The sequence below is a fragment of the Kitasatospora sp. NPDC036934 genome (assembly GCF_055608425.1).
The window spans coordinates 157626-264915 of sequence record NZ_JBVJQR010000008.1 but is presented as its reverse complement, the minus strand read 5'-3'; the positions used below and the strand labels follow the sequence as shown (position 1 = coordinate 264915).

Annotated in this window: 129 protein-coding genes (2 of these 129 only partly in view); 44 read left to right on the top strand and 85 right to left on the bottom strand. The window is 72.5% G+C overall.

What is annotated here, in order from left to right:
• Together ACZ7BZ_RS15075 and ACZ7BZ_RS15070 are read left to right on the top strand one after the other, a co-directional pair.
• On the top strand, positions 1-408 hold the 3' portion of the coding sequence (locus ACZ7BZ_RS15075) for a carboxymuconolactone decarboxylase family protein (RefSeq protein WP_470358702.1). The gene continues 99 nt to the left of window position 1, outside the view; 408 of the gene's 507 nt are visible here — the last part of the coding sequence; its start codon lies beyond the left edge, outside the window; its stop codon occupies positions 406-408.
• Complete coding sequence (locus ACZ7BZ_RS15070; protein WP_380459580.1) at positions 405-608, top strand: hypothetical protein; 204 nt, start codon at positions 405-407, stop codon at positions 606-608. Before ACZ7BZ_RS15075 ends, ACZ7BZ_RS15070 begins: the two co-directional genes overlap by 4 nt.
• A gap of 142 nt (positions 609-750) precedes the next feature.
• Here ACZ7BZ_RS15070 and ACZ7BZ_RS15065 read toward each other — a convergent pair whose 3' ends face one another.
• The 3 genes from ACZ7BZ_RS15065 to ACZ7BZ_RS15055 all read right to left on the bottom strand — a co-directional run bounded on the left by ACZ7BZ_RS15065 (position 751) and on the right by ACZ7BZ_RS15055 (position 3037).
• Positions 751-1332, bottom strand: coding sequence for an SMI1/KNR4 family protein (locus ACZ7BZ_RS15065; protein ID WP_470358701.1), 582 nt, complete (start codon positions 1330-1332; stop codon positions 751-753).
• Between the two features lie 84 nt (positions 1333-1416).
• The gene (locus ACZ7BZ_RS15060; RefSeq protein ID WP_470358700.1) at positions 1417-1986 is read right to left on the bottom strand and encodes a hypothetical protein; all 570 of its coding nucleotides are present in this window, start codon (positions 1984-1986) and stop codon (positions 1417-1419) included.
• Positions 1987-2038: 52 nt separating this feature from the next.
• On the bottom strand, positions 2039-3037 hold the full coding sequence (locus ACZ7BZ_RS15055; protein ID WP_470358699.1) for a hypothetical protein: 999 nt from the start codon (positions 3035-3037) through the stop codon (positions 2039-2041).
• A gap of 184 nt (positions 3038-3221) precedes the next feature.
• On the opposite strand from ACZ7BZ_RS15055, the gene ACZ7BZ_RS15050 reads away from it, so the two are divergent.
• The gene (locus ACZ7BZ_RS15050) at positions 3222-3773 is read left to right on the top strand and encodes an HAD domain-containing protein (protein WP_470358698.1); all 552 of its coding nucleotides are present in this window, start codon (positions 3222-3224) and stop codon (positions 3771-3773) included.
• Between the two features lie 59 nt (positions 3774-3832).
• On the opposite strand, the gene ACZ7BZ_RS15045 is transcribed toward ACZ7BZ_RS15050, so the two are convergent.
• From ACZ7BZ_RS15045 to ACZ7BZ_RS15010, 8 genes are all read right to left on the bottom strand, one after another.
• A complete protein-coding gene (locus ACZ7BZ_RS15045; RefSeq protein WP_470358697.1) occupies positions 3833-4651 on the bottom strand; it encodes a methyltransferase domain-containing protein in 819 nt (272 codons plus the stop codon).
• A 68-nt stretch (positions 4652-4719) separates the two neighbouring features.
• Positions 4720-5202 (bottom strand): GNAT family N-acetyltransferase, encoded by a 483-nt coding sequence (locus ACZ7BZ_RS15040; RefSeq protein WP_470358696.1) that lies wholly within the window; start codon positions 5200-5202, stop codon positions 4720-4722.
• The gene (locus ACZ7BZ_RS15035; protein WP_470358695.1) at positions 5199-5888 is read right to left on the bottom strand and encodes a serine/threonine-protein kinase; all 690 of its coding nucleotides are present in this window, start codon (positions 5886-5888) and stop codon (positions 5199-5201) included. Before ACZ7BZ_RS15035 ends, ACZ7BZ_RS15040 begins: the two co-directional genes overlap by 4 nt.
• 34 nt (positions 5889-5922) lie before the next feature.
• Complete coding sequence (locus tag ACZ7BZ_RS15030; RefSeq protein WP_470358694.1) at positions 5923-6453, bottom strand: DUF6879 family protein; 531 nt, start codon at positions 6451-6453, stop codon at positions 5923-5925.
• The gene (locus tag ACZ7BZ_RS15025; RefSeq protein ID WP_470358693.1) at positions 6377-6688 is read right to left on the bottom strand and encodes a hypothetical protein; all 312 of its coding nucleotides are present in this window, start codon (positions 6686-6688) and stop codon (positions 6377-6379) included. Before ACZ7BZ_RS15025 ends, ACZ7BZ_RS15030 begins: the two co-directional genes overlap by 77 nt.
• A 203-nt stretch (positions 6689-6891) precedes the next feature.
• Positions 6892-7041 carry a hypothetical protein gene (locus tag ACZ7BZ_RS15020; protein ID WP_470358692.1) on the bottom strand — a complete coding sequence of 50 codons (150 nt, stop codon included), beginning with the start codon at positions 7039-7041 and terminating at the stop codon, positions 6892-6894.
• On the bottom strand, positions 7029-7310 hold the full coding sequence (locus tag ACZ7BZ_RS15015; RefSeq protein ID WP_470358691.1) for a hypothetical protein: 282 nt from the start codon (positions 7308-7310) through the stop codon (positions 7029-7031). The genes ACZ7BZ_RS15020 and ACZ7BZ_RS15015 overlap by 13 nt, the downstream gene beginning before the upstream one ends.
• Positions 7307-7675 carry an ATP-binding protein gene (locus ACZ7BZ_RS15010; RefSeq protein WP_470358690.1) on the bottom strand — a complete coding sequence of 123 codons (369 nt, stop codon included), beginning with the start codon at positions 7673-7675 and terminating at the stop codon, positions 7307-7309. Before ACZ7BZ_RS15010 ends, ACZ7BZ_RS15015 begins: the two co-directional genes overlap by 4 nt.
• A 275-nt stretch (positions 7676-7950) precedes the next feature.
• On the opposite strand from ACZ7BZ_RS15010, the gene ACZ7BZ_RS15005 reads away from it, so the two are divergent.
• Complete coding sequence (locus ACZ7BZ_RS15005; RefSeq protein ID WP_470358689.1) at positions 7951-8799, top strand: helix-turn-helix domain-containing protein; 849 nt, start codon at positions 7951-7953, stop codon at positions 8797-8799.
• Complete coding sequence (locus ACZ7BZ_RS15000; protein WP_470358688.1) at positions 8796-9020, top strand: DUF397 domain-containing protein; 225 nt, start codon at positions 8796-8798, stop codon at positions 9018-9020. The genes ACZ7BZ_RS15005 and ACZ7BZ_RS15000 overlap by 4 nt, the downstream gene beginning before the upstream one ends.
• 50 nt (positions 9021-9070) lie before the next feature.
• On the opposite strand, the gene ACZ7BZ_RS14995 is transcribed toward ACZ7BZ_RS15000, so the two are convergent.
• Positions 9071-9379, bottom strand: coding sequence for a cupin domain-containing protein (locus ACZ7BZ_RS14995; protein WP_470358687.1), 309 nt, complete (start codon positions 9377-9379; stop codon positions 9071-9073).
• Between the two features lie 71 nt (positions 9380-9450).
• Between ACZ7BZ_RS14995 and ACZ7BZ_RS14990 the strand changes: the two genes are divergently transcribed.
• From ACZ7BZ_RS14990 to ACZ7BZ_RS14980, 3 genes are all read left to right on the top strand, one after another.
• Entirely contained in the window at positions 9451-10245 is a 795-nt protein-coding gene (locus tag ACZ7BZ_RS14990; protein ID WP_470358686.1) for a hypothetical protein, read from the top strand.
• Positions 10246-10513: 268 nt separating this feature from the next.
• Positions 10514-11440 (top strand): trypsin-like serine peptidase, encoded by a 927-nt coding sequence (locus tag ACZ7BZ_RS14985; protein ID WP_470358685.1) that lies wholly within the window; start codon positions 10514-10516, stop codon positions 11438-11440.
• Between the two features lie 151 nt (positions 11441-11591).
• Positions 11592-12641 (top strand): trypsin-like serine peptidase, encoded by a 1050-nt coding sequence (locus tag ACZ7BZ_RS14980; RefSeq protein WP_470358684.1) that lies wholly within the window; start codon positions 11592-11594, stop codon positions 12639-12641.
• Between the two features lie 77 nt (positions 12642-12718).
• On the opposite strand, the gene ACZ7BZ_RS14975 is transcribed toward ACZ7BZ_RS14980, so the two are convergent.
• Positions 12719-13627, bottom strand: coding sequence for an aminoglycoside phosphotransferase family protein (locus tag ACZ7BZ_RS14975; protein WP_470358683.1), 909 nt, complete (start codon positions 13625-13627; stop codon positions 12719-12721).
• 43 nt (positions 13628-13670) lie between these two features.
• Positions 13671-14366 (bottom strand): SDR family oxidoreductase, encoded by a 696-nt coding sequence (locus tag ACZ7BZ_RS14970; RefSeq protein ID WP_470358682.1) that lies wholly within the window; start codon positions 14364-14366, stop codon positions 13671-13673.
• 68 nt (positions 14367-14434) lie between these two features.
• On the opposite strand from ACZ7BZ_RS14970, the gene ACZ7BZ_RS14965 reads away from it, so the two are divergent.
• The gene (locus tag ACZ7BZ_RS14965; RefSeq protein ID WP_470358681.1) at positions 14435-15256 is read left to right on the top strand and encodes a LysR family transcriptional regulator; all 822 of its coding nucleotides are present in this window, start codon (positions 14435-14437) and stop codon (positions 15254-15256) included.
• Between the two features lie 90 nt (positions 15257-15346).
• On the opposite strand, the gene ACZ7BZ_RS14960 is transcribed toward ACZ7BZ_RS14965, so the two are convergent.
• Complete coding sequence (locus ACZ7BZ_RS14960) at positions 15347-16201, bottom strand: helix-turn-helix transcriptional regulator (protein ID WP_470358680.1); 855 nt, start codon at positions 16199-16201, stop codon at positions 15347-15349.
• Positions 16202-16304: 103 nt separating this feature from the next.
• On the opposite strand from ACZ7BZ_RS14960, the gene ACZ7BZ_RS14955 reads away from it, so the two are divergent.
• Positions 16305-17045, top strand: a complete 741-nt coding sequence (locus ACZ7BZ_RS14955) for an SDR family NAD(P)-dependent oxidoreductase (protein WP_470358679.1) — start codon at positions 16305-16307, stop codon at positions 17043-17045.
• Here the strand turns inward: ACZ7BZ_RS14955 and ACZ7BZ_RS14950 are convergent.
• The 4 genes from ACZ7BZ_RS14950 to ACZ7BZ_RS14935 form a co-directional block, all read right to left on the bottom strand.
• On the bottom strand, positions 17033-17698 hold the full coding sequence (locus ACZ7BZ_RS14950) for an HAD family hydrolase (protein WP_470358678.1): 666 nt from the start codon (positions 17696-17698) through the stop codon (positions 17033-17035). The genes ACZ7BZ_RS14955 and ACZ7BZ_RS14950 overlap by 13 nt on opposite strands.
• A 290-nt stretch (positions 17699-17988) precedes the next feature.
• Positions 17989-19536, bottom strand: coding sequence for a putative Ig domain-containing protein (locus tag ACZ7BZ_RS14945; protein ID WP_470358677.1), 1548 nt, complete (start codon positions 19534-19536; stop codon positions 17989-17991).
• 186 nt (positions 19537-19722) lie between these two features.
• Entirely contained in the window at positions 19723-20250 is a 528-nt protein-coding gene (locus tag ACZ7BZ_RS14940; protein ID WP_470358676.1) for a hypothetical protein, read from the bottom strand.
• A 183-nt stretch (positions 20251-20433) separates the two neighbouring features.
• Positions 20434-21366, bottom strand: coding sequence for a hypothetical protein (locus ACZ7BZ_RS14935; protein ID WP_470358675.1), 933 nt, complete (start codon positions 21364-21366; stop codon positions 20434-20436).
• 162 nt (positions 21367-21528) lie between these two features.
• On the opposite strand from ACZ7BZ_RS14935, the gene ACZ7BZ_RS14930 reads away from it, so the two are divergent.
• Positions 21529-22650, top strand: a complete 1122-nt coding sequence (locus ACZ7BZ_RS14930; RefSeq protein WP_470358674.1) for an alpha/beta hydrolase — start codon at positions 21529-21531, stop codon at positions 22648-22650.
• A gap of 153 nt (positions 22651-22803) precedes the next feature.
• A complete protein-coding gene (locus ACZ7BZ_RS14925; RefSeq protein WP_470358673.1) occupies positions 22804-25266 on the top strand; it encodes an ArnT family glycosyltransferase in 2463 nt (820 codons plus the stop codon).
• A 204-nt stretch (positions 25267-25470) separates the two neighbouring features.
• Here the strand turns inward: ACZ7BZ_RS14925 and ACZ7BZ_RS14920 are convergent, their stop codons facing one another.
• The 3 genes from ACZ7BZ_RS14920 to moaA all read right to left on the bottom strand — a co-directional run bounded on the left by ACZ7BZ_RS14920 (position 25471) and on the right by moaA (position 29114).
• Positions 25471-27036 (bottom strand): alpha/beta hydrolase, encoded by a 1566-nt coding sequence (locus tag ACZ7BZ_RS14920; RefSeq protein WP_470358672.1) that lies wholly within the window; start codon positions 27034-27036, stop codon positions 25471-25473.
• A gap of 121 nt (positions 27037-27157) precedes the next feature.
• Positions 27158-27859 (bottom strand): HNH endonuclease family protein, encoded by a 702-nt coding sequence (locus ACZ7BZ_RS14915; RefSeq protein ID WP_470358773.1) that lies wholly within the window; start codon positions 27857-27859, stop codon positions 27158-27160.
• Between the two features lie 259 nt (positions 27860-28118).
• The gene (gene moaA / locus ACZ7BZ_RS14910; RefSeq protein WP_470358671.1) at positions 28119-29114 is read right to left on the bottom strand and encodes a GTP 3',8-cyclase MoaA; all 996 of its coding nucleotides are present in this window, start codon (positions 29112-29114) and stop codon (positions 28119-28121) included.
• A gap of 141 nt (positions 29115-29255) precedes the next feature.
• On the opposite strand from moaA, the gene ACZ7BZ_RS14905 reads away from it, so the two are divergent.
• The 5 genes from ACZ7BZ_RS14905 to ACZ7BZ_RS14885 all read left to right on the top strand — a co-directional run bounded on the left by ACZ7BZ_RS14905 (position 29256) and on the right by ACZ7BZ_RS14885 (position 34502).
• Positions 29256-29888: a nucleotidyltransferase family protein gene (locus ACZ7BZ_RS14905; protein ID WP_470358670.1), complete on the top strand. Its 633-nt coding sequence runs from the start codon at positions 29256-29258 to the stop codon at positions 29886-29888.
• A gap of 173 nt (positions 29889-30061) precedes the next feature.
• Positions 30062-30922 (top strand): hypothetical protein, encoded by an 861-nt coding sequence (locus ACZ7BZ_RS14900; RefSeq protein WP_470358669.1) that lies wholly within the window; start codon positions 30062-30064, stop codon positions 30920-30922.
• A gap of 257 nt (positions 30923-31179) precedes the next feature.
• Entirely contained in the window at positions 31180-32016 is an 837-nt protein-coding gene (locus tag ACZ7BZ_RS14895) for a hypothetical protein (RefSeq protein ID WP_470358668.1), read from the top strand.
• Between the two features lie 169 nt (positions 32017-32185).
• Positions 32186-33181, top strand: a complete 996-nt coding sequence (locus ACZ7BZ_RS14890; RefSeq protein WP_470358667.1) for a (2Fe-2S)-binding protein — start codon at positions 32186-32188, stop codon at positions 33179-33181.
• A 229-nt stretch (positions 33182-33410) separates the two neighbouring features.
• Complete coding sequence (locus tag ACZ7BZ_RS14885; protein WP_470358666.1) at positions 33411-34502, top strand: DUF2637 domain-containing protein; 1092 nt, start codon at positions 33411-33413, stop codon at positions 34500-34502.
• Positions 34503-34533: 31 nt separating this feature from the next.
• Here ACZ7BZ_RS14885 and ACZ7BZ_RS14880 read toward each other — a convergent pair whose 3' ends face one another.
• Together ACZ7BZ_RS14880 and ACZ7BZ_RS14875 are read right to left on the bottom strand one after the other, a co-directional pair.
• A complete protein-coding gene (locus ACZ7BZ_RS14880) occupies positions 34534-36798 on the bottom strand; it encodes a SpoIIE family protein phosphatase (protein WP_470358665.1) in 2265 nt (754 codons plus the stop codon).
• A gap of 363 nt (positions 36799-37161) precedes the next feature.
• On the bottom strand, positions 37162-37677 hold the full coding sequence (locus ACZ7BZ_RS14875) for an ATP-binding protein (RefSeq protein WP_470358664.1): 516 nt from the start codon (positions 37675-37677) through the stop codon (positions 37162-37164).
• Positions 37678-38227: 550 nt separating this feature from the next.
• On the opposite strand from ACZ7BZ_RS14875, the gene ACZ7BZ_RS14870 reads away from it, so the two are divergent.
• From ACZ7BZ_RS14870 to ACZ7BZ_RS14860, 3 genes are read left to right on the top strand one after another with little or no spacing between them, the layout of a single operon-like run.
• Positions 38228-38938 carry an urease subunit gamma gene (locus tag ACZ7BZ_RS14870; protein WP_470358663.1) on the top strand — a complete coding sequence of 237 codons (711 nt, stop codon included), beginning with the start codon at positions 38228-38230 and terminating at the stop codon, positions 38936-38938.
• Positions 38935-40656, top strand: a complete 1722-nt coding sequence (locus ACZ7BZ_RS14865; RefSeq protein WP_470358662.1) for an urease subunit alpha — start codon at positions 38935-38937, stop codon at positions 40654-40656. Before ACZ7BZ_RS14870 ends, ACZ7BZ_RS14865 begins: the two co-directional genes overlap by 4 nt.
• A 26-nt stretch (positions 40657-40682) precedes the next feature.
• Entirely contained in the window at positions 40683-41729 is a 1047-nt protein-coding gene (locus ACZ7BZ_RS14860) for an agmatine deiminase family protein (RefSeq protein WP_470358661.1), read from the top strand.
• A 298-nt stretch (positions 41730-42027) separates the two neighbouring features.
• Here ACZ7BZ_RS14860 and ACZ7BZ_RS14855 read toward each other — a convergent pair whose 3' ends face one another.
• Entirely contained in the window at positions 42028-42237 is a 210-nt protein-coding gene (locus ACZ7BZ_RS14855; protein WP_470358660.1) for a hypothetical protein, read from the bottom strand.
• 141 nt (positions 42238-42378) lie between these two features.
• Here ACZ7BZ_RS14855 and ACZ7BZ_RS14850 point away from each other — a divergent pair, with 141 nt between their 5' ends.
• Entirely contained in the window at positions 42379-43374 is a 996-nt protein-coding gene (locus ACZ7BZ_RS14850; RefSeq protein WP_470358659.1) for a LuxR C-terminal-related transcriptional regulator, read from the top strand.
• Here the strand turns inward: ACZ7BZ_RS14850 and ACZ7BZ_RS14845 are convergent.
• On the bottom strand, positions 43371-43580 hold the full coding sequence (locus ACZ7BZ_RS14845; protein ID WP_470358658.1) for a hypothetical protein: 210 nt from the start codon (positions 43578-43580) through the stop codon (positions 43371-43373). The two genes, ACZ7BZ_RS14850 and ACZ7BZ_RS14845, sit on opposite strands and share 4 nt — an antisense overlap.
• Positions 43581-43700: 120 nt before the next feature.
• On the opposite strand from ACZ7BZ_RS14845, the gene ACZ7BZ_RS14840 reads away from it, so the two are divergent.
• On the top strand, positions 43701-43943 hold the full coding sequence (locus ACZ7BZ_RS14840; protein ID WP_470358657.1) for a helix-turn-helix domain-containing protein: 243 nt from the start codon (positions 43701-43703) through the stop codon (positions 43941-43943).
• A gap of 44 nt (positions 43944-43987) precedes the next feature.
• On the opposite strand, the gene ACZ7BZ_RS14835 is transcribed toward ACZ7BZ_RS14840, so the two are convergent.
• The 8 genes from ACZ7BZ_RS14835 to ACZ7BZ_RS14800 form a co-directional block, all read right to left on the bottom strand.
• Positions 43988-44251, bottom strand: a complete 264-nt coding sequence (locus ACZ7BZ_RS14835; RefSeq protein WP_470358656.1) for a hypothetical protein — start codon at positions 44249-44251, stop codon at positions 43988-43990.
• A 69-nt stretch (positions 44252-44320) separates the two neighbouring features.
• Complete coding sequence (locus ACZ7BZ_RS14830; RefSeq protein WP_470358655.1) at positions 44321-44476, bottom strand: hypothetical protein; 156 nt, start codon at positions 44474-44476, stop codon at positions 44321-44323.
• Positions 44477-44648: 172 nt separating this feature from the next.
• A complete protein-coding gene (locus ACZ7BZ_RS14825) occupies positions 44649-45143 on the bottom strand; it encodes a hypothetical protein (protein ID WP_470358654.1) in 495 nt (164 codons plus the stop codon).
• Complete coding sequence (locus ACZ7BZ_RS14820) at positions 45140-45361, bottom strand: hypothetical protein (protein ID WP_470358653.1); 222 nt, start codon at positions 45359-45361, stop codon at positions 45140-45142. The genes ACZ7BZ_RS14825 and ACZ7BZ_RS14820 overlap by 4 nt, the downstream gene beginning before the upstream one ends.
• A 211-nt stretch (positions 45362-45572) precedes the next feature.
• Complete coding sequence (locus ACZ7BZ_RS14815) at positions 45573-45797, bottom strand: hypothetical protein (RefSeq protein ID WP_470358652.1); 225 nt, start codon at positions 45795-45797, stop codon at positions 45573-45575.
• Between the two features lie 86 nt (positions 45798-45883).
• Positions 45884-46726, bottom strand: a complete 843-nt coding sequence (locus tag ACZ7BZ_RS14810) for a helix-turn-helix domain-containing protein (RefSeq protein WP_470358651.1) — start codon at positions 46724-46726, stop codon at positions 45884-45886.
• Entirely contained in the window at positions 46723-47259 is a 537-nt protein-coding gene (locus tag ACZ7BZ_RS14805) for a DUF6879 family protein (RefSeq protein WP_470358650.1), read from the bottom strand. The genes ACZ7BZ_RS14810 and ACZ7BZ_RS14805 overlap by 4 nt, the downstream gene beginning before the upstream one ends.
• Before the next feature lie 3 nt (positions 47260-47262).
• A complete protein-coding gene (locus ACZ7BZ_RS14800) occupies positions 47263-47463 on the bottom strand; it encodes a hypothetical protein (RefSeq protein ID WP_470358649.1) in 201 nt (66 codons plus the stop codon).
• A 171-nt stretch (positions 47464-47634) separates the two neighbouring features.
• On the opposite strand from ACZ7BZ_RS14800, the gene ACZ7BZ_RS14795 reads away from it, so the two are divergent.
• The gene (locus tag ACZ7BZ_RS14795; protein WP_470358648.1) at positions 47635-47808 is read left to right on the top strand and encodes a hypothetical protein; all 174 of its coding nucleotides are present in this window, start codon (positions 47635-47637) and stop codon (positions 47806-47808) included.
• Positions 47809-47870: 62 nt separating this feature from the next.
• On the opposite strand, the gene ACZ7BZ_RS14790 is transcribed toward ACZ7BZ_RS14795, so the two are convergent.
• The 44 genes from ACZ7BZ_RS14790 to ACZ7BZ_RS14575 all read right to left on the bottom strand — a co-directional run bounded on the left by ACZ7BZ_RS14790 (position 47871) and on the right by ACZ7BZ_RS14575 (position 78906).
• Positions 47871-48143, bottom strand: a complete 273-nt coding sequence (locus tag ACZ7BZ_RS14790) for a hypothetical protein (RefSeq protein ID WP_470358647.1) — start codon at positions 48141-48143, stop codon at positions 47871-47873.
• The gene (locus tag ACZ7BZ_RS14785; RefSeq protein WP_470358646.1) at positions 48140-48406 is read right to left on the bottom strand and encodes a holin; all 267 of its coding nucleotides are present in this window, start codon (positions 48404-48406) and stop codon (positions 48140-48142) included. Before ACZ7BZ_RS14785 ends, ACZ7BZ_RS14790 begins: the two co-directional genes overlap by 4 nt.
• Before the next feature lie 11 nt (positions 48407-48417).
• Positions 48418-49524: a peptidoglycan-binding protein gene (locus tag ACZ7BZ_RS14780; protein WP_470358645.1), complete on the bottom strand. Its 1107-nt coding sequence runs from the start codon at positions 49522-49524 to the stop codon at positions 48418-48420.
• Positions 49525-49633: 109 nt separating this feature from the next.
• Positions 49634-50437: a hypothetical protein gene (locus ACZ7BZ_RS14775; RefSeq protein WP_470358644.1), complete on the bottom strand. Its 804-nt coding sequence runs from the start codon at positions 50435-50437 to the stop codon at positions 49634-49636.
• A 4-nt stretch (positions 50438-50441) separates the two neighbouring features.
• Complete coding sequence (locus ACZ7BZ_RS14770) at positions 50442-51626, bottom strand: hypothetical protein (protein ID WP_470358643.1); 1185 nt, start codon at positions 51624-51626, stop codon at positions 50442-50444.
• On the bottom strand, positions 51626-52711 hold the full coding sequence (locus ACZ7BZ_RS14765) for a hypothetical protein (RefSeq protein WP_470358642.1): 1086 nt from the start codon (positions 52709-52711) through the stop codon (positions 51626-51628). Before ACZ7BZ_RS14765 ends, ACZ7BZ_RS14770 begins: the two co-directional genes overlap by 1 nt.
• A gap of 12 nt (positions 52712-52723) precedes the next feature.
• Positions 52724-53572 carry a phage distal tail protein gene (locus ACZ7BZ_RS14760; protein ID WP_470358641.1) on the bottom strand — a complete coding sequence of 283 codons (849 nt, stop codon included), beginning with the start codon at positions 53570-53572 and terminating at the stop codon, positions 52724-52726.
• Positions 53572-57057, bottom strand: coding sequence for a phage tail protein (locus tag ACZ7BZ_RS14755; RefSeq protein ID WP_470358640.1), 3486 nt, complete (start codon positions 57055-57057; stop codon positions 53572-53574). Before ACZ7BZ_RS14755 ends, ACZ7BZ_RS14760 begins: the two co-directional genes overlap by 1 nt.
• Before the next feature lie 6 nt (positions 57058-57063).
• Positions 57064-57216 carry a hypothetical protein gene (locus tag ACZ7BZ_RS14750; protein WP_470358639.1) on the bottom strand — a complete coding sequence of 51 codons (153 nt, stop codon included), beginning with the start codon at positions 57214-57216 and terminating at the stop codon, positions 57064-57066.
• Positions 57217-57266: 50 nt separating this feature from the next.
• Positions 57267-57722, bottom strand: coding sequence for a hypothetical protein (locus tag ACZ7BZ_RS14745; protein ID WP_470358638.1), 456 nt, complete (start codon positions 57720-57722; stop codon positions 57267-57269).
• A gap of 44 nt (positions 57723-57766) precedes the next feature.
• Positions 57767-58336 (bottom strand): major tail protein, encoded by a 570-nt coding sequence (locus ACZ7BZ_RS14740; RefSeq protein WP_470358637.1) that lies wholly within the window; start codon positions 58334-58336, stop codon positions 57767-57769.
• Entirely contained in the window at positions 58336-58872 is a 537-nt protein-coding gene (locus ACZ7BZ_RS14735; protein ID WP_470358636.1) for a hypothetical protein, read from the bottom strand. Before ACZ7BZ_RS14735 ends, ACZ7BZ_RS14740 begins: the two co-directional genes overlap by 1 nt.
• Positions 58872-59312 carry a hypothetical protein gene (locus tag ACZ7BZ_RS14730; RefSeq protein ID WP_470358635.1) on the bottom strand — a complete coding sequence of 147 codons (441 nt, stop codon included), beginning with the start codon at positions 59310-59312 and terminating at the stop codon, positions 58872-58874. Before ACZ7BZ_RS14730 ends, ACZ7BZ_RS14735 begins: the two co-directional genes overlap by 1 nt.
• The gene (locus tag ACZ7BZ_RS14725; RefSeq protein WP_470358634.1) at positions 59312-59740 is read right to left on the bottom strand and encodes an HK97 gp10 family phage protein; all 429 of its coding nucleotides are present in this window, start codon (positions 59738-59740) and stop codon (positions 59312-59314) included. Before ACZ7BZ_RS14725 ends, ACZ7BZ_RS14730 begins: the two co-directional genes overlap by 1 nt.
• Positions 59740-60423, bottom strand: coding sequence for a hypothetical protein (locus ACZ7BZ_RS14720; RefSeq protein ID WP_470358633.1), 684 nt, complete (start codon positions 60421-60423; stop codon positions 59740-59742). Before ACZ7BZ_RS14720 ends, ACZ7BZ_RS14725 begins: the two co-directional genes overlap by 1 nt.
• 2 nt (positions 60424-60425) lie before the next feature.
• Entirely contained in the window at positions 60426-60737 is a 312-nt protein-coding gene (locus ACZ7BZ_RS14715; RefSeq protein ID WP_470358632.1) for a hypothetical protein, read from the bottom strand.
• Between the two features lie 68 nt (positions 60738-60805).
• Positions 60806-62125, bottom strand: a complete 1320-nt coding sequence (locus tag ACZ7BZ_RS14710; RefSeq protein WP_470358631.1) for a phage major capsid protein — start codon at positions 62123-62125, stop codon at positions 60806-60808.
• Positions 62126-62284: 159 nt separating this feature from the next.
• Positions 62285-63154: an HK97 family phage prohead protease gene (locus tag ACZ7BZ_RS14705; protein WP_470358630.1), complete on the bottom strand. Its 870-nt coding sequence runs from the start codon at positions 63152-63154 to the stop codon at positions 62285-62287.
• Positions 63151-63495 (bottom strand): hypothetical protein, encoded by a 345-nt coding sequence (locus tag ACZ7BZ_RS14700; RefSeq protein WP_470358629.1) that lies wholly within the window; start codon positions 63493-63495, stop codon positions 63151-63153. The genes ACZ7BZ_RS14705 and ACZ7BZ_RS14700 overlap by 4 nt, the downstream gene beginning before the upstream one ends.
• Positions 63496-65760, bottom strand: a complete 2265-nt coding sequence (locus ACZ7BZ_RS14695) for a phage portal protein (RefSeq protein ID WP_470358628.1) — start codon at positions 65758-65760, stop codon at positions 63496-63498.
• A 12-nt stretch (positions 65761-65772) separates the two neighbouring features.
• Positions 65773-67122 (bottom strand): phage terminase large subunit family protein, encoded by a 1350-nt coding sequence (locus tag ACZ7BZ_RS14690; RefSeq protein WP_470358627.1) that lies wholly within the window; start codon positions 67120-67122, stop codon positions 65773-65775.
• Positions 67119-67532, bottom strand: coding sequence for a hypothetical protein (locus tag ACZ7BZ_RS14685; protein ID WP_470358626.1), 414 nt, complete (start codon positions 67530-67532; stop codon positions 67119-67121). The genes ACZ7BZ_RS14690 and ACZ7BZ_RS14685 overlap by 4 nt, the downstream gene beginning before the upstream one ends.
• A 54-nt stretch (positions 67533-67586) precedes the next feature.
• Complete coding sequence (locus tag ACZ7BZ_RS14680) at positions 67587-67949, bottom strand: hypothetical protein (RefSeq protein WP_470358625.1); 363 nt, start codon at positions 67947-67949, stop codon at positions 67587-67589.
• Positions 67950-67965: 16 nt separating this feature from the next.
• Positions 67966-68739 (bottom strand): DUF2637 domain-containing protein, encoded by a 774-nt coding sequence (locus ACZ7BZ_RS14675; RefSeq protein WP_470358624.1) that lies wholly within the window; start codon positions 68737-68739, stop codon positions 67966-67968.
• Positions 68740-68862: 123 nt separating this feature from the next.
• The gene (locus ACZ7BZ_RS14670) at positions 68863-69378 is read right to left on the bottom strand and encodes a WhiB family transcriptional regulator (RefSeq protein ID WP_470358623.1); all 516 of its coding nucleotides are present in this window, start codon (positions 69376-69378) and stop codon (positions 68863-68865) included.
• Between the two features lie 34 nt (positions 69379-69412).
• Complete coding sequence (locus tag ACZ7BZ_RS14665; RefSeq protein WP_470358622.1) at positions 69413-69568, bottom strand: hypothetical protein; 156 nt, start codon at positions 69566-69568, stop codon at positions 69413-69415.
• The gene (locus tag ACZ7BZ_RS14660; protein WP_470358621.1) at positions 69565-69807 is read right to left on the bottom strand and encodes a hypothetical protein; all 243 of its coding nucleotides are present in this window, start codon (positions 69805-69807) and stop codon (positions 69565-69567) included. The genes ACZ7BZ_RS14665 and ACZ7BZ_RS14660 overlap by 4 nt, the downstream gene beginning before the upstream one ends.
• A 52-nt stretch (positions 69808-69859) precedes the next feature.
• Complete coding sequence (locus ACZ7BZ_RS14655; protein ID WP_470358620.1) at positions 69860-70195, bottom strand: hypothetical protein; 336 nt, start codon at positions 70193-70195, stop codon at positions 69860-69862.
• Complete coding sequence (locus ACZ7BZ_RS14650) at positions 70192-71946, bottom strand: AAA family ATPase (RefSeq protein ID WP_470358619.1); 1755 nt, start codon at positions 71944-71946, stop codon at positions 70192-70194. The genes ACZ7BZ_RS14655 and ACZ7BZ_RS14650 overlap by 4 nt, the downstream gene beginning before the upstream one ends.
• Positions 71947-71956: 10 nt before the next feature.
• Positions 71957-72214 carry a hypothetical protein gene (locus ACZ7BZ_RS14645; RefSeq protein WP_470358618.1) on the bottom strand — a complete coding sequence of 86 codons (258 nt, stop codon included), beginning with the start codon at positions 72212-72214 and terminating at the stop codon, positions 71957-71959.
• On the bottom strand, positions 72214-72567 hold the full coding sequence (locus tag ACZ7BZ_RS14640) for a hypothetical protein (RefSeq protein ID WP_470358617.1): 354 nt from the start codon (positions 72565-72567) through the stop codon (positions 72214-72216). Before ACZ7BZ_RS14640 ends, ACZ7BZ_RS14645 begins: the two co-directional genes overlap by 1 nt.
• Entirely contained in the window at positions 72564-72761 is a 198-nt protein-coding gene (locus ACZ7BZ_RS14635) for a hypothetical protein (RefSeq protein ID WP_470358616.1), read from the bottom strand. The genes ACZ7BZ_RS14640 and ACZ7BZ_RS14635 overlap by 4 nt, the downstream gene beginning before the upstream one ends.
• Positions 72758-73003, bottom strand: a complete 246-nt coding sequence (locus ACZ7BZ_RS14630) for a WhiB family transcriptional regulator (RefSeq protein ID WP_470358615.1) — start codon at positions 73001-73003, stop codon at positions 72758-72760. Before ACZ7BZ_RS14630 ends, ACZ7BZ_RS14635 begins: the two co-directional genes overlap by 4 nt.
• Entirely contained in the window at positions 73000-73611 is a 612-nt protein-coding gene (locus ACZ7BZ_RS14625) for a hypothetical protein (protein WP_470358614.1), read from the bottom strand. The genes ACZ7BZ_RS14630 and ACZ7BZ_RS14625 overlap by 4 nt, the downstream gene beginning before the upstream one ends.
• A complete protein-coding gene (locus ACZ7BZ_RS14620; RefSeq protein ID WP_470358613.1) occupies positions 73611-74327 on the bottom strand; it encodes an exonuclease domain-containing protein in 717 nt (238 codons plus the stop codon). Before ACZ7BZ_RS14620 ends, ACZ7BZ_RS14625 begins: the two co-directional genes overlap by 1 nt.
• The gene (locus ACZ7BZ_RS14615; protein WP_470358612.1) at positions 74324-75427 is read right to left on the bottom strand and encodes a recombination directionality factor; all 1104 of its coding nucleotides are present in this window, start codon (positions 75425-75427) and stop codon (positions 74324-74326) included. Before ACZ7BZ_RS14615 ends, ACZ7BZ_RS14620 begins: the two co-directional genes overlap by 4 nt.
• Positions 75427-76344, bottom strand: a complete 918-nt coding sequence (locus ACZ7BZ_RS14610) for a hypothetical protein (protein WP_470358611.1) — start codon at positions 76342-76344, stop codon at positions 75427-75429. The genes ACZ7BZ_RS14615 and ACZ7BZ_RS14610 overlap by 1 nt, the downstream gene beginning before the upstream one ends.
• Positions 76341-76772 (bottom strand): hypothetical protein, encoded by a 432-nt coding sequence (locus ACZ7BZ_RS14605; RefSeq protein WP_470358610.1) that lies wholly within the window; start codon positions 76770-76772, stop codon positions 76341-76343. The genes ACZ7BZ_RS14610 and ACZ7BZ_RS14605 overlap by 4 nt, the downstream gene beginning before the upstream one ends.
• Positions 76769-77188 (bottom strand): hypothetical protein, encoded by a 420-nt coding sequence (locus ACZ7BZ_RS14600; protein WP_470358609.1) that lies wholly within the window; start codon positions 77186-77188, stop codon positions 76769-76771. Before ACZ7BZ_RS14600 ends, ACZ7BZ_RS14605 begins: the two co-directional genes overlap by 4 nt.
• Positions 77188-77625 carry a hypothetical protein gene (locus ACZ7BZ_RS14595; RefSeq protein WP_470358608.1) on the bottom strand — a complete coding sequence of 146 codons (438 nt, stop codon included), beginning with the start codon at positions 77623-77625 and terminating at the stop codon, positions 77188-77190. Before ACZ7BZ_RS14595 ends, ACZ7BZ_RS14600 begins: the two co-directional genes overlap by 1 nt.
• A complete protein-coding gene (locus ACZ7BZ_RS14590) occupies positions 77622-77975 on the bottom strand; it encodes a hypothetical protein (RefSeq protein ID WP_470358607.1) in 354 nt (117 codons plus the stop codon). The genes ACZ7BZ_RS14595 and ACZ7BZ_RS14590 overlap by 4 nt, the downstream gene beginning before the upstream one ends.
• Positions 77972-78313, bottom strand: a complete 342-nt coding sequence (locus ACZ7BZ_RS14585; protein WP_470358606.1) for a hypothetical protein — start codon at positions 78311-78313, stop codon at positions 77972-77974. Before ACZ7BZ_RS14585 ends, ACZ7BZ_RS14590 begins: the two co-directional genes overlap by 4 nt.
• Before the next feature lie 112 nt (positions 78314-78425).
• Complete coding sequence (locus ACZ7BZ_RS14580; RefSeq protein ID WP_470358605.1) at positions 78426-78662, bottom strand: helix-turn-helix domain-containing protein; 237 nt, start codon at positions 78660-78662, stop codon at positions 78426-78428.
• Position 78663: 1 nt separating this feature from the next.
• On the bottom strand, positions 78664-78906 hold the full coding sequence (locus ACZ7BZ_RS14575; RefSeq protein WP_470358604.1) for a helix-turn-helix domain-containing protein: 243 nt from the start codon (positions 78904-78906) through the stop codon (positions 78664-78666).
• Between the two features lie 267 nt (positions 78907-79173).
• On the opposite strand from ACZ7BZ_RS14575, the gene ACZ7BZ_RS14570 reads away from it, so the two are divergent.
• The 4 genes from ACZ7BZ_RS14570 (at position 79174) to ACZ7BZ_RS14555 (ending at position 81866) form a co-directional block, all read left to right on the top strand.
• Positions 79174-79494, top strand: coding sequence for a hypothetical protein (locus tag ACZ7BZ_RS14570; protein ID WP_470358603.1), 321 nt, complete (start codon positions 79174-79176; stop codon positions 79492-79494).
• Between the two features lie 107 nt (positions 79495-79601).
• Positions 79602-79808, top strand: a complete 207-nt coding sequence (locus ACZ7BZ_RS14565; RefSeq protein ID WP_470358602.1) for a hypothetical protein — start codon at positions 79602-79604, stop codon at positions 79806-79808.
• 2 nt (positions 79809-79810) lie between these two features.
• The gene (locus tag ACZ7BZ_RS14560; protein WP_470358601.1) at positions 79811-81070 is read left to right on the top strand and encodes a tyrosine-type recombinase/integrase; all 1260 of its coding nucleotides are present in this window, start codon (positions 79811-79813) and stop codon (positions 81068-81070) included.
• A gap of 196 nt (positions 81071-81266) precedes the next feature.
• Positions 81267-81866, top strand: a complete 600-nt coding sequence (locus ACZ7BZ_RS14555) for a TetR/AcrR family transcriptional regulator (protein WP_470358600.1) — start codon at positions 81267-81269, stop codon at positions 81864-81866.
• Positions 81867-82017: 151 nt separating this feature from the next.
• On the opposite strand, the gene ACZ7BZ_RS14550 is transcribed toward ACZ7BZ_RS14555, so the two are convergent.
• A complete protein-coding gene (locus ACZ7BZ_RS14550; RefSeq protein ID WP_470358599.1) occupies positions 82018-83598 on the bottom strand; it encodes a protein phosphatase 2C domain-containing protein in 1581 nt (526 codons plus the stop codon).
• Between the two features lie 327 nt (positions 83599-83925).
• Between ACZ7BZ_RS14550 and ACZ7BZ_RS14545 the strand changes: the two genes are divergently transcribed.
• The 4 genes from ACZ7BZ_RS14545 to pth all read left to right on the top strand — a co-directional run bounded on the left by ACZ7BZ_RS14545 (position 83926) and on the right by pth (position 86648).
• Positions 83926-84432: a hypothetical protein gene (locus tag ACZ7BZ_RS14545; protein WP_470358598.1), complete on the top strand. Its 507-nt coding sequence runs from the start codon at positions 83926-83928 to the stop codon at positions 84430-84432.
• A gap of 100 nt (positions 84433-84532) precedes the next feature.
• Positions 84533-85195: a DUF3105 domain-containing protein gene (locus tag ACZ7BZ_RS14540; protein WP_380451704.1), complete on the top strand. Its 663-nt coding sequence runs from the start codon at positions 84533-84535 to the stop codon at positions 85193-85195.
• Between the two features lie 140 nt (positions 85196-85335).
• Positions 85336-85968 (top strand): DUF305 domain-containing protein, encoded by a 633-nt coding sequence (locus tag ACZ7BZ_RS14535; RefSeq protein WP_470358772.1) that lies wholly within the window; start codon positions 85336-85338, stop codon positions 85966-85968.
• A 95-nt stretch (positions 85969-86063) separates the two neighbouring features.
• Positions 86064-86648 carry an aminoacyl-tRNA hydrolase gene (gene pth, locus ACZ7BZ_RS14530; protein WP_470358597.1) on the top strand — a complete coding sequence of 195 codons (585 nt, stop codon included), beginning with the start codon at positions 86064-86066 and terminating at the stop codon, positions 86646-86648.
• A gap of 65 nt (positions 86649-86713) precedes the next feature.
• On the opposite strand, the gene ACZ7BZ_RS14525 is transcribed toward pth, so the two are convergent.
• Positions 86714-88219: an MFS transporter gene (locus ACZ7BZ_RS14525; protein ID WP_470358596.1), complete on the bottom strand. Its 1506-nt coding sequence runs from the start codon at positions 88217-88219 to the stop codon at positions 86714-86716.
• 144 nt (positions 88220-88363) lie between these two features.
• Here ACZ7BZ_RS14525 and ACZ7BZ_RS14520 point away from each other — a divergent pair, with 144 nt between their 5' ends.
• Positions 88364-88879: a MarR family winged helix-turn-helix transcriptional regulator gene (locus ACZ7BZ_RS14520; RefSeq protein WP_470358595.1), complete on the top strand. Its 516-nt coding sequence runs from the start codon at positions 88364-88366 to the stop codon at positions 88877-88879.
• A gap of 93 nt (positions 88880-88972) precedes the next feature.
• Positions 88973-89482 carry a GNAT family N-acetyltransferase gene (locus tag ACZ7BZ_RS14515; RefSeq protein ID WP_470358593.1) on the top strand — a complete coding sequence of 170 codons (510 nt, stop codon included), beginning with the start codon at positions 88973-88975 and terminating at the stop codon, positions 89480-89482.
• Positions 89483-89503: 21 nt separating this feature from the next.
• On the opposite strand, the gene ACZ7BZ_RS14510 is transcribed toward ACZ7BZ_RS14515, so the two are convergent.
• The 4 genes from ACZ7BZ_RS14510 to ACZ7BZ_RS14495 form a co-directional block, all read right to left on the bottom strand.
• Complete coding sequence (locus ACZ7BZ_RS14510; protein WP_470358592.1) at positions 89504-90013, bottom strand: methylated-DNA--[protein]-cysteine S-methyltransferase; 510 nt, start codon at positions 90011-90013, stop codon at positions 89504-89506.
• Positions 90010-91638, bottom strand: coding sequence for a DNA-3-methyladenine glycosylase 2 family protein (locus ACZ7BZ_RS14505; RefSeq protein WP_470358591.1), 1629 nt, complete (start codon positions 91636-91638; stop codon positions 90010-90012). The genes ACZ7BZ_RS14510 and ACZ7BZ_RS14505 overlap by 4 nt, the downstream gene beginning before the upstream one ends.
• A 325-nt stretch (positions 91639-91963) precedes the next feature.
• Positions 91964-93085 carry a ribosome small subunit-dependent GTPase A gene (rsgA, locus tag ACZ7BZ_RS14500; protein ID WP_470358590.1) on the bottom strand — a complete coding sequence of 374 codons (1122 nt, stop codon included), beginning with the start codon at positions 93083-93085 and terminating at the stop codon, positions 91964-91966.
• A gap of 416 nt (positions 93086-93501) precedes the next feature.
• On the bottom strand, positions 93502-94536 hold the full coding sequence (locus ACZ7BZ_RS14495; RefSeq protein ID WP_470358589.1) for a cytochrome c oxidase assembly protein: 1035 nt from the start codon (positions 94534-94536) through the stop codon (positions 93502-93504).
• A gap of 322 nt (positions 94537-94858) precedes the next feature.
• On the opposite strand from ACZ7BZ_RS14495, the gene ACZ7BZ_RS14490 reads away from it, so the two are divergent.
• A complete protein-coding gene (locus ACZ7BZ_RS14490) occupies positions 94859-96622 on the top strand; it encodes an FtsW/RodA/SpoVE family cell cycle protein (RefSeq protein ID WP_470358588.1) in 1764 nt (587 codons plus the stop codon).
• 283 nt (positions 96623-96905) lie between these two features.
• Here the strand turns inward: ACZ7BZ_RS14490 and ACZ7BZ_RS14485 are convergent, their stop codons facing one another.
• On the bottom strand, positions 96906-98201 hold the full coding sequence (locus tag ACZ7BZ_RS14485) for a YihY/virulence factor BrkB family protein (RefSeq protein ID WP_380451724.1): 1296 nt from the start codon (positions 98199-98201) through the stop codon (positions 96906-96908).
• Between the two features lie 247 nt (positions 98202-98448).
• Here ACZ7BZ_RS14485 and ACZ7BZ_RS14480 point away from each other — a divergent pair, with 247 nt between their 5' ends.
• The 10 genes from ACZ7BZ_RS14480 to ACZ7BZ_RS14435 all read left to right on the top strand — a co-directional run.
• On the top strand, positions 98449-98532 hold the full coding sequence (locus tag ACZ7BZ_RS14480; protein WP_380451879.1) for a putative leader peptide: 84 nt from the start codon (positions 98449-98451) through the stop codon (positions 98530-98532).
• A 197-nt stretch (positions 98533-98729) separates the two neighbouring features.
• Complete coding sequence (locus ACZ7BZ_RS14475) at positions 98730-100463, top strand: nitrite/sulfite reductase (RefSeq protein ID WP_470358587.1); 1734 nt, start codon at positions 98730-98732, stop codon at positions 100461-100463.
• Positions 100464-100564: 101 nt separating this feature from the next.
• On the top strand, positions 100565-100744 hold the full coding sequence (locus tag ACZ7BZ_RS14470) for a hypothetical protein (protein ID WP_465746677.1): 180 nt from the start codon (positions 100565-100567) through the stop codon (positions 100742-100744).
• Entirely contained in the window at positions 100725-101426 is a 702-nt protein-coding gene (locus ACZ7BZ_RS14465) for a phosphoadenylyl-sulfate reductase (protein ID WP_465746675.1), read from the top strand. Before ACZ7BZ_RS14470 ends, ACZ7BZ_RS14465 begins: the two co-directional genes overlap by 20 nt.
• 47 nt (positions 101427-101473) lie before the next feature.
• Positions 101474-102055 (top strand): adenylyl-sulfate kinase, encoded by a 582-nt coding sequence (gene cysC, locus ACZ7BZ_RS14460; RefSeq protein ID WP_380451881.1) that lies wholly within the window; start codon positions 101474-101476, stop codon positions 102053-102055.
• Entirely contained in the window at positions 102052-103008 is a 957-nt protein-coding gene (gene cysD, locus ACZ7BZ_RS14455; protein WP_470358586.1) for a sulfate adenylyltransferase subunit CysD, read from the top strand. Before cysC ends, cysD begins: the two co-directional genes overlap by 4 nt.
• On the top strand, positions 103009-104337 hold the full coding sequence (locus ACZ7BZ_RS14450) for a sulfate adenylyltransferase subunit 1 (RefSeq protein WP_470358585.1): 1329 nt from the start codon (positions 103009-103011) through the stop codon (positions 104335-104337).
• A 247-nt stretch (positions 104338-104584) separates the two neighbouring features.
• Positions 104585-105748, top strand: coding sequence for an aliphatic sulfonate ABC transporter substrate-binding protein (locus tag ACZ7BZ_RS14445; RefSeq protein ID WP_470358584.1), 1164 nt, complete (start codon positions 104585-104587; stop codon positions 105746-105748).
• Between the two features lie 120 nt (positions 105749-105868).
• Positions 105869-106672: an ABC transporter ATP-binding protein gene (locus ACZ7BZ_RS14440; RefSeq protein WP_380451736.1), complete on the top strand. Its 804-nt coding sequence runs from the start codon at positions 105869-105871 to the stop codon at positions 106670-106672.
• Positions 106659-107290, top strand: the 5' portion of a protein-coding gene (locus ACZ7BZ_RS14435) for an ABC transporter permease (RefSeq protein WP_380451738.1). Its footprint extends 271 nt past the window's final position; the window shows 632 of its 903 coding nt (coding positions 1-632); its start codon is at positions 106659-106661; the stop codon falls past the right edge of the window. The genes ACZ7BZ_RS14440 and ACZ7BZ_RS14435 overlap by 14 nt, the downstream gene beginning before the upstream one ends.

Sequence of the window (107290 nt, the reverse complement as noted above, 5' to 3'; positions counted from 1 at the left end):
GCCCTGGAGGGCTACCTGGCGATGCGCGACCAGCTGGGCCGCGGCGTGCTGCGGGCCAGGATGCGCGAGCAGCTCGCACTCCTGGTCGCCCAGGAGAACGACTGCACCTACTGCGTCAGCGCCCACTCGCTGCGCGGCAGCACGATGGGGCTGAGCGACGAGGAACTCCTCGCCACCCGCGACGCCTCCGACACGGACCCGCACGCCCAGGCCCTGCTGGCCCTGGCCCGCGAACTCATCCGCACCCGCGGACAGATCGGCGACGAGACCCGCGCACTGATCAGCGCGGCCGGCGTGACGGACGCGGAGGCCGGAGAGGTGGTGGCGCACGTGGCGCTCAACACCCTCTCCAACTACTTCAACCACCTGGCCCGTCCGGAGCTTGACTTCCCCGAGGTGACGGCATGAGCGAGGACTGGACCGAGGCGGCGGTCGAACTGAACGCCGGCTACACGGTGGTGAACGCGGACGGCGCGGCCGTCTCGTCCGCCCCACGGGCACTGGTGGCCCTGCAGGGCGGCTTCGCCAAGCTACGCCTGCCAGGCACCGACACGGTGCAGGTGGTCTCGGCCCCGGCCGTCCGCCTCATCACCCTCCGCCCCGCGTGACCCTGGCGGTCGGAGCTTCGACCGCCACCCCCATACCTGCGGCTGCGCGGCCGCCCGGGTCGGGACGCCCCGCAACCGACGTTGCGCGGCCGCCCGATCCGGGACGCCGGGCAGCCGCGGCCCGTCCTGGTGGAGGACTGAACTACCCGAGGAGGAGCGTCACTTCCCTCGCCAGCCAGTCCAGGTACCAGTCCGCGAAGTCCGGCCCGGGATTCAGGCCCTCGCCGTACGCGAGGTCGTCCGACCACACCTGGCCGCTCGCCTCCCCGGTCACCACCAGCCGCAGGAACCCGCCGCACCCCAGCTCGGCCAGCAGCATCGAGCCGGTGAACCAACAGGGATCGAAGGCCTCGTCGTCGGGGACGTGCCGAGCGCAGACCTCCAACTCGGGCCAGGGCTGGAAGCGTTCGACGTGCGGGAAGGGGACGGCGAACTCGTCGGCCCAGTCGGCACCCAGGTCGCTCTGCAGCCGAGCCCAGACGTCACCGCCCCAGCGGTACAACCCGTAGGCCGGCCCGGCACCGCCGCGTCCCACCGTGGTGATGAACGTCCGGTACGACAGCGGGAGTTCGAAACCGTGGGCCCGCTCGAAGCGGGCGACCTCCGCCTCCGCCACCGGCGGATCCAGCCGGTACCGGTGCCGCACCGCACCGAACCGCTCGTTCTGCGGGTCGGCCTGCGCCAGCTCCCGCAACTGCGCGCGCACGCCCTCGACGTCCCACATGCCGCCATGCTCGCACGGAGCGGCCGCACTGCGGCACTACTCGCCGACCCGGCGCAAGCCCTCAGGGCGCGGACCCGCCCCGGTTCAGCGTTGGGCGATCGCCGCGGCCAGGAGCATTCCGGCGGGGAGCGGTGCGAGCAGGACGAGGAGGAGCCCGAGTATCCGCCCTCCGGAGACGTACCACCGGGTCGGCTTCAGCCCCAGGATCGTCATGGCCCACGGTGACACGTAGCCCGCGCCGTGCCGGCGCACCGCATCGGCGATCAGCTGGACGTCCCGGTCGGCGACGGTGAGGATCACTCCCCCACCGGAGCGGTCCGACAGCCGCACGAACGTCACCGAGCCGGACCTGGAGAGCGCCTCCCAGGCGCGCACGGTCGCCAGGTCCGTCAGGTCCACCTCCCGCGCACCCGACCAGGTGCGGGCTCGGACGATTCCTCCGGCCACCCGCCAACCCGTCCGCCGCGCCGTCCCGGCGTCCAGCACGATCGCGGGACCGATCACGGCCACCAGCCCGGGTACGATCACCGCCCCCGAGCGGCCGAAGGCCGGGCCGACCACCAACGGCGGCACCACGATCGCCAGCAGGAGCACCCCCCAGCCGACGGCGAAGAGGACGCGCCGCCTTCGGACGGAGTGAGTCGAAGCGTTCACCGCGCAAACGTAGACCCACCGACCCCTCCGAGACCATGGCCACCGGAGCCTTCTAGCCGGGCCGATCAACCGTCGCCGTGGGCTCGACCGGGTTCTCCCCGCGCACAGTTCGCAGGACCTGAACGAGGCGCAGCGCCTCGGCGAGCCCGAAGCGGAACGCCAGCAGCAGGAAGGTGAGGAGCGGGACGGTGATCGCCGCCAGGGGCGCGGTGACGAAGGCGGGGAGGCCGAGCATCCCGGCCGTGACGGCCACCGAGAGGGTGAGCAGCAACGCCGTCGCGGCGGCGACGGCCAGCCTTCGTCCGTCGGCCCGGTCCGGCGACTCGGGGGCGCTCGTCGGCAGCTCCGGGGGCTGCCCCATCGCGCCCAGGAGGTCGGCGAACCGCCCGTCGGCGGTCTGCTCGGCGATCGCCCCCGCGAGCTCCGCCAGCTTCCGGGTGGCATGCTCCCGGTCCGGCAGCAGTTCGTCGGCGGTCCGTTCCAGCAGGGCCGCGACCTGTCGGGCATGGTCGAGCAGGCGCTTGCGGGTGCTCGACCGGGAGCCGTAGTCGGTCGCGACCCGGCCGGCCGCATCGATCAGCGCCTGCCCCAAGGCCTGGGCCTTGACGCTCAGTTCGGCCGCCTCCTGGTGCCCCGCCCCGGGTTCGCGCACCCGGGCGCACGCCCGCAGGACGGCGAGCGCGGGGAGCACCGGCTTGTGGGAGGGCCGGACGGCGACGGCCCGCACCGCGCTCCGCACCACGGTGGTGACGACGAACGCGGCGGCGCAGATGCCGACGATCTGCGCGACCTGCACCTTGTCCCGGTGGGTCGGGCAATGACCGAGTTCGGCGCCCGCGGAGGGAAGCAGCCCCCCGGGCGTGCAGTTCCCCTTCATCGCCGCGAGGATGAACCCGACCACGATCACCGCCGCGTACCCGGTGGCGAGGATCCGGGGCACCATGTCCCCGGCCGCTTGGTGGGCCAACGCACGGCGCAGCAGACCGACGTCGAGCGGCGTCCCCAGCACCGCCCGGAGGTCCTCGGCCGCCGTGGCCGTGCGACGTTCCACCGTCCGGTGGTGCAGGCGCCGAAGCGGTCGCCACAACGGCGGTGCGGCGGGCGGCGGGGACTGAGCGATCGTCATGGAGTCAGCTTGCCGCTCGCCTATGACAGTCGGCCGGCGGCAGGCGATATCCGCTTGGGCGCAACCCGGCCCGCCCGGTACCGTCCAGGGACGATCGAGGGGGTGCGACATGGTGCGGCCGCTGCTGTTGCTGGACGTGGACGGTCCGCTGAACCCTGACGCGGCGAAGCCGCACCGGCGGCCCCCGGGGTACGGCACCCATCGGTTGATGACGCCGCGCTGGCGGGCCGCCGAGCGGCGCCGGCTGGCGGCGTGGGGCCTGCCGCACAAGGAGCCGAAGCCGCTGCGGGTGTGGCTCGACCCGAGGCACGGGCGGGCGCTGACCGCGCTGCCCTTCGACCTGGTGTGGGCGACGACGTGGGAGGAGGAGGCCAACTCCTTCATCGGGCCCGTCCTGGGACTGCCCGAACTGCCGGTCATCGCCTGGTCCGACCCGCGGCCCGAGCCCGGGGGCGGGGTGTTCTGGAAGACCCCGGAGATCGTCGCCTGGGCGCGGGGCCGTCCCTTCGCCTGGGTCGACGACAACATCACGGAGGCGGACCGCGCCTTCGTCCGGGCCCACCACGACGGGCCGGCGCTCCTCCACCACGTCGGCCCGAAGACCGGGCTGACGGCGGACGACTTCATGCAACTGGCCGACTGGGCAGGCACGCTGGACTGACCGCCGTGCGCGGGAAGTCGGCCGGGCCGACTTCCCGCGCACGGTGACTCGGCGGCGGCTCAGCCAGGGCGGTGAGCGACGGCGACGAAGAGCGTCACCGACAGGTGGAACGCGCCCTGCTCGGCGGCGGCCGTGAGGTCGGCGTACAGCCCGTCGCGCTGCTCCTCGGTGATCAGGCCGCGCCCGAGCGCCGCCGTGGCGAGACCGCGGACGATCGGCCAGGTGACGGCACCGGGTTCGTGCAGCAGCACGTCCGCGCCGACGCGGTCGACGCTCAGACCGGCCGCGGCCAGCCAGCCGGTGAGTCGGCGCCCGGCATCCGGGGTGGCGGCGGTGCCCTGGGCGATGGTGGTCAGCGCGGGCCGCAGTTCGGGGGCGACCGGGTGGAGCACGAAGGTGGCCCAGTCGGTGTCGAGCAGCGCGACCCGGCCGCCCGGGCGCAGGACCCTGGCCATCTCGGCGACGGCCCCCGCCGGGTCGTTCAAGTGCTGGAGCACCCGCTCGCACCAGACCGCGTCCAACTCGCCGTCGGCCAGCGGCAGCGCGAGCGCATCGCCGGCCAGGAACTGCGCCGGGCTGCCCACCGCAGCGGCCCGCTGCTCGGCGACGGCCCGCAGGCCGGGGTTCGGCTCGATCCCGGTCGCGGCACCGTCCGGGCCGACCGCCGCCGCGAGCACCAGGGTCTCCGAACCGGTGCCGGAGCCGACGTCCAGCGCCCGCTCCCCGGGGCGCACGGCCAGGCACGCGTGTGCCCACTCGCGCAGCCGCCGCACGCCCGGATTGGCGGCCTGGACGTCCAGTGCGGCGACCAGCCGGTCGGTGACCGCCGGGTCGGCGTTGGGTACGTGGAAAGCGGACGTGGGGTGCTGTTCCGACACGACGTCCAGTGTAGGAGGAGGGCGCATGGTCGTCCTCGATCCTGGGGTGCGGTGATACCGGAAGCAGGTCAGGGGGTGGGGCCGGTGGTCGCCAGGGGTGGCCGGATCGCGTAGGTCACGAACTCGGTGCGGACTTCGGCGGGGGTGAATCCGGCCTTGAGGAGGACGCGGCCCGAGGCCGGGTTGTCGGGGTGGTGCCTGGCGTGGATCGACGGCAGGCCGAGGCGCCCCAGGCCCAGGGCGAGAGCCTTGCGCACGCCTTCGGTGGCGTAGCCCCGACCCCAGGCGTCCGCCCGCAGGATGTAGCTCACGGCGGCGGCTGGCCGGTCCAGGTGGAGTTTGACGATCCCGAGGACATCGCCGTCCACGGTGAGGCCGAGAGTGTGGAGCGTGCGCGGAGTGCGCTCCGCCGACGCGATGGCACCGGCCACGTACTCTCGCGCTTCGATGCTGTCCATAGTCCCCCGGCCGAGGTACCTGACCGACGCGGGACCGTAGATGAGCTGGACCGCCCCGGCGTCGTCGGGGATCAGCTCCCGCAGCTCGATCACCCGGCCACCGCTTCCACGAGTTCGGTCAGCTCGGTGGCGGTCGGCCGGTCGTCGGGGGCGGTCAGCAGGACGGACCGCAGCCGGGCCTGGAGGGCGGGCCAGGGCATCGCGGTGGACATCGGGACGGCGCGGTGGGCGATGGCCTTGCGGATGGCTTCCACCGGGGTGCCCCTGCCGAGGCCGGCCGTCTCGTAGTCCAGGGGCCACCTTCCCGTGGCGCAGGTCCACAGGGTGCCGGCGAGGGCGTGGACGTCGGCCGTCTGCGTCGTGGCGACGGGCTGGGGGCCGTTGATGATCCGGGCGGCCAGTTCGGGGGCGGCGAGGTGGATCATCGTGCCGTCGAACGTCGACCACGGGGTGCTGTCGAGTCTACCGGCCCAGGCGAAGTCGAGGAGGCGGACACCGTCGTCGGTGTGGACGCCGTGCTGGGGCTGGAGGTCCCCGTGTACCCAGCCGTCAGCGTGGAAGTCTGCCACGGCGCGGCACAGCCCGACGGCAGCGGCCAGGGCCTCGTCGCGCCCGCCGTCGTCGTTGCGCACAGGGCGGAAGACCTCCCAGGTGGAGGGCCCGACCAGCCAGGGGGTGACGTACCAGGTTCCGTCCGCGAAGCGCCCCGCCTTCTGGAGACGATCAGCGAGCGCCTTGCGGGCTGCTTGGGCGCTGGACGACGCGGAGGCCGGCGACATAATGCGGGTGGTCCGGTATTCGTAGTGTGGACGGTCAGACAGAGAACTTCTCGTGAGGGACAGCCCGGTGCCACACGGATTCGAAGGCGGTGGAGCAGAGCTTCACCACGTCGGGCTCGGTCCGCAGTTCCTTGGGCGGCTCGGCCCATTCCCCGGCCCCGGTGAAGTGGTTGAACTGGACGAGCTTGCCGTCGAACACCCAGAAGTCGTTGCCCGGCAGCGCGATGTCAGATGCCAGCCGGCGCGGGAGCCAACGCACCAGTTCGCCGGAGGCGAGGTTGACGTTCGTGCCGCCGTGTTCGTACCGGATGTAGTCGGTCACCGGCTCCGAGACGATGCGCGCACGCCGAATGACCACACCACGGTCAACCGTGGCGCGGATCATCTCCACCCAGTCACGCCAGTGGTCCGAGTTCGGGTCGTTGTCGCGTTCCCCGGTGCGAAGCCAGTGAGTGAAGCCCGACGACTCGTCGCCGACACCGTAGGCGTCACGCATCTCCAGGTGCACGGCCGACTTCGTCGTCGCCCTGAGCAGCGTCTCGAAGTCCGGCACGTTCGATTGCATCGCAGGCCTTCCTGATGAACGGGATCATGCTCTCGGGGACACTGACGACGGACTCATGCGTGGGCACGCCTACCTTGTGCCCGGCGACCCACTCGGTCTCGTTGACCTCAGCGAACTCGTCCCCGGTGAGGGTGTCGCTCTGGATGACGAGCCGACGCTGGGCGAGGTCCGCCCAAACGGTGGGAGAGCCCTCCTTCTCGGTGTCAGGGTCGATCCCGAAGAACTCTAGGCTCATGGCTGCCTCTCCTGTCATGCCGCTTGCGGGATCTCGCGTGAACCATCGTGGCGCGTACGCGTAGGGGCTGTCAGCGTTTCAGTCGACCTGATGGGCCCTGGCGCCAGCGCCTGATCTACAAACCCGTGACCAACGTGGATGTCGTGTCGACGAGGGCCTGCCGCCCGGCGGGTCCGGCCGGGCGGCGTGGGTTTCAGCGAGGGTCAGGCCGCCGGTTGGCGGTCGCGGGTGGGGGTGGGGGTCACGTCGTCCGGGCGGTGGGGCATCCGCAGGACGGCGAGCGCGCCGAGGCCGACGACGGCGATGGCGAGGAGAGGGAGGGCGAGGAGGGCGAGGCCGATCAGGAGTCGCACGGGTCGATCGCCTCGGTCTTGTCGTGCTTGTCGTGGTCGCGGAGGAGGGCGAGGAGGTTGAGGACGGTGCTGGCCGGCGCGTTGCCGAAGCGGACGAGGACGCGGCCGTCCACGACGCTGTCGGTGGTGGCGGAGGGCCAGACGAGGCCGAACTTGCGCCCACGATCAGCGAGTTCGGTGAGCAAGTAGGCGACTTCGAGCTCGGTGTAGGTGCGCATCAGCGGGTCGGCCGGCTCGATCGGGCGACTGCTGCGGTCGTCGGCGGTCACGCGGCGGCGTCCAGCTCGAACCAGACGGACTTGCCGGTCTTGCGGGGCTCCGTGCCGAAGCGGTGGGTGAGCGAGCGGACGAGGCGCAGGCCCCGGCCGGAGAGGGCGAAGGGGTCGGAGCCGTCGCGCTGGACGGGGAGGACGGGGCTCTCGTCGCTGACGGAGACGCGGAGGACCTCGCCGATGATGAGGACGACCACGATGGGCGCCGCACTGCCGCCGTGGCGCCAGGCGTTGACGAAGAGTTCGAGGAGGGCGACCTCGGCGTCGGCGACCAGGTCGGGCTTCCACCCGGCGCGCGAGGTGGCTTCGCGCAACTCCTCGCGCGGGGAGGACCAGTCAGGGGGGAGTTCGAGGGAGAACACGAAGGAACCTCCGTGGGGGCGAATTGGATCACTCATCGCCGCATACCGGCAGGCACGCCTTGGGCAAGGGCGAGATCACGGGCCGCCGCATACAGAGCGCACACGGCCAGCTACGCTCAGCATGGGGCCTATGTGAGGCGCAGCGCAACTCCTTCGCCAGAAGTCGCATATATGCAAATCGAACCTGAATTCGGCGGTCGGGACTACCAGTTGTTGGTAGCGCTGGTGCCCTTCACACAGGCAGACTGGTCAACTGACAGCTCAGGAGGGGCAACATGGCAGTCTCGACCGTTCGCCGCAGGCGGCTCGGCGGCGTGCTGCGAAAGCTGCGTGAGGAGCGGAAGCTCACCGCGGAGGTCGTTGCAGAGGCCACCGGCATGAGCCAGCCCAAACTCACTCGAATCGAGACGGCTCACACCGCAGCCAAGATCGAGGACGTCAACAAACTCCTCGACTACTACGGATGCGACGACGAGGACTTCCGAGCCGGGCTGATCGCCATCACCAAGGACGGCAGCAAGCGAGGATGGTGGCTGAGCTACCGAGATGTCCTTCACGCGACCGCCACGGACCTGATCCTGCTGGAGTCAGATGCTTCGACGCTGAGGACCTACGAGCCAGCATTCATCCCCGGACTCTTCCAAACTCCCGAGTACGCCCGCGTCGTCATCGATCGCCTTCGGACCGAGTCCAGCGGAACGGTCGAGGACATGGTTCAGGTCCGGATGGCACGGCAATCAATCCTCACCCGGCCGAATCCCGTCCAGGTATGGGCCGTCATCCATGAAACGGCTCTGTGCTCGAATGCCAACCGTCCCGACATCATGTCTGCTCAGCTGGACAAACTGATCTCGTTGAGCCGCCTGTCCAATGTCAACATTCAGGTCATGCCAGCAGGAGCTGCAGTTCACCCCGGCATGGCAGGCGCCTTCGCCCTGCTCGGGTTCCCCCAACGTGCGGACCTGGACGTCGTCCTCGCCGAAGCCCTGATCAGCAGCCTGTGGGTCGAGGATCCAAGCGACGTGGAGATCTACCGAGCGAAGTTTCAGGAGATCACGGCTGAGGCTTTGCCAGTCGACTCATCGCTCGATTTCATCACCGCACAGAGAGACAAAGTCAAGTGACCTACTACTACCCCGACGCTTCTGCCACTGGACTCGCTTTCCGGAAGTCGAGCTACAGCGGGGGTAACGACAACTGCGTTGAGTACGCGCTGCTTTCCGGGGAAGTCGTGATTCGCGACAGTAAGAACCCTTCTGGCCCTGCTCTGGGCTTCGGCCGTGCGGCACACGAAGCCTTCATCGAGGCCATCTCCGCGGGAGAGTTCGACTTCGGACTCCTCTGAGCGCCACTGAGTGGCGCCTCGCCCGGCTCCGGGCGAGGCGCCACCACCGGTCACTCCTCCTCGGGGACCTCCACGATCAGCAGCGTCCCCCAGCTGCCCGCCCGCACTGCGTGCCGCGCGCCCGCCGGGATTCGGTACAGCTCGCCGGCGGCGACCGTCAGCTCCTCCCCGTCCACATCCAGCTCCAGGACGCCGTCGGCGACGAACAGCGCCTCGGCCGTCCCGTGCGCCTCCTGCTCCAGCTCGCGCCCGTCCATCCGGAGCACCTTCACCGCCGCCGTTCCGACCCGGCCCAGGACCACCGAGCGCCAGGCGCCGGGCAGTTGGGCCGCATGTTCCTTCACGTCCACCAGGCTCATGACCAGGGACGCTATCGGGGCCGACCGCTGAGTTGGTCGACCGTTTGGCAAAACCTGCCAGGATCTCCGGAGTGAATGCTCGCGCGCTGTACGAGGCGCTACTCGACGACGACCGCCCCTACGAGGACGTCATCGGCCCCTGGCTCGCACAGACCATGGCCACCGACTACCGGGCACGCCTCCAGGCCGCCGCCACCCCGCACGATCAGTGGTGGGCCGAGGACCCGGACCTCCTTGAGGAGCTCTACGCGCTCAGCCGGGTCAGCGACTTCCTCCTCCTCGACCCGCAACTCCCGCCCTACCTCCACCTGTTCATCGCCCTCGGGATGACGCAGATCGAGCCGTCCCCCTTCGACCCCTTCCTGCACGAGATCACCGAGGTCGAACAGGCCGACGACGCGGACGCCCCCATCGAGATCCTCGACGGAGGCCACCGCTGGCCCGCCCTGATGCTCGGCGAGCTGCTGTTCAGCCGCGCCGGCGTCCGGGTACGGGCCGGCGCCGCGCACGCGGAACGCGGCGTGGCCGACCGCTGGCCGCTCTACTGGACCCACCGCCGCGCCCACCGCCCCACCCGCGACCTCTCCCAGGGATGGGGCGACAACTCCCAGTGGCGCACCGACTTCCGCCTCGACTACCGCACCCCCACCGGCGACCTGCTGAACGTCGCCGAGTCCGCCCCCATCGACGGCGACCCCTCCCGCGACCCCGATGGCTACGGCAACCTCGGCCCCGACGAACGCCTCCTCACCCCCGCCGAGCGCCGCGAACTCCTGCGCCACCGCACCTTCCTGCGCACCCCCGCCACCCCCGCCGCCTCGCCCGCCTGGGCGGCGGACCTGTGGCCGTTCGAGTGGCGACTGTAGGACCTTCGGGCGGCGTGCCGGTCCGTGGTCGCCGATACAGGACTGAAACGCTCCGTATCGGAATCGATCGTTACCGATGGAAGGATGAAACCTCCCCTAGACGGAAATCTGACGTCCCGTTCCTAATGTGCCACCCATGCCACAGACGCATAGGACCACCAGACGAGCGCTCTTACAAGTCGCCCTGACAGCAGTCGCCTTGGCCACCGGGCTCGCACTGTCCCCGCCCGCAGGGGCCGCGCCGGAGGTGGGCCCCGCCGGGAGCCGGGTGACCGTCCACCCGGAGGCGGTCACGGCCGCACAACAGCAGGCCGTCCTGGACTACTGGACCCCGCAGCGGATGGCCGCCCTGACCCAGCCGTCCTCCGACAACCCGCCCAAGAGCGGTCCCGACGGCGCCCCGTGGAGCGGCGCCGACACCCTGAGCAGGACGGTGGGCCGGCTCTTCTTCACCAACCACGGCGCGGACGAGAGTTGCACGGCGACCGTCGTGGACAGCGCGAACCGCAGCACCGTCGTCACGGCGGCGCACTGCGTCAACGGTCCTGACCTCCTCGGTGACGACAACGAGTGGCCGGCGAACGAGCTGTTCGTTCCCGGCTACCGCGACGGGCGCGCGCCGTACGGCACGTTCGTCGCCCGCGCCGGGGTCGCGGACGCCACCTGGCTCCTCAACGACGAGCAGAACGGCCTGAAGTTCGACGCCTACGACCAGGCGTTCCTGGTCCTGAACACCAACGCCGCGGGCCGGCGCGTCCAGGACGCCGTCGGCGCCGCGCAGCGCATCGGTTTCGACCGGCCGGGCGGCGCGCCGGTCCAGCAGTTCGGCTACCCGCGTGCGGCCTCCGACGATCCCGCCCGCGCGGGTCTGCCCGAGTACACCGGGGCCAGGCTCGCCCACTGCGCGGGACGGCCCCGCGAGTACCCCGGCACCACGGAGCACCCGGAGCCCCGGGGCCAGTGGGGCGTCCCCTGCGTGATGGGCGGCGGCTCCAGCGGAGGCCCCCGCATCGCCGACTTCGACCCGTCCTCCGGGACCGGCACGGTGGTGGGCGACGACACGCGAGGCGGCTACCTCGACTCCTCGGGCCGGGTGTGCGCGCCGGGCACCCCCTCCTGCGCCCGGCACCTGGTCGGCCCCCAGTTCACCTCCGCGATCACGAAGCCGCTGTACCAGGCCGCCTCAGCCGCTTAAGCCGCCCGAACAGCCCCGACCGCCCCGACCGCCCGGCTGAGCCGTGGGTCACGCCTGATCACGACCGTCCACCGCCACGAACCGTCCACCGCCACGAAGCACCCTCGCCCAACCGACCCCGACCAACCACCCCCGACCACGAAGGACAACGATGTCAGCCACCCACCGAGCGTTCCCCCGCAAACTCGTCGCCACGGGGGCCCTCCTGTTGAGTGCGACCACGGCGGCGGTGCTGCTGCCGACCGTCGCCCTCGCCGCGGAGCCGGAGCCCGTGACAACGCACTCCGGCGCCACCACCGCCCGGGAACGCAGCCGGATCGACGCCTACTGGACCCCCGCGCGGATGAGGCTGGCGGGCGCCCTGGTCCCCGAGAACACCCCCGTGCCCGAGGACGACAACACGCCCGACGACCCGCACCCGCTGCCCGCGGACACCCCGGACCCCGGCGCCACCTGGACGCATGGCGGCGAGGTGACCCGGAGCGTCGGCCGGCTCTTCTTCACCTTCTCCGACGGCTACGACGGCAGCTGCACCGCAACGGTCGTCACCAGCGCGAACCGCAGCACAGTGATCACGGCAGCGCACTGCCTGCGGGGAGTCGGAGCGCCCGCCGCCGACGACACGTGGCGGCACAACCTCTACTTCGTGCCCGGCTACCGCAACGGAACGAAGCCGCTCGGCGGCTTCAGCATCAGGAGCATGGCCACCTCCTCCCGATGGGACGCCGATCCGGGCACGACGACGTCCACCGACGTCGCGGTGGCCGGCCACGACACGGGGATCCTCGTGGCGAACCCCTCGGCCGAGGGACGGCGGGTCGCGGACGTCACCGGCAGCCAGCGGATCGCGTTCACCAAGCCCGTCCAGGGCGAGTTCATCCACGCTTTCGGCTACCCGAAGGACCGGCTCAACCTCCCCGACGCCAAGTACGCCGGATCGCGAATGATCCACTGCGCCGGACCGTCCCAGCCCGGCCCCAAGGCACCCCTCCTGTGGGGTGGGTCCTGCGACATGGGGCACGGCGCGAGCGGCGGCCCCCACCTCGCACGGTTCGACACCCGGACCGGCGTCGGCACGGTCGTCGGCGTCACCACCACCACGGACGACCTCGCGGGCGGGCCGGCCGGCACGCTCTACGCCACGCGGCTCGGCGACGGCGCCCACCGCCTCTACGACTGGGCGCAGCGGCAGTCGGTCTGATCCGGTACCCGGGCCGGCCACGCGCTCGTTCCGACCGCCCGCGCCACCGACCGCCCCGCGCCACCGACCGCCCCGCGCTACCGGGCGTCCGGTCCGGGGCGTCGGTCGGCGAGCAGTTCGCCGATCACGTAGCGAGCGGTGTCCGCCATCCGCCGGTTGGTGTCGCGGTAGTAGTCCAGTTCCATCAGCGCGACGGACAGCGCCCAGCCCCTCCCCCGCTCCCAGGCCGCGTCGTCGGCGCCGACGGCCGTCCGGAAGGCGTCGCGCGCGACGGCGGGCAGCACGTACCAGGCGGGCAGCAGGTCCACGGCCGGGTCGCCGAGGCCCGCGCAGCCGAAGTCGATGACGGCGCTGAGCCGGCCCGCACCGTCGACCAGCAGGTTGCCGGGCTGGAGGTCGGCGTGGATCCAGACCGGCGGGCCGAGGTGCTCGGGCGCACCGAGTCCCCGCTCCCACAGGGCGGTCACCTCAGCGGCGTCCACCATCTCCGCCAGCGCCGCCACCGCCCGCCGGACCGCCCCGTCCCGCGCCGCCAGCGGCTCGCTGCGGTAGGACGCCGGGCCGCCCGACGGCTCCACCCGGTGCAGCGCGGTCACGAAGGACGCCAAGTCGGCTGCCAGCACGTCAGGTTGACCAGAAGCACCGGCCGCCGGGTTGGCCCCGTCCAGCCACCGCAGCACCGACCAGCGCCACGGGCAGCCGTCCACCGGCTCACCCAGGGCCATCGGCACCGGTACGACGAAGGGGAGTTCGGGAGCCAGGCGGCTCAGCCAGGTGTGTTCCTTGGTGATGTCCTCGGCCGCCCCCGGGATGCGCGGGATCCGTACCACCAGGTCGGTGCCCAGCCGGTACATCGCGTTGCTCGTGCCCGCCGAATCCACCGACTCGACGGGCAGGCCGACCCATTGCGGGAACTGATCGGCCACCATCCGCCGGACCAGCGTCTCGTCGACGTCCAGTTCGTCCGCGTGCATCTTCCGAGCCATGGCACCCGACCCTGCCAGCAACCACGGCGGCCCGGCAATCCGATTACCAGGGCACGACCTGCCCCAGGTGGTCCACGAAGTGCAGGCCGGGCTTCCCCCGGTGCCGCTCGATCGTCTCCGCCACCCCGGGAACGCTCTCCTCCACGCTCAGCTCGGCCTCGGACCCGCCGAGTCCGGTGCGCACCCAGCCCGGGTCCATCAGCAGCAGCGTCCGCGCACCGTCCGCCCGGCGGGCCGCGTAGCAGCGCATCAGCTGGTTCAGCGCGGATTTGCTGGCCCGGTACAGGTCCTGGCCGCCGTCGTCGTTCAGCGAGATGCTGCCCTGGTCGGAGGACATGACGCCGATGGTCCCGGTCGGTGCGACCAGCGGGCCGAGCACCTCCACGACGCGCATCGGGCTGAGCGCGTTGGTCACCATGACCTCGGTGAACATGTCCGTCGGGACCTCGCCGATCGGGAGGTCGCCGCGGGTGATGGCGGCGTTGACGAAGAGCAGGTCGAGGGTGCGGCCGTGCAACCGGTCGCGCAGGGCGGCGATCTGCCCGGGGTCGGTCATCTCCAGGGACTCGACGGTCAGCCGCCCGCCGGCGGCGTCCGCCAGGTCGTGCAGGCCGGTGCGCCGGGCTCCGCGGGCGGTGCCGATGACGTCCCAGCCGCGGCGGAGCAGCTCGGCGGCGAGTCCGAGGCCCAAGGTCCGGGAGGCGCCGATGATCAGGGCGGTGTTACGAACGTCGGTCATGGTCCGAGTCTCCGAGCCGGAGGGGCGGGCGTCCAATACCCTTCCGGGCGCATTGATACCGTGCGGGCATGGATCTGGACCTGCGCAAGCTCCGCTACTTCGTCGCGGTGGCCGAACACGGCGGGTTCGGCCGGGCCGCGGGCGCGTTGTTCATCGCCCAGCCGGTGCTCAGCCGGCAGATCCGGGCGTTCGAGCGGGAACTCGGCTGCATCCTGTTCACCCGGACCACCCGCAGCGTCGAACTGACCGCCGCGGGAAAGAAGTTGTACGAGGAGGCGGCACGGATCACCGCCACCGTCGACACCGCCCTGGCCCGCGTACGGGAGGCCGCGCGGGGCGAACAGCTGCTCGTGGTGGCCTTCTCCCCCGGCCTGCACGTGTCGGAGGCGATCCGGGCGTTCACGGCACTCCACCCCGGGACCGGCATCGACGTGCTCCCGCCGCAATGGTGGGAGCGGGACGCACCGCTGCGCGACGGCCGCGCACACGTCGGCTACCTGCGGCGCCCCTTCGACGACACCGGGCTGCGTACGATCCCGATCGGCCGGGAGGCCAAGGTCGCGTGTCTGCCCGCGACGCACCGGCTGGCCGGCCGGAGCAGCCTCACCACGGCCGACCTCGACGGCGAGCCGATCCTCGACGGCCGGGCCCGGCGGCCCCACACCCTGGACGAGAAGTTCGAGCTGATCGCCGCCGGACGGGGCGTCGCCCTCGTGCCGGTCAGCATCGCGGGCTCCTACTCCCGCCCCGACCTGGTCTACCTGCCGGTCACCGACTTCCCGCCCGTCGAAACCTGCCTGGCCGTCCCGGAGGACGGCGACCGACCTGGCCCCGTACGGGACTTCCTCGACCTCGCCGTCCCCGTGCTGCGCGGCCGGGTCGCCGAGTAGCTGGGTAGCCGGGCCAGGGCCTTCCGTCAGGCCCGCCCACCGCGCCCGGCGGCCGTCGCGCCCACCGCCCGCCGCGACCGGCGGCCCCGCTCACCCCCGTACCGCGAGGTCCTGGCTCCCCACCACCTTGAGCAGTCGCAGCGCCGAGTGCGAGGGCGTGCCGGGGGCGGCGGTGTAGAAGGTCGTCCACTGATCACGGTGCGGGTCGTACAGCGCCTCGCAGTCGAGGTCGAGCCTGCCGACCACCGGGTGGACCAGGCGCTTGGTCGTCGAGCGGCGCATCTCGACGTCCTGGCGCGCCCACAGTTCGCAGAACTCCTCGCTGGTGGCGAGCAGTCGGTCGACCAGCCGGCGCACCCCGCTGTCGGCGGGGTAGCGGGCGGAGGCGGAGCGCAGGTCGGCGACCGCCCGGCGACCGAAGCCGTCCTGGTCGGCGGGCTCGTAGAGGGCGCGGGCGGACGGGTCGGTGAAGAAGCGCCAGACGAAGTTGCGCTCGCCGGGCGGCAGGGCGGAGAAGTCGCCGAGCAGGGCGGCGGCCATGGCGTTCCAGGCGAGGACGTCGCGGGCGGCACTGCACACCATGGCCGGGGTGTCGTCCAGCCGGTCGAGCAGGTGCAGGACGCCGGGCCGTACGTCGCGGGGCAGCACGGTCGGCGGCAGCGGCGCCTCGCCGACCAGGTGGTGCAGATGGGCGGTCTCGTCCTCGGACAGCCGCAGCGCCCGGCTGATCGCCCCCACCATCTGCCGGGACGGCCGCGGGCCCCGGCCCTGTTCGAGCCGGATGTAGTACTCCACCGACATGCCGGCGAGCTGCGCGACCTCCTGGCGGCGCAGGCCCGGGGTACGGCGTCGGCCGCCGGCCGGCAGGCCGACGTCGGCGGGCTGGATGCGGGCGCGCCAGCGCCGCAGGAAGGCGGCCAGCTCCGCCCGGTCCACGTGTTCCACGCCCCCAGTCTGACCTGCCCGCCCGGTCCGGACCATGGGACCGCCGATACCACCATCGACAGGGCTCTCCCGGGCCCGGCACCGCCCGGCCAGGGTGGTGCCCATGAACGACAACGACCACCGCATCGTCCTGATCACCGGCGCCAACAAGGGCATCGGCCTCGCCACCGCCGGCGAACTCGCCCGCGCCGGGCACACCGTGCTGATCGGCTCCCGCGACCCCGAGCGCGGCGCCGCGGCCACCGCCGGGCTCACCGCCCGGGGCCTGGACGCCCACGCCGTCCGCCTGGACGTCACCGACCCGGCGACCGTGGCCGCCGCGGCCGAACGGATCGCCGCCGAGCACGGCCGGCTCGACACCCTGGTCAACAACGCGGGCATCACCCGGGACTTGGGCCTCACCCCGGAGCAACTGCCCCTGGACGACCTGCGCGCCACCTACGAGACCAATGTGTTCGGCGCCGTCACCGTCATCAACGCGATGCTGCCGCTGCTGCGCAAGTCCCCGGCCGGCCTGATCGGCAACGTCTCCAGCGGCCTCGGCAGCTCCTCCGTCCTCGCCGACCCGGGCACCCCGGTCGGGGAGTTCGCGGCGCTGCTCGGCTACAACACCTCCAAGGCCGCGCTGAACGCCGTCACCCTGGTCTACGCCCGCACCCTGCGCGCCGAGGGCATCAAGGTCAGCTCACTGGAGCCGGGCTACTGCGCCACCGACATCAACGGCCGCTCCGGCCCGTCCACCGTCGAGGAGGGCGGCCGCCGGATCGCCCGGCAGCTGGGTGAAGCCCTGGCCGGACCGACCGGCCGGTTCTTCCACCCCGACGGCGGCAACTACCCCTGGTAGGCCGTGATCAGGCCGGGCAGCTCCCGCATGTCGTCGAAGACGACCGTGCCCGGCCCGGCCAGCCGCTCCGCCGCCGTGACGCCGCCCGCGTAGCCGAGCGCCCGCATCCCGGCGGCGCGGGCGGCCGTCACGCCGGGCCCGCTGTCCTCGACCACGAGGCAGCGGACCGGGTCGACGCCCATGCTCCGGGCGGCGTGCAGGAACAGGTCGGGCGCGGGCTTGCCGCGCCCGACCTCGGTGGCGCTGAAGATCCGGCCCTCGAAGCGCCCGTACAGACCGGTCCGGCCCAGGGTGTGCCGCATCTTCTCGTGGGTGCCGCTGGACGCCACGCAGGTCGGCAGCCCGAGCACGGCCAGCGCGTCCAGTGCCTCCGGCAGGCCGTCCACCGGCGTCAGCCCGGCGTCCACCGCCTCGGCGTGCAGCTCCCGGAAGCGCTTGTCGAACAGCGTCGCGGCCTCCTCCCCCAGCCGCTCGGCGACCATCGCGTGGTTGGCCGCCTCGGATCGTCCGACGAACCGCTCGATCGCCTCAGCCTCGGTGAGCGGCCAGCCGAACTCCTCCCCGAGCCGCACCAGCACGCGGACGGCGATCACCTCGCTGTCCACCAGGACGCCGTCGCAGTCGAATATCACCAGGTCTATCGGCTCGATCATCCGATCAGCATAGGGGTGGGTCGGGAGCGGTCAGGGCCCCGGCGACGGGAAGTTCGCCGCCGACCCGGGGACGCCGTCCGGCAGGTGCAGCGGATTCGAGCAGGGGTAGTCCGCCACAACGGCCGTGGCGTACTTCAACGCGATGTCCAGAACGGCCCGGCGAGTCCTGTCCGACTGCGGACGGGTGAACGCGAGGACCTGCCCCCCACGTACGGCCTGCCCGGGCGCGTGCTCGTGAGCGATCGAAGGGGCCCGGCGGCCGAAGCCACCGGGCCCCCACCGACCGGGTGTCAGCTGGTCTGGATCGAGGTGTCGTCGATCACGAAGCTCGTCTGCAGCGAGGAGTCCTCGGTGCCGGTGAACTTCACGGTGACGCTCTGGCCCGCGTAGGCCGAGAGGTCGAAGGTCCGCTGCTGGTAGCCGGCCGCCGCGTCCGCGTTGGAGTAGGTCTTCAGCGCGGTGCCGTTCACCGTCACCGCCAGCTTGTCGTACGCCGTCGAGCCCGACTCGGCGGTGTCGATGTGCAGCCAGAAGCTCAGCGTCGCCTTGCAGCCCGCCGGGATGGTCACCGTCTGCGACAGCGAGTCGGTGTGGGTGCTGCCGTACCCGTCCAGGTACGCCTTCCAACTGCCACCGTGGGCCGGCTCGGAGGAGCTGTTGTCCACCACGCCGCTCGAAGCCGTCCACGGCGAGGCCGTGCCGGTCTCGAAGCCCGCGTTGCCGAGCAGCTGGGCCGGGGTGCAGCTGCCGCCGCCACCACCCGCGACCGTCCAACCGAAGCTGGCGGTGGCCGACTTGCCGGCGGCGTCGGTCACCGTGACGGTGACGGTGGAGCTGCCGGCCGTGGTGGCGGTGCCGGAGATCAGACCGGTCGAGGAGTTGATCGACAGGCCGGCGGGCAGGCCGCTCGCGGCGTAGGACAGCGGGGCGGTGCCGCCGGAGGCGTTGAGCTGCAGGTTGACCGCGCCGCCGACGGCGGTGGACTGGTCACCGGGGCTGCTCAGCGAGACGGAGGCACCGGCCGGCTTGGTGAGCAGGCAGCCGGGCACGTTGAGGTCGATGGCGCGGGCGGAGTTCAGGCAGGTGGTGAACCAGTAGGTCTCCTCGCCGTAACTCTGGCCCTTGACGGCCTTGGTGGAGCCGTCGGCGGCAACCTCGCAGGGGTTGTTGAGGGTGCACATCTCACCGTCGTCGTTACCGGTGTTGTTGATGCCGACGATCCGCCCGCTCGCGGAGTCGATGATCGGCGAACCGGAGGTGCCGTGGGTGGTGTTGCAGCCGGAGCTGTAACGCAGCGAGTCGTGCCAGGTCCACTGGTCCTCGCGCAGGGTGGGCACGAACCCGTTGACGGAGCAGTTCCAGACCTGCTTCCAGTACGAGGACGGGATGTACATCGAGGCGCCGTCGGTCGGGTGGCTGTCGTTGACCGTGAGGGCCGTGGCGCCGTACTTGGAGGTGATCGAGGCGTAGGTGTCCGTGAGTTCGTAGAGGGCGACGTCGGTGCCGGTCATCGTCGCGTAGATCACCTTGTCGGCCTGGACGGTGCCGAGGGTGTTGCCGGCGCCGTCCAGCAGGGTGCCGCTGCGGCTGGCGCTGACGTTCTGGATCACCTGGCCGTACGGGGGCATGGACGGCAGGCAGTGCCCGTTGGTGAGCATCATGGCCCGGTCGCCGGCCGCCGAGACGGGGAACCGGACCAGCGAGGCGGAGCAGTCGTCCAGGGCGATGGTCGACGTCAGGTCGGCGGCCTGGACGGCGTGTGCGGGGGCGGCGGCGAGGACCAGCCCGCTCGCGACGACGGCGCTCGTGCCGGCCATCGCGACAAGTCTCTTGAACATGGCTCTCCTTGTGGGGGATCGCGGACTGCCCGGCTGGTCGCCGAGGCCCGCGCCCGCACGAAAGTGCCATGGTCACTTCAAGCGGTCAACAGTTCCCGCACAACTCGCCACTGCACGGGACGGGTTGTGCCACCGAATGGCAACAACCCGTCCTGGTATGCCCGTTACGGGCGGTGGCGGCGAACGCTACGGCTGGGGAAGCGGACTGGATTTCATCCACTCGATGTCGCGCCGGTCCTTACCGTCCGGCGAGATGACGGTGAGGGTCCAGATCGTGCCGCCCTGGTCCGGCGTGAAGTCGTGCGTACCCGTGAACCTGGCGAACGCGCAGCCCTGGGTGAATTCCTTCGCCCCCGGATCCCAGTCCACCCCGGTGGTGAAGTAGAAGTCGTACACCCCGTCCGCGATGCCCTCGATCGCGGCCTGCTGCCCCTTGGCCGCGTACACCGACGCCACCGCGGTGCCGTTCGCGGCGATCGTGAAGACCGCGTCCGTCCGCCCGGTGTTGTCGACCTTCACCACGCCCTTGCCGCCCTTGCTTCCTTCCCGGACCGCGGTGCCGTTCTCCAGGCTCCGCGACTGCGCCTGCGGCTTGGGCAGCTCCGGTACGGCGAAGGCGGTCCGGTAGCCGGCCGCCGTCAGCTCGGCGAGCGCCGCCGGCGGCGGACGGCGTTGCCACTCGGCGCAGCCGCACCGCCGCCCCCGCCCGAGCACGCCGCGAGCAACAGCACCGCGCCGACGGCCAGACCGGACCCACCCATGGACCCCGAGAACTTCACAACCCCACCCAGCTGGCACCGTGCGCACACCCCGTGCACATGCGGAGCGAGATGACGCCGATCACCAACCGCCCTGGTCAAGCCGTTTCGGGCGACCACCCCAGGGCGCCGTCCCGCGCTACAGCTGCGGGAAGGAGTTCGGGTCCACGTCGTTGGTCTTGGCGTTGCCGTCGGCCACCGGCTGCAGGGTGATCGACCAGGACGTCGAGGTACGGCCGGTCTCGAACGGGAAATCGTCCTCGAACTTGGTGAACGCACAGCTCTGGGTGAAGGCTTTGGTCGCGGAGTCCCAGTCCGCCCCCTCGGAGACGTAGACGTCGTACGTCCCGTCCTCCACGCCCTCGATGTCGGCCTTCTGCCCCTTGGCCACGAACACCGCGTGCACCGTCTTGCCGTTCAGCGCCAGCGAGACGACAGCGTCCTTCTTCGTACCGTTGTCGACCTTGAAGACGCCGTCACCGCGCAGCTTGCCCTTGCTGACCATCGTGCCGTTGTCCAGCGAGCGGGACTGCTGCTTGGGCAGCTGGGGGACGGCGAAAGCGGTCGAGTAGCCGGCCGCCGTCATCTTGCCGAGGGCCGCGGACACCTCTGCCAGCCCCTGTGAGGCGCCCAGTTCGGCCCCGGCCGAACTCAGGGCGCAGACGCCGTGGGACTTGATGTCACTGCGGACCGTCGTCGCGTCCTTGGCCAGCAGCCTCAGCGCGGCCACCAGCGCGGTCTGGTCCGTGGCGACCGCGGCCGGCTGGTTCGCCCGGCCCAGGGTGGTGGCGGCCGTCTGCGCACTGCTGGAGACGGCGGTGAGCGCGGTGCCGAACTCGTTGAGGTCCTTGGCCCCCGCCGCCTGGGTGAGCGCGGTGCTGACCGGGTCGATGCTCCCGCTGAGCACCGGGCCGTACGGCGTCGGCGTGGGCGTCGGCGTGCCCTTCGTCGCGGTCACGCCCCCTCCCGTACCGGTGGACGAGGCGTCGGTCGAACCGCCCCCGCCACCCGAACAGGCCGCGAGCAGCAGCGCCGAACCGATGGCCAGACCGGCCTTGCCGATGGACTTCATGACCCCACCCCCAGTGTCACCCGGCGCACACGATGCGCGCACACCGCGCGACATGGTCCCGGGCACGAACCACCCCGGTCAACCCGTTTCGGGCGAGCACCCCGAACGGGCCGTCCCGGGCCGCCCGTCGGGGTCGATGTCGGGGTCAACTACGATCGGCCCGTGCTCAGTCTCACCGGACTCCCCCTGCAGATCATCACCTCGGTCATCGCGATCGTCGTCTTCGCCGCCACCATGTGGTTCTGGCCGAAGTTCGGCGGCAAGGGCTGGAAGTCCTGGGTGGGCCGGATCGGCGCCTTCCTGGCCACCCAGCTGGCGGTGCTGGCGGCCATGGGCCTGATCGCCAACAGCTACTTCGGCTTCTACAGCTCCTGGACCGACCTGCTCGGCACCAGCGGCGGCCTCGGCACGGTGGTCGACCACCAGCCCAACGCCTCCGGCGTGACCGTCACCGGCGAGCAGAAGTTCTACTCGTCGCAGGGCTCGGAGCCGGACCGCTCCGGGCAGATCCAGAAGGTCGACGTCAAAGGAGCCGGCACCGGTCTGAGCACCGAGGCGTACGTCTACCTCCCGCCGCAGTACTTCCAGCCGGACTACGCCAAGCAGCGCTTCCCGATGGCCGTCGTGCTCACCGGCTACCCGGGCACCCCGGAGAAGCTGATCTCGCTGATGCAGTACCCGGCGTCGACCCTGGACGCCATCGAGCAGAAGAAGCTGCCGCCGACCATCCTGGTGATGACCCGGCCCACCCTGGTCGACAACCGGGACACCGAGTGCGTCGACGTGCCGAACGGCCCCCAGGTCGAGACCTTCTTCACCACCGACCTGCCCAAGGCCCTCGCCACCACCTACCGGATCGGCACCGACCCGGCGAACCGGGCCGTGATCGGCAACTCCACCGGCGGCTACTGCGCGCTCAAGTTCGCCCTGCGCAAGCCCGACTCCTACCCGGCGGCGGTCGCCCTCTCCGGCTACTACAGCGCGGCCCACGACCCGACCACCGGCGACCTCTTCGGCGGCGACGACAAGCTCAAGCAGGAGAACGACCTGCTGTGGCGGCTGAAGAACCAGCCGGCCGCCCCGGTCTCGCTGCTGCTGACCACCGCGTACGACGAGAACAACTACGACGAGACCAAGGCGATGGTCGCCGCCTTCAAGGCCCCCACCAAGATGTCCACGATCACCCTGGACACCGCGGGCCACAACTTCCACACCTGGACCCGGGAGATCCCCCCGGCCCTGGAGTGGCTGGGCAAGCACATCACCATGCCGGCCGCCGCCTGATCCCCGAGGCCGACCGGACGCCGGACGCCGGACACCTGACACCGGATGAGAACCGGCTGAGCCTGTCGCCGGAGGGGTGAAGCGGGGCACATCACACCCGTCTCACAGCCGTATCTCACGGTTCTCTCAGCCACGCCACGCACGGTATGGCGCATGACCACGAGCAGCTACTCCCCTCCGGCCGGCGATCCGTGGCCCGAGGCCGCGAACTACCCGCCGCCGGAGGTGCAGCCGGACGCGGCCCGGCCGGACCCGGCGCCGCTCTTCCCCGAGCAGCCCCTGCCGCCCGTCGGCCCCAAGGGCCCGGCCTCCTGGTCCGGACGGCTGCGCACCCTGCCGGTCCGCGCCTGGCGCGGGCGCGCGGACGACCCGCGCTGGGTGCGCCCCGCCCTGCTGGCGCTGCTGGCCGCCACCGTCGTGCTCTACCTGTGGGGCCTGGGCGCCTCCGGGTGGGCGAACGCCTTCTACTCGGCGGCCGTCCAGGCCGGCAGCCAGAGCTGGAAGGCCTTCTTCTTCGGCTCCTCCGACGCCGGCAACTTCATCACCGTCGACAAGCCCCCGGCGTCGCTGTGGCCGATGGCGCTGTCGGTGCGGCTGTTCGGCCTCTCCTCCTGGTCGATCCTGGCCCCGCAGGCGCTGATGGGCGCCGCCACCGTGGGCGTGCTGTACGCGACGGTGCGCCGCCGCTTCTCCCCGCTCGGCGGGCTGCTGGCCGGCGCCGCGCTGGCGCTCACCCCGGTCGCGGCGCTGATGTTCCGCTTCAACAACCCGGACGCGCTGCTGGTGCTGCTGCTCACCCTGTCCGCGTACGGCATGGTGCGGGCGGTCGAGACGGCGAGCACCCGGTGGCTGCTGTTCACCGGCGCGATGTTCGGCTTCGCCTTCCTCGCCAAGACGCTGGCGGCGTTCCTGATCCTGCCGGCCTTCGCGGTGATCTACCTGGTCGTGGCGCCCACCGGCTTCTGGCGGCGGCTGCGGCAGACCCTGCTCGCGGGCGTGGCCCTACTGGTCTCCGGCGGCTGGTGGGTGGCGATCGTGGAGCTGCTGCCCGCCTCGGCCCGCCCGTACGTCGGCGGCTCGCAGGACAACGACTTCCTGTCGCTGACCTTCGGCTACAACGGCCTGGGCCGGGTCGACGGCAACGAGCGCGGCAGCGTGGGCGGCGGCGGCCGGATGCCGGCCGGGCTGGACCTGCCGGCCGGCGCCGGGCACAACCGCGGCTGGGGCCAGACCGGCATCACCCGGCTGTTCGGCAGCGACATCGGCGGGCAGATCGCCTGGCTGCTGCCGGCCGCGCTGATCCTGCTGGTGGTCGGCCTGTGGGCGACCCGCCGCTACGCCCGTCCGGACACCGCCCGCGCGGCCTTCCTGGTCTGGGGCGGCTGGCTGATCTCCACCGCGCTGATCTTCAGCTTCATGTCCGGGATCTTCCACCAGTACTACACGGTGGCGCTGGCCCCGGCCGTCGCGGCGCTGGTCGGCATGGGCGTGGACGGACTGTGGCGGGCCCGGCACCGGCTGCCCTACGCGCTGGTGCTGGCGGGCGTGCTGGCGGTGACGGCCGGGTGGGCGTTCGTCCTGCTCGGGCGCAGCTCCGGCTTCCTGCCCTGGCTGCGCTGGGCGGTGCTGATCGGCGGGCTGGCCGCGGCGGCCGCGCTGGTCGCCGGGCAGTTCGCCGGCCAGGTCTCCGGACGGACCGGGGCGCGGATCGCCTCGGTGGCGGGCCTGGTGGGCCTGGCGGCGGCGCTGGGCGGGCCGGCCGCGTACGCGGTGGACACCGTGGGCACCGCGCACAACGGCTCGATCATCACGGCCGGGCCGTCCGTGAAGGGCGCGGGCTTCGGGCCGGGGTCCTTCGGCCGCAAGGGCGGCAACGGCGCGGCCGGCAACGGCCGGATGTTCCCCGGCGGCGGCCAGGGCGGCTTCCCCGGTGGCGGTCAGGGCGGCGGCCAGAACGGCCAGGGCTTCCCGGGCGGCTTCGGCGGTGGCCAGGGCGGCTTCGGTGGCGGTCAGAACGGCCAGGGCTCGCACCGTCCGGGCGGCTTCGCCGACGGCTCCGGCAGGGGCTCCGGCGGCACCGCCCCCGGCGGCCGCCACGAGCGCGGCGCGGGCGGCTCCACCGGCTCCGGCGGCGCCACCGGTGTGCCCGGCTTCCCCGGTTTCCCCGGCGGCCAGGGCCCGGAGGGCGGTGCGGGCGGCTTCGGCGGCGGCATGGGCGGTCTGCTCGGCGGCACCAAGGTGAGCTCCGAGGCGGCGGCGCTGCTCTCGCAGGATGCCGGCCAGTACACCTGGGCGGCCGCCACCACCGGTTCGCAGAACGCCGCGAGCTACCAACTCGCCACCGGCAAGCCGGTGATGGCCCTGGGCGGCTTCAACGGCACGGACCCCTCGCTCAGCCTGGCGGGCTTCCAGAAGTACGTCCAGGAGGGCAAGGTGCACTGGTTCATCGGCGGCGGCTCGCACCGCGGCTTCGGCGGGGGCGGCGCGAACGGCGAGGGCGGCGAAGGCGGTCAGGAGACCGAGGCGGCCCAGATCGAGGCCTGGGTGACCGGCCACTTCGCCGCCAAGACGGTCGGCGGCGCCACCTTCTACGACCTGACGGCCCCGAAGTCCTGACCCCGGAGTCCTGAACGACGGAGTCCTGACCCCGGAGCCGTCGTCCCGCGACCCGGGCTCCCGGAACCCTGGCCGGGAGCCCGAACTCCCCAGGGGGCGTACCGCGTTCGCGCGGCACGCCCCCTCTCGCGTTCCCCTCTCGCGTTCCCCTCTCGCGTTCCCCTCTCGCACTCCCCGCCGTGTTCCCCCGCCGCGCGGCCCGGCTCAGTCCGAGGCGCAGTGCGCCCCCGCGGCCGGCAGCGCGCCGTCCACCAGGAACGCGAGGACGGCGTCGCGCACGCACCCGCTGCGGTCCCAGGACATGTGCCCGTCGCCGTCGCGGGTGAGCAGCACGCCGTGCTGCAGTCTGGCGGCCATCCGCTGCGCCCACGGGTAGGGGGTGACCGGGTCCTCCGTCCCGCCGATCACCAGGATCGGGGCGCTGCCGGGGGCCGTGACGGTGTGCGGCCGCTCGGTGGAGCGGTACGGCCAGGGGCGGCAGTCCGGGTCGAGCAGGGTGACCCGGGTGTCGTGCCGGCTGATCAGCGGGGCCCGGGCGGCGAGGTCGGCGAGAGCCGCGCGCAGGTCGGTGTCGGTGGGGGCGAGCGGGGCGTCCGCGCAGTGGATGGCCGCGTAGGCGTCGGCGGCGCTGTCGTAGTGGCCGTCCTCGTCGCGGCCGGTGGTGGCGTCGGCGAGCTTGAGCAGTTCGTCGCCCTCGCCGCGGTCGACGGCCGGGTCGAGGGCGGCGCGCAGCCGGGGCCAGTTGCGGCGGCCGTCGGCGAGCGAGTCGGAGACGCCGGTCCAGGCGAGGGCGGCGGTGACGGTGCGTCCGTCGCGGGCGGGCAGCGGGTGGTCCTTGAGGCCGTCGAGGAAGGTGGCGAGCCGTTCGGGGGCGGCGGCCGGGTCGCTGCCGAGCGGGCAGCCGTCGTCCTCGACGGCGCAGCCGGCGGCGAAGGCGCGGAAGGCGGCTTCGGTGGCGACGGCCTGCTCGCCGTTGAGGTGCATCAGGTCGGTGCTGCGTTCGACGGCGCCGTCGAGGACGAGTCGGCCGGTGCGGTCGGGGAACTCCTCGGCGTAGAGGGCTCCGAGGTAGGTGCCGTAGGAGAGGCCGAAGAAGTCGAGCTTGCGTTCGCCGAGGGCGCTGCGCAGCACGTCCAGGTCGCGGGCGGTGTCGCGGGTGCCGAGGTGGGGCAGCACGTCGGCGTACTTGGCCTCGCAGGCGTGGGCGAGGATCCGGCCGCGGTCGTAGGCCGGGTCGTCGGTGCTGGTCCACTGTTCGCGGGTGCGGTCGTCCAGGCAGTGGACGGGGAGGGTGCCGCCGGCGGCGCGCGGGTCGAAGCCGACCAGGTCGAAGCGCTCGTTCAGCGGGCTGCCCTGCCAGCGCCGGGCCATGCTGACGCCGGAGATGCCGGGCCCGCCGGGGTTGATCAGCAGGGGGCCGATCCGGTGCGCGGGGTCGGTGGCGGGGACCTTGGCGACCGGGACGTCGATGCTGCGGCCGCCGGGGTCGGCGTAGTCCAGCGGGGCCTTGAGGGTGGCGCACTGGGGGGCCGTCTCGTCCTGGTCGGCGCCCGGGTCGGCCGCGCCGTCGCAGGGTGTCCAGTCGAGCCGCTGGTCGTAGTAGGCCCGTAGGGCCGGGGAGGCGCCGGCGGAGACCCGTTCGGCGAGCGGCGGACGGCTCGTCGGTGCGCCCACGGCGTGCGTCGCGCCCGGGCCGGAGCAGCCGACGGGCAGGGCGAGCAGCAGGGCCGCGAGGGCGGTCAGGGCGCGCCGCGGCAGGCGGCGGGTCATCGGGGGCACCGCCCACGAATACCATCCGGCGTGCGGTCGGGTCACCTCGCCCTCCCCGTCCTGCCGCGTTCTTGGCGCGGCCGCACGACCGAGGGGGTGTCCGGCGGGGAGGATCGTTTCCTCAACCGCCGCACTGCTGGAGCATCGCCTTCTTGTCGGCCTCGGTGACCGGCAGCTGGTACTTCAGCGAGACCTGGGCGAAGCGCACCGCGTAGGAGCAGCGGATCTCGGTGCTGGCGGGCAGCCAGTCGGCCGGGCCGGAGTCGCCCTTGGAGCCGTTCTGCGAGCCGTCGGCGGGGATCAGGTTGAGCGGGTCGTTGGCGATCCGGACCCGCTTGGCCTTGTCCCACCGGGCGGCGCCCATCTGCCAGTCGTACGACAGCGGCATCACGTGGTCGATCTGGATCTTCGAGGCCTGCTGCTTGGTCCACTGGACGGTCTTGCCGGTGTACGGGTCGTGGATGGTCATCGCGGTGACCACGCAGTCCGAGCCGTCCTTGCGCTCGACACCGCTGCCGTCCCGGGCGAGCAGGTCGTTGCGGGTGTCGCACTTGTTGCCGCCGAACGGGACGCCCTCGACGCTGTCCGTCCAGGCCGGGCCGAACTCGTTGCGGTCGTAGCCGTCCTTGGGGCCGGTCCGGGCGGTGACGACCCCGGCGATGAGGTCCCGGGCGGCCTTATGCTCCGCGGGCGTGGTCAGCGGCGCCAGGCCGGGCTTGGTGCCGTCCGGGTTCTCCAGCGGGCTGGTGCCGATCCCCGCCGCGGAGCTGCCGGTCGACGCGCGGTCGCGGCCTTCGACCAGCCAGCCGACCAGGGCGAGCACGCATATCAGGAAGACGGTGGCGGCGGACAGCCAGGTACGGCGGGCGGGCACGGAGAACTCCCGAGGTCAGGGGCGGGTTGACGGCGAACCAGCAGACCAGCGACCCCAAGAGGAGGTCAAGCCGACGCCACGGAGAGGCCAAGGAGCATGTCGAAGCTCACACCCCGCCAGAACGGTTCGCCCGAAACCGAGTCCGCGGCACCCCCGCGCCCCGCCGCCCAGCCGCCGCCCGCCCGTCCGCGCCCCCGCGCCCCGCCGCTCAGCCGCCGATCGCCGACATCGGCCGCTCCGGCCGCACGAACTCCGCGCTGCCGATGGCGTGTCCGGGCCCCTTGCCCGCCACCGAGGCCCGCCAGGCCGCCTCGATCCGCGCATCGTCCGCGCCGCCGCGCAGCAGGGCGCGCAGGTCCGACTCCTCGGTGGCGAACAGGCAGTTGCGCAACTGCCCGTCGGCCGTCAGCCGGACCCTGTCACAGCCGCCGCAGAACGGCCGGGTGACGGAGGCGATCACGCCGATCACCGCGTCCGTCCCGGCGATCCGCCACTCCTCCGCGGGAGCGTTGCCGCTGCGCCCCACCGGCACCAGCTCGAAGCGCTCGCCCAGCCGAGCCAGCACCTCCTCGGCCGTCACCATCGCGGCGCGGTCCCAACTCCCCTGCGCGTCCAGCGGCATGGACTCGATGAAGCGCATCCGGTAGCCGTGCTCGACGGCGAAGGACGCCAACTCCGGTATCTCGTCCTCGTTCACGCCGCGCACCGGCACCGCGTTGACCTTCACCGGATCCAGCCCGGCCGCCTTCGCCGCCGCCAGGCCCGCGAACACGTCGGCGATCCGGTCCCGCCGGGTGAGCGCGGCGAACCGGTCGGCGCGCAGGGTGTCCAGACTGACGTTCACCCGGCCCAGCCCGGCCTCCCGCAGGCCGGCCGCGGTCCGCGCCAGGCCGATGCCGTTGGTGGTCAGCGACAGTTCCACGCCGAGCGCGGCCAGCCGCCCCACCAGGCCCACCAGGCCCCGGCGCAGCAGCGGCTCCCCGCCGGTCAGCCGCACCGAGCGCATCCCCAGCCGCTCCACCGCGACCCGCACCAGCCGGACCACCTCGTCGTCGTCGAGCGTGTCCGCCCGGGGCAGCCAGTCCAGCCCCTCCGCCGGCATGCAGTACGTGCAGCGCAGGTTGCAGCGATCGGTCAGGGAGACCCGCAGATCGGTGTGGACCCGTCCGAAGCGGTCCACCAGCGGGTGCGGTGCGGTGTTCATCGCCCCAGTACAGGGGCAAGCGCGCCGCGGGACCAGCGGCCGAACCGCCGGGGAGCACCCGCGACCTGCGCCTTCGCCTTGTGGATTCGTACAACCGCCGACCCGCTGCGCGACCGCCCCCGAACCGGGCAGGCTGGGCCCATGCAGACCCCGAACGGCCCGGCCCCCGCCCTGGCAGCCGCACCCTCCGCCGTCCCCGCCCTGGTGCTCGCCGCCGGGGGCGGGCGGCGGCTGGGCGGGCGGCCGAAGGCGCTGCTCCGGTACGCGGGGCGGCCGCTGGTGGAGCGCGCGGTGGCCACCGTACGGGCCGGCGGCTGCCCGGACGTCACGGTGGTGCTGGGCGCGGACCGCGAGCGGGTGCGCTCCACCGCGCACCTGCCGGGCTGCCGGCTGGTCGCCAACCCGGACTGGGCGCAGGGCATCGGCTCCTCGCTGCGGGCCGGGCTGGCCGCGCTGGCGCCGGGCGCCCCGGCGGTGCTGGTGATGCTGGTGGACACCCCGGGCGTCACCCCGGCCGCGGTGGCCCGGCTGCTGGCCGCGCACCGGGGCGGCGCCGAGCTGGCCGCGGCGGCGTACGGCGGGAGGCGCGGGCACCCGGTGCTGATCGGCGCCCGGCACTTCGCCGAGGCCGCCGGGGGCGCCACCGGCGACGCCGGGGCCCGCGCCCTGCTGGCGGCGCACGCCTCGGAGCTCGTCCTGGTCGAGTGCGCGGACATCGCCGTCCCGGACGACCTGGACACCCCCGCCGACCTGGCACGCTGGTCGGCCGGCTGACCACCGTCCGTACGCCGACCGCACATCCTCCCCGCGAAGGGTCCGGCCTCAGCCTGCCCGGTCACCGGCCCCTGATCCATCCCTGAGGATTGCCCCATTCCGCGCCCAGGACCGGAGGTTTCGGGGAGCATGGGAAGCACCCACCCACCCCACACCGACGGACGGAGCCCGCGATGGCAGGACTGCCCGACGACTTCACCGGACACGACCCCGCGCGGCCAGGGCCGGGGGCGGGCGGTGCCGCCCGGGCGATCCGCTGCCCCGCCTGCCGCCGCGAGCACCTGTACGAGCCGCCGTCGCTGCCCTGCCCGTGCGGCGCCTCGCTGAAGGTGCCGCTGCTGCGCGGCGGGGTCCCGGTGCAGGTGCGGTTCCGGTCCTGGGAGGACTCCTGGCTGAGCATGCGCTGCCCGCACTGCGGCCGCTCCGACCAGTGGCCGCAGCCCGAGTTCACCTGCAACTGCGGGGCCACCGTCCGGCTCCCGGTGGACCGCACCACCCGGCTGAGCGGCGGTACCGCCGGTCCGCTCGCCGCCCCCGGCCCGCAGGCCGCCCGCCCGTACCCCGCCCACCCGGTGAACGCCCCGGCGCCCGCCCCGCCCGCGGCGCCCGGCGGGTCGACGGCCCGCTCCCGCCCGTTCCGCCACCGCACCCCGTTCCGGCCGCACCCCGTGCGCACCTCCCAGGACGCGGTGTTCACCGCCGCCCGCTACCTGGAGTGGCTGGGCTTCGACGACCTGGAGCTGACCGAGGCCCAGGAGCGCGAGGGGGTCACCCTGCTGGGCAGCCGGATGGTCGCCCAGGTGGACACCTGGACCGAGCCCGCCGACGTGAAGTCCGTCGAGTGCCTGTGGCTGCAGACCCTGCACGCCGAGGAGATGGCCGCCGCCATGTTCACCCTGGCCGGCTACTCCCACCAGGCCACCGTGCGCGGCGAGCAACTGCTGGTGGCCCTGTTCAGCCTGGACCTCGCCGGGGTGCCGCAGCCCGCCAACGGCGCAGCCGAGGCCCTGATGGAGACCGGCTGGACCTCCTGACCACCGACGGGCCTCTCTAGATCATCTCCTCGGGAAAAGCAACAACCTCCGCTCGTGATCTGGTGCACAAGCTCACCCCCGTGTTGAATTGCCGCCACAGCGTGGGCCTTTCGCCCTGCCGTCGCCATGCCGCTGTGCTGCCGTTGTGCTGCCGTTTCGCTGCCACAGCGCAGCCGTTCCGCAGCGGGCGGTCGCGCACGACAGGGCACCAGGGGCAGGCCCGCGTCCTGCTGGATGGCGCACACAAGGAGGTGGCGTTGTCAGAGCACGGATGGAGCCCGAGCGGCCCGGAGGGGCGGGGGCGAGCGGCAACGGGGGAACCGGGCGACACCGTGTGGCGACTGCGGTCCCGGGCGTGCTGGCAGGAGGCCGCCGAACTGCTGCGCCCCGCCGCCGAACACGACCCGCCCGTGGCCCTCGCACGCGCCGAACTCCTCATCGAACAGTGCCTGTTCACCGCCGCCCAGTGGACCCAGGCGGAACAGGCGTTACGACTGGCGGAGGCCCTGGCGGAGGGCACCGAACAGCGCGCCGCCGCCGCCTGCGCCCGCGGCTTCCTCGCCTACCTGGCCAGCGTGCTCGGCCCGCGCGACCGGCTGGACGAGGCCCAGGCCGCACTCGGCCGCACCTCGGCCCTGCTGCCACCGGACGCACCGGGCCGCCCACTGCTGGACTTCCGGCGCGGACTGGTGGCCGAGAACCTGCTGCGCGACCGCAGTGCCGCCTGGATCGCCTACCGCCGGGCGCACGAGGGCGCCGGGGAGCACGGGGACGAACTGCTGCGCTCCTACACCTGGCGCCACCTGGCCGCGCTGGCGCTCTCCCGGGGGGACCGCGGCAACGCCCGGGAGGGCTTCGACGCCTCACTGCGACTGCGCGAGCAACTCGGCTTCACGGTCGGGGTGGCGCCGGCGCTCGCGGCGCTCGCCGAGGTGTCCGAACCCGCCGAGGCGGCGCGGCTGCGCGCCGAGGCCACCCGGCTGGTGCACGCCCTGGGCGGGGTGCCGGTCTGGCTCGCGCGCCAGCTGGGGCGCACGCCGGGGCCTCCCCCGGACGGGCGCATCACCCGCGAGACCAGGGGGACAATCAGCTAAGGTGAGCCTTACCTGTCCGGGGTGAGCAGTACCCCGGACAGGTCGCCTTGCTGTCCCCCGGGCACCGCCGTGCCCCGGTCCGGCAGGCCCCGGCCCGGCGGCCCCACGCCCCGGCCGGGCCCGCCGGACGGTCCGCACGCGGCCCCGGTCGACCCGATGGGGCCCGCCCATGACCGCGAGCAGCACCCGGCCCGGCCCAGCGCCGTGCGCCCCCCGCACCACCGAGGCGCACGACCACGCCCACGCGCCGGACAGCCCCGCCCCCTGCGCGCCGTCGTACCACCGGCTGTCCGCGCTGACCCCGATCCTGAGCGTGCACTGCACCCCGCCCCGCAGCGGCGACGGCTGGCTGCCGGTCGCCGACCTCACCACCGACCCGGCGGCGGTGCGCGAACTGGTCGCCCACGACGCCCGCCAAGGCCTCGCCCGCTACGGGCGGCCGCTGCGCCCGGACGTGGCGGCCGGCTTCGGACTGCACCGCTTCGTCTGGCCGGTCTCACTGCTGTTCACCCTGCCCTGGTTCCTGGAGCGGCGCGTCCCGCTGCTCGGCCCCGGCGGGGTCTCGGTGCGGCGCGGCCCCGGCTCGATCGAGCTGACGGTGCTCCCGGAGGCCTTCGTCTGCCTGCCGGACGACTCGGCGGCCGGCTCACCGGTGGCCCGTACGGCGCCGGACGAGAAGGCACTGGCGGCCGAACTGCGCTGCGCGCTGGCCGAGTTCCTCGCACCGGTGCTGGCCGCCTTCGGGCCGGAGGCGCGGCGCGGGCCCCGGGTGCTGTGGGCGATGGCCACCGACGCGGTCGTGGAGGGGCTCTGCCACGCGGGCGGGCTACTCGGGGAACCGGAGCGGGCGCGCACCGAACTGTCCGCGCTGCTGGCACCAGGGCCGTCGAGCGCGCCGTCGGCGCCGTCCGCGCCGGGCGCGCCGTCCGTGCCGCCGCCGCCCGTGCCGTCGGCACCCCGGGGGCGGGCCGCGCGCACGCCCGGCGCGGGCCGGGGGCCCGCTCCCGCCCCGGCCCCCTTCACCCCGGGCGCCGGTTTCGCACCCCCGGCGCCCGGCCGCACCGGTGCTTCGGGTACGGACCGGGCCCGAGCCAGCTGTTGCCTCGTCTACACCGCCGAACCGGGGGAGATGTGCGGCGGCTGCCCCCGCGTCACGCGACGTTGACGAAAACACGTCCGATTACGGATTCGAAAAGCCCGTGATTCCGGGAATGCCCCACCCTAAATTCATATGACAATCCGATTGGCGACAGGTCAGAAATCCCCCTCCCCAGCGCATTGACAGCGAATCAGTCATTCCCTCGCCGAGCATCCGTCATGATGGTCCCCGCCGCGCTGCTGGAACGCAGTGGGCGGCGCAGGACGCGACGCAGAAAGCGAGGCTGGTTCCGGCAATGAAATTGTCCGACATACCGCTCGGCTGGGCCGTCACCGGGGTAGCGGGGCTGCTGGTCAGCGCGCTCCTGGTGGCCCTGGCCCGAAGCCGGGGATCCGCCGCCGGCGCGGATTCCTGGGAGCGTTCCGAGGAACGGCGCCGCAACAAGGAATCCCTGTACGGCGCGGCCTCCTACACGCTGCTGTTCTGCTGCGCCGGGGTCGCGGCCGCACTCTCCTTCCACGGCCTGGTCGGCTTCGGCGTGCAGAACCTCGGCCTGTCCGGCGGCTGGGAGTACCTCGTCCCGTTCGGGCTCGACGGCGCCGCGATGTTCTGCTCGGTGCTCGCCGTCCGCGAGGCCAGCCACGGCGACGCGGCGCTCGGCTCCCGGCTGCTGGTCTGGCTCTTCGCCGGCGCCTCGGCCTGGTTCAACTGGGTGCACGCCCCGCGCGGCTTCGGCCACGCCGGCGCCCCGCAGTTCTTCTCCGGCATGTCGCTGTCCGCCGCGATCCTCTTCGACCGCGCGCTCAAGCAGACCCGCCGGGCCGCGCTGCGCGAACAGGGCCTGGTACCACGGCCGTTGCCGCAGATCCGGATCGTCCGCTGGCTACGCGCCCCACGCGAGACCTACGCGGCCTGGTCGCTGATGCTGCTGGAGGGCGTGCGCAGCCTGGACGAGGCGGTGGACGAGGTCCGCGACGACAAGCGGGAGCGCACGCTGGAGAAGGAGCGCCGCAAGCTGGCCGGGCGCCGGGAGCGGGCCGAGATCCGGGCGATCAACCGCAGCAGCGGCTGGCGCGGACGCGGCGGCGCCGCACGGCAGTTGGAGTCGGCCGGCTCGGAGCCCGCGATAGCCGGCGGGCCCGGGGCGGAGCGGCCGGCGGGCGCCCGGGAGGTCGGGCCCGCGGGCTCTCCCGAGGCGGGCGCGCGCGAGGTCGAGGCGGGCACCCGCGAGGTCGGTGAGGTCGAGGGCACGGTCGTCCAGCCGGGCCTGCCGGCCCGTCCGGAACGGCGCACCATCGATCTCACCGTCGACGAGGACACCGTCACGCTGCCCCGGCTGGACTCGCTGGAGCGCAAACTGAAGGACCTGGAGCAGCAGTTCGGCTGACCAACCCCCCAGGGGGTGACCCCGGGGGCGGTCAGGCCGCGCTCGTCCCGCTGAGCTCGAACCACATCCGCTTGCCGGACCCGCGCGGCTCCACGCCCCAGGCGTCGGCCAGCGCCTCGACCAGCATCAGCCCGCGCCCGGAGGAGGCCTGCTCCCCCGGCGTCCGGCGGGTCGGCCAGAGGTCCGACTCGTCCTCCACCTCGACCCGCAGCCGGGCCCGACCGCCGTCCGAGGCCGACTCCCGGTAGAGCCGGGCGGTGAACATGGCATCCCGGTCGGTGTGCCGGATCGCGTTGGTGACCAGCTCGGAGGAGAGCAGTTCGGCGGTGTCGATGAACTCGGCGACGCCCCAGCGGCGCAGCGCGTCGCGCAGTTCGGCCCGCACCTCGGCGACCCGGGCGAGGTCCGCCTGGCCGATCCGGCGGCGCAGCTGCTGGGCGGCCAGGCCGCCCTCCGGGCCGTCCCAGCGGAGCAGCAGCAGCGCTATGTCGTCCTCGCGCTCGTTGGAGTCGGCGGCCTGCGAGGCGATCCGGTCGGCCAGTTCCTCCAGCGGGTCGCGGGCCGCCTGGTCGGCGACCGGCAGCGGACCGGCCAGGACGCGGGTCAGCCGGCCGATGCCCTCGTCCAGGTCCATGCCGCGCGCCTCCACCAGGCCGTCGGTGCACAGCAGCACCGTCTCGCCCGGGTCCAGGCTGAACCTGGTCACCCGGTACTCCTGGTCCGGGTCGATGCCCAGCGGCAGCCCGCCGGCCACCGGCAGCACGGCGGCGGTGCCGTCCGCCCGGCGCACCATCGGGTCCAGGTGGCCGGCCCGGACCGCGTAGACCACGCCGTAGTCCACGTTGACCTCGGCGTAGGTGCAGGTCGCGAAGTGGTCGGTGTCCAGGTCGGCGAGGAAGCGGGAGGCCCGGGCCATCACCGCGGCGGGCGGGTGGCCCTCGGCGGCGTAGGCGCGCAGCGCGATCCGCAGCTGGCCCATGATCCCGGCGGCGTGCACGTCGTGCCCCTGGACGTCGCCGATCACCAGGCCGACGTGCCCGCCGGGCAGCGGCACCACGTCGTACCAGTCGCCGCCGATCTGCAGGCCGGAGCCGGCCGCGAGGTAGCGCACCGCGGTGGTCACCCCGGGCACGGAGGGGACGGTGCGCGGCAGCATCACCCGCTGCAGGCCGGCCGCCAGCTCGTGCTCGGCGTCGTGCAGCCGGGCCCGGGCCAGCGACTGGGCGACCAGCCCGCCCAGGGTGGACAGCAGGGTGCGCTCGTCCGCGTCCAGCTCGCGCTCGTCGTCGAAGCTGACCACGCAGACGCCGATCGCCCGGCCGCTGGCCACCAGCGGCAGGTACGCCCAGGAGCCGCGGCCGGTGCGGCTGGTCTGCTCCCAGACGTCGGGGTGGCGGTCGCGGAAGTCCTCACGGTTGGAGATGAAGACCGGGGCGCGGTACTTCAGCGCCTCGGCGGCCGGGTGGCCGGCCGGCAGCACGGTGCGGTCCCACACGGCGAGGGCCTGCGAGCGGTAGCCGGAAGCGCCCAGGATCCTGGCCCGGCCGGCCTCGAAGGAGGCCAGCACCAGGCCGTCCGGCGGCAGCCCCGGCAGCGGCAGCTCGGTGAACACCCGGGCCACGTCACGGACGGTGACCGCTTCGGAGAGGGCGCGCGCGGCCTCCTTGATGAACCGGGAGCGCTCCTCGCGCAGCAGGGCCATCCGGTCGGCGCGGTCGCGTTTGTGCAGCTCGACGGTGGCGTCCCAGACGAAGCCCACCATCCGGGAGGCCCGGCCGAAGGCGTCCGCGAGCACCCGGCCGCGGAAGCGCACCGCGCGCATCGTCCCGTTCGGCCCGACGGTGCGGTAGTAGGCGCCGCACTGGCCCAGCTCGGCCACCGCGCGCTCGACCCGGCGGCGCACCACGGGCGCGTCCTCGGGGTGCAGCAGGGACAGGAAGGAGGCGGCGGTGCGGTCGAAGCGGTCCCGCTCGACGGCGTCCAGACCGATGATCGCGCAGGCCCGCTGGTCGCCCTCCAGGACGTCGCGGCGGATGTCCCAGTCGAAGGAGCCGATGCCGTTGGCGGCCATCGCGGGCTCCAGCCAGTCCGGCATGGAGTCGGTGGAGGACGGCGGCAGGCCGCCGGACAGCACGGGCGCCAGCCGGCCGGAGGCGAGCACCGGGGGCGTGCGCGCGGAGTTTCGGCGGGTGGCCTGCGCGGGCGGGCGCGGGGCTGTCGGCTGCGGCTGGTGCGGCTCTGCGGCGGACGCGCCGGGAGGAAACGCCGGCCCCGGCGACTCGGGCTCAGTGGGCATGCTGCTCCTGCCGCTGCCGTGGCGGACCGCGCCGACCGTCCGGACGGGCCGCATGGCGGTGTGATGGGTCGTGCTGGATCGGACGGTGCCGACGGACGGTGGTCAGTCGAGGTTCGGTCTCCCCGCTGCTTCCCGCACGTGGACACACATTCCCACCATCCTGTCCAATGTTCGGCCGAGCGGCAATGGCAACGGGCCGGAAATCTTGCGCTCCACCTTGCGTTCAGGGCTTGCTTCGGGAACGGATCGATCGACGGCGAACAATCGTACGGGCAGTGCGTTCCGGCGGTGCGTACGGACACCGCGCGCGGGCAGCGCGTACGGGCAGTGCGCACGGATGCTCCGGGCATGGCCGGGACGGACCTACGGCAGGGCGAGTTCGAACCAGGTGACCTTGCCGTCCCCCCGCAGCTGCACCCCCCAGGAGTCCGCGAGCGCCTCCACCAGCAGCAGCCCGCGCCCCGAGGTCGCGTACTCGGCCTCCGGATCGCGCCGCCGCCCGGGCAGCCGGCTCGCGCCGTCCTGCACCTCGATCCGCAGCCGGCCGTCCGTGTCGAGCACGGCGTCGAAGACCGCGCCCTTGCCGGTGTGCAGCAGCGCGTTGGTGACCAGCTCGGACGAGAGCAGTTCGGCGGTGTCGGACAGCTCCGGCACCCCCCAGTGGCTCAGCGCCGTGCGCAGCCGGTGCCGCACCGAGCCCACCGCGACCAGGTCGGCCGGGTCGAGCGCCAGGTGCAGGCGTCGGTGCAGTGCGCACCCCGGGGCCGAGGCGCCCGGCAGGGTCGTACCGGCGCCGACGGCCGGACCCTGGGCCGGCCCGGACCGGTAGGCGTCGCCCGAACTCGTCCGCTGCCGCGGGAATCGCGACTGACCGTCCATCAACACATGCCCCCGCCCTCAAATCCGGGCCCCCGCCTCCGGATCCCCCGCCGGCCGGGTGGCCCCCTCGTTCTGACCACCCATCCTCATGCCCAGTTGACGGCGTTTGCAACAGTGTGCGTCCGATCACGTGGGGTGAAAGGGGCACGGGGAGGTTCACGTGATCCAACTGCCCGCGCCGGACGGGTTTGCGAAGCGCAGAGGCTGTTTTCGAGCCCGCCCCCGCCCGATCCCGCGCACACCCGGCGCCCGTACGGACCGTACGCGGGGCCGCGCGCCCCGCGCTCCGCCGCGCCGTGCGCCGCCCTCCACCCCGCCGTGCGCCGCCCTCCCGCGCCGTTCTCGGGCGTCGCCCTTGCGCGCGGCCCGTCCCGGCCCGCTCACCCCCGCTGCCCACCCGGGGAGCCGAACCCCCGGGGAGCGGCAACGCTGGACACGGCGCCCCGGTGCGGGTTCAATGACCCCGAGATGTTTGAACGCCGTTCTAACATCATCCGGAAGCCACCGGCCCCTAGCCGACCCCCTCCCCGGCGACCGCGAGCGAGGAACCGTGCGACTGACCCCCACCGAGCGGGACCGGCTGCTGATCTTCACAGCAGCCGAACTGGCCCGCGCCCGCCGTGCCCGGGGCGTGCGCCTCAACATCCCCGAGGCGACCGCCCTGATCGCGGACACCGTCTGCGAGGCCGCCCGCGACGGCCGCCGCCTGGCCGAGGCCATCGAGGCCGGCCGCTCCGTACTGACCGCCGACGACGTGCTGCCCGGCGTGCCCGACGTGGTCACCGTCATCCAGGTCGAGGCCGTCTTCGAGGACGGCACCCGCCTCGCCGTCGTCAACGACCCCTTCAAGGGCGCCGGCTCGCTCGGCGACGAAGCCCCCGGCGGTGCGCTGGCCGGCGACGGCGCCGGCTACGACCCGGTCGAGGAGACGCTGGTCATCCCCGTCCACAACACCTCCCAGGTGCCGATCTCGGTCACCTCGCACTTCCACTTCTTCGAGGCCAACCCGCGCCTGGCCTTCGACCGCGCCGCCGCCTACGGCACCCACCTCGCCGTCCCGGCCGGCTCCTCGGTGCGCTTCGACCCCGGCGCCACCGTCGAGGTCGGCCTCGTCCCGATCGGCGGCGCCCGCGTCGCCATCGGCTTCGCCGGGCTCGTGGACGGCCCCCTGGACGCCCCGGGCGCCAAGGCGGCCGCCCTCGCCAAGGCCCGCGCCACCGGCTACCTCACCGGCTTCGACGACACGGAGGTGCCGTCATGAGTTCGATCACCCCGCACGACTACATCTCCGTGCACGGCCCGCGGGCCGGCGACCGGGTCCGGCTCGGCGACAGCGGACTGATCGTCCGGGTCGAATCCGACTCCCAGGCCCCCGGCGACGAGTTCCTGGCCGGCTTCGGCAAGACCGCCCGCGACGGCCTCCACCTCAAGCCCGCCGCCGTCCACGACACCTGCGACGTCGTGATCAGCAACGTCCTCGTCATCGACGCCGTCCAGGGCATCCGCAAGACGTCCATCGGCCTGATCGGCGGCCGGATCGCCGCCATCGGACGGGCCGGAAACCCGGACACCCTGAACGGCGTGGACGTGGTCGTCGGCACCGGCACCACCATCGTCTCCGGCGAGGGCCTGATCGCCACCGCCGGCTCGGTCGACACCCACGTCCACCTGCTCTCACCGCGGATCATGGAGGCTTCGCTCGCCTCCGGCGTCACCACGATCATCGGCCAGGAGTTCGGCCCGGTCTGGGGCGTCGGCGTCAACTCGCCCTGGGCGCTGCGCCACGCCTTCAACGCCTTCGACGCCTGGCCCGTCAACATCGGCTTCCTCGGCCGCGGCTCCTCCTCCGACGAGGCCCCGCTGATCGAGGCCCTGGCCGAGGGCGGCGCCTCCGGCTTCAAGGTGCACGAGGACATGGGCGCGCACACCCGGGCGCTGGACACCGCGCTGCGCGTCGCCGAACAGTACGACGTCCAAGTCGCCCTGCACACCGACGGGTTGAACGAATGCCTGTCGGTCGAGGACACCCTGAAGGTGCTGGAGGGCCGGACCATCCACGCCTTCCACATCGAGGGCTGCGGCGGCGGACACGTCCCCAACGTGCTCAAGATGGCCGGCGTGCCGAACGTCATCGGCTCCTCCACCAACCCCACCCTGCCGTTCGGCCGCGACGCCCTCGGCGAGCACTTCGGCATGATCGTCTCCGCGCACGACCTCAAGGTCGACCTGCCCGGCGACGCCGCCATGGCCCGCGACCGGATCCGGGCCGGCACCATGGGCGCCGAGGACGTCCTGCACGACCTCGGCGTCATCGGCATCACCTCCTCCGACGCCCAGGGCATGGGCCGCGCCGGCGAGACCGTGCGCCGCACCTTCGCCATGGCCGGCAAGATGAAGGCCGAACTCGGCCCGCTCGACGGCACCGGCTCCTACGGGACCACCGAGAGCGGCGACGACAACGAACGCGTCCTGCGCTACATCGCCAAACTCACCATCAACCCCGCCATCGCCCACGGGCTCGCCCACGAGGTCGGCTCGATCGAGATCGGCAAACTCGCCGACATCGTGCTCTGGCGCCCCGACCACTTCGGCGCCAAACCGCAGCTCGTCCTCAAGTCCGGCTTCCCCGCGTACGGCGTCGTCGGCGACCCCAACGGCTCCACCGACCGGTGCGAACCCCTCGTCCTCGGACCGCAGTTCGGCGCCCACGGCGCCACCGCCGCCGACATCTCGGTCGCCTTCGTCGCCCAGGCCGCCGCCGACGCCGCGTACCTCGACCGCCCCGCCGACGGACTCCCCACCCGCCGGCGCCGCGTCGGCGTCCGCGGCACCCGGGGCATCGGACCGCGCGACATGGTCCGCAACGCCCGGACCGGCCAGGTCGAGGTCACCGAGACCGGCCTGGTCTCCCTCGACGGCGCACCACTGCGCTCCGAACCCGCCGACAGCGTCTCGCTCAGCCGCCTCTACTTCCTCTGACCCTCCCCGTCTCCTCCAAGGATCCGATGATGACCACCCCCACGCCCGCCGCCCTCGGCTACCGGATGCCCGCCGAGTGGCACCCCCACGACCGCACCTGGATGGCCTTCCCCACCGCCAACCCCACCTTCGACACCCCCGAGAGCCTGCACGCCGGGCGCCAGGCCTGGGCCGCCGTCGCCAACACCATCGTCCGGTACGAGCCGGTCACGCTGGTCGTCAACACCGGAGAGACCGCCGACGCCCGCAGGTACGTCACCGAGGCCGTCGAGATCGTCGAACGCCCCCTGGACGACGCCTGGATGCGCGACATCGGCCCGTCCTTCCTGATCGACGGCAACGGCTCGCTCGCCGCCGCCGACTGGGTCTTCAACGGCTGGGGCGCCCAGTCCTGGGCCCGCTGGGACAAGGACCAGCACATCGCCGAGCACATCAGCGAACTGACCGGCGTCCAGCGCTTCGCCTCCCGGCTGATCAACGAGGGCGGCGGCATCCACGTCGACGGCGAGGGCACCGTCCTGGTCACCGAGACCGTCCAGCTCGGCGAGGGCCGCAACGCCGACTGGACCAAGGAGGACGTCGAAGCGGAACTGCACGCCCACCTCGGCACCACCAAGGCCATCTGGCTGCCCCGCGGACTCACCCGCGACTACGACGAGTTCGGCACCCGCGGCCACATCGACATCGTCGCCTCCTTCGTCCGCCCCGGCGTCGTCGTCGCCCACGTCCAGCCCGACCCGGCCCACCCCGACCACGCCGTCTGCCAGGAGCTCGTCACCATCCTGCGCGCCGCCACCGACGCCCGCGGCCGGCAGCTCGACGTCATCGAACTGCCCGCCCCCACCGTCCTGCTCGACGAGGACGGCGAGCCCGTCGACTACTCCTACATCAACCACTACGTGGCCAACGGCGCCGTCGTCCTGTGCGCCTTCGACGACCCGCGCGACCAGGAAGCCGCCGACATCCTCGCCAAGGCCTACCCCGGCCGCACCGTCGAACTCGTCGACGCCCGCGAGATCTTCGCCAACGGCGGCGGCATCCACTGCATCACCCAGCAGCAGCCCAGGGCCTGAGGTTCGCCAAGGTCAGCACCCCTGACCTGCACATACGGCAAATCAGACATGGCAGGATCTAGCAATAGCTAGCAGGGTCTGGCAGATGCTCTCCAAGATCATCTCCCATTCACTCCCAGTGGATCATGGAGTAGTGCCGGGGTCGGGTCGCAGTGCGACTTGGGGGCGCCCTTCTCGACCCGACCCCGACGGACTGTGGCGACGGATCCCGTCTCCCCCGCCACCTCCACCCCCCGATAGAGGCGGAAGCTGCGACGGGCGCCAGGCAGGCCGCCTGGCGCCCGTCAGGATTCGACGCCTAGCCCCAGGTGGAGTCCGCCAGCGTGATCTCCGGCGTCGGCGTCGGGGTCGGGTCCGGCGCGGTGAGGCCCCACGTCGAGTCGGCCTGCGTAGACTGCACCGACCGGCCCCAGGTCGAGTCCGCCAGCGTCGAACTGGTGGCGCCGATACCCAGGGCGGCGGCGACCACCAGGCCTGCGGCCGCGGCTCCGATGACCGTGCGCTTCATGCGTACCTCCTGTCAGCGGCAGGTGCGGCGCCGCCGAGGTGATGAGTGGTATGCGACCAGCCTGACGCCTGTACAACGCTCAATCAAGCCTTCTATGCTGCTACTTATTACATCTGCGACAAATAGCAGGAGTTGACGAAGGTGAGCAGCAACGTCGTCTCGGGGTACGCGCTCGACAGCGACATCAGCGCCGGCGCCCGCGAGCTGTATGTCCTGCTCTCCATCGCCGGCGGAATCGCCCCCGACCCGGTCGCACCAGAGCTGACCGAGCTGCTGGCCTTCGGGCTCATCACGCCGCACCCTGACCAGCCCGCCGACCGCTATCTCGTCCTGAACCCGACCCTCGCCGCCGCGCGGCGCCAGGCCGAGCTGTACCGAGCCGCCCGGGACGCGATCAGCGCGGCCGAGGCACTCCCGGACGCGCTGCGTGACCTCTCCATCTCCTACCGCAGCACCGAGCGCCCCCGGGTCGGCGCCGTCGAGTACCTGGAGGGCACGCAGGCGATCAACGCCCGGGTCAGCGAGATCATCGCGGAAGCCACGCAGGAGCTGCTGACATCCCAACCGCACGGGCCGCGCCCGCGGGCCCGACTCGACATCTCCCGCCACCGTGACCTGGACGCCATCCGTCGCGGGGTCTCCATGCGCACCCTCTACCGGGCCACCGCGCGAGCCGACGAGACCACTGCGACCTGGACCGCGCAGATGACCGAGGCTGGCGGCCACGTCCGTACGCTCGACGGCGGATTCGCGCGAGCGATCGTCGTCGACCGGCACTGGGCGGTGATCGACGACCCCACGGCGCGGGCGGACCAACTGCAGGCGGTCTTTGTTGAGGACATCGCTGCCGCTGGCTACGTCGCAGATCAGTTCGATCGGGACTGGCGCCGCGCGGCCCCATGGACCGGCAAGGAGCCACGTGAAGGCGAGCGGGCGCTGACGGACCTGCAGATCTCCATTTGCCAGCTCCTGGCGACCGGTCAGGATCAGCGCCAGATCGCCCGGGAGCTGGACGTCAGCCACCGTACGGTGACGCACCAGATCGCGCAGATCAAGGACGCCGCCGGCGTGACATCGATCTTTCAGCTCGCGATGTGGTGGGAGCGGCGCGCGGACGGCGGGTCGTTCGAGGGCTAGCCTCGGCAAGCAGAGTGCCGCTCGACCCGTCGCGTGATCGCATTGATCGCGGCGTTCGCACGCTGCACCTCGGCGGCTTGCTCGGACGTCCCGGTGGGATGGCGGCCGTGGGCGGCGAGGATCTGGGCCGCGGCGATGATGTCGCGTGCGGCCTCGCCGAGGTCGAAGGGGCGGCCCAGGCTCCAGCCTGGTGGGCGGTTGATCATGCGAGGTACTCCCAGTCCGGTCCCCCCGGGCTGCAGTGGGTCGATCCTATCGAACGAATGCGCGATAAATGGCGGCATACTGGTACAGACTTTTGATCATGGTGCCGTCAGCGTCGAGAGGTGCCAGCCCCGTACGAGCCCGACGACCAGCAGATCCGCCTCCGGCGCGACGTGGGAGCGCGCATCCTCTCCCTCCGTCGGCGCGCCGGCCTTACCCAGGAGCGCCTCGGCGAGCACGCGAGGATCGACCGGCGCACGGTTGGCAGGATCGAGAATGGCGCGGTGCCTGTGACGCTTGATCAGCTCGGGGCGATCGCCCGGGCCATCGGCGTGCCCGTGTGGCGGCTGGTCCGAGACGAGTAGGGCCTGGCCGACCGCACCGCCGTACGGCCGGCCAGGAGTCGGTGCTACTCGGTAGGCGGTGGTGTCGGCGGCGGCGGGCTGGACGGCCCCGGCGCCGGCGGCGGCGGGTGACCCAGCCCGCCGGGGTTGCCGGACGGCTTGCGCTGTCCGTCGTCCTGCATGGCGTCCTCCTCGTGTTCCTCGTCCGCCGGAATCTGGTCCGGCGGGGGCAGGGTGGGGTGCGTCGGCACCCGGTTGGGGCTGCGGGATCCACGGCCGCGCTGGCCGCGCCACCGGCCCTGGGCGTTCGGGGGTACGGTGCCGCTCATGGCGTCCTCCTCGTGCTGATGGGGGGTCACCATCGTGACGCGACTGGCCACCCCGCGTGCCCGGTACGACTATCCGGCGTCCATCTCCCTGAGCCGATCCACGGCCTCGCCCGCCCGCCCGCACGCGTCGTCATACGCCGCGTCAGAGCCCGCGCCCCGCCCATCTCGGGTAGCCTCCGCCAGATTCTGCAGCTGTTCGAAGAACGCGTCGTCCGGGTCACTCATACACTTCTCCTCGGTTCGGTCCCCTGGGCGTCCAGGGGCGGGCAGTGCTCGACCACCGACATGTACTGGGTGAGGTCCTCAAGGAATCGGCCCTCGACGTAGCGCCCGCAGACCGGGCAGACACCCCACTCCGTCGACTCATCGGCCTCGACCGGGGCCCCGTCGACGACACTCACCGGGCCACCCCGGGCAACTGCCGGTACCCGGCGAGGTTCACCCGCGCACGGATCCAGGCATCGGCGATGTCCCGAACCGAGAACTCGAGTGGCCGGGCAGCGGTACCGGCATGCACCAGCCAGCCGGTGTCGGAATCCCGGATTCCCCACCGTTGCTGACCTGGGCGGGTGGTCGGCAGCTCCTCGACGGTGTACCGGCTGGCGACTCGCTGGGCGTGGGTCAGCCCGTCACCGTGACTCACCCGAACGATGGCCATACGGCCGTCGGAGAGAGCGATCGGCACATCCGTGACCGCGTCATCGCCCATCCAGCGCTCGAGGTCGGCCGTGCGGCCGGAGCCGAACAGGCACTCCATCGCGCGACGCTGACGCTCGTCCATCGGAAGCGAGCCCACCACCCGCCACAACGTGTCCAAGGCCTCCAGCACGGGCCGGGTGACCCGCTCCAGGTGGCCGTCCACCGCAACCGTCAGAGTGCCATCGAGGTTCATGCCTCGTCTCCTACAGCGTCATGGAACGGTTGGCTCAGTGCGTCCGTCGCGACGGCACAGGGCCACAGGGCACTGCAGCGCACGCACAGGCCGCCGTTGCTGCGGTGCTCGTCCAACCGCATGCGGGCCGTCGCCGCGTCGGCGTGGTGCTGGGTGTCCCGGCGGGGCGACCGCAGGCGCCCGCGCGGGACGATGTTCACGAGATCGGCAGTACTCACGCGGTACCTCCCGATAGATGTCGGCCGCACGCGCAGCCGGTGGCAAGGCAGAGGCAGGTCAGGACGGCGACGCGGGCCTCATCGCGGAGGCCGCCCGGGCACCCGTGATGGGCGCCGAGCTGACACTCCGCGCTGACGTACCGGCCAGCGGCGCGGACATCGAGCGTGATCACGATGCTGTCCGGCGGTGGCGGCCAGCTCACGACGGCCGTCACGACTCGCCCTCCAGGCACGCGGGGTGGGCCACCACGGGCCAGCCGAGCGGCGCCGTCGTCTCGCCGGTCGACGTGTAGACGTGCCCGGCAGAACAGAGCGGGGCGTTGGAGGTGCCCGAGCCGCCGCACGTGCAGCACTGGCGTGCGTGTAGCTGGTCGTCCGAGAGCCCGGCCGCCGAGGGATAGCCGCCCGGCAGCAGGGCCACCAAGTGGTCTGCCATGGCACGACGGTAGGGGTCGGCGATTCTCGGATCGACCGCTGATGCTCGATGATTCTCCGGCAGCCAAGAACCGTTCTTGCTGATGCTCAGCCGGGGTTGAGCATCGCCCGGGCTCGGCCGATCAGCCGATGGGCCTGATACCCCGAGACGGCGCTCTCGGCCAGCCAGTCCCAGGCGCGCCGGTAGAGCGCGATGTCGGGACCATCGTCGAGCCAGAGTTCCGCGTTGATCGTCTCGACGATGACGAGCCGGTCGTCGTAGATCCAGAAACCGTGAGCAGGCGTCCGACGAAGAGATGCCCCGAGAGGAATGATGCTGATCTCAACCGTGTCCAGGCCGAGCAGCCCGACAAGCCGATCAAGCTGGGCAACCATCACCGTTGGCGGCCCGACAGCAACGTGAAGCGCCGCTTCCCAGAGCAGGAAGCGGAAACGCCTGCCGGACTCGTAGAGCGCCTCTTGGCGCCGTATCCGGGAGCGGACAGCCTCCTCGGTGTCCCGCGGCGACTCGATGAACTCAGCGCTGGCGAGCAGCATGTGCCGCGCATACTCCGCGGTCTGCAGGAGTCCCGGAATCCGCGCCGCCTCGAACGCATCGATCCGCGAGGTCCGGCGTGTCTCCAGGACTGCTGCTTCCTGGCGCTCGCGGTGGCCACCGGCCAGCTGCCGACGCCACGAACGGTACTGCGTCTCCAGGCCCCGGAGGCGAGCCTGCAGCTCCGCCGTGACCTCCGGGCGGCCAGCAGCAGTTGCCCACGCGGATAGGTCGCCTGGGCTCGGTGTCTGGCGGCCGGTCTCGATCTTCGACACCTTCGACTGCACCCAGCCAAGACTCGACGCCAACGCGCGCCCGGACAGGTTCGCCTCGGCGCGCAGCTCGCGCAGCCGCACGCCAAGGGCGATCCGGCCCTTCTGGAAATCGGTGCTCACACGCCGGACGCTACCGCCGCGGCGAACCGGTGGGTGGGCACTGCGTAGTGCCAGGCAGCATCACGCGCTTGGCATCCGGCCAGCACCTCCGCCGGGTCGGAGATCAGTTCGACGCCGAGGGTGCGGTCTTCCTCGTCGAAGTGAAACCTGGCGAGGGTCGTGCTGTCGAAGAGCCAGAAGTCGAAGTTCGGCAGGTCGAGCCGGTCCGCGTCCGCGCGCCAGATGTTGCGGATGTCCTCTCCGGCCTGGACGTTGCCCAGACCGGACGCGAGCAGGAAGCGCTGACCGTCGGTGATCGGGTTGTCGACGATCCGGACCCGCTCGAACCGGCGGCCCGCCGCGACGGCCGTCCGCACGTTGACGTTCCACGCGACGTCGGGCTCGTACTCCGGCATCTGACCAGCGAGATAGGCGCGGTAGCGGGCCCCGGCTCGGTCGGAGGCGTAGCCGCGGCGGGTCTCCAGCCTGAACGCGGTGTGCTTGAAGGTGGTGAATAGGTGGCCGGCCTCGGCGAACGGGACGATCTCGGGCACCGTCTACTCCTTCGGGGCAAACCGGGTCAGCAACTCCCGGGGGATGACCACCCAGGTCTCACCCGGCTTGACGTGCTTTAGCTGGGCGATCGCCTCGGGGTCAGTGAGCTGGTCCCCCTGGACCACGATGTCGCCCGTATCGGTCTCGTACAAAGTCGGGCAGTCACCGTGCTCGCTGGTGCTACCGAGGAACCTGAGCTGCATGGCGCTCTCCCTCTCCGCTGGGTGGGGTACCAGGATGGCCCTGCCAGTCCAGGAGCGCGGCAGGAATCACCGAATCAACGGGCTCGGAGCTTGGTCACAGGTCAGTCACAGCGGGACGGCCCCACAGAGGCGGACCGGTAGGTTCGTGACCCACCGGCCACTGGAGGACCCGTGCCCAAGATCGTCAGCAGGCGCCCAATGGGCCCGTTCGCCCTCACCGGCCACATCGTCATGATGTTCTGCACCGCCGGCCTGTGGATCCCCGTGTTCTTGATGGCGCGCCGAGGCCGCAAGACCGTCACGAAGTACAAGGGGTTCGACGGCCAGTACCCGCCGCAGGGCTGACCCCACCCACGACAACGCCCCCGCTCGGCCGGAGCTGAGCGGGGGCGTACGTGCGGATGCTCTCAGTCTTGCGGCCGCACCGCATCCTCGATCCGGTTCACCGCGTCCCGCAGCGACGACCCGCTGTTCGGATGCAACTCGTGCTCGATCCGATCCAGACGCTCCATCACCCCCGGGCGCGCCGGAACACCCGGGCGCGCCGGAGTGCCCTGCCAGTCCTCGGTGAACGTCTCCATCGTGCGCGTGAGACGTCGAGCCCAGCGTCCCACCCACGCCAGCGCAGCCGCCGCTGCAGAGCCCACCGCCGACCAGGCGACCAGGGTTTCGACGCTCACTGACCGTCCCGGATCTGCGGGAGGTCAGCAGCCCGAGCCGCGTCCGCGTCCGCGCGCGGGGTGTGCCGGGCCTGGTACGCCGCCACCCCGGTGACAGCGGTCGGCAGCAGCGCCAGGAGCCACGGCGCCAGCCACCCCGGCAGCCCACCGAGGAGGCTGGGCTGGTCCTGCAACGTGGTGAGCACCTCCAGCAGAGCGGTCGACCCCAGGTAGGTAGCGGCCGCGGCGGCCTTGACCTTGGTCTCGATCGGTCCATTCGCCATGATCAGTCCTCCTAGGCGGTTACGGTGAAGTCGTGGACGGCGCCGAGGCGCTGGAGCGATTCGCGGCCGGGGATGCCGTCCGCGTCCGACCCGGAGTAGCCGCAACGGCGCTGCCACGCCGAGTAGGCGCTGACGGTGCGGGTGCCGAACGAGCCGTCCACCCAGCTCGGGTCCAGCAGGCCCTCGTCCGCCAGCGCCTGCTCGACGATCTGCACCTCGGGTCCGTAGGTCTGGTGGCCCTGCTCGGCGCCCGGATCGGTCTGAGCGGCGGCGATCAGGTGCGCGAGCGACAGCGCCCGTGCGCCGGGCAGCGACCCGAGCAGCCGCTGCAGCGAGTCCGGGCCGGGCACGCCGTCCGCGTCGCTGCCGCTGTAGCCAAGGCTCCGCTGGAAGTCGGCGTAGTTCTCGGTGTCCGCGTCCGTCCAGTCCGGGCCCGGGCCCTGCTGGTAGTGGGCGCCGTAGCCAGCCGCGACCAGCGCCCGGCCGACCTCAGTCACCTGGTCGCCCTGGGCTCCGTAGCCGTACATCAGGCCGTTGATCGTGGTCTGGTACCGGGCCGGGACCGGGACCGGGGTGGGCTGGGTCGGAGTCTGCGGGGTGCCGACCTGGGCGGTCGGGTTGCCGCCGAGCGCCGGGTCCGCGCTGATCGTTCCCTCGGGGTAGTCCGGGGCGCCGTAGCCGTACGGGCTGCCGGGGCCGCGACGCGGGCGCTGGCGGGCGTACACGCCGTCGCCCTGGGCGGACCCGTTGTCGTTGGTGTTCCCCTCGATGGTGAAGATCCACTGGTCGTCGTAGCCGGTGACCACGCCGACGTGGTCCTGCCCATGGCTGCCCAAGTAGAACGGGCCGCCCAGCACCGGGTACTCGGTCCATCGGCTGTGCTGCTGCCACCAGTTCACGGCGTCCGCGCACGACGCGGTGATCGGCCAGCGGTCGCTCATGCCGGACTGGGTGGCGCCCCATGCGGTGAACGTTGCGCACCACGCCTGGCCCTGTGACCACTCCAGGCCGGGCGTCGCGGGGCTGAACTTCTGGATGTTGTTCCACGTGCCGTCGGAATCACGGCCCTCGTGGTAGCCCTCCTGACTCATGAGCAGGGCGACAAACTCGTCACGCATGGATGCCTCCTGGGTAGGCGGAGATGCCCCCGGGAACGGCACACAGGGGCCCAACTCCTCCGGAGCGTAGGGAGATCACCCACAGGGGCACCCTGGCTACCAACAGCCCCTACGCGCCCAGCAGGTACGCGCCGACCATCTCCGCCCGGATCGTGCCCCCGTTACCGTCCACACCCCCGGTCGTCGCACCCGACGTCCGCTGCACCTGCACCGCGACCCGCACCCACGTGCCGGGCGCGTACCAGGGGGTCAGATCGACCGTGACCTGCGGATACACGTAGTTGAAGTTGGCCGGCACCTGGCCCGAGGCCACGGTGGTGGTGCTCGCCACGACCACCCGGTAGTCCCCGCCCGTGTTCTGCCCGCTCACCTGGTCCCCGACCAGACCGACGGTCAGGGCCAGACGCGGGCTGTCGCAGGGCACCTGCGCGACCAGCAGCTCCTGCCATGAGGCGTTCGGGGTGCGCGGGCTCGCGTAGTAGCCAGAGCCGCCGAACCCCACCGGCCTCCAGGGGTACGAGACGCCCTTGCCGCTAGTCGTGTCCGCGCTGATGACGAAACTACCGGCCCGGTCGTAGATGGCCAGGCCTTGCGACCCGAACCCGGGGTGGCTCCAGGAGCTGGCGTCCTGCTGGGCGAACAGCAGCTCGTTCCCCGGGGTGTCCCGGCGCATCTGGATGCCCATCTGCGGGGTTCCGTTGGAGTCGGGCATCCGGATATCGCCGATGCGGATGACCTCCCGGGTGGGGTCCTGAGCGGACATGACGATGATGGCGCCGCCCTGCCGGACCCTCAGCGTCCCGTTGGTCAAGGTGGTGGAGCCGACTTGGTTGGTGCGGATCAACTCGGCGATGCGCCGCTCCAGCTCCGCCACCCGGTCCTCCAGGGTCTGCTGCCGCAGGTACTCGGGCATGCCGTCACGCTCCGCAGGTCAGGGCGACCTTTTCGGGGCCGCCGGTCACACTCACCTTGATGCTGAGGATCCTCAGCTCCTGCACCACACCGGCTGGGTAGTACGTCCCCGGGTCGATCGCGAACAGCGCACTGTCGCCCACGGTGTAGGAGCCGAGGACGGGGTCGGAGTCGGCGTCCACCGTGAACGTCGGCGCCGTCGTGGCCTGCGACCGGGCGTTCAGCGAGGCCTGCGCGTGGGCCTGGATGGTGTTCTGCTGGGTCACTCCGTCGAACGTCTCCACGGACTCCATCAGCGGAACGCCGGCGCCCCACTGGTCCGGGGCCTCGGCGACGCCGGTCACCACGTCCTGGCCGGCACCCGACCCGCGGGCCCAGCAGCGGTTGGCGTACTGCATGCCGTCCTCCGGCCAGTCCGGGGCGACGATGTTGCCGCCCGGCCCGTACTGGAAGAGGTACCCGGTGGCGGCGGCGGTCCGGCCGCGGCGTGGGGACCAGACGGCCCACCGCCGGTACCGGCTGCCGTCGCTGTTCCAGCCGGCCTGGATCCCCCAGTCGAACCCTCCGTCGACGGCAGCGAGTTGGCGGATCAGGGTGAGGATGTCGGTCCGCTGCTGGGCCGGGTCGTACGTGCGGGTGCGGGTCACCCCGGTGGGGTTGACCAGCGGGTTGGTGTCGACGTGGATGGTGCCCGCGTTGCTCGGGTCGGCCTCGGCGTACCGCAGCAGCGACCAGACGATCCAGGCCTGGTCGTCGTACATGCGCTGGCCGTCCGGGACGTACCGGGTGTCTGCGCCGTTGGCGACCAGCAGGCTGTAGTCCGTGCTGAGGAGCCTGTTCACGAACCGCTTCTGCCAGTACGACGCGAACTCGGCGCCCCCCAACTCCATCCCCCAGATGATGCCGTTCGCAGAGGTCAGCGGGCGCCTGGTCCAGATGATCCCGGCCCACACGATCACGCCGTCACGGTCGATGTACAGGGCAGTACGGCGCGGGATGGTGGCGTCCATCGGGCCGAGCTGCGCGATCTCGTCGGCCAGCGGCACGGTGCCCTTGAACGTGCCGACGCCGTTCAACTCCGTGCTGTACTCGGCGCCGATGACGGGCAGCTCGGCCAACACCCGGTCCGTCACCAAATCACAGAACAGATAGGTGTACCGGTGGACCGGGGCGCCGGTGGGCGTGGTCATCAGCTGGCCGCCTCGTACTCGATCTGCGCGTGAACGGCGGCCGAGGATGCCCACCCGTAGACGTTGGTCGGGTTCGCCAACTGCTGGGTGTTCGTGTACCCGAAGATGCTGGCCGTAGTGGGGCTGTTCGAGAACGTGATGACAGCCACCGGCCGGTACGCGATGCCGGGGTCGTCCCACCACCCCGAACTGTGAGCGCTCTGCCCCGCGCCAGCGGCGGGCACCGGCAGGCTGAACGTCACGCCGCCGGACATGGTCGAGCTGGTGCCCCACACGAGGGTCGCCTGGGCGGTGATCCGGCGGCCGATGCGGCACCACCGGCCGCTGGAGACGCTCGCGCCCATCGTCACCCCGGTCCACGCCGGGGTGTAGGTGTTCCAGGCGCCGGCGGTGATCTGCTCGTCGGTCATGACCTGCCGGGTGCTGCCGTCGGACCGGCCGTACCGCAGGATGCTGGTGTCGGTCAGGTACATCACCTGCCCGGGGGCGGGGTGGTCGGGCACCGCGGTGGAGACCACGGGCAACACCCCGCCGGCCGCAACCTGGAACTGCCGGGCGTCGGTCACCTTCGCCGAGGTGATGCTGGCGACTCCGGCGTCGACCGCGATGTCCGCGAGGATGACGCTGTTCGGCGGGATCGTGCCGCGCGTCGTGGCGCCGGCCGAGGCCGCGTACGGGCCCTGCACCACCACCAGGGAGGCGGAGTTGATGGTGCCCAGCGTCTCGGCGTCCAGCACCTGCACACACACGCTGTCCTTGCGGTACTGGCTGCCGGACGATGCCGCGATGGTGAGGTTCACGGTGGCGTCGTTCACTACGGTGTACGCGCCGTAGTTCGCCAAGTCCCGGTTCTGCACGTACGCGATGCCCGCGCTGACCTGGACGGTCATGTTCGGCGTCGCCTGGGCGGACACCGCCAGCTGCTGCTGCTGGTAGCTCGGGCGCACGCCACCGCGGGTCCGCAGCGAAGCCTCGTCCGCACTGGACCCGTGGTAGCCGAGCAGGCCGGTCATCACCGCGAGACGGTCGGTGCGGGCGGAGTAGGTGCCGGCCTGGAGCCAGGCCGGGGGCGTGATGATCGCCATGGGAATCTCTCCTTACAGGGTGGCGTCACGCCACGTGACGGTCAGGTAGGTGGGCTGGGTGCCATCGCCGTACGGGTCGCTGCGGTAGACGAACGTCGAGCTGCCGGGCGGCATGATCGGCCAGTCCGATCCAGCGATCACCCAGTCCCGACGCGGCGTGCTGCCGTTCGCGAGGACGGCCCGGTTCGACGTGTTGATCAGGACGTAGTCGCCCGGGTTCAGCGTGCTGTTGAGCTGGAGGACGGCGCCGGTCTCGGACAGCTGCACCGATGGCCGGACGCATGGGCCGTCGATCCGCAGCACCGGGTAGGTCTCGGAGGCGCCGTTGTTGACGCACGTCACCGAGCCGCCCGCGCCGCCCGTGCCGTACAGCCACGGGTAGGTGCGCGGGTAGGAACGGCCGGATGCCGGGGCGTAGGCCAGCACGGGGCCGCCGGTGTACTGGGCGAGGGAGTACAGCCTCGGGTCGGCACAGTAGAACTGCACCTGCGCCACCGAGGTCCGCAGCAGCGCGCCCGCGTCGTACGGCACCCGCCGCCGACGGACCTTCGCCCAGACCATCAGCCCGCGGTCCAGGAACTGCAGCTGCAGCGGCGCCGGGCCGGGCTGGAACGCGCGCTTGAGCGCGGTCGTCAGCCGGCCGAGGTCGTCCGGGTCCTGCCCCCGCAGGGTGATGCCCATTGTGATCACCCGCGCGCCGACGTAGTCCGGGCCCGTCCAAGTGCCGTGCGCGCCGGTGCGGTCGACGTCGTACGCCCGCACCTCCGGCATGTCGTCCAGGTCCGGCAGATCGCTGATGGCGTAGGCGGTGCCGGGCCCCATCGTGAGGCCGTTCCAGGTGACGCGTCCGACAGCGGCCACTACCGCACCCCCAGTCCGGCCTGCCAGGACAGCTCACGGCTGACGTCCTGGGCGGTGGCCTGCGATCCGTACATGTTGATCGTGTTCTGCTGCATCACCGGCCGGGCCCCGCCCGCGTACGCGCCGGTCAGCGCGCCCGGGGAGCCAGCCAGCGCGAGGCTGTCGCCGGTCAGCGCACCGGCGATCTCGGCAGTGATGCCCTGGAGTTGGTCGCGCAGCCGGGGCACGCGGGCGCCGATGCCGGTCATCAGGCCGTCGATGATGAGTCCGCCAGCGGGGGCGAGGATCGTCTTGTCTCTCTCCGCCGGGCCCTTCCAGTCGGGCAGCAGGTCAGTCAGCCCGGACAGGGTGTCCTTCACTCGGTTGAACCCCGACTTGAGGCCGTCGATCAGGCTGGAGATGATCTTCTTTCCGACGTCGAGCAGGGAGTTCGCGAGCCGGGCGAAGGCCTCGCCGAGCTGCTGCGGCAGGTCCCAGAAGACCTTGACCACGGCCGACGCCAGCCCGGACAGCAGCTGCTTGCCGGCCTCGACCGCGCCGGACAGGTCGCCACGCAGCAGGCTGGTGACCAGCCGGAGCGCCGGGACGAGGATCGCAGTGATCGCCTGGCCCAGCTCGCCCGTGAACACGGCCGCGAGGCGGACGATCAGCTGGATGATCGGCTGGATGATCGGCATCAGCGCGTTCAGCAACTGCCCCGCCAGCGCGGCCAGTTGGGTCAGCAGCGGCGCCAAGGCAGTGACGACCTGCACGAAGCACTGGGCGAGCAGTGGCAGCGGCAGCTCCTGGATCAGCTGGGCCAGGATCGGCAGCACGACGCCTGTCAGCGTCGTCACCAGCGCGACGAACGGCCCGATCAACTCGGGCAAAACACCCAGAACAGGCGAAAGGGTGTCGCCGAGCACCTGGGCCACGGCGGCGATCACCGGGGCCAGCTGCTGACAGATCACCGACACCCCGGCCAGCAGCGGAGTCAAGAACGGCAGTGCCGCACTAACCAGCTGACCGATCAGCGGCAGCAAGGGGGCGCCGGCCTTGGCCAGCTCGGACAAGGCCTGGGCGGCGGCGATCAGCACCGGGCCGCTGGCGGCGAGCACCTGCTGAAGGGCAGGGCCGAGCGCGGCCAGCAGGGCCTGCACCCCGGGGGCCAGCGCGGCGATCACCGGGCCCAGGATCTGCAGGGCCTGACCGAGCAACGGGGCTGCCACAGAGGCGAGTTGACTCATGGTCTCGAACAGAGACTTCAGCCCCTCCTGCACGGCCGGGGTGGAGAACGCGCCAGCCGCCGCCGCGGTGACCTTCTCCAACGTTGAGACGAACCCGGCGCCGGACTGCTGTGCCGCTCCGAACACGCTGCCGACGATCCCGCCGACGTTGCCCAAGACGTGGCCCATCTGCCCGACCAGGTCGACGGCCTGCTCGATCGCCTGCTGCATCCCGCCGCTGGCAAACGACTCGTTCATCCGCTGCTTGAGCCGGTCCAGGGCCGCAGCGCCGGCCGACGACAGCCGCTCGAAGCTAGGGCCCGCGGCGGCGCCGACCTGGACGAGGCCCTGCACGATCGTGGCCGGCAGCTCGTGCATGTCGGACAGGCCGCGAGTCGCGGAGTCGAGGGCCTGCCCCAGCACTCCGGTGCGGGCCATCGTCCCGGCGGTGTCCAGCGCGCCCTTGGCCATCAAGTTCAGGGCGCTGCCCGCGCTACTGAGCCTGTCCTGCAGCACCGGCAGCACCTGTTCGGCCGTGCTCCGCAGGCTGTCCGCCAGCCCCGCGAACAGAGCCTGCTGCACCTCCAGGCGCAGGCCGTCCAACCGGGGCTTGAGGGCGATCAGCTCCTCGACGAACGCGCGCGCCGCCGGCGCCAGGTGCGCGAGGGCCTCGCCGAGCTTGTCGACCCCGCCGGCCGCGCCTCCGCTCTTCTGGTTGAGGGCCTCCTGGGCGTCGGAGACCGCCCGCAGGCCCTTCTCGGCGGTCCTCGCCTGCTCGACCTCAGCGTCCATCAACGCCCGCTTGCGGTCGGCGAGTCCGCGGTCGGCGGCGGCGATACGGTCGGCGGCCTGCACCTGCGCGTCCGCGGCGGCCTGGGCCTTGTCGCCGACCGTGCGGGTGGCGTCCTCGACCTTGGCCTGCGCAGCCACCACCTTCTGGCTGCCCTCGACCCCGGCCGCGTTCGCGGCCTCGACCTGGGCCTGCAGCCGGGTGTACGCGATGCCCTGCTCGTGCAGCCGCTGGGTTGCCTGGTCGAGCGCCAGCAGGGCCTGTTCCTTCTGCCGTTCGGTGGCCGTCGGGTCCGCCAACGTCTTGTTGAGGGACTCCTGGGCCTCCTGCACCCGCAGCGTGTTCTCACGCTGGTCGAGCCCGGAGTCGGTCAACCGGTTGTTCAGGTCCTCCAGGTCCATGGACGCCTGCCGGCGGGCGTCGGTCAGCGCCTGCTGGGCCGCGAGGCTCGCTTTCTGGGCGTCGGCGAGATTCCGTTCCGCCTGGGCGACCGAGCGGGCGGCCTGCACCTGCGCGTCCGCGGCGGCCTTGGTGGCGTCGCCCACCGATCGCTGAGCGTCCTGCACGCGGCGCGCGGCCTGCTCGTTGGCGTCCGCGGCCTGCTGCATCGCATCCTGCACCGCCCGCTGGGCGTGCGCGGCCTGCTGGGCAGCCCCTGCCGCCGCCGCCGCGCCGCCCGCCGCCGGCGCCCACGCTGCCTGGACCGCCGCACCGATCCCGCTGGTGCCGATCTTGAGAGCCCCCACCGCCGAGCCCACCGACAGCAGGGCGGTCGCCGCCAGCCCGGCGGCCGGCGCCATCGCCACCAGCGCAGCCGACAACCCGGCCACCACCGGGACAGCGGAGCCGAGCACTGCGCCGACCGTCGCCCCCGTCGAGGCGATCGACGCCAACGGCCGGACCGCCCCGCCGGCCGAGGTGGCCAGTCGGTCCAGGCTCCGCCCGGCCCTCTCGGGGCCGTCGCTCTCCCCGACGTGCTCGGCGACCTCGTGCACTGCCTCCAGCTCGGCTACGGCCCGCCCGGCGTCGACGTCGACCTCGACCCGCGCCCGCATCTCGTCGATGTGGCGGACCGCGCCGGCGATGCTCTCCAGCTCGGCGAGGATCGCGTCCGTGTGCAGGTCGAACCGGATGTCCGGACGCTCGGCGGCGAGCCTGCGGAACGCGGCCTCGATCTCCTCGATCTCCGCCCGGGCCGCGGCGGTGTCGACCTCGACATCGACGGGCCGCTGCCAGATCTCGACCATCCGCGCGCGCAGCTCCTGCACCTCGCGCTCTGCATCGGACAGGTCCGCGTGCAGGTCGATGTCGGGGATCGTGCGGAACGCCTGTTGCAGCCGGGCCCGGGCCGACTCGCCCATGGACGCGCCGAGCCGGTTGCCGACCGCGGTCCCCTCGCGGGTCGCCTCGGCCTCGGCCCCGGCGATGCCGGACAGGTCGATGTCCAGGCCGGTGACCAGCCGCGGCAGGTCGATCCGCTCTCCGGCCATCAGGGGTCAGCCTCCAATCGGCATCTGGGAGAGGGCCATCAGGCCCTCGCGGGTGGCGAACATGCCCGGACCGTCTTCGTCGGGTTCGGCGTCTTGGTCGGCGGCGCCGGTGGCGATGCGGTGCCGGTCGATCAGGGCGTGCAACAGGACCGGGGACATGTCCCAGAACTCAGCGGTGGTACGGCGGAGCGGGACGGTGCCCAGGTAGATCAGGTCAGCCCAGGCGATGTGGTCGGGGCCGGGGCGTCGGCGTTTCCCGAGCTGCCGGTGCCGAACGCCTCGACGAGGGAGGTCTGCATCGCGGCGGCGTACTCGCGGATGAACTGCGGGGCAAGGAGGTCGCCGAGGTCGCTGCCGTCGGACGACCGCTTGTAGACGATCTCCTCGACGGTGCGGGCGCCGGCGGCGTCGACTCGGTGGCGGACGAGCGGGATGAACCCGCCGCGCTTGCCGACGAGCCCGGCGCCGATCAGGTCCATCAGCGGCCCGAACGCGGCACCGTCGCCACTCTGGTCGATGGCGGCCTGGATGCCGGTAACGGACCCGAAGCGCTGTTCGAGCAGGGCCAGGCTGCGGAAGCTGTACCGCAGCCCGGCCGTGCTGCCGTCGGCGAGCGTGATGTCGATGGGCTGGGCGATGGCCTGGGCGGCTGTGAGGTCAGACATGGTGAACTCCCCTGGGTGGCGTGGTTGGTGTGCTTCTCGACCGGCTACGGGATCGCGACGGCGGTCTCGTTGAAGGTGATCGACAGCCACCGGCCGTTCGAGGCGAGCGGCACCGCGGACACCTCGAACTTGGGGATCCTGTAGTCGTCGCCGGCGAACCCCAACTCGGGGAACTTGCTCAGCTGCACCTTGTGGAGGACGACGTGGACGTCCCCGCCGATCAGCGACGATCCGTTCGGCGGGGTCACGCCCTCGATCTTGAAGTAGTTCGGCGTCGAGGCGCTGGTGAGGTCCCACACGGACTTCTGTGCGGGGGTGACGCCGCTGTCGGTGACGGTGCCGCCGAGCATTACGGCGAGTGCGTCCAGGGACAGCAGGGCGTGCTCAGCGGCGCCGGTCACGCCGTCGATGTAGGCCGCCGTGTCCAAGATCGTGTTGTCGCCCCTGAGGGTCTTGGACTGCATGTTGCCGGAGACGGCCAGCGACTTGATGCCGGGCACGTCCACGGAGGTGGAGGCGTAGACCGGGGTACCTCCGGTCGGGTCGCTCGTGAGAGCAGTGATCTTGCAGTCGACGATGCTGAACATCTTCGTGACGTGGGACAGGCCGGGCATCAGATGCTCCCTTCGGGGTCGGTGTCGGCCAGCTCCTGGCCAAGGGTCGGCGGGGTGATCGGCGGTGTTGCCGGGCCCGGGTCGGTCGGCGGCGGGTCGGCCGGCGGCGTCGAGGGGGCGGGCGGGAGCAGACCGAGCGCGGCCTGCATGTCGTGGATGGTCCGCTGGACGGCGGCCGGCCACTGGGCGGCCGCGGCGTAGCGCTCCGATCCGGCCTGCCACGGCAACCAGCCGCCCCACACGTACTGGGAGGTACCGGGCATGCCCTGGGTGCCGGGGATGGCGACGGCCCCGGTGCGGCCGGCGTACCAGGCCGGGAGCTGCCAGGCCGGCCATGTCGGGTCCATGTGCGCAGGGTCGGCCGGGTGCCACCAGCCCTGCTGCTCGACCAGGGCCTGCGGGTACCAGGTCTGCCCGTCGGGGGTGGGCTCGGAGACGGGGCCAGTCGGTGGCGGGGTGGTCCCGGTGCCGCTGTCCGGCGGCGGGTCGGTGGGCGTGCCGGTGCCCGGGTCGGTGGGGTCGGTCGGGGTGCTCATCAACTGCCCTTCTGCAGGGTGCGGGTGACCATGACGGTGATCACGTGGCGGACGACGTTGTCGGCGATCGGCTCGCGGTGTGCGGCCGTGAACTGCACGGCGGTGATCTGCGACGAGCCGGGCCCGGGTACGAGCGGCTGGGAGCACAGCCACATGACCCGGTCGGCGAGCTGGTAGTTCTCGGCGTCCGGCGCGGTGCCTACGGCCTGCTGGCGGGCCTGCTGGACGACGTCGACCTGCACCATCTCCTGGATGGTGATCTGCCGGGCGGGGTCGCCGTAGTCGCCGTTCGCCGTGGGGTGGGGCAGGTAGTTGGTGCCCTCCTGCACGACGACGTATGGCAGGGCCTGCCCGGGGCGGGGCCCGTCGCGGAACACCGGTACGCCGCCGAGGAGCGGGGCGAGGTAGGCGCGGAACGAGCCCGCGGTCGTCTGCGGCATCAGCGGATCCCTTTGGCGTGGTTCCGCAGGAAGGTGGACGCAGCGGCGATCGCCGGGCGCATGAACGGCTGGGCCTGGGTGCCGGGGTGGTTGACCCGGGCCACGGGGTGCGCGGCGCCCGGCCAGAACAAGGCCTTCTTGTCCTTGGGCACGATGACGTGCGGAGCCGTCCCGTACTCGACGTCGGCCGCGTAGGTCACGTTCGTACCGATCGTCACCGAGAAGCGGAACCGGCCGCCGGACGGAACGGCCTGGATGCTGGACCGCAACCTGCCGGTGTCGACCGGGCACAGGCCCTTGGCCATGGTGACCATGTCGTTCGCAGCGGCCTCGGTCGCCTCCCGGGCTGCGCCGGACAGGCGGTCCAGCGCAGCCCGCAAGGCACCCTGGAACTCGGTCGAGTCGACGCGGTAGTTGAGGCCGGCCATCACAGACCCGCCAGCGCCGGACGGGCGTTGAGGTAGGGAGCGAGCATGACGTCGGCCTGGGCCGAGCCGGTCGACGGCCGGAACCCGACGACGTACTTGCCCTCCTCGTCCTGGGCCGGCTGGACGCGGACGTTGTTGCCCTCGTCGTCCACATCGAGGCCGCCCTGGTTCGCCGGGTCGCCGCCCGGCCGGGCCTTGGCCTCCAGGGCAGCGGCGACCAGCGCGGTGGCCTGGGCCACGATGGGCGGTGGGGCATCCCAGCCGAACGAGCCCGTGACCTTGACCTGCTGGGCGTTGTAGTAGCGCATCAGCCCCCACCACCCGCCGTTCCACGGCTCGGCGCCGGCCACGAGCACGTCATAGCCGCCGAACCCAACCTGCACCGCATCCACGTCCCCGGTCACCGCGGTGGAGCGCACGACGTAGGCGGTCGGCTGCAGCTGGACCTCCGGGGCCACCACGGGCAGCGGGTACGGCTGGATGCCGGTGACCGACCGGACCCGGCGCGGCAGCAGGACGAGGCCGTCCTGCTGCAGGTCGGCGACCACGGCGGTGTCGCGCGGCTCCCACCACTGTTGGGTGAACCGGTCCACGGCGTCCTGGGCAGCGAGGATCCAGGCCGTGACCTCGGCATCGGTGCCGGTCGCGCCCTGGGCCCTCGCCTGCTCCACCGTGCAGTACACGCTCAGTCCTCGGCCGCGGGTGTGAACTCTGCGTCGTCGAGGGCCTGGCGGGCCCACGCGGTGACGGTGCACCCGGCGGTGGTGATCTGCTGGGCGTGGCCGCCGGGGTGGTCGTGGACGACCGGGCCGTCCGGGTGGCCGGTGCTGTCGAGGGCCTGGTAGGTGTCGGCGGGGGCGATGCTGCCGGTGTCCCAGCCGACGAGCGAGGTGTACTGCTGGGGGCGGACGGTGGAGGGGACGGCGCCGGCCATGCCGATGATGCCGTCGGTGACGGGCGTCGGCGGGGCGTCAGCGGGGCGTTTGGCGGGCGGCATGGTGGTCTCCGTTCGGCAGGGGGTGGGCCGGGCGCCCGGGGAGTGGAGGCGCCCGGCCCGGCTCGGGGTCAGACCGTGGCGGCGGCGAACGTCACCTTCACGAACGCCTTGGGCTGGTAGACCGCCAGGTTGGCGCGGAACTCGGCGAGGATGACCAGCACATTCGCTGTGAAGAAGTCGGCGTGGCTGTCCGTCATCAGGACGCTGATGCCCTGGCGGGACCACAAGGTGGCGCCCTGCCGGAACCCGCCGACCAGCGCGGTTCCCTGCGCGATGGCCACGGTGGAGACGACGTTGAGGCCCCACACGCGCTGGGCAGCTTCACCGGCGACGTTGGCGATCACCCGGAACACGCCGCTGCCGGGGGCCTGGTCCAGCTCGATCGACTCCCAGTCCTGCGGGTGCACGACCACGCCGTCCGGGGGGAAGCCTGCGATCTCCGCGACGGTCTTCGCCCGGCGGATGTCCACCAGCGGCGGCTCGTCGGTGGCCGGCGCGGTCGGCTTCGGCTGCTGGTAGGTCCCGATGCCGGGCGTGGTGAGGATGCCCTGCATCTCCGTGCCGCCGTTGCCGGTCAGCAGCTGCCGGTCCCGCATGAACCGCAAGCCGTAGGTCAGTCGGCCCTGGATGTAGCCCATGAGCTGGCCGTTGTCGTCCGCAGCCTGCCTCGTGATGGGCATCCAGTGCGCGCAGGTCTTGAGGGTCGTGGTGATGGTGTCGAACGTCATGGTCGACATCGGCTTCTGCGTGCCCTCGGGCACGACTGCGGCCTTGTTCCACGCGGAGCCGGCGCCGGCCGGGCCGGAGGTGTCGCGGATGTACTCCAGAACGTTGTAGTCCGCGTTCTGCTGGTCGAGGAGGTCAGCCACCAGCAGCGGCAGGTCCGGGGTGGTGGGGACGATCCCGGGGACGAGCTGCGGCAGGTGCGGAAAGCTCGGGTTGGTGATGGTGCCGGCCGGGGCATCGGCGCGGCCGAGGAGCCGGTTCGGGTCGACGTCAGCCATCTCCAGCTGGAACTGGCCCCGCTTGTCGCGGGCGCGGAACTCGGCCAGCGCCTGGGACTCGGTGAAGCGCTGGGCCACGGAGCGGAACGTCGCGGCCTCGGCGGGGGTGAGCGGGGCGCCGTCAGCCGGGGGCTTCGGTGCGGGCGGGGCGGTACGCAGCAGCTGGGCGCGGGCGGCGACCCGGTCGGATTCAGCCTGGAGGGCGTCGGCGAGGCCTCGGGCCTCGGTCACGATCTCCTGGACCTGCTCGGTCGTCAGGCTGGTGTCGTCGAGGCGGGCCAGCAGCGCGGTGCGCTGTTCCTCCAGGGTGGGCGCTCCACCACGGATCGGGTAGATCGGGCGGCCATCCTTGCGGTAGCCGACCGGGGCGAGCTTCACCGTCATCGGTGGCTCCTTCGAAGTACGGGGCGCCGTCCAGGCACCCGAGCGAATCGGGGGACTCTGGACGGCAACACCCGCCTCTACGCCGACCACCGGACCCCGGCCTGCCAGCGCGCTGTCACCGTAGCCACGCGCTGATCAGGGGCAGCGCGGCTACACGTGCTACCGGCCGGTAACGGGCGTCAGCCCGGCCAGCAGCAGGCCAGCCGCGGCCCGCGCGCGCTCCAGCTCCAGCTCGGCCGACGCGGCGCCGCCGGCCGCCGGGGGCTCCTCGCCGCCGGTCGGCTCGGCCTCGTCGTCGGGGTCGTAGATGCCCATGACGTCCATCACCTGATCGACCACGGCCTCGGCGGCGACGAGGAGGTCAAGAGCCTGGGCGACTTCCTCGGGCAGGCCCTCGCGCGGGTACTCGCCGGCGAGCTGGACGGCCTGGTCGAGGATGCCGTCGAGGGCGGCGACGAGGGCGGTCGGGTCCTCGTCGGCATCGGCCGCCCGGATGTGGGCGGCGGTGCGGACGCCGGTCAGGGCGGAGCCGGGGACGGCGGCCATGCGGGCGGTGATCTGAGAGACCTCGACCAGCCGCGCGCTGCGGATGTTGGTCTCCAGGTCGGCGCGCTGCTTGTCGGTGAGGGCGTCGTACTCCTCCCAGGTGGCCGGGAGATCGGTGCGGATGAACCCGACGGACAGCTCGGGCGCGGATCCACTGAGCGCGCGGGCGCGGGCGTCGCGGCCGGCCTGAGTGTCGTCGTAGCGGCCGGAGATGGCGAGGTGGTCGCCCTTCTCGCGGGCGGTGAACGTTCCGATGGGCTTCCCGGGGTCGTGCATGTCGAGCAGGGCATACGTGCCGGCGTCCAGGCCGCCCTGGCGGAACACCCGGGGTTTGAACACGGTGCCGTAGGAGTCGACCACGCCGTACCGGCAGGCCACCCCCTCGAACGTGCCCTCGTCGCCCTCGGCGGCGCGGATGTTGAGCTGCTGCAGTGGAACCGTGCGGTACTGCACGCCGGTCCCCGGGACGGTGCGGCGGTTCACAGGGCCGGTCCGTTCTTCCGGGCCTGAGCAGCCTCCCAGTAGGCCTGCTGGACGCCGCCCATGATCCGGTCGTGAAGCGGCGACTTGGCGGGCGCGTACCGGTAGACGGCCACCCGGTCGGCGTCGTAGCCGTCGAACTCGTACGTGATGTCGCCCTTGGCGAACACCAGGTGCTCCGGCAAGCCGTCGCTCACGTCGACGGCGCCGCGAGTGCCGTCCATCGGGCCGCGGCGAACCTCGTGCGCGGGAACGCCGAACGGGACGGTGACGCCGCGCATCTGACGGGCGTCAGCGGCCTGCAGCACGCAGGCGCGCTCGGTGGGGGCCAGCTCGGTGGTCATCTACTTCTCCTTCGAGTAGGTGAGGGTGCAGCGGCAGTTGATCGACTGCGAGGCAGGGGCCGCCGGGTCGCCGGGCCACCGGGACTGGACCGCGGCGAAGGTGTCGCCGAGCGGGACGGTCTTGCCGGACTCCAGCCGGTGCGAGGCCCGGGTGCGGCTGTCCGCGGTGGCGAGCCAGGTCTTCGACGTCGCGCCAGAGCGCTCGGCGGCGACCAGGCCGGCAGCGTTGAACGCGCCGACGGTTTCGGTCCGGGCGATCATCTGCGCGCGCCAGTCGGTCAGGTCGCTGAACACCTTCTGCAGGCGGGCCCGCAGCTCGTCCACGCTTTCGCCCTGCTGGACGCCGTGGTGCAGCAGCTGGGCCCGCAGCGCGGCCTCGGTGGTCTGGTTGATCTGCCCGGCGAGGACGTCGAGCCGCTTGCCCAGCTCGGCCAGCACCTGCTCGTCCATGTCGAAGCCGTCGCCGAGCTGATCCGCGACGTGGCCGCCGCCGGTCCGCCACGCTGTCTCGTACCAGCCGCGCAAGGTGTCCTTGGTTCGGGCAACCCACTTCCGGGCGTTGAAGATCTTGCGGACGTTGATCCGGACCGCCAGATCCTCCGGCGCAAGGTCGAGCCGGGTCAGCCGGGCCGGAGGCTCGTCCTCGGCGTCCGGCGGCGCGAAATGGGCGCCCCGCTCGTACGCCTCGCCAGCCACCTGCCGGACGTCCGCCAGCCACAGCGCGGCGGCCCGCTCCCCGCGCATCAGCAGGTCGAACTCCCGCAGGGTCACGGCCTGCTGGCGGCGGCCGAGTTCCACCAGCAACGGCTGCAGCAGGGCCTCCAGGCGCTGGTACAGGCTCTGCTGCGGGTCCGGGCCCGGGTCATGGTGCAGCACGGTGGTTGCCCGGGCGGGGAGTTCGGGCAGCGGCCGGTCGGCGACGACGCGTTCCAGCAGGGCGAGCATCCGCGCGACCCCTTCCTCGACGGTCGGCGCCGGGGCGGGTGCGGGAGTGAACTGGGCGCGGTACGGGGTCAGGGTCATCTGGCCGATGCCGCCGGGCAGCGGATCCATGCCGATGGTGGCCCGGACCTCGTCGATCATCAGGACGTCGTTCTGCAGGTATCCCTGGTTGCGGCCGGCCTGGGCCTCCAGATCCTCTTGCAGCGCCGGGACGCCGTTGAAGTCCCAGGCGACCGTCCAGCCGACGTCGGGCAGCAGCTGCAGGTCCGTGATCGAGGCCATGACCTCCATCTGCGGCACCAACGTCTCGGTCCAGACCGCGGCCTTGGCCTCGGCCTGGTTCTCGTACGTCGAGCCGCCGAGCAGCGCATCCCGGCGGACGCCGAACGCCAGCATCACCTCCTCGGCGGAGTGCACCCGGCTGTTGAGGTAGTCCATCTCCGCCGGGCTCATGGCCAGGCTCGTGAAGCTGGCCCCCTGCCCCGCGGTGCCGGCATCGCTGCCCTGCCCGGCGATGAGGAGGTGCCTGCCAGCGTTCTGAACGCCCTCGACCTGGGACCGGAACGCGGCCACGGTCCTGTTGAACGTCTGCTCGTCCATGTCGCCGAGGTTGACCACGCCGCCCGGCCGGGCGCCGTTCTTGAAGCTCTGGCGCTGCCAGGTCGCGGCGTAAAAGTCGGCGTCAACCGCCGACCTTGCGGCCTTCCACGGGGCCATCACCGCGAGCGGGTCGTACGGATCCGAGAACCTCAACCACAGCATCTCCTCCGCCAGCACCGGCACGCGGACTCCGTCGGTGCGCTCGATGACGTAGCCGATGATCTGGGCCTGCGGGACGGCGTCGGCGGCGCGGGTTGCGACGATGGTCGTCACGCGGTCGTAGACGTACCAGAGTTCGTCGGGGGTGCCGACCGGGGTGCGGCCGTTGTAGTTCAGCCAGAGGTGGCATTGCCCGTCGAGCTGCAGCCGCATCATCGAGAGGGCCTTGAGCACCTGGGCGGGCATGGTCCTGTTCGGCATGACGTTCCAGAGCTGCGACAAGGGGTGTAGCTCGTCCAGGTCGCCGTCCGGGCCGCGCACGACCAGGTCCACGGAGGCGGCGTTGTTGGCGAGCATGCTGATGCACCGGTAGGCCACCGCGCTGTTGCTCCAGCCCTTGGCGCCGTTGCCAAACACGGAGTCCGCCGACCACGCGTTCCAGCCGCCCGCGCCGGACGGGAACGTCGTCACCGACACCCCGCCGCCGAGCAGCGAGTCCCGCCGCTGCACCTCGGCCGGCCCGTGGCCCCGAAGCGCGTCGTAGGCGTTCCTGATCCGTCCCAACGTGCGCTCTCCTTACGCGACCGCGGCGAAGCCGCCGCCGCGGGTCTTGACCATCAGGTGGGTGACCGCCCAGACCAGGGCGTCCATGCGGTCCGGGCTACCGGGTTCACCCGGGACCCACGTTGTCTGCTCGTCCTCCAACTGCGGGAACGAGCCGACGTGGTGGATGCGGTGCTGCTCGTACAGGGCGGCGACGGGCTCGGCCCGACGCTGTTTCCCCCGGGAGGCGGTCACCGCGGAGAACGGGGCGCCAGGGCGAACGGAGTGCAGGGTGTGGCGGATCATGTCGCCGCCGTTGTTGACCTCGCCGATGATCCGGTCGGCGCCCCACCGGTCGTAGGCCTCCAGCGCGGCGGCGGCCCACTCGTGGGGGTGGTAGCGGCCGGATAGGTCGTCGAGCACGTACGCGTGCTGCTGCAGCTGGCCGAGCTTGTCGGGCATCCGCTCGGCGGCCAGCCCGACCACGACGATCCCCGTCTCGTCCGACTCGGCGGTGTTCGAGACGGCGGGGTCGATGGCGACGACGATGCGGGACATCGGCATCGGGGCGCCGACCCGCAGCCGGTCCAGCAGGGGCCACGACCAGAGCGCGCCGTCCACGTCCTGCAGCACCTCGCCATCCAGCTCCTGCCGCTCCAGGCGGGTGCCGGCGTACTGCGCGACCAACTTCGTGCGCATCAGCTCGGGAAGGTGATGGGCGTCGCGGGTCCGGCCCCGGGTGGTGATGACGTCCGGCCGGGCGAGGAGTTCAACGATCTCGCGCCGGGGCTTAGGGGTGGTAGACGCGATGTAGTGCGGCCGAGGGCCGATTCGAAGGCCCATCGCGGAGTGCGCGAGGGCCGGGCCGAGGTGGCGCATTGCGGCGGCCTCCTCCAGCCACACCAGGCACCTGTTGCCGCCGGACCGCAAGCGCTCGATGTCGTCCGGGGTATGCGCCCCGAACACCTTGGCCTCGGCCCCGCTGGGCCAACGGGCGTAGGTGCCACCGACGGTGGTCCGCAGTACCACCCGCGGGTCGTGCGCGCGCAGCCCTGACGGGCCGTTGACGGCCGACTCGACGGCGTCACCCTGCGTCGGAGCGATGATCGACATGCGGTGGCCGCCGGGAATGCGGTCGTCGCACGGCGGCCCGTTGACGTGCGCGACCATGAACCTGGCGCACCCATCCGTCTTCCCTGTCCCCCTGCCTCCCAACTGCAGCCACATGCCGTGGGTCTCGACCTCGCCCGGCGGGATCTGCCACGGGTACGGCTTCCACCGGTCCCACCGGCGCTGCCAGAGCTGGGCGGCCAACTCCCGCTCCAGCAGCTCCAGCTCCTCCGAGCTGAGGGTCTCCAGCTCGGCCAGCTGCTCGGGGGTCACGCGCCGACCTCGGCGATCTGCTCAGCCAGCTGGCGGACGCGGGCGATGCGCTCGTCGGTCAGCTCGGCCTTGATCCGGACGGGGGCGTCGAGGCCGAACAGGCGGGCGTGCCGGTCCATGGCCCGCAGGACGATCTCGGCGGCCCGGGCGTCGCCGTTCGCGGCCTTGGGCAGCAGGCCGTCCAGGACGGTCTCGATGACGACGATCTGTTCGCCGAGGAGGGCGTCACGGTCGGGGGCGGTCTCGCGGGCCCGCTCGCCGAGCGCCTTCTGCACGTAGTTCCAGGCGGTCTTGCGGTTGACGCCGAGGGCGTCACCGATGGCCTGATAGGTCATGCCGAGGCGCCGCATCTCGACGGCATCGGACGCGCGGAACGCTGCTTCGGTGATGTCGGCTCGCTGGTGCGGCATGACGGAACCTCCCTGCCTGGGAGGGTAGGGAGGTTCCGTGATCAGGCAGCCTGGCTACCGCTGATCCAACAGCTCCTGCGCGGCCGCGCGTTCTTTCGCCGAGAAGCAGCTGGGGTTCTGCACGATCACCTGCATGGCCATCCGGGCGTTTCGACGTGCCTCACTGTCACCTGGGGCGCCCTTCTTGGCCTCGCTCAGGAAGTCGGCTGCCGACCTACTTGCCTCAGCGCAGGGCAGTGCGGTGGACGTCGGGGTTGGCGATGAACTGCCTACGCTGGCCCTGCCGATGGCGACACCCGCGGCGAAGAGCGCGATGGCTCCAACGGTCAGGACTGCGGTACGGCGCCCCTCTGCACGAGCGCGCTGGGCGGCCGATCTTCGTGTGGGCTCGGTGGCTTGGTCGATCGCGTCGTTCACGGAGAACATTCTCCTGTCACGCGGCACGCAGTTGCTGCTCGGCCGGGTATGTAGCGAGCACCGGTTCCAGCCGCTCGACCTCGGCCCGGAGCGTGCCCCGGATGGTGGCGTCGGAGAGTGGCCGACCGTCGGGGCCGAGGTGGCCGGCGGCGGTGAGGGCGGCGCGCATGGTGGCGGTGCCGGGCCGGTAGCCGCCGTTGTAGAGCGGCCGGATCACGCTGCACCGCGGGTCGGTGTACGCGACGGGCGGCAGGGCGGGCGGCTCGGTGGGGCGGGGCGGCAGCGACGGGGCGGCGACGGCCGTCATCGGGACCTCAACGGGGACAGGCCGCCGCTCGGTGGGCGGGACCGGGGCAGCTGGCCGGCCGACCAGGGCGCGGTACAGCTGGCGCATCAGCGCGGTGAACGCGAGCAGAGCAGCCGTGGGCGGGATCGCGGCCACGACCTGGGTGGTGGTGTCCACCCGGGAGCCGACGGAGACGACGTTGAGGATGATGGAGCCGGCCGACCCGGAGGCGACCAGGACCATGGCGAGCCAGTCCAGGCGCCGCATCAGGGAGGCACGCAGAACGAGCAGCTCGCCGGAGATCACGAAGCCGTCGAGGGTGGCGGGCCAGGCCCAGGCGCGAACTCCGCTCAGGTGGTGGCCGAGCGCCAGGTCGTGCAGGGATTCGTACGAGAGCCAGAACGCGCCGCCGGTCAGGGCGATGGTGACGAGGGCGGCGCCGATGGTGAGGCCGAGGACGGCCCGCTGCCGGTCGACGGCATGGGTAGGCTGGGTGATGGCCATGGGAGTGCGTGCTCCTGCGGTCATGGGCCGGGCCGGGGCTGCTATCCCCGTGCCTGGCCCGCTTCGTTTGTGCTGGTCAGTCTACCGTTGACGGGCGTCAACGTGCGGGAAGAACAAGGGTGTTCACGCCGCGAGAGACTGCCCGGTGCGGTAAAGGCGGATGCCGACGGCGTGCGCCGCACGGCAGGGGCCGCAGGGCGGGATGCCGAGCAGCAGGTGCAGGCGGTAGCCGCGGCGGGTCGGGCCGCCAGCACGCCGGTGCTGCGCGTCGAGGGCGTCAAGGCGGCTGGCACGGATGCGATCGGCGTACGCCTGGTCGCAGACGCGGCAGAGTTCCTGGTTGCCGATGTGGCGGCGGCGGGCGTCCTCGGTGCCGCATTCGGGGGCCGGCGCAACAGGGAGCCGGGGCAGGTCGGGCAGTTCCTCCCGGGGGGTGCCGCGGTCGTTGTCGGTGCGGCCGGCCCAGGTGCCCCACTCGGCGTGCTGGACAGCCCAGGTGTCGCAGGCCTGCTGGACGGGGCAGCGGGCGCAAAGGTCGGCAGCCTCATCCTGGGTGTCGGGGGTGTCGTACAGCTCGGGTTGGCCGGCGCAGGGAAGGAGGCCGGCCTCGGTGCGGGGGACGAACGTGGGCAGGTGCATGGGGTCGGCCTCCTCGGGTGGTGGGTGACGGGCGTCAGCGGGCGTCAGGCGGGCAGTTGGCCTTGTGGCTGGCGACGAGCCGGATGTACTCGCGCTCGGTCGCGGCGGTGACGGTGACGAAGCAGCGGCCGCAGGTGAACTTGGCGCGGTCCCAGCCCTGCTGGCCGGCGGGCGGCGGGGTGTCGGTCATCGAATGCCCTCCACCATCACGGCGGTCTGCTCGATGACGTCGTTGACGTGGTGGTCGACGTCGTCGCCGGGCTGGTTGATCCTGCTGCCTCGGATGCGGCGGGCGGCCTTGGCGAGGAGCGCGGCGCGGTAGTTGTCGATCAGCCGCTCGATACGGCGACGGGCGTCGGCGTACTCGGGGCTGTGTGGGTCCTCGCCGTCGAGGAGTTCGGCGAGGAGGGCGGTGCGGGCAGCGGTCATGGCGGGCTCTCCGTGGTGGGTGTGTGTGGTGGGCACCGTGGTTGGTGCTCGGTCAGACGGGCTGGTGGAGGCGTATGGCCTGGGCGCCGGTGCGGAGGGTGAGGAGGGTGCCGGTGCCGTCGGCGAGGGTGGCGGTGCCGATGCGGACGGGTGCGGCCGGGTCGAGGCGGTCGAGCCAGGACTGGAGGGCCGGAACGTCGGCGGCGGGGATGGTATGGGCCCAGGGGGCGCCGGTGGCGGGGGTGAAGCGCGGGGCCTGGCCGGGGGTCGTGGCGCTGAGGGTGACCCAGCGGAGGCCGTTGGTGGTGAGGGTGATGGGTCCGGGCTGGTCGAGGAGCGATGCGAGGTCGGTGGCGGTGAGGGTGACGCGGCCGGGGGTGTGGGTCATGGGGTGGTCTCCTGGGGGGTGTCGCAGAGGATGTGGGTGTCGTAGCCGCGGGCGGCTCGGTCGGGGTGGAGGGGGTGGCCGCAATCGGTGCAGAGGGGCTGTTCCTCCCCCGGTGCGCTCCCCCCTCCCCCCTCCTTAGGGGGGAGGCGGGGGGAGGGAGGTGAAGCAGGCACGTCCCCCGATGTCCCCTGGACCTCCCCGGGGGATGTTTGACCTGGTGTTTTGTCTTGAACTCCCCGCGCGTCGGGGGGAGTTTGTGTTACTGGCGGGTAGGGGAGGTGCGGGGGGAGGTCCCCGGAGGGCCTCGACTTCCGCACCCGGACCGCTTCCTCGACCTTCGCCTTGGCCGTCCGGATGCCGTTCTCGCGGCACCACGTCAGCACCTTCGGGCTGCCCCACGTCGGGTCGACGCCGGCCTTGTCGAGCTGGTCGACCAGCCACTCGGTGGTGCCCTCGATCAGCGCTGCCCGGTCGGCGAACGTCATCGGTTCGTGGCGGGTGGCACCGGCCACCCAGTCGTCGCCGACCTTGCGGCTGTGGCGGATCAGGGTGAACTCGTCCGGGCCGACGCCGGTCCTGCTGTGGGTGCGCTTGAGGGAGAGGATGCCGCCGCCCTGTGCGCGCAGCTCCCAGACGTGGTCAACGTCCTGGACTTTGGCGGAGGAGCCGCGGGCGCCGCGCTCGTTGTCCTTGCCGAAGTGGTCGAGCCTGATGCTGGCGATGCCGGCGGCCTTGAGGGGCATCAGGGTGTGGCGGTACAGAGCGAGCCAGGTGTCGGCGGTGTTCTCCTCGCCGGAAATGAAGCGGGAGACGGTGTCGATGACGATGACCTCGGCACCCACGGCCTTGGCCGCGGCGAGGAGGTCTTGGCCGCCGCCGACGGTGTCGAGCGGCCGGATCGGCGGGAACGAGAGGTAGGTCAGGGTGCCCATGGTCTGGGGCCCGGCACCGAACGAGCGGAGCCGCTGCTGAATCTCGGGGTGCCCGTTCTCGGCGTCGATATACAGGACCCGTACGGGTGCCTGGGGGGTGTCGCCGAGCGTGCTCTGCCCGGTGGCCGCCCGCCATACCCACTCCTGCACGAACAGCGACTTTCCGGCCTTACCGTCGCCGACGACGGCGATCTGTTGGCCGGGGGCGAGGAGCCTGCCGGGCAGGAGCTGGACGTTGGTGTAGTCGGTGGCGAAGAACTGGACCCAGTCGAGTGCGGCGGCGAGGATGTGCGCCGGGCCGCCGCCGGGGTTCGACGCCCGCTCGGCCTTGGCCTGTTCCTCGGTGATGTGCTCGTGCAGGAGCTTGGCGAGGATCTCGTCGACCTCGTCCGCAGCGGTCGTGGTGGCCGCGTTGCGGTAGCGGACGGCGAACGCGGCGGCGCGCTGGGCGCGGGCCTGCTGGGCGACCTTCTCGGCGAGGGCGCCGGCCATGCCGGAGGGGATGGCGATTGCGGCGAGGTCGTCGATCAGGCGGCCGCGGCCGATCTCGGCGAGGCGGCCCATGCGCTCGATCTCGAACCGCACGGCGAGGGCGTGAGATTCCCGCTGGGCCGCGATGAGTTGACCGGCGGTGTCCCAGATGAGCCGGTAGCCGTGGTGGGTGAGGTCGTCGCGCTCGATGACCTCGGCGGCCTCCATGTAGCCGCGGGGGCTGTCGAGGATCGCGGCGATGAGCCACTGTTCGGCGACGTCCTCCAGCGAGGCGCGACGGGGCTCGTCGTCGTCCTCGTACATGGGGAAGGGGTGGACGTTGCTCACTGCGTGACTCCTAGAAGAGGGTCGGCTGCTCGGCCGGCGGGGGCGGGTTGCAGCCGTAGGGGCCGGGGCGGTGCGGGTGGTGCGCTTTCGGCGACTGGTGGCCGAGGAGGATCGGCAGGGCCTGCGCTGCGTCGAGCTGGCCGCCGTCGGGGAGGTGGATCGCGAGAGGGTGGGGCTCGGGATCGAGGCGACGGCCGTCGGGGGTGGTGAGGATGGTGGCCCCGCACCGCGGGCATGCGGTGCGCATCGCCGTGCGGGGCCCGCTCATCACGCCGCGTCGGTGTGGAGCCCGACGCCGTTGCGCAGGATGTTGTCGGCCCGGTAGGTGTCCGCGTCCTCGTCGAGGGTGCCCCTGGAGGTGCGGTGCCGGTACATGTCCTGCTGGGCCTGCCGGAGCCGCTCGTCCGTGAACTCGTCGGCGGCGACCTCGATCCCGACGATGCGGACCTTGACGGAGGGGCCCTTGTCCTCCTCGGGGCCGGGCTCGGTGCGCTCGGAGTGGGCCAGCTCGATGACGGCCATCCACCGGCCGCCGCGCTGCTTGAACATCGCGTCGGCGTGGGGCTCCAGGGCGGCGGCGACGTCGGCGAGGATCTTGGAGTCGATCTTGATGTCGGTCACTGGCTGGTCTCCTTCGTGAGGGCCGGGCAGGTGGCCCGGTGGGTGATGGGCAGGTCACGGGCGCCGTAGCGGACGGCGTCGTGGCCGGTGAGCCGCTGGTGGTGCCAGCAGCGGGTGCACAGGTAGTCGGCGGTGGGCGGTCGGCGGTCGGCGCGGATGGTGAGGCCGCCGACCCATCCGGTGGTGGGGCTCACGCGGCCTCGGCGAGGGCGGCGCGCCGCTCGTCGGCGGTCTCGCCGCCCCAGATGCCGGACCGCTGCCCGGTGTCCCGGGCGTGCTGGCGGCAGGCCGTTCGGATCGGGCAGGCCGCGCACAGGGCCTTGGCGTTGGCGATCCGGATGTCCTTGGCCCGGGCGTTGTAGTCGCGGCCGTCGGGGGCGTGGAACAGGCCGGGGGCGGTTCGGCAGGGCAGTTCCCGGTCGGTAGCGGGGATCATGCGTCGGTCCTCTCGGGCCAGTCGACGCCAGCCAGCGCGCGGGTGTGGGTCGGGGGGAGGGCGGCGCCGGGGTAACCGAGGTAGGCCAGACCCATCTCGGCGAGGATCGACGCGTCGGCCTGGTCGTAGCGGCCGGGCCCGGTGCAGTCGACGCCGTAGCGCTGTTGGACGGCGTCGCGGACGCGGCCCTTGACCTGTGTTGGGGTCTCGCCGGTCCAGCGGGCCCGGCCGGTGGCGTAGATGGTGCGGTTGTCGGGCGGGACGACGGCGTACGGGATGCTCCGCTTCCACAGGTCGTGGCGGACCATCCAGCGGATCGCGGCCAACTCGTCGTGCCCGCGCTGCATCGCGCGGGAGTAGGCGGGGCCCTCGATGACGACCAGCTCGGCGTGCCGGTAGAACGAGCGCATCTCGTCGAGCTGGTAGGCGAGGCGTTCGTGCCCGATCCGGGCGCCGGAGCGGATCGCCTCGGCCCAGCCGCGGCCGGCCACGCCGGTGCACGACAGGGAGACGTCCAGGCCGATGACGAGCGGCGTCGGGCCTGGGGCCTCCGCCCCGGCCGGAGCCGGGACGGAGGCCAGCAGCGACAGGGTGAGCTGGGCGTTCATCAGGCACTGGCCCGGGGGCGGGGGATGAGCGGCCACGCGGGCTCGACCACGGCCTGCGGGTCCTTGCGGCGCAGGTACGCCTGGAGGTCGATGGCCTGCTCGCGGGCCCAGTGCTTCTGCATGTCGTGCAGCTGGTGCAGCTCGGTCTCCTGCACGGCCGGGTACCGGGCGGCGATCTTGTAGACGATGCGGGCGGCGGCGAGGGCGTCGGCGCCGGCGTCGTGCGCGTTGTCGCCGAGTTCGACGCCGTACACCTGGGCCAGCTCGACCAGGCGCCGCTTACCCTTGCGGAACTTCACCGCGCGCTTGTCCATGACCAACGGGTCCAGGACGAGCGGCTCGGCACCGGCCTTCTCGGCCAGCGACGGCAGCCCGTGGCGGGCCAACTCCCGGTCCAGCAGGGTGAAGTCGAACCGGGCGTTCATCGCGATGATCGGCACCCGGGCGGCGACCTGCTCGGCCAGCAGCGCGGACACCATGGCGACGACCTCGGCGGCCGGACGGCCCTCGGCGCGGGCCCGCCCCGTGGTGATGCCGTGCACTGCGGTTGCCTGCTCCGGGATGTCGATCCCGGGGTCGGCGAGCCAGGTGTGCGGCTGGGTGGGCTGGCCGCCGCCGACCAGGAGCACGGCAGCGGTGACGATGCGGTCGTTCTCGACGTCGACGCCCGTGGTTTCGGTGTCGAAGGCGCACAGGCGCCCGGTGTGCCAGCTCATCGCGCACCGCCCTTGAGCCACGCGAGGAAGGTCCGCAGCTCACCGGCGGACGCTGACCCCGGCATCGTCCCGGTGTTGCGCTCGGCGAACGCGTGCTCGGTTGCGTCGGTGGTCCAGCCGCGGGCGCCGGCGGCGGCCATGATCTGGAACCACACCTCGGTGGGGTCGCCGTCGTCGACGATCTCCGGCTCGATGATCTCCTCCGGCTCAGCGGCGGCCGGGGTGCCCGCCGACGGCGGGGCGAAACGGGCCAGCACCTCGCGCAGCGCGGCGTCCACCTTCGGCGTGAGGTGCCCCTTCTCCCGGGCGGTCCGGGCGATCGCCTTCACCGCCTCGGCGTCACGCGAGAGCCTCGCCAGCGCCACGTAGTCCGGCACCGGGGCGACCGGCGCGGCCTCGATCGCGACCCGCTCGGAGCCGCCCGCAGTCACCTCGGCCGTGCCGCGGATCTGGCCGGACATCAGCTCGGTGGGGGTGATCTCGACGTCCAACGTCGGCACCATGAATCGGTTGGTGCCCCGGTCGGTCGCCACCGACTTGGCCTCCATGCCGAGCCACCCAGCGACGTACCCCCCCACCTGCGCCAGAAGTTCGGCGGCGGGCGGCAGCTCAACGGCGGCGTAGTACCCCTTGGAGACGAGCAGCCACTGCCCGAGCGCCGGGAGGTCGCGCAGCATCACGTTGACGCGGGTGGTGATCGAGCAGTCGCGCTTCTCCGGGTCGCACAGGCACGCCCGGTCGAGCTTGTGTTCCGTCACCCCATCGCAGCGGCGCATGCACTTCGAGCCCTGGTACAGCTCGTACCACTGGCTGACGGCGTCGGTCGGCGGGACGAGCACCGGCAGCCGGTCAACGGTCGAGTAGACCTCGAACTCGGCCGGGCCGCCGTTCGCGGGGGTCCACGGCCGTACGTCGCCCCCGTACAGGGCCGCGACCTGCTCCAGGATCGGCCGGGACGGGGAGGTAAAGCGGAACGCCTGCAGCTTGGCCGGGCGCTTGATCGGATTGCCGTTCTTGTCGGTGCGACCGGTGTCGACGGTGTGGCCGATTCGGATTTCGCCGAGCTGCCGCATACGGCGCTGGAGGTCCAGGATGGGCATCAGGAAGCCCCCCTCTCGGTGCGGGCCGGGAGGCTCAGGGCCTCGCCGACGACGGTCTTGGACAGGCCGGACACCCACTCGGCGGCCTGCTGGGTGATGCGGAACGCGGCGAACACCTGGTCGTCGCAGACGACGGGGATCAGCCGGTAGCCCTCCGGCCGCAGGTGCAGCACGACGCCGGTGGTGTGCACGGCGGGCATCGGCACGCTGCTGCCGTCCCGCATCCACGCGATCTCGGCGCGCCGGTACGCGGCCATCTGCAGCGCGGCCTCGGGGTAGACACCCTTGACGTCCAGTTCGCCGCCGGTCTTGGTGTCGCCGATCAGCGCGAGGCTGGCGGGGATGCCGAGCTGCGCGGCGATGAGCGGGGATCGCAGGATGTAGTCGAGGGTGCCGGCGTACCCGAACTCGGGGCTGCCGACGACCATCTCGGATGCCTCGAAGGTGACCTGCCAGTCCCGCACGAAGGCGACGAAGTGCCGCAGGTACGGGGCGAGTTCCGGGTCCTCGACCAGCTCGGCCGGGACCGGCTGGCCGAGGACATGCGCCTCGATGATGCGGTGCACCGCGCTACCGATGTCCGCTCGCTCGTCGCGCTTGCGCAGCGCGGCCCGGGACAGCCACTCGCGCTTCTCGGCACGCTCGTCCGGGCGGAGCGAGGCGGCCACGAGCGATGGGAGGTTGTCGAACGCGCAGTCCGCGACGACACCGGCGGCCCAGCGGGAGAGGACGTCGCCCTTGGTGGAGCCGAGGTTGAGGATGGTGGTGACGCGCCGGTACTTCGCGCCGGTGACCTTGTCCCGGTACCAGCCGGCGGACGGCCGCGGGATGCGGTCCGGCCCGGTGGGCTGCGGGGTGGTCTTCCGGCGCCGCCCGGCGGCCGGGGCCGAAGCCCCGGCCGGCGAGGTGATCGTCACGCATCCTCCTTCAAGAGAGCGGCCTGCTTGGCCGTCGGGACCGAACACCTGCACCGCTTGCATCGACGTCGGTCGTTCACGGCCCCGAAGTCGTCGAAGGTGTGCGGCTGGTCGTCGGCGCACGGCGGCGCGGTGTTGTAGCCGAGCGCGTCGTCGAGCTGGCGGCGCAGGCCCCGGATCGTGGCCCGGTGCCGGTCGATGACGGCGCGCAGCCGCGCGTTCTCGTCGTGCTGCCCCTTGTGCGCGTCCCGGACGGCCTTGATCGCGCCGCCGTTTGCGGCCTCGGCCGCCGCGAGGCGCCCGGCGAGGCGGCCGTTTGCGCGGCCCTGCCCGGCCAACTCGTCCTTGAGTTCGGCGATCTGCCCGCGCAGGCGGGTCATCGCGGCGGCCTGCTCGGCCAGCGCGCGGCGAGAGATCCACGGCATCACGCCACCCCCGCCCGGGCCGCCAAGTACTCGGCCTGCGCGGTCTCGCAGCACAGCGGCTCGCCGACGACGTAGTCCTCGTCCGGCCACCGCTCGGAGTCCTCGGCGGTGAACTCCTCCCAGCCGAGCCCGCAGTGAGAGCACGTCTCGGTGGTGTCGAACTCCACGGTGGCCGTGACGCCCGGGTGCTGGGCCCGAAGGGCTTGCACGATCTCCTCGCACCGGCGCCGGTAGTCGCCCGCGATGTCGCTGCTGGCCAACCGGTCGGACATCGACACCCACCCGAAGTCGCCGAGGCGCTGGGGTGGGATCACGCCGTCCTTGACGCGCAGCTGCAACCGGGGACCGCCCGGAAGGGACAGGTCGACGGTGCCGATGACCACGACGCGGTAGTTCTCGGTGGAGGTGTGCTTGGCCATCAGGAGGCCCTCCTGTTCTGCTGCGGGAACACCGGGCCGACCATGGACAGCAACACCTCGGCCAACCGTCGGGCCGCCGTCGCCGAGTACCGCGAGTCGGTACCGCCGAGGCGCTCCAGCAGCTGCTCGACCAAGGCGTCCCGCTCCGGTCCGGACGCCTCGGCGACCGTCACCAGCTCGGCGGTGACGTCCTCCGGGGACTCGGCCATCTCCGAGGCGAGGCTGCAGATCAGCGCCGACACCAGCGGGTGCGCATCGATCGCGACACCGAGTCCGGTCGGACGCACCCACAGTGGGTACGGGCCGACGATCCGCTCGGCCGGGCGCCGGAGCATCCCGGCTGCGTCGAGGGCGGCGGCGATGTCCTCGGGGGTGCCGGCGGTGTTGGTGATGAGTATGGCGGCGCGGCGGGCGACCGGGTTCGTGGCGGCGTTCACCGGGCACCCCGCTGCCAGCGCTGGACCATCTCCGCGCGGAAGTCGGCAGCCTGCTGCCGGAGCAGGAACGACTGCGACCGCTGCAGGCCGGCCTCGCGCCAGCGAACCTGCCACTTGCCGGACTTGATGCGCGAGATCGACGCCGTCGGCGCCGACGGCTTCACCAGCCGCTGCAGGCGCTGGACCTGGGTCCGCAGTCGCTCGACCTCGTTCTCGGAGTCGTTCAGCCGGTAGTCCAGCTCTTCGACCTCGGCGACGAGGGCCACGATCGTCCGGGCCTCGGCCTCCGACCGGTTGGCGTACAGGTCGCGGAGGCCGTCCAGGGCCTCGACGCTCATGGGCTCGCTCACGCGGCCACCGCCTGCGCGGCCACGATCGGGGCCGAGACGCGGACCTGCACGCGCACGTCCCGCCATACCGTGTCGAGGTACTGGACCGCCATCGGCTTGTCCCCCCACTCGAACGGGATCGGCATCTCGAACCGGCCGCCCAGAATGGCCTCGTACGCCGCGGTCACCGCGTCGCCGTTCTCGGCCTTGACGTACGCGGACAGCAGGCCGACGGGGGTGATCTGCCACTCGGCGACGCCGAGGTCGGCCAGTTCGGGGTACTCGGTCTGGAGCGCCAGCAGGGCCATCGTCTGGCCGAGCGGGGCGGTGTAGTGCCTGATGCGGGTAGGCTCGAACACGGCCTACCTCCTTTCCGTTTCGGGTTGATCGGTAGGCCGATGGGCTCCTGCGGGCGGCATCCGGGTGCGACCGGGTGTGCCAGGCGGGAGCCCGACCCATGTCAGGGGTGACTCAGGCGGCGCGACGGCGGCCGCGTGGCGCCGTGCTGGGCGCCCGGTACAGGCGGTAGATCTCGGCCAGGTCGGCCTCGTCGATCACGATTCGCCGACCGATACGGCTGTGGGGCCATCCGCTGTGGTTGATGCCGTCGCGGATTGCGCGGACACCGATTCGCAGCCGCACTGCGGCCTCTTTGGCGGTGTAGAACCCGTTGCCGTCCGCCGGCCTGGGCGGGGTGGAAGTTGCCATGTCAGGTCCTCTGCGTGCGGACCTCGCCGACGGCGAGGATCTCGTCATCAGTGGCGCCGAGGTGCTGGCGGATCGCGGCGTAGACGCTGGGCCGGACCCGTCGGCGCGTGCCCGTCTCGATCCGCGACAGGTAGTTGGCGGTGATTCCGGCGCGGTCGGCGAGCGTGCTCATGTCCAGACCTGTGCGCTTCCGGATCCTGCGGATGGTTGGACCGTCGACCTCGACGGTGGATCGTTCGGGCATGACTCGAAGCTATCAGCTTCCATCAGCTTCCGCTAGCAGTAACGTGTCGATGCTTGCGATAGGTAGCAGGTAATAGCACATCGCGATAGCGGGAGATGGGCGAAAATCAGCCCAGGTAGCACCCGCCCCTGACAGTGACTAGACGGTCCTGCCATGATGTGTGACATGCCTGGACAAGCTGATGGCCTGCAGCGACTCGCCGCCGTGGTCGGGAGCCGCCGCACTGAACTGCGGCTCTCTCGGGACGCGTGCGCCCGCCAGGCGTCGATGAGCATCACCACGTGGCGCCGGGTTGAGGAAGGGCAAGTCGTCCGCGACACGACGTACGCCCGAGTCGACGAGGTGCTCGGCTGGCCTCTCGGCACCAGCGCCCGGGTGATCGATGACCCCGACTACACGCCCATCGCATCCGAGGTGGTCCGGGGAGCCCGCTACTCGGCGGCACCCCTCAGCACCGAGGCGCTGCGGCAGGCGATCCAGAACGCCACCATCGCCACCGCCCCCAACCTCACGGGCGCTCAGATCCAGGAGCTGCAGGAACGGGCGATCGAGGAATTGCGTCGGCAGGGTCTGCTGCGGGGCGACTGACCGAGCTACCCGCCCTGGTGTCGTCGTAAACAGGTAGTCACGGCCAGTCATTTTGTGGAATCATTACGCCCACTTGGGGGCGCCATCTCTCACACAGGGATGGGCCAATGCACGTCTGCACCGCCGCTGACCTCGGGCCAGATTTTGTCGCCTGGGTTGGCGTAGTTCACGACACCACCACCGCACTCGTCACCGAGCGCGCGCAACACGACGACGCCATCGCCCTACAAGCCATCGAGTTGCTCCGGCGCGCCGGCCTCGACTGCAGCACCTGCACAGACTGCCCGCTCGGCCTCAACCGGCGGGTGAACTAGGCATGGGCTGGTCCGAGAAGCGCGGCAGCACCTGGCGCGCCAGGTTCCGGTTGCCCGACGGCACTTACGGATCTGAGCCGGGGTTCCTGACCAAGGCCCAGTCCGACGCACACTGGCAGGCCCAGGAGACCGACGTACGCCGCGGCGACTGGTTCGACCCCAGCGCGGGTGAGTCCATGACGTTCGCCGCGTGGGCTGACCAGTGGCTGGCGACGATCGACGTCTCCCCCGGCAGTGAAGACACCTACCGGAAGCGAATCCGCCGTTTGAACAAGCAGTGGGGTGATGTCCCCCTGTCCCACATCACTACGAGTGCGTACCTGACGTGGGAGAAGAGCACCCGCCGGGAGCTGTCCGAGAACTTTGCAACGGTCGTCATCCAGCTGATGCGGATGATCATCGATGATGCGGTGGCTCACACGCCGCCGCTCTTGAAGACCTCGCCCATACCAGTAGTCAACCGGCGCCGGGGTAGGTACATCTCGCCTGTCCGGCACGAGATTCCCACCCTCACCCCTCAACAGGTGGAGCAGATCGCGGAGAACGCCCGCAGGGTATGGGGGCAGACCGGCTACGTGGCGATGCTGACGAAGGCCTACTGCGGCCTCCGCCAGGGCGAGCTGTATGGGTTGCGACGTGAGTGGTGCTACCCGAACTGGCCGGCCTCGGATCCCGGTTGGCCTGACAATCCGGGCGGAAGGAGCGCAGAGCGTAAGCGGGTGAAGGCGGTCCAGAGCAGGTACAAGGACATGCCGGCGCTCCGCGTGCAGTGGCAGCACCAGTACGTCCGACCCCCCGAGGGTGGTAGGCGCCGTGCGGAGTTGGCGTTGCCGAAGTACACATCCGTGCGAGATCTGGTGCTGCCTCCCTTCCTGGCAGAGCTGCTGTCCGACTTGCTGCGGTCGCATGACAGCGAGTGGGTGTTCCCCTCGTTGGAGGGCGGCCCGTTGCTTCTGACCGACTTCTCCACCTACATCTGGAAGCCCACGATTCACGGGTTCGAGGCGCGGACGGCGCGGAGCGACTTTCGGCGTGCCGAGATTCCGCCGCTGGAGGGCCTGGAAGACGCAGTGCCGCACTGGCTCCGGCACGCGATGAAGCGGTGGTTGGACGAGGACGGTCATTCTCGGGTTGCCGTGGAGACCCGAATGGGCCACCGGCTGCAGGGGGTGGAAGGTGCGTACGCTGGTGTCACGCCCACGATGGAGCGGCGCATCGCGGAATCGCTTCAGAAGCGCTGGATGAAGAGCCACAAAAGTTAATCTCCCAAATGGCTCCCAGTTGATCACTCACGATTGGCTAAGCTGCTGGTCAGAGGTCAAAGTGCCAGAGCGGCGGCGGCATCCACTGCATCACCCAGCAGCAGCCCAGGGCCTGACCGCCCCGGGGTGGGGGCACCCGCCCCCGCCCCGGTAGCCTTCGGAGCTCCCCCTCCTCCTCCCAGGAAGCAGCCCCACCATGGCCGACCCCCGCCCGCGCCGCCCGGCGCGCCCCCGCGAGGAGGTCTACGCCACCGCCCGGACCGCCATCGCCGAACACGGCCTCGCCAAACTCACCATGGCCGGACTCGGCAAACAACTCCAGATGAGCGCCGGACACCTCCTCTACTACTTCGGCAGCAAGGACCAGCTCCTGCTGGAAACCCTCCGCTGGAGCGAGGACCAACTCGGCACCCGCCGCCGCCAGGCCCTCACCGACCCCGCCCTCGACCCCTGGCAGCGCCTCGACGCCTACCTGCGCCTCTACCTGCCCGAAGGCCCCGGCGACCCGCGCTGGATCCTCTGGGTCGAGGTCTGGGGCCGCTCCCCCGCCAGCGCCGAACTCCGCCAGGGCCAGCAGGAGATCGAAGCCCCCTGGCAGGCCGACCTGGTCACCCTCATCGAACAGGGCACCGCCACCGGCCACTTCACCCCCGGGCCCGCCGCCGACCGCGCCGTCCAACTCCGCGCCCTCCTCGACGGCCTCGCCGTCCCCCTCGCCATCGGCCTCCCCGACGCCCACCCCCCGAACGCCCTCACCCACGCCACCACCGTCGCCGCCGCCCTCCTCCGCACCTGAGGCCTGTACGGCCGGCGCAGGGGACGAGCTCACACGGCCGGCCTTGCGCGGGCGGCCACCGCCATCACCCGGAACCGCCGAACCGCCACGCGGGCGCGGGCCCGGCACCAGAAGTCGAATAGGCCGACTTCCGGTGCGGGCCCGCCTGGCTTCATTCGGTCCAGACGGCGGCGGCGGTGCGGTCGTCGGCGTAGCCCTTGGCGCGGACCTGGACCTGGCGGAGGAAGTCGACGGTGCCCGGGGGGTGGGGGTGGGCCCAGTGGGAGGAGAGGAAATGGGCGACAGCGGGTTCGTCGGCGATCGGGCGGGACAAGCCCGGGGTGCAGAGCAGCAGGATGTCGCCCGGGGTGGCGGGGACGAGGCGGAAGCGGAACGGGCGCGGGTCGGGGACGGGGGCTTCCGGGGCGGGCGGCTGGCCGTCCGGATGGTGGAGCAGCCGGGCCGCGTAGGCGTCGATCCAGTGGCCGGAGCGCAGCAGGTAGAGCCCGCCGGGGCCGACGCCGAAGGCGGCACGGTAGCCCGCCGCCGGGTCGAGCGACACCAGCAGGCAGTGCAGTGCGGCCGGGGACGGGGTGTCGTCCCCGTCGGCCCGGGGCGCCAGCGCGCGCAGCGGGGCGGCGGCGCCGGTGGCCAGGCGCTGGAGACCGTAGCGCAGCCGGTCGCGGGCGCCGTCGCGCAGGTCGGTGGCGAGGCCGGCGCGGCTGCGCCCGATGGCCGCGGCGAGTTGGCGGCAGGCCTCGCCACCGGCGGCGGAGACGGCGTGCGGGGTGAGCGACTCGTCCTCTGCGGCGGTGCGGTCGTGGCCGGCGAGGACGGCAAGCAGCAGCCCGTCGGGGCCGTCGCCGAACCTGGTGACCAGCAGGCTGTCCCGGCGCGGCTCGCCCCGGTATCGGGCGGAGTCGCCGCGGACGGAGACGGCGCGCAGCACGGTCGTCCCGTACTGGGCGCCTTCGAGGGCGGTGTCCGGCAGGACCGTGGCGAGCGAGGCCGGGTCCGCCTCCGGTACGGCCGTCGGCTCGGGCCCGTAGGTCGGGGGGCGCTCGCCGACGTGGGGGACGGCGGGCGGGGTGCGGATGGCGAGACGGGGGTCGGGGACGGGGACGGCGGCGGGCTCGGGGTCGGGCTGCGGCGCGTGGTCGGGCTCGGGTTCGGGGGTGGGTTCCTTGGCGGCGGCCGGCGGCTCGGGGGTGGGTTCCGGTTCCGGCTCGGGGTCCGGTTCCGGCTCGGGGTCCGGTTCGGGGTCGGGGTCCGCTGCCGCAGTGGGTTCGGGCTCGACGGCGGCCGGGGGTTCGGGGACCGGGGCGGGCTTCTCCAGGGAGACCGGGACAGCCGGCGGCTCGGGATCGGGCTCAGGAGCGGGCGCGGGCTCGACGGCGACGGTGACGGTGACGGTCTCGGTCGAGGTGCGCTGGTGTCCGATACCGCCGGTGACGCCGGTGCCGCCCGGGTCCTCGATCACGCCGAGCGCGTCGTCGAACCAGTCGTCGAGGCTGTCCCGTACCTCGGCGGGCTCGGCGGCGACATCCGCAGTCGGCTCCGCGGCCGGCTCGGCCGGCGCCGTGCGCTGGGATCCGATGAGCCCGGCGGCGGTGTCGAACCAGTCGTCGACGCTGCCGCGGCCGGGATCGGCGTGCGGGGTGTCGGAGAGGGTGCCCGCCGGGCCGTCGTAGACGGTGTCCCACCAGCCGTCGTCGGGCCGGGGCGGCTGTGCGGGTGCACCCTGCTTGCTCATCTGGCGGCTCCTGGTCGGTCCGTGGTCGCGCCGCCCCCGGCGGGGCCGGACTGGCGTCATTGTCTCCAAGTGCAACGACGCTGTCCGGGTTTCGGCGACAACCGGTCACCGATCGGATCATCCCGGCCACCGCGCTCACCTGCCGGTTCACGGCCGACGGGGTGGAGGGGCGGCGTGGGTGCCAACGCGGCGTCCGGTTCCGTTCCGTCCGTGCTTGCCGGGTCTGCCCCGAGCAGGGCGTTTCCTGGCCATTACGGGGTGTTGGGGGTTGAAAATGTGGGCCGAGGAGGGGCATCGCTTCACCCGTTCGGCTGATTAAATGTGCGCATGACCGCGTCGGCCCCGAGCTCGCCCCGACCGGGGAGGGCCGCACCGGCGGGCCACCCGGCGGGTGCGCTGTTGGTCCTGCTGCTGGTCGCCCTGCTGACCGCGCTGCCGTGTTCGGGCCTGGCCAAGGCGGACGCTCCCGTCCGCCCGGCCCCGGCTCCGGTGAGCGCCGTGTCGGTGGTCACCGCGGCGGAGGCCACTGCCCCGGCCCCGCACGCCCGCGACACCGTCCGGGTGTCCGATCACCAGCACCGGCTCATGGGTCGGCAGGACCACTGGATCCTGTGCACCGCCGACGGCCGGCCGCCGAACGACAACGGCTGTTCCAGCCACCCGTTCTGTCCGCAGGACGCCCAGCTCCCGAATCCGCCGCCGCACCCGCAACCCGCCGTGTCACCGCTGGCCGCCCCGGCGCCCGAGGCGCTGCCCCGGGTGGTGGCCGCGGGTCTGCTGGACGGTCCGCGCCCGGCGCCGGATCTGCACGCGCTCCAGGTCCACCGGTCCTGAGCGGAACCCACCGCCGACGTGCCGTCGGCGGGTCCGCCCCTCCCCCCACTTCAGCCGACCGCTGCCACGTCCGTGTGCGGCGGGGACAAGGACAACCATCATGGGTTCCGCCTCCAAGCAGTCCAACAAGCCCGGAGACAAGGGCGGCGTCGACCGCCGTGCCCGGATCGCCGAGCTGCGCGCCGCCGAGCAGCGCCGCGACCGCCGCAACAAGATCGTCGCCTCGGTGGCCGCCGGTGTGCTGGTGGTCGGCGCGATCGCCACCGGCACCTGGCTCGTCATGGACCAGAACCAGAAGCAGAAGGACCGGGTGGCCGCCTCCAACGCGGACATCCCGGGCGTGAAGACCTTCGGCGACCTGAGCCGCAACCACGTCACGAACAAGGTCGACTATCCGATGACCCCGCCGGTCGGCGGCGACCACAACGCGGTCTGGCTGGACTGCATGGGCCACGTCTACGACAAGCCGGTCGAGAACGAGCGCGCCGTCCACTCGCTGGAGCACGGCGCGGTCTGGGTGACGTACAACGGCAAGGCCACGGCGGACGACATCAAGACGCTCTCCGACAAGGTCAAGACCACCCCGTACTCGCTGATGAGCCCGTACCCGGACGAGCAGGGCACCATCACCCTGAACGCCTGGAGCACCCAGCTGATCGTGGACAGCGCCAGCGACCCGCGGGTCAACGAGTTCTTCACCAAGTACGTCCAGGGCAAGCAGACCCAGGAGCCGGGCGCCTCCTGCACCATGGGGGCGATGTGACCGCCGACCGGTCCCGCCCGGAGAAGCCTGTGGAGAAGCTCACCGCGAAGCTCGCGGCGGACCTCCCCGACGACCTCGCCGGCCCGGACACCGAGCACCCCGAGGGCGCTGCGGCCCCCGCCCGCCCCGGCCGCCGCCGGCTGTGGTGGCCGGCCGCGGTGGCCGCCGCGGTGGCGCTGGCGCTCGGGGTGCCGGCCCTGGTGGCCGGCGGGACGTCGGCCTCCGGCTCGTCCTCGCTGACCGTCCCGACGGACGACTCCCCCGAGGCCGGGTTCGCCCGCGACATGGCGACCCACCACCAGCAGGCGGTGGACCTCTCGTTCATCGTTCGGGACCGCACCTCCGACGAGCCGACCCGCACCCTCGCCTTCGACATCATCAACACCCAGGCCAACCAGCGCGGCATGATGATGGGCTGGCTCGACCAGTGGGGGCTGCCGCAGCACTCGCCGGCCGCGCCGATGGCATGGATGAAGATGGGCCACGACTACCAGGCCCACGACGGCTCGCTGATGCCCGGCATGGCGACCAACACCCAGATGGCGAAGCTGCGCACGCTCAGCGGCCGGGACGCCGAGGTGTACTTCCTGCAGCTGATGATCGAGCACCACAAGGGTGGCGTCGAGATGGCCCAGGGGTACGTCGACATGGCGAAGAACGACATCGAGAAGCGGCTCGCCCAGTCGATGGTGGTCGCCCAGACCTCCGAACTTCAGCTGATGACCGACATGCTGAAGGAGCGCGGCGCCGCCCCCGGCGTCCCCGCGTCCTGATCCGCTGTTCCCCGGACGGCCGGGGCGCCGGGGCGGTCCCGCGACCTGCCCGCGGCGCGCCGGCCGTCCGCCGTTCCCTCCCCTGGAGCACCCGCATGACCCCCGACGCGCCCTGGCTGATCGCCGGACTCGGCAACCCCGGCCCCTGGTTCCGGCTGACCCGGCACAACGCGGGCTTCCTGGCCGTGGACCGGCTGGCCGAGCGGCACGGCGCCCGGTTCCGCCGGCGCGGGATCGGCGCCGTGGTCGCGGAGATCGAGGTGGACGGCCGGCGGGTGCTGCTGGCCAAGCCGCAGTGGTTCATCAACCTGTCCGGCCGCCCGGTGGCCGCCCTGCTGCGCCGGTACGGGGTACCGGTGGAGCACCTGGTGGTCGTCCAGGACGACCTGGACTTCGCTTACGGCGCCGGCAAGTTGAAGCGCGGCGGCGGGCCGGGCGGGCACAACGGGGTGCGCTCGGTGGGCGACGTGCTCGGCACCCGGGACTTCGTCCGGCTGCGCTTCGGCATCGGGCGTCCGCCGAAGGGACAGAGCATCGGCGACTGGGTGCTGAAGAAGTTCTCGGACGAGGAACTGACCGCGATGCCAGGGGTGTTGGACCGTTGCGCGGACGCCCTGGAGACACTGGTGCGGCTCGGCCTGAACCGGGCCCAGGACGCGCTGAACGTCAACTCCTCCTGAGGCCCTTCGCGCGCCCCGGGCGCTTCCGGTCAGTAGCCTGCCGGGGTGCGGCCGGGCCGGGCCCCTTACCGGCGTGCGGCCGGGCCGGGCCCCTTACGGGGTACGGCCGGGCGGGTCAGGGCGACGGCCGCCACCGCGACCGCCGCGAGGGCGGCCAGCACCGTCCGCCCACCGGACGCCGCGCCCGCCAGGTGGACACCGAGGACGGACAGCGCCATGCCGAGCGCGGTGCCCAGGCTGCGCGCCATGTTCACCATGCCGCCGCCGACCGCCGAGCACTCGGCCGGGATCGCCCGCATCACCAGGGCGTTGTTGGCCGGCATCAGCAGGCCCAGCCCGTACCCGGCGAGCAGCAGCGGGGCCGCCACCGCCGGGCCGGAGACCGGCAGCACCGCGAACAGCAGCAGCCCGGCGGCGGCCAGGGCGGCGCCGAAGCGGCACCGGGTGACGTCCGACCAGCCCCGGGGCAGCAGTGCGCCGCCGACCGTCGCGGCGACGGCGAACCCGGCGGGCAGCAGGGTGACCACCAGGCCGGCGGCGGCCGTGGACACGCCCGCGCCGGTGAGCAGCACCGGGCCCAGCACCAGCGGGCAGAACAGCAGCAGGTAGCCGATCAGCGCGACCACCAGCCCGGAGCGCACACCCGGGGTGTTGACCAGCCCGGGCGCCAGGATCGGCCGGGCCGCCCGCCGCTCCTGGCGCACCAGGGCCAGGGTGAGTCCGGCGGCGGCCGACAGCAGCACGGCGACGCCCCAGCCGGGCAGCGGCAGGCCGGAGGCGGTGGACAGGGCGAGCAGCAGCGCGGTGGTCGCGCCGGTGAGCAGCAGCATGCCGGGCAGGTCGAAGCGGGGCCCGGAACGTCGGCACTCGGGTTTACGGGCTCCCGGGACGAAGACGGCGGGCCCGTCGGCGGCGGATCCGTGGGCGGGAGGCCCATCGACGGCGGGCCGGGTGCGGGGCAGCAGGTACCAGCCGGCCACGATGCCGAACGCCGCGATCGGCACGTTGACCCAGAACACCCACTGCCACGAGGCGTGCTCCACCAGCAGCCCGCCCAGGCTCGGCCCGAGCGCCAGCCCGAGGCCCTGGGCGGCGGCCTGGATGCCGAGCGCGCGCCGCATCGCGTGCTCCGGGACACCACGGGCGACCAGGGCGACGCTGTTGGCCTGCATCATCGCGGCGCCGACGGCCTGCACGGCCCGGCAGGCGACCAGGATCCACAGGCTGCCGGCGAATCCGGCACCGAGCGAGGAGAGGCCGAAGACGGCGAAGCCACCGATGTACATGGTCTTGCGGCCGAGCAGGTCGGACAGCCAGCCGATCGGGGCCAGCAGGGCGACCAGGACGAGCAGGTAGGCGAGGGCGACCCACTCGACGGCGGCGAAACCCGCGTCGAAGTGGCGGCCGATGGCGGGGAAGACCAGGGCGATGACGCTGGCGTCGAGCTGGCCGAGGAAGGCGCCGAGGCAGACCGTGCCGACGGCCAGCCAGTGAGCGTGGCGCCAGCCGGCTATGCCGCGGGGCCGGGGGCGCTCGGTGAGCAGGCGTGCGGCAAGGGCGGTGGCGTTCATCCCGCAAATATATCGGATACAGATATGTTCTTTCTACGAGTTGCTCGCCCCGCGATACGAAAGATCTCGCGGTGCGTCCACCCCGCGTCCGAGGAGCGGACGGCACCCCGAGAACGCCCCGTACCAGGCGATACGCTGTCCGCCATGCCGTCGTCACCACTCGTTCCCGACCCCGCCGCCGAAAGCCCCGACCCGGCGGTCGAGCACGCCCGGCGGCTGACCGACACCGTCACCCGGCTGCGCCGCGCCCTGCGCAGCAGCATCCGCACCGACTACCCGTGGGAGTCCCTGCCGATGGCGCAGGTCGAACTCCTCCAGACGCTCGCCGCCGCCCCGCTGCGGGTCGGCGAACTCGCCGCCCGCCAGCGGCTCGCCCCCAACACCGTCAGCGGACTGGTCGGCAAACTGCTGGAAGCCGGGTTCGTCGACCGCCAGGCCGACCCCGGCGACCGGCGCACCGCCCGGATCGCGCTCACCGAGGCCGGGCGGCGCCAGCTCGACGACTGGCAGCACGCCCACGAACGCCGGATCGCCACCGCCCTGGGCACCCTCGACCCCGCCGACCGGGCGACCGTCGTCCACGCGCTGCCCGCACTGGACCGGCTCGCCCGCGCCCTCGCCCAGCCCGGAACCGGCCCCGAGGCGCCCGCCACCGGATGAAACCGGTGGCGACCGGAGCACCACGGGCACCGGAGCGCCATGGGCACCGAAACCGGTGGCCACCGGAGCACCACGGGCGCTACCGTCCCCGGCATGACCAGCACCGGACTACGGATCGAGCCCTGGACGGACACCGACCTGGCGCTGCTGCGCCGGGTGAACACGCCAGAGATGAAGAAGCACGTCGGCGGGCCGGAGACGGAGGAGCAGCTGCTAGTCCGGCACGCGCGCTACCTGGACTTCGTCCCGTCCGGACTGGGCTGCATGTACCGGATCGTGCTGCTGCCCGAGGGCGAGGCCGTCGGCACGGTCGGCTACGGCACCCGCATCTGGGACGGCGAGACCGTGCACGAGATGGGGTGGAACGTCCTGCCCGGACACCAGGGGCGGGGCATCGCGGCCGCCGCCACCCGGGCCGCCGTCGCGGCCGCCCGGCGCGAGGCCGCGCACCGCTTCCTGCACGCCTTCCCCTCGGTGGACAACCCCGCCTCCAACGCGGTGTGCGCGAAGGCAGGGTTCACGCTGCTCGGCGAGACCGAGTTCGAGTTCCCGCCCGGGCGGTACATGCACAGCAACAACTGGCGGGTGGACCTCCGGAGTTGAGCACCCTCAGCGGCGTGTCCGTCAGAACAGGGTGCCGCTCTCCAGCTCCAGCAGCCGGCGCTTGCGGTCCACACCCGCGGCGAAGCCGGTGAGCGAACCGTTGGCTCCGAGCACCCGGTGGCAGGGGCGCACGATCAGCAGCGGGTTGGCGCCCACCGCACCGCCGACCGCCCGGACCATCCGCGGCGACTGCCCGGCCAGCTCGGCGAGTTGGCCGTAGGTGACGGTCGTGCCGTACGGGACCTCGTCCAGCGCGGCCCAGATCCGGCGGCGGAACTCGGTGCCCTCGGGGGCGAGTCGGAGGTCGAAGGTGGTGCGCTCGCCGGCGAAGTAGGCGGTCAGCTGGGCGACCGGCTCGGCCAGGGCCTCCGGGTCGAACTCCCAGTCGTCGGCGGGCTCGGCCAGTGCGTACTTCTGCCCGGGCGCGGTGACGGTGGCGAGGGCCGCCGGGCCGCCGTCCTCGGGCAGCGCGCCGCTGAGCAGCAGGCGGCCGAAGGGGCTCTCCATGGTGGTGTAGACGGTGGTGCTCATGCCGGGTCGTTCTCCGTTCCGGAGTTGGTGCTCATGCCGGTGGTGCTGCTGGTGCTGGTGCGCGTGGTGGCGCCGGTGTCGCCGTTGCTCGGGGCGGGGCCGGCCCACAGCCGGTGGACGGCGTAGGAGCGCCACGGGGCCCAGGCTCCGGCGGCGCAGGCGGCGGCCTTGGGGTCACCGGGGGCGCCGAGCCGGAGCAGGCCGTGCTTGACGCCCACGTCGCTCGGGAGGAAGACGTCGGGGTCACCGAGGGCGCGCATCCGCAGGTAGCCGACCGTCCAGGGGCCGATGCCGGGCAGGCCCAGCAGCCGGGCGGCGACCTCCTCCCGGTCCACGCCGCCGTCCAGCCGCACCACGCCCTCCGCCAGCGCGGCGCACAGGCCGGTGAGCGCGCGGCGACGGGCCGCGGGCATCGCGAAGTCCTCCGGGTCGGCGGTGGCCAGGGCCGCCGCCGTGGGGAAGAGCAGGCGCAGGCCGCCGCTCGGTTCGGGCAGCGCGGCGCCGTACTTCTCGGCGAGCCGGCCCGCCAGGGTACGGGCTGCGCCGACGGTGATCTGCTGTCCGAGCACGGCGCGCACGGCTAGCTCATGCGGCTCCACGTGGCCGGGCGAGCGCAGCCCGGGGCGCTCTCGGACCAGCGGGCCCAGCACCGGGTCGGCACCGAGCTGCTCGTCCACGGTGTCCGGGTCGGCGTCCAGGTCGAACAGGACCCGCAGGCGCTGGACGGCGGTGGGCAGGTCCCGCAGGTCGGCGAGCAGCAGGCGGCAGTCGAGCCAGCCGCGGGTGCGCCGGTCCTCCGGGGCGAGGCCGTCGACCTCGGCGATGCCGTGCCCGTACGGGAGCGCGAGGGTGCGCCGGTAGGTGCGCACGCCGGGACGCGCGCCGGGCACCACTTCCTCCACGCCGGGGACGGCGCGCAGTTCCAGGAAGTCGATCAGGTGGTCGCTGTCGAACGCGCCGCGGTAGGCCAGGCGCAGCGTAAGGCCGCCGGCCGGGGTCGCGGTGCGACGGCCGGACGTCACCTCGGCGCGCAGGCCGCTGGGGGTGCGGTCGTAGACCTCGCGGACGGTGTCGTTGAACTGGCGGACGGAGGCGAAGCCGGCCGCGAAGGCGATGTCGGTCACGGGCAGCTCGGTGGTCTGCAGGAGCAACCGGGCGGTCTGGGCCCGGCGGGCGCGGGCCAGCGCGATCGGGCCGGCGCCGAGCTCGGCGGTCAGCTGGCGCTGCAGCTGGCGGGCGCTGTAGCCGAGCCGGTCGGCCAGGCCTGCCACGCCCTCGCGGTCCACCACGCCGTCGCCGATCAGGCGCATCGCGCGGCCGACCAGGTCGGCGCGGTGGTTCCACTCCGGGGAGCCGGGCACCGAGTCCGGACGGCAGCGGCGGCAGGCGCGGAAGCCCGCGCCCTGGGCCGCAGCGGCGCTCGGGTAGAAGCGGCAGTTGACGCGCTTGGGGGTCACGGCGGGGCAGCTCGGTCGGCAGTAGATGCCGGTGGAGGTGACGGCTGTGAAGAAGACGCCGTCGAAGCGGGCGTCGCGGCTGTCCACGGCTCGGTACCGGATGTCGTCGTCGATCACGTTGTCCAGTTTGCGGCACTGGGCGGGGGGTGACTGGCGGGAATCGGACATCGCCGTTGGGGGCCTCCCCCTCCCCCTCCCCACCCTCCCGCCACCACCACCGCGCGCCCAGCCCACCCACCCACCACCCACCACACCCGCCGCTCGCCTGCTCGCTCGCCCGCTCGCCCGCGCTCCCCACGTGGTGGGCTCCGCACTCGCGCGCCCCTGGCCTACCCTCGGCAGGCCCTGCGCCGATCCTGCACCTCCCCAGGGCCCACCCTCCCGGCCCTGGACCGCCCCGCCTCACCCCTGCACTGCCCGGCCGCCGGCCGACCGGTCAGTGCAGGTGGTCAGGCCCGGCCACGCCGGGCCGAGGCTCAGCCGTCAGGCCAGGTCAGCGCTTCACCGGACCTCCCGCCGCACGCATCGACTTGGTGATCGCCTTCCACTTGTTCAGCCGGGCCTTGGCGACCCGGGCGTCCGTGCGCGAGGCGATCCACTCGTTCTCGCGCTGGAGCTTGAGGTAGCTGTCCATCCGGCGCTGCGGCAGGGTGCCGGCGTCCAGCGCCGCCCGGACCGCGCAGCCGGGCTCGGTGTGGTGGTTGCAGTCGTGGAAGCGGCAGTCCTCGGCCAACTCGGCGATGTCCGCGAAGGCCAGGTCCACCCCCTCGCCACCGTAGAGGCCGACCTCGCGCAGCCCGGGGGTGTCGATCAACACGCCACCACCGGGCAGCGGTATCAGTTCGCGGGTGGTCGTGGTGTGGCGCCCCTTCTGGTCGACCTCGCGGGCCTCCTGGACGGTCATCACCTCGGCGCCGACCAGCGCATTGGTGAGGGTGGACTTGCCCACACCGGACTGGCCGATCAGCACCGTGGTGCCGGGAGCGCAGGCGCGGAGGACGTCGATGCCCTCACCGGTCTCGGCGCTGACCACCAACACGGTGACGCCCGGTGCGACGCCTTCGACGTCGGCCCGGATGAACTCGGCGTCGTCGACGAGGTCGGCCTTGGTGAGGACGACCAGCGGTTCGGCGCCGGACTCCCAGGCCAGGGCGAGGAAGCGCTCGATCCGCCCGAGGTCGGGATCGACCGCGAGCGAGGCGGTGATCAGGACGGTGTCGACGTTGGCGGCCAGCACCTGGCCGTCGGAGCGCTTGCCGGCCACCTTGCGGATGATCGCGGTGGAGCGCGGCAGCAGCGCGGAGACGGCGGCCATCGGCCGGGCGTGCAGGTCGACGGCCGCCCAGTCGCCCATGCACGGACAGTTGATCATGTCGGCGTCGCCCACCGGCCGGGTGTCGAGCCGGACGGTGCGCAGCTCGCCCGTTTCCGGATCGGCCAGGACGGCGTCGCACTGGCCGCGGTCGACCCGGACGATCCGGGCCGGGAGCAGCCCGGCTTCGGCGAGCGGGGCGAAGAGTTCCTGGAGCTCCGGCGTCCAGCCGTAGCGGGCCAGTGGGGAGCTCTCGGTGGAGAGGGAAGAAGAGAACGACGAAGCGGAGGCAGCGTTGAACAACGCAGTGGCCCTTCGGGAGGAGATGGTCCCGGCGGGCTACGGCTGGCGCAGAGGGCTCAGCCGGCGGCCGGGAAGAGGAGGTGAACGCGCGTGCTGCCCAGGGCAGCTATCGGGGCGACAACGACCACGGGGGTTCACCTCCTGCTCTCTACTCCTCGGGCGACCCAATGGCCCCCGAACCTGATGTGTCACACGCTAACGGGGCGGTGGATCGCCGCCAACCTATTTTTGACCTGCGGAAATGCGATCCGGAGAGGGCACAGCGGGCCCTGGGGGGCCAAAGTTGGACCTGCACCCGGCGATGACACGCCGCTTGCCCGGCGAGGACGCCGACGAAGCCCCCGTCCTGACCCCGACCTCCAACCCCCGGCCCCGGCCTCCGACCCCGCCACGCGCCTCACGCTCCCGGACAGGCCCTACCCCCCGTACCGGTGCTTGAGATTCGGGTCGTCCAGCCACCACGGCCGCATGCCGGTCTCCTCTTCCTCCGGCAGCCCGGCCGCCCGGGCCTCGGCGGCCTGCGCCTCGAAGCGGGCGTCCAACTCGGCGTCCACGGCCTTGATCTCCTCGCGCCCCTGCACCACCATCCGCCGCACCAGCGCGGCCACGAACGGCAGCCCGACGAGGTCCCCCAGCACCCAGAAGGCGTTGCCGCCCCAGGTCTGGTCCTGGGCCAGGCTCGGCCCCCAGGGCCGCCCGAGCGCCACGTAGTAGTGCTCGGCGACGAGGTGGCCGCCGTAGATCAGCACGATCCCCAGCCCCGCATCGAAGATCACCTCGGCGAAGGTGATGAACAGTCCGACCAGGTGCGGGTACTCGTGCCCGACCGGGTCGAGCTGCAGTCGCGGCCAGAAGTAGGCGAGTCCCAGCAGCACCAGTGCCAGGTGCAGCACCACGTTCCCGACGCCGCTGGAGAGCGACCACTCGTACCAGGGCGTGAAGTAGAGCAGCCACGGCGGCGCCATCAGCAGCGCCGTGGAGACCGCCGGGAACATCAGCACCTTGGACGGCCGGCTGCGCAGCGCCCGTAGGATCCGCTCCCGCCGGTGCTCCGGCGAGGAGTGGGCCAGCAGCGAGACGGGGGCCCCGAGCGCGAGCAGCAACGGGACGACCATCAGCAGCAGCACGACCTGCACGGCCCGGTCGGTGAAGAGGATCCGCTCGTACACCCCTAGACCGGAGCAGGTGCACCAGATCCACAGCAGCAGCCCGCCGAGGAAGGCCGCGGTGCGGGTGGGCTGCCAGCGGTCGCCGTCGCCGCGGTTGACGGTGCGCACCGCGGCCAGGTACCAGGCGCCGAGCAGGACCGAGAGGGCGAGCACCAGCGGTTCGAGGGTCCAGGAGGTGGCCAGGTCGGACCACTGCCACGCGGGCGGCCCGCTGTAGGCGAGCGCCCGCACGGCACCACCGTGGCCGAGTGCCTGGAACGCGCCGTCCGCCGCGCCGTTCATCCGTCCGCCCGCCTCTCCCGCACCCGCCACCCGGCCGTCGCCGGGGAGGCGCCGGGAGTCGCCGGGGAGGCGCCGGGAGTCGCCGGGCAGGGGCCGCGGCGCCCGGCCATGATGGCCTTCCGGACCCGCCCCGCCGCAGCCGGGGCCCACCTCTATACCCCGGCCTGACCAAAGCTTTACCGGAGCCCAACAAAGCTTTGCCAAGGCAAAGTTCTGCCCTTGCCGGGCCCGGAGGCGCAACCGGCGCGGGGTGACGTTCGTCTGGCAGGATGCACCGTCGGCGATACCGGCCACGTGGGTGACAACAAGGGGACGACAAGAGGTGCAAAGCACTGCACGCGGCGAGGGCCGCCGGCTGGCCGCGCGCCACCGCAACATCGAGCTGGGCCTGCTGGCGCTCGCGGTGGCCGTCTGTCTGGCCGGACACATCGACGCCTCGCTGGCGCTGACCGACAAGCTGCCGCCCGGGCTGCTCGTCCACGGTCTGTCCCTCGGGGCGCTGGTCGCGGTGGCGCACCTGGCGGTGCGCCGGTTCGCGCCGTTCGCGGACCCGCTGATCCTGCCGCTGGGCGTCTTCCTGACCGGCTTCGGCCTGATGCTGCTGGACCGGCTGGACTTCAGCTACAAGGCCGCGCACGCCGCCAAGGGCGACTACCAGAAGCTCCCGGCCGCGCCCTCGCAGCTGATGTGGGTGTTCATCTCGGTGGCGGCGGCGCTCGCGCTGATCGTCTTCGTCAAGCACCACCGCTTCTTCCAGCGGTACGTCTACGTGATGATGGCGGGCGCGCTGATCCTGCTGGCAGCGCCGGTGTTCTCGCCGACCGACAGCTTCGGCGCCAAGCGCTGGATCAAGCTCCCCGGACTGCCGTCCTTCGAGCCGGACGAGTTCGTGAAGGTCGCGATCACGATCTTCTTCGCGGGCTACCTGATGGCCTCCCGGGACGCCCTGGCACTGGCCGGTCGGAAGGTCTGGGGGATGACCCTGCCGCGCGGCCGGCACGCCGGGCCGGTGCTGGCGATCTGGGTGGTCAGCCTGATGGTGCTGATCTTCGAGCGCGACCTCGGCACCTCGCTGATCTTCTTCGGCGTCTTCATCGTGATGCTGTACGTGGCGACCGAGCGCACCAGCTGGGTGGTGCTGGGCCTGTTGATGGCGGTCGGCGGCGCGGCCGTGGTCGGCACCGTGGAACCGCACGTGCACGGGCGCGTCGAGGCCTGGCTGCACCCGCTGAACTACTACCCGCCGGTGAGCGACAAGGCGATCTCCGAGCAACCCGCCGAGGCGCTGTTCAGCCTCGGCACCGGCCACATGACCGGGACGGGCCTGGGCTCGGGACGGCCGTGGCTGATCGGCTTCGCCGGGCGCAGCGACTTCATCTTCACCACCATCGGCGAGGAGCTGGGCCTGGCCGGGGTCACGGCGATCCTGCTGGTGTACGTGCTGCTGATCCAGCGCGGACTGCGCACCGCGATCGGCCTGACCGACCCGTTCGGCAAGCTGCTGGCCACCGGGCTCTCGGCGGCGCTCGCGCTGCAGGTGTTCGTGGTGGTGGGCGGCGTCAGCGGGCTGGTGCCGCTGACCGGCAAGGCGCTGCCGTTCCTGGCGGCCGGCGGCTCCTCGCTGCTGGCGAACTGGCTGATGATCGCCCTGCTGATCAAGCTGAGCGACTCCTCCGGGCGCACCGCGCTGGACCCGGTCCAGCCGAGCCCCGAACCGCTCCCGGCGCAGCCCGGCCCGGCCTCGCCGGGCGCGGGCCGGAACCCCGGCCCGGGCCAGACCCTGGGTGCCGGTCAGAACCTCGGTGCGGGCCTGGACCCGCTGCCGGGCACGGACCCCGCCCCGACCGGCGGGACCGGCGGGACCGGCGGGACCGGCGGGACCGGCGGGACCGGCGCCGCGGGGCCCGGCCCCAGCGACCCCGGCGCCCCCACCGAGCTGCGCCCCTCGTTCGGCCACACCCCCGTCGCGCCGCCGCAGCAGCACGCCGCACCGCAGCCCTCGTACGGTTACCCGGCGGTCGACCAGCAGCCCACCCACGGCTACGGTCAGCCGCAGTCGCCCGCCCCGAACCCGACGAACGGCTGACCGCCGGCCCCCGAGCCTGCGCGCACCCGGTCGGCCATCGATCGCTCCCGAACAACCATCGACACGAATCGAACACGAACCGCGCACGACCCGATCGCGGCCGGACGGACACGGCCACAACTACGGCCGGACAATGCACAGGGCCTCCCCCGCACCCGCGAGGGAGGCCCTCCCGTACGAAATGCCCTGCCGTACGAAATGCCCTGCCGTACGAAATGCCCTGCCGTACCAAAACCCTGCCACACCACCCGCCCAGCCGGCCGCACCGGCCACCGCTGCCCGGCTACCGCTCCTCCCACGGCGGCCGCGGCGGCCGCGGCGGGTACCCCGGCCGCTCCGGCGGCGGCCCCGCCGGCCGGTCGCTGTCCGGCGGCGGCGGGGCGGGCCGGTGGTGCGGCCCGGGCCGGGCGGTGAGGCGCCCGCGCACGTTGTCGGCGGCCAGGACGTCGGCCCACCGCTCGGGGTACTCGGCGGGCGCGTCGACGTCGTCGACCTCCTCCTCGCCCCACTCCTCCTCCATCCCCTCGGCCAGGCCCAGCTCGCGGGCGCGCCGGGCCCGCTCGACGGCCCGCCGGGCGGCGACCTCGCGGACCACCGCGGCCGCGGCCTCCTCGTGGGCGCGCTCGTTCTCGGCGCGGGCGTCGGCGGTCTCCAGGGTGGGCCAGCGGCGGTCTATGGCGGCGTTCATGGCGGCGCCGATGAGAACCGCCAGGGCGACCACGAAGATCCACAGCAGCACCGCGACCGGCGCGGCCAGCGAGCCGTACACAGAGGGGCCCTCGACCGAGCTGATCAGGTAGACCCGCAGGCCGACGCTGCAGAAGACCAGTACCACCAGGGCGACCAGGGCGCCGGGGATGTCCTCGCGCCAGGGCGTGGAGACGGGTACGGCGAGGTGGTAGAGGGTGGTCAGCGAGACGATCAGCAGCAGGATGGCGACCGGCCAGTAGGCGGCGCCGACCAGCCCGGCGGCGCCGGGGACGGCGTTCTCGACCAGTCCGGGCCCGGCCATCAGCAGCGGCAGCACCAGCGAGCCGATCACCAGGGCGCCGAGGTAGAGGCCGAGCGAGAGCAGCCGGGTCTTGACGATGCCGCGCTTGCCGTCGAGTCCGTACATGACGGTGATGGTGTCGATGAAGATGTAGAGCGCCCGGGAGCCGGACCACAGCGACAGCAGGAAGCCGATCGAGATCAGGTCGGGCCGGGTGTGGTCGAAGACCTGGCTGAGCAGCGGTTTGACGACCTCGTTGACGGAGGAGTCCGACAGGACCGTCCCGGAGGCCGAGACGATGTCGTGCTTGAGCCGCTCGATGGCGTCCGCGCCGACGAACTCGTCGAGGTAGCCGAGGGTGGCGGCCAGGCCGAGGAGCAGCGGCGGGATGGACAGCAGGGTGAAGAAGGCCGCCTCGGCGGCGAGGCCGGTGACCCGGTACTCGACGCAGGTGTTGGTGGTGTCCCTGACCAGCTCCCACGCCGTACGGCGCCAGGTGGCCTGTTTGGCCGCGCGCCGGGAGCCCTTGCCCCGGCGCCGGGAGGGCCGTTCGGGGTTCGGTCTGCTCGTATCGCCTGCTGCTTGCACAGGGGTAACGGTATCGGGCCGGGGCCGTCCGGTTGATCTCCACGGGGGTACGGGCGCGTGTACCCCGCGGTACAGGCGCCCCTCGGCCCACCGCCCGGTCCACCGCCCGGTCCACCCCTCGGCTCCCTCGACGGAATGCCCGGCCCGGAGCGGCGGCGACGGATCAACGTCCCACCTGTCGAAACTCCAGCGTCCATTATTCGGACGTTAGTGGACCGCGAGTCCCGCGCCATGCGAATCTCTTGCCATGCCTAGCGCCGGAACCACCCTAGTAGGTCGACTCCACGTCGATCTCCTTCGCGTGTCCAGCGCCATGTGTCCGGTGACCTGAGCCCACACCCCGCCGCACCACCGCACCCGGCGCCGATTCCACCGCCATCCCCGCACGAGCGGATGCGCAGGCGCCCGCCCGGCCCGGTCACTGCTCTCCCGGCCCTGAGAAACCCGCAGGTCACAGCAGCACCGCACGGCTGAGCACGCCCCGCGACCCATCCGGCGCCAGCGCCACCTGCCGAGAAGGACTTCACCATGGCCACCTCTCCCGAGACCGCCGAGCCCACGGCCGACCGCGCGGCCGCGCGCCGCCCCGCCGCAGCCGCCGCGGCTCGCAAGGTGACCCGCCACCGCGGCGAGGGCCAGTGGGGCATGGGCCACTACACCCCGCTGAACGCCAACGAGCAGGTCAAGAAGGATGACGACGGTCTCAATGTGCGGACACGTATTGAGACGATCTACGCGCACCGGGGCTTCGACTCGATCGACCCCGCCGACCTGCGCGGCCGGATGCGCTGGTGGGGCCTCTACACCCAGCGCAAGGAGGGCATCGACGGCGGCAAGACCGCGATCCTCGACCCGCACGAGCTGGATGCCGAGTACTTCATGCTCCGGGTGCGGATCGACGGCGGCCGGCTGACCGTCCCCCAGCTGCGGGCCATCTCCGAGGTCTCCGAGCAGTACGCCCGCGGCACCGCCGACCTGACCGACCGGCAGAACATCCAGTTCCACTGGATCCGGATCGAGGACGTCCCGGCGATCTGGCAGAAGCTGGAGGCCGTCGGCCTGTCCACCACCGAGGCCTGCGGCGACACCCCGCGCGCCATCCTCGGTTCCCCGGTGGCCGGCGTCGCCCAGGACGAGATCATCGACGGCACCCCGGCGATCCTGGAGATCCAGCGCCGCTTCATCGGCAACCCGGACTTCTCCAACCTGCCGCGCAAGTTCAAGGCCGCCGTCTCCGGCTCCCCGCTGCTGGACGTCGCCCACGAGATCAACGACGTCTCCTTCGTCGGCGTGGTCCACCCCGAGCACGGCCCGGGCTTCGACCTGTGGGTCGGCGGCGGCCTGTCCACCAACCCCAAGCTGGGCGTGCGACTCGGCGCCTGGGTCCCGCTGGAGCAGGTGCCGGACGTCTTCGGCGGCGTGATCGGCATCTTCCGCGACTACGGCTACCGCCGGCTGCGCAACCGCGCCCGGCTGAAGTTCCTGGTCGCCGACTGGGGCGTGGAGAAGTTCCGCCGGGTGCTGGAGGACGAGTACCTCAAGGAGAAGCTGGTCGACGGCCCCGCGCCCGCCGAGCCCGTCGCCCGCTGGCGCGACCACGTCGGCGTCCGGCAGCAGCAGGACGGCCGCTACTACATCGGCTTCGCCCCGCGCGTCGGCCGGGTCGACGGCAAACTGCTCGGCCGGGTCGCCGACCTCGCCGCCGCCCACGGCAGCGACCGGGTGCGCACCACCACCGAGCAGAAGATGCTCATCCTCGACGTCGCCGAGGAGCACGTGGAGGCGGTGGTGGCCGGCCTGGAGGCGCTCGACCTGCGGGTCACCCCCTCGCCGTTCCGCCGCGGCACCATGGCCTGCACCGGCATCGAGTACTGCAAGCTCGCCATCGTCGAGACCAAGGAGCGCGGCCGCACCCTGATCGACGAACTGGAGCAGCGCCTGCCGGACTTCGCCGAGCCGCTGACCATCAACATCAACGGCTGCCCCAACGCCTGCGCCCGCATCCAGGTCGCCGACATCGGCCTCAAGGGCCAGCTGGTCACCGACGAGCACGGCGACCAGGTCGAGGGCTACCAGGTGCACCTGGGCGGCGCGCTCGGCCTGGAGCCCGGCTTCGGCCGCAAGGTCCGCGGGCTCAAGGTCACCAGCGCCGGCCTGCCCGACTACGTCGAGCGCCTGCTGACCCGCTACCAGGCCGACCGCACCGAGGGCGAGCGCTTCGCCCAGTGGGCGGCCCGGGCCACCGAGGAGCAGCTGTCGTGAGTGAGCGAAGCATGGGGGTCCCCCCGGCCGAAGGCTGGGGGGGGGAACCAATCGGGCAGGGCGTGTTCGCGAAGCGGACGCCGAGCGCAGCGAGGTGGGCGATGAGTGAGCGAGCCGCACCGTTCTTCTGCCCGTACTGCGGGGACGAGGACCTGCGCCCGTCCGAGGCCGGCCACGGCGCCTGGGAGTGCCACGGGTGCCGCCGCGCCTTCCAGTTGAAGTTCCTCGGCCTGCTGTCACCGACCCACGGGGGTACGTCACATGAGCAGCACGACGACTGACCACGCCGAGCTGGCGGAGCGGGCCGGCCGCGAGCTGGAGGAGGCGACCCCGCAGGAGGTGCTGCGCTGGGCCGCCGACACGTTCGGCAAGCGGTTCTGCGTCACCTCCTCCATGGAGGACGCGGTGGTCGCCCACCTGGCCTCCTCGGTGTTCCCCGGCGTGGACGTGGTGTTCCTGGACACCGGCTACCACTTCCCGGAGACCATCGGCACCCGGGACGCGGTGGCCGCGACCATGCCGGTCAACGTCATCACGCTCACCCCGCTGAAGACCGTCGCCGAGCAGGACGCCGAGCACGGGCCGCACCTGCACGACCGCGACCCGGACCTGTGCTGCGCGCTGCGCAAGGTCGAACCGCTGAACCGCGGTCTCGGCGGCTACGACGCCTGGGCCACCGGGCTGCGCCGCGACGAGTCCCCGACCCGGGCGAACACCCCGGTGGTCGCCTGGGACCCGAAGCGCCGCAAGGTCAAGATCGCCCCTATCGCCCGCTGGACGCAGGAGGACGTGGACGCCTACGTCGCCGCCAACGGCGTGCTGCTCAATCCGCTGCTGTGGGAGGGCTACACCTCCATCGGCTGCTCGCCGCTGTCCTGCACCCGCAAGCCGGGCGAGGGCGAGGACGCCCGGGCCGGCCGTTGGTCCGGCTCCGGCAAGACCGAGTGCGGCATCCACCTCTGACCGACCGTCCACCACTGCGTAAGGAAGACACCGTGACAGCGAACACTCTGGCCGCCGATGGAGCCGCAGAGGCGGCCCCCGCGGCCGCCCCCTGCGAGCGCGGCGCCACCGTGTGGCTGACCGGGCTGCCGAGCGCGGGCAAGACCACCCTGGCCTTCGCGCTGGCGGAGCGGCTGCGCGCCGAGGGCCACAAGGTCGAGGTCCTGGACGGCGACGAGATCCGCGAGTTCCTCTCCAAGGGCCTCGGATTCTCCCGCGAGGACCGGCACACCAACGTCACCCGGATCGGCTTCGTCGCCGAGAAGCTCGCCGCCAACGGCGTCAAGGTGCTCGCCCCGGTGATCGCCCCGTTCGCCGACTCGCGCGCCGCGGTGCGCGAGCGGCACGCCGCGGCGGGCACCGAGTTCCTTGAGGTCCACGTCGCCACCCCGGTCGAGCTGTGCGCCGAGCGGGACGTCAAGGGGCTGTACGCCAAGCAGGCGGCCGGCGAGATCTCCGGCCTGACCGGCGTGGACGACCCGTACGAGGCCCCGGAGAAGCCGGAGCTGCGGCTCCAGACCCAGGGCCGCGCGGTCGCCGATTCCGCCGCCGAGCTGCACGACTTCCTGACCGAGAGGGGTCTCGCATGACCACCGTGAGCGACGTTCCGGTCCGCACCGAGGCACAGAACGAGGATTCGAGGGTCCCCTTCGCGCTGTCCCACCTGGACGCGCTGGAGGCCGAGTCGGTGCACATCTTCCGCGAGGTCGCGGGGGAGTTCGAGCGCCCGGTGATCCTGTTCTCCGGTGGCAAGGACTCCATCCTGATGCTGCACCTGGCGCTCAAGGCCTTCGCGCCCGCGCCGGTGCCGTTCTCCCTGCTGCACGTCGACACCGGGCACAACTTCCCCGAGGTGATCGCCTACCGGGACCGCGTCGTCGCCGAGCACAACCTGCGCCTGCACGTCGCCCACGTCCAGGACTTCATCGACGACGGCCGGCTGCGCGAGCGCCCCGACGGCACCCGCAACCCGCTGCAGACCGTGCCGCTGCTCGACGCGATCGAGTCCAACAGGTTCGACGCCGTCTTCGGCGGCGGCCGCCGGGACGAGGAGAAGGCCCGCGCCAAGGAGCGCGTCTTCTCGCTGCGCGACGAGTTCGGCGCCTGGGACCCGCGCCGCCAGCGCCCCGAGCTGTGGTCGCTCTACAACGGCCGGCACGCGGCCGGCGAGCACGTGCGGGTCTTCCCGCTGTCCAACTGGACCGAGCTGGACGTCTGGCAGTACATCGAGCGCGAGGGCATCGAACTCCCCGAGATCTACTACGCGCACGAGCGGGACGTCTTCTCCCGCGGCGGCATGTGGCTGACCGCCGGCGAGTGGGGCGGCCCCAAGGACGACGAGCCGGTCCAGCGGCGGCTGGTCCGCTACCGCACCGTCGGCGACATGTCCTGCACCGGCGCCGTCGACTCCGACGCCACCACCATCGAGGCCGTGATCGCCGAGATCACCGCCAGCCGCCTCACCGAGCGCGGCGCCACCCGCGCCGACGACAAGCTGTCCGAGGCCGCGATGGAAGACCGCAAGCGCGAGGGGTACTTCTAAATGAGCACGACCATCGAGACCAGCACCACCTCCCTGCTGCGCTTCGCCACCGCCGGCTCCGTCGACGACGGCAAGTCCACCCTAGTCGGCCGGCTGCTGCACGACTCCAAGTCGGTGCTCGCCGACCAGCTGGAGGCCGTCGAGCGCGTCTCCCTGGGCCGCGGCCAGGAGGCGCCCGACCTCGCCCTGCTCACCGACGGCCTGCGCGCCGAACGCGAGCAGGGCATCACCATCGACGTCGCCTACCGCTACTTCGCCACCCCCCGGCGGCGGTTCATCCTCGCCGACACCCCCGGGCACGTGCAGTACACCCGCAACATGGTGACCGGCGCCTCCACCGCCGAGCTCGCCGTCGTCCTGGTCGACGCCCGCAACGGCGTGGTCGAGCAGACCCGCCGGCACGCCGCCGTCGCCGCGCTGCTGCGGGTGCCGCACGTCGTGCTGGCCGTCAACAAGATGGACCTGGTCGACTACGCCGAGCCGGTCTTCGCCGCCATCGCCGAGGAGTTCACCGCCTACGCCGCCTCACTCGGCGTCAAGGACGTCCTCGCCGTCCCGATCTCCGCCCTCGCCGGCGACAACGTCGTCGAGCCGTCCGCGCACATGGACTGGTACGGCGGCCCGACCCTTCTGGAGCACCTGGAGACCGTCCCGGTCGGCAGCGACCCGAGCGCCGAACCGGCCCGCTTCCCGGTCCAGTACGTGATCCGCCCGCAGACCGAGGAGCACCCCGACTACCGCGGCTACGCGGGCCAGTTGGCCTCCGGGGTGCTGCGGGTCGGCGACCCCGTCACGGTGCTGCCCTCCGGCCTGACCACCACCGTCGCCGCGATCGACGCGCTCGGCCGCCCGGCGGACCTCGCCTGGGCCCCGCAGTCGGTCACCGTCCGGCTCGCCGACGACCTCGACATCTCCCGCGGCGACCTGATCGCCGCCGGGGCCGCCGCCGCCCCCACCAAGGACGTCGAGGCCACCGTCAGCCACCTCAACGAGCGGCCGCTGCGCGCCGGGGACAAGGTGCTGCTCAAGCACACCACCCGTACGGTGCGCGCCCTCGTCAAGGAGATCTCCTACCGGATCGACATCGACACGCTCGAACGGCGCAGCGGCGCCGAGGGGTTGAACGTCAACGACATCGGCCACGTGAAGCTGCGCACCGCCGAGCCGCTGGCCCTCGACGACTACACCGACAACCGCCGCACCGGGTCGTTCCTGCTGATCGACCCGGCCGACGGCACCACCCTCACCGCCGGCATGGCGGGCGAGGCCTTCCCGGCCGCGCCCGATGGCGACGCCCCCGGCGTACCCGAAGAGGAGGACTGGGTCTGATGCCCAGCGAGGCGTTCTCGGGCATGGACAAGGAAGGCGGCCGCATCGGCAGCGGCGTCCTCGGCAGCGGCCAGGGCGGCTTGACCCGATGTGCGGGCCGACGGGGCTGAGGACGCCCCGTCACCAGGCTGTCTTCCCCACAGCCCCCCCGGCCTGCCCCGGCACACCGCTGCCGAGCGCACCGCCTTCCGAACTCCAGCCCCGAGACCGCCTCCTGACGGTCCGTCCGCGAACAGGACCCACCATCATGGCACCGAACCCCTCCTCCTCCCATACCTCCGCACGCCCGGACGCCGGGCGGATCAGACGCTCCGCCGCGGCCGCCGTCGCCGGCCTGACCGCCGTCGCCCTGCTGTCGGCCTGCGGCTACGGCTCCAAGGCGGACAAGTCCGACGACAAGGCCGACACCGCGGCCACCGTGGGGAGTGCCGCGTCCGGCCCGAAGCTGTCCGCGGCCACCGTGAAGATCGGCTACTTCGCCAACCTGACGCACGGCACCCCGCTGGTCGGCCTCCAGGAGGGCATCTTCCAGCGGCAGTTGGGCGCCACCCAGGTCAAGACCCAGGTCTTCAACGCGGGCCCGGCCGAGATCGAGGCGCTCAACGCGGGCTCCATCGACATCGGCTGGATAGGCCCCTCCCCCGCGATCAACGGCTACACCAAGTCCGACGCCAAGTCCCTGAAGATCATCGGGGGTTCGGCCTCCGGCGGGGTCAAGCTGGTGGTCAACCCGGACAAGGTCTCCTCCCTGGACGACCTCAAGGGCAAGAAGATCGCCACCCCTCAGCTGGGCAACACCCAGGACGTGGCACTGCTCAACTACCTGGCGGGCAAGGGCTACAAGGTGGACGCGGCGTCCGGAGCGGGCGACGTCTCGGTGGTGCGCACCGACAACAAGGTCACCCCCGACGCCTACCGGCAGGGCTCCATCGACGGCGCCTGGGTGCCCGAGCCCACCGCGTCCAAGCTGGTCACCCTCGGTGCGAAGGTCCTGCTCGACGAGAAGGACGTCTGGCCGGACAAGAAGTTCGTGATCACCAACATCATCGTCTCGCAGAAGTTCCTCAAGGAGCACCCGGACGTGGTGGAGGCCGTGCTGCGCGGCTCGGTGGACACCAACGCCTTCATCAAGGCCAACCCCGACAAGGCCAAGGCCGACGCCAACGAGGCCATCAAGAAGGAGGCCGGCAACGCGCTGGAGCCGGCCGTCCTCGACCCGGCCTGGGCCGGCATCGACTTCCTGGACGACCCGCTGGCGGACACCCTTCAGGCCGAGGCCGACCACGCGGTGACCGCCGGGCTCCTCAAGAAGCCCGATCTGAAAGGCATCTACGACCTCACCCTGCTGAACAAGGTCCTCGCGGCCAAGGGCCAGCCGCCCGTGGCGGACGCCGGACTCGGCACCAAGTAACTCCGTGGTCCGGTCCCGCCCGCCCGGTCGATCCCCGATCGATGCCCACCGGGTGGGCGGGGCCCGGACCCCGGCTCCGACTCGCCAGCCAGCCCGACCACTCACGCAGGAGGTGCCCGGATGACCCCGGCACTGACCACCTCGGCGGACGCCCCCGGCGCCGACGCCCACGGCGGCGCGCCCGCCGTGCGGATCTCGCACGTCCACAAGTCCTTCGGCCGCCCCGGCGCCCGGACCCACGTGCTCGACGACATCACGCTCGACGTCGCGCCCGGCGAGTTCGTCACCCTCCTCGGCGCCTCCGGCTGCGGCAAGTCCACCCTGCTCAACCTGGTCGCCGGCCTGGACGAGCCCAGCCGCGGCAGCATCGAGGTGCCCGGCGGCCGCCCCGCCCTGATGTTCCAGGAACACGCGCTGTTCCCCTGGCTCACCGCCGGCCGGAACATCGAACTCGCCCTCAAGCTGGCCGGCGTCCCCCGACCCGAGCGCCGCGCCGAGGCCGAGCGGCTGCTCGAACTCGTCCGCCTGAACGGCGCGTACGGCAAGCGGGTGCACGAGCTGTCCGGCGGCATGCGCCAGCGCGTCGCGATGGCCCGCGCCCTCGCCCAGGGCAGCAAGGTGCTGTTGATGGACGAGCCGTTCGCCGCCCTCGACGCCATCACCCGCGACGTCCTGCACGACGAGATCACCCGGATCTGGGCCGAACGGCAGCTGTCCGTCCTGTTCGTCACCCACAACGTGCGCGAGGCCGTCCGGCTGGCCCAGCGGGTCGTCCTGCTCTCCTCCCGGCCCGGCCGGGTCGCCCGCGAGTGGCGGATCGACCTGCCGCAGCCGCGCCGCATCGAGTCCGCGGGCGTGGCCGACCTGTCCATCGAGATCACCGAAGAACTGCGTGGGGAGATCCGTCGCCATGGCCAGCACTGACACCGCCCCCGTCCTCGACAAGAGCCCCGGGTCGGACAGCGCCGACGTCGGCGCCGGCCTGGACGCCCTCGACTCCGTCGCCGCGCAGCGCAGTTCGCTCGGCGAGGTGCTGCGCACCAAGGCGCTGCCGCCGCTGATCGGCGTTCTGGTGGTGCTGGCGCTGTGGCAGGGCGCGTACAGCTTCCACCTCACCTCCTCGTACAAGCTGCCCAGCCCCGCCGACGTGTGGCACTCCCTCCAGGACCTCTGGTACCAGGGCACGCTGTTCTCGATCATCTGGACCAGCGTGTGGCGGGGCCTGTCCGGCTTCCTGCTCGCCGTCGTCATCGGCACCCCGATCGGCCTGGTGGTCGCCCGGGTCAGGCCGGTGCGCACCGCGATCGGCCCGGTGCTCCAGGGCCTCCAGTCGCTTCCCTCGGTCGCCTGGGTGCCGGCCGCCGTCATCTGGCTCGGCATCAACGACTCGATGATGTACGCGGTGATCCTGCTCGGTGCCGTCCCCTCCATCGCCAACGGGCTGGTGGCCGGCATCGACCAGGTGCCGCCGCTGTTCCTGCGGGCCGGGCGCACCATCGGCGCCACCGGCCTCACCGGCGCCCGGCACGTGCTCATCCCGGC

Bases quoted from the DNA above. Each gene is read 5' to 3' on its own strand.
- ACZ7BZ_RS15070 (WP_380459580.1), top strand. From the start codon at position 405: ATGAGCGAGGACTGGACCGAGGCGGCGGTCGAACTGAACGCCGGCTAC.
- ACZ7BZ_RS15065 (WP_470358701.1), bottom strand. From the start codon at position 1,332: ATGTGGGACGTCGAGGGCGTGCGCGCGCAGTTGCGGGAGCTGGCGCAG.
- ACZ7BZ_RS15050 (WP_470358698.1), top strand. From the start codon at position 3,222: ATGGTGCGGCCGCTGCTGTTGCTGGACGTGGACGGTCCGCTGAACCCT.
- ACZ7BZ_RS15035 (WP_470358695.1), bottom strand. From the start codon at position 5,888: ATGTCGCCGGCCTCCGCGTCGTCCAGCGCCCAAGCAGCCCGCAAGGCG.
- ACZ7BZ_RS15030 (WP_470358694.1), bottom strand. From the start codon at position 6,453: ATGCAATCGAACGTGCCGGACTTCGAGACGCTGCTCAGGGCGACGACG.
- ACZ7BZ_RS15025 (WP_470358693.1), bottom strand. From the start codon at position 6,688: ATGAGCCTAGAGTTCTTCGGGATCGACCCTGACACCGAGAAGGAGGGC.
- ACZ7BZ_RS15005 (WP_470358689.1), top strand. From the start codon at position 7,951: ATGGCAGTCTCGACCGTTCGCCGCAGGCGGCTCGGCGGCGTGCTGCGA.
- ACZ7BZ_RS14995 (WP_470358687.1), bottom strand. From the start codon at position 9,379: ATGAGCCTGGTGGACGTGAAGGAACATGCGGCCCAACTGCCCGGCGCC.
- ACZ7BZ_RS14980 (WP_470358684.1), top strand. From the start codon at position 11,592: ATGTCAGCCACCCACCGAGCGTTCCCCCGCAAACTCGTCGCCACGGGG.
- ACZ7BZ_RS14975 (WP_470358683.1), bottom strand. From the start codon at position 13,627: ATGGCTCGGAAGATGCACGCGGACGAACTGGACGTCGACGAGACGCTG.
- ACZ7BZ_RS14970 (WP_470358682.1), bottom strand. From the start codon at position 14,366: ATGACCGACGTTCGTAACACCGCCCTGATCATCGGCGCCTCCCGGACC.
- ACZ7BZ_RS14965 (WP_470358681.1), top strand. From the start codon at position 14,435: ATGGATCTGGACCTGCGCAAGCTCCGCTACTTCGTCGCGGTGGCCGAA.
- ACZ7BZ_RS14955 (WP_470358679.1), top strand. From the start codon at position 16,305: ATGAACGACAACGACCACCGCATCGTCCTGATCACCGGCGCCAACAAG.
- ACZ7BZ_RS14950 (WP_470358678.1), bottom strand. From the start codon at position 17,698: ATGATCGAGCCGATAGACCTGGTGATATTCGACTGCGACGGCGTCCTG.
- ACZ7BZ_RS14945 (WP_470358677.1), bottom strand. From the start codon at position 19,536: ATGTTCAAGAGACTTGTCGCGATGGCCGGCACGAGCGCCGTCGTCGCG.
- ACZ7BZ_RS14935 (WP_470358675.1), bottom strand. From the start codon at position 21,366: ATGAAGTCCATCGGCAAGGCCGGTCTGGCCATCGGTTCGGCGCTGCTG.
- ACZ7BZ_RS14925 (WP_470358673.1), top strand. From the start codon at position 22,804: ATGACCACGAGCAGCTACTCCCCTCCGGCCGGCGATCCGTGGCCCGAG.
- ACZ7BZ_RS14920 (WP_470358672.1), bottom strand. From the start codon at position 27,036: ATGACCCGCCGCCTGCCGCGGCGCGCCCTGACCGCCCTCGCGGCCCTG.
- moaA (WP_470358671.1), bottom strand. From the start codon at position 29,114: ATGAACACCGCACCGCACCCGCTGGTGGACCGCTTCGGACGGGTCCAC.
- ACZ7BZ_RS14905 (WP_470358670.1), top strand. From the start codon at position 29,256: ATGCAGACCCCGAACGGCCCGGCCCCCGCCCTGGCAGCCGCACCCTCC.
- ACZ7BZ_RS14900 (WP_470358669.1), top strand. From the start codon at position 30,062: ATGGCAGGACTGCCCGACGACTTCACCGGACACGACCCCGCGCGGCCA.
- ACZ7BZ_RS14890 (WP_470358667.1), top strand. From the start codon at position 32,186: ATGACCGCGAGCAGCACCCGGCCCGGCCCAGCGCCGTGCGCCCCCCGC.
- ACZ7BZ_RS14885 (WP_470358666.1), top strand. From the start codon at position 33,411: ATGAAATTGTCCGACATACCGCTCGGCTGGGCCGTCACCGGGGTAGCG.
- ACZ7BZ_RS14880 (WP_470358665.1), bottom strand. From the start codon at position 36,798: ATGCCCACTGAGCCCGAGTCGCCGGGGCCGGCGTTTCCTCCCGGCGCG.
- ACZ7BZ_RS14875 (WP_470358664.1), bottom strand. From the start codon at position 37,677: ATGGACGGTCAGTCGCGATTCCCGCGGCAGCGGACGAGTTCGGGCGAC.
- ACZ7BZ_RS14865 (WP_470358662.1), top strand. From the start codon at position 38,935: ATGAGTTCGATCACCCCGCACGACTACATCTCCGTGCACGGCCCGCGG.
- ACZ7BZ_RS14860 (WP_470358661.1), top strand. From the start codon at position 40,683: ATGATGACCACCCCCACGCCCGCCGCCCTCGGCTACCGGATGCCCGCC.
- ACZ7BZ_RS14855 (WP_470358660.1), bottom strand. From the start codon at position 42,237: ATGAAGCGCACGGTCATCGGAGCCGCGGCCGCAGGCCTGGTGGTCGCC.
- ACZ7BZ_RS14845 (WP_470358658.1), bottom strand. From the start codon at position 43,580: ATGATCAACCGCCCACCAGGCTGGAGCCTGGGCCGCCCCTTCGACCTC.
- ACZ7BZ_RS14835 (WP_470358656.1), bottom strand. From the start codon at position 44,251: ATGAGCGGCACCGTACCCCCGAACGCCCAGGGCCGGTGGCGCGGCCAG.
- ACZ7BZ_RS14830 (WP_470358655.1), bottom strand. From the start codon at position 44,476: ATGAGTGACCCGGACGACGCGTTCTTCGAACAGCTGCAGAATCTGGCG.
- ACZ7BZ_RS14825 (WP_470358654.1), bottom strand. From the start codon at position 45,143: ATGAACCTCGATGGCACTCTGACGGTTGCGGTGGACGGCCACCTGGAG.
- ACZ7BZ_RS14815 (WP_470358652.1), bottom strand. From the start codon at position 45,797: ATGGCAGACCACTTGGTGGCCCTGCTGCCGGGCGGCTATCCCTCGGCG.
- ACZ7BZ_RS14800 (WP_470358649.1), bottom strand. From the start codon at position 47,463: ATGCAGCTCAGGTTCCTCGGTAGCACCAGCGAGCACGGTGACTGCCCG.
- ACZ7BZ_RS14785 (WP_470358646.1), bottom strand. From the start codon at position 48,406: ATGGCGAATGGACCGATCGAGACCAAGGTCAAGGCCGCCGCGGCCGCT.
- ACZ7BZ_RS14780 (WP_470358645.1), bottom strand. From the start codon at position 49,524: ATGCGTGACGAGTTTGTCGCCCTGCTCATGAGTCAGGAGGGCTACCAC.
- ACZ7BZ_RS14775 (WP_470358644.1), bottom strand. From the start codon at position 50,437: ATGCCCGAGTACCTGCGGCAGCAGACCCTGGAGGACCGGGTGGCGGAG.
- ACZ7BZ_RS14770 (WP_470358643.1), bottom strand. From the start codon at position 51,626: ATGACCACGCCCACCGGCGCCCCGGTCCACCGGTACACCTATCTGTTC.
- ACZ7BZ_RS14765 (WP_470358642.1), bottom strand. From the start codon at position 52,711: ATGGCGATCATCACGCCCCCGGCCTGGCTCCAGGCCGGCACCTACTCC.
- ACZ7BZ_RS14755 (WP_470358640.1), bottom strand. From the start codon at position 57,057: ATGGCCGGAGAGCGGATCGACCTGCCGCGGCTGGTCACCGGCCTGGAC.
- ACZ7BZ_RS14750 (WP_470358639.1), bottom strand. From the start codon at position 57,216: ATGTCCCCGGTCCTGTTGCACGCCCTGATCGACCGGCACCGCATCGCC.
- ACZ7BZ_RS14745 (WP_470358638.1), bottom strand. From the start codon at position 57,722: ATGTCTGACCTCACAGCCGCCCAGGCCATCGCCCAGCCCATCGACATC.
- ACZ7BZ_RS14740 (WP_470358637.1), bottom strand. From the start codon at position 58,336: ATGCCCGGCCTGTCCCACGTCACGAAGATGTTCAGCATCGTCGACTGC.
- ACZ7BZ_RS14735 (WP_470358636.1), bottom strand. From the start codon at position 58,872: ATGAGCACCCCGACCGACCCCACCGACCCGGGCACCGGCACGCCCACC.
- ACZ7BZ_RS14730 (WP_470358635.1), bottom strand. From the start codon at position 59,312: ATGCCGCAGACGACCGCGGGCTCGTTCCGCGCCTACCTCGCCCCGCTC.
- ACZ7BZ_RS14725 (WP_470358634.1), bottom strand. From the start codon at position 59,740: ATGGCCGGCCTCAACTACCGCGTCGACTCGACCGAGTTCCAGGGTGCC.
- ACZ7BZ_RS14715 (WP_470358632.1), bottom strand. From the start codon at position 60,737: ATGCCGCCCGCCAAACGCCCCGCTGACGCCCCGCCGACGCCCGTCACC.
- ACZ7BZ_RS14710 (WP_470358631.1), bottom strand. From the start codon at position 62,125: ATGACGGTGAAGCTCGCCCCGGTCGGCTACCGCAAGGATGGCCGCCCG.
- ACZ7BZ_RS14700 (WP_470358629.1), bottom strand. From the start codon at position 63,495: ATGACCACCGAGCTGGCCCCCACCGAGCGCGCCTGCGTGCTGCAGGCC.
- ACZ7BZ_RS14685 (WP_470358626.1), bottom strand. From the start codon at position 67,532: ATGCCGCACCAGCGAGCCGACATCACCGAAGCAGCGTTCCGCGCGTCC.
- ACZ7BZ_RS14675 (WP_470358624.1), bottom strand. From the start codon at position 68,739: ATGGCCATCACCCAGCCTACCCATGCCGTCGACCGGCAGCGGGCCGTC.
- ACZ7BZ_RS14670 (WP_470358623.1), bottom strand. From the start codon at position 69,378: ATGCACCTGCCCACGTTCGTCCCCCGCACCGAGGCCGGCCTCCTTCCC.
- ACZ7BZ_RS14665 (WP_470358622.1), bottom strand. From the start codon at position 69,568: ATGACCGACACCCCGCCGCCCGCCGGCCAGCAGGGCTGGGACCGCGCC.
- ACZ7BZ_RS14660 (WP_470358621.1), bottom strand. From the start codon at position 69,807: ATGACCGCTGCCCGCACCGCCCTCCTCGCCGAACTCCTCGACGGCGAG.
- ACZ7BZ_RS14655 (WP_470358620.1), bottom strand. From the start codon at position 70,195: ATGACCCACACCCCCGGCCGCGTCACCCTCACCGCCACCGACCTCGCA.
- ACZ7BZ_RS14645 (WP_470358618.1), bottom strand. From the start codon at position 72,214: ATGAGCGGGCCCCGCACGGCGATGCGCACCGCATGCCCGCGGTGCGGG.
- ACZ7BZ_RS14630 (WP_470358615.1), bottom strand. From the start codon at position 73,003: ATGATCCCCGCTACCGACCGGGAACTGCCCTGCCGAACCGCCCCCGGC.
- ACZ7BZ_RS14625 (WP_470358614.1), bottom strand. From the start codon at position 73,611: ATGAACGCCCAGCTCACCCTGTCGCTGCTGGCCTCCGTCCCGGCTCCG.
- ACZ7BZ_RS14620 (WP_470358613.1), bottom strand. From the start codon at position 74,327: ATGAGCTGGCACACCGGGCGCCTGTGCGCCTTCGACACCGAAACCACG.
- ACZ7BZ_RS14615 (WP_470358612.1), bottom strand. From the start codon at position 75,427: ATGCCCATCCTGGACCTCCAGCGCCGTATGCGGCAGCTCGGCGAAATC.
- ACZ7BZ_RS14600 (WP_470358609.1), bottom strand. From the start codon at position 77,188: ATGGCCAAGCACACCTCCACCGAGAACTACCGCGTCGTGGTCATCGGC.
- ACZ7BZ_RS14580 (WP_470358605.1), bottom strand. From the start codon at position 78,662: ATGGCAACTTCCACCCCGCCCAGGCCGGCGGACGGCAACGGGTTCTAC.
- ACZ7BZ_RS14575 (WP_470358604.1), bottom strand. From the start codon at position 78,906: ATGCCCGAACGATCCACCGTCGAGGTCGACGGTCCAACCATCCGCAGG.
- ACZ7BZ_RS14570 (WP_470358603.1), top strand. From the start codon at position 79,174: ATGAGCATCACCACGTGGCGCCGGGTTGAGGAAGGGCAAGTCGTCCGC.
- ACZ7BZ_RS14565 (WP_470358602.1), top strand. From the start codon at position 79,602: ATGCACGTCTGCACCGCCGCTGACCTCGGGCCAGATTTTGTCGCCTGG.
- ACZ7BZ_RS14560 (WP_470358601.1), top strand. From the start codon at position 79,811: ATGGGCTGGTCCGAGAAGCGCGGCAGCACCTGGCGCGCCAGGTTCCGG.
- ACZ7BZ_RS14555 (WP_470358600.1), top strand. From the start codon at position 81,267: ATGGCCGACCCCCGCCCGCGCCGCCCGGCGCGCCCCCGCGAGGAGGTC.
- ACZ7BZ_RS14550 (WP_470358599.1), bottom strand. From the start codon at position 83,598: ATGAGCAAGCAGGGTGCACCCGCACAGCCGCCCCGGCCCGACGACGGC.
- ACZ7BZ_RS14545 (WP_470358598.1), top strand. From the start codon at position 83,926: ATGACCGCGTCGGCCCCGAGCTCGCCCCGACCGGGGAGGGCCGCACCG.
- ACZ7BZ_RS14540 (WP_380451704.1), top strand. From the start codon at position 84,533: ATGGGTTCCGCCTCCAAGCAGTCCAACAAGCCCGGAGACAAGGGCGGC.
- pth (WP_470358597.1), top strand. From the start codon at position 86,064: ATGACCCCCGACGCGCCCTGGCTGATCGCCGGACTCGGCAACCCCGGC.
- ACZ7BZ_RS14525 (WP_470358596.1), bottom strand. From the start codon at position 88,219: ATGAACGCCACCGCCCTTGCCGCACGCCTGCTCACCGAGCGCCCCCGG.
- ACZ7BZ_RS14520 (WP_470358595.1), top strand. From the start codon at position 88,364: ATGCCGTCGTCACCACTCGTTCCCGACCCCGCCGCCGAAAGCCCCGAC.
- ACZ7BZ_RS14515 (WP_470358593.1), top strand. From the start codon at position 88,973: ATGACCAGCACCGGACTACGGATCGAGCCCTGGACGGACACCGACCTG.
- ACZ7BZ_RS14510 (WP_470358592.1), bottom strand. From the start codon at position 90,013: ATGAGCACCACCGTCTACACCACCATGGAGAGCCCCTTCGGCCGCCTG.
- ACZ7BZ_RS14505 (WP_470358591.1), bottom strand. From the start codon at position 91,638: ATGTCCGATTCCCGCCAGTCACCCCCCGCCCAGTGCCGCAAACTGGAC.
- ACZ7BZ_RS14495 (WP_470358589.1), bottom strand. From the start codon at position 94,536: ATGAACGGCGCGGCGGACGGCGCGTTCCAGGCACTCGGCCACGGTGGT.
- ACZ7BZ_RS14480 (WP_380451879.1), top strand. From the start codon at position 98,449: ATGCCTAGCGCCGGAACCACCCTAGTAGGTCGACTCCACGTCGATCTC.
- ACZ7BZ_RS14475 (WP_470358587.1), top strand. From the start codon at position 98,730: ATGGCCACCTCTCCCGAGACCGCCGAGCCCACGGCCGACCGCGCGGCC.
- ACZ7BZ_RS14470 (WP_465746677.1), top strand. From the start codon at position 100,565: ATGAGTGAGCGAGCCGCACCGTTCTTCTGCCCGTACTGCGGGGACGAG.
- ACZ7BZ_RS14465 (WP_465746675.1), top strand. From the start codon at position 100,725: ATGAGCAGCACGACGACTGACCACGCCGAGCTGGCGGAGCGGGCCGGC.
- cysD (WP_470358586.1), top strand. From the start codon at position 102,052: ATGACCACCGTGAGCGACGTTCCGGTCCGCACCGAGGCACAGAACGAG.
- ACZ7BZ_RS14450 (WP_470358585.1), top strand. From the start codon at position 103,009: ATGAGCACGACCATCGAGACCAGCACCACCTCCCTGCTGCGCTTCGCC.
- ACZ7BZ_RS14445 (WP_470358584.1), top strand. From the start codon at position 104,585: ATGGCACCGAACCCCTCCTCCTCCCATACCTCCGCACGCCCGGACGCC.
- ACZ7BZ_RS14440 (WP_380451736.1), top strand. From the start codon at position 105,869: ATGACCCCGGCACTGACCACCTCGGCGGACGCCCCCGGCGCCGACGCC.